This window comes from Arthrobacter sp. P1_B11, from assembly GCF_056406715.1.
Genome location: NZ_JBFTZQ010000010.1, coordinates 1 through 115,343, shown reverse-complemented (window position 1 = coordinate 115,343; position 115,343 = coordinate 1). Strand labels below are relative to the sequence as shown.

General features: G+C 66.2%; 95 protein-coding genes, 1 tRNA gene, 2 rRNA genes and 2 riboswitches (1 of these 100 running past the window's edge). Of the genes, 45 read left to right on the top strand and 53 right to left on the bottom strand.

Going from position 1 to position 115,343, the window contains the following annotated elements; all coding sequences use genetic code 11:
* Together AC1D14_RS10780 and AC1D14_RS10775 are read right to left on the bottom strand one after the other, a co-directional pair.
* Positions 1-324, bottom strand: the 5' end (the start) of a protein-coding gene (locus AC1D14_RS10780) for an Ig-like domain-containing protein (protein WP_230121403.1). 1,398 nt of this gene lie to the left of the window's left edge; the window shows 324 of its 1,722 coding nt (coding positions 1-324); its start codon is at positions 322-324; the stop codon falls past the left edge of the window.
* A gap of 178 nt (positions 325-502) precedes the next feature.
* The gene (locus tag AC1D14_RS10775) at positions 503-1,360 is read right to left on the bottom strand and encodes a DMP19 family protein (RefSeq protein WP_476968468.1); all 858 of its coding nucleotides are present in this window, start codon (positions 1,358-1,360) and stop codon (positions 503-505) included.
* A gap of 178 nt (positions 1,361-1,538) precedes the next feature.
* On the opposite strand from AC1D14_RS10775, the gene AC1D14_RS10770 reads away from it, so the two are divergent.
* Positions 1,539-5,018, top strand: coding sequence for an SNF2-related protein (locus tag AC1D14_RS10770; RefSeq protein WP_476968467.1), 3,480 nt, complete (start codon positions 1,539-1,541; stop codon positions 5,016-5,018).
* Here the strand turns inward: AC1D14_RS10770 and AC1D14_RS10765 are convergent.
* Entirely contained in the window at positions 5,008-5,439 is a 432-nt protein-coding gene (locus tag AC1D14_RS10765; protein WP_476968466.1) for a hypothetical protein, read from the bottom strand. The two genes, AC1D14_RS10770 and AC1D14_RS10765, sit on opposite strands and share 11 nt — an antisense overlap.
* Positions 5,440-5,803: 364 nt before the next feature.
* On the opposite strand from AC1D14_RS10765, the gene AC1D14_RS10760 reads away from it, so the two are divergent.
* On the top strand, positions 5,804-6,391 hold the full coding sequence (locus AC1D14_RS10760) for an adenylate kinase (RefSeq protein ID WP_230121349.1): 588 nt from the start codon (positions 5,804-5,806) through the stop codon (positions 6,389-6,391).
* Between the two features lie 36 nt (positions 6,392-6,427).
* On the opposite strand, the gene AC1D14_RS10755 is transcribed toward AC1D14_RS10760, so the two are convergent.
* Together AC1D14_RS10755 and AC1D14_RS10750 are read right to left on the bottom strand one after the other, a co-directional pair.
* Complete coding sequence (locus tag AC1D14_RS10755) at positions 6,428-7,096, bottom strand: response regulator (protein WP_230121350.1); 669 nt, start codon at positions 7,094-7,096, stop codon at positions 6,428-6,430.
* Entirely contained in the window at positions 7,093-8,685 is a 1,593-nt protein-coding gene (locus tag AC1D14_RS10750; RefSeq protein ID WP_230121356.1) for a sensor histidine kinase, read from the bottom strand. Before AC1D14_RS10750 ends, AC1D14_RS10755 begins: the two co-directional genes overlap by 4 nt.
* A 324-nt stretch (positions 8,686-9,009) precedes the next feature.
* Between AC1D14_RS10750 and AC1D14_RS10745 the strand changes: the two genes are divergently transcribed.
* The 5 genes from AC1D14_RS10745 to AC1D14_RS10725 all read left to right on the top strand — a co-directional run bounded on the left by AC1D14_RS10745 (position 9,010) and on the right by AC1D14_RS10725 (position 13,779).
* On the top strand, positions 9,010-10,020 hold the full coding sequence (locus tag AC1D14_RS10745; RefSeq protein WP_476968465.1) for a Bug family tripartite tricarboxylate transporter substrate binding protein: 1,011 nt from the start codon (positions 9,010-9,012) through the stop codon (positions 10,018-10,020).
* Positions 10,017-10,520 carry a tripartite tricarboxylate transporter TctB family protein gene (locus tag AC1D14_RS10740; RefSeq protein ID WP_230121352.1) on the top strand — a complete coding sequence of 168 codons (504 nt, stop codon included), beginning with the start codon at positions 10,017-10,019 and terminating at the stop codon, positions 10,518-10,520. Before AC1D14_RS10745 ends, AC1D14_RS10740 begins: the two co-directional genes overlap by 4 nt.
* Positions 10,521-12,206 (top strand): tripartite tricarboxylate transporter permease, encoded by a 1,686-nt coding sequence (locus AC1D14_RS10735; RefSeq protein WP_476968464.1) that lies wholly within the window; start codon positions 10,521-10,523, stop codon positions 12,204-12,206.
* Positions 12,203-12,598 (top strand): universal stress protein, encoded by a 396-nt coding sequence (locus AC1D14_RS10730; RefSeq protein ID WP_230121354.1) that lies wholly within the window; start codon positions 12,203-12,205, stop codon positions 12,596-12,598. The genes AC1D14_RS10735 and AC1D14_RS10730 overlap by 4 nt, the downstream gene beginning before the upstream one ends.
* A gap of 218 nt (positions 12,599-12,816) precedes the next feature.
* Positions 12,817-13,779: a D-2-hydroxyacid dehydrogenase family protein gene (locus tag AC1D14_RS10725; protein ID WP_476968463.1), complete on the top strand. Its 963-nt coding sequence runs from the start codon at positions 12,817-12,819 to the stop codon at positions 13,777-13,779.
* Positions 13,780-13,824: 45 nt separating this feature from the next.
* Here the strand turns inward: AC1D14_RS10725 and AC1D14_RS10720 are convergent, their stop codons facing one another.
* The 11 genes from AC1D14_RS10720 to AC1D14_RS10670 all read right to left on the bottom strand — a co-directional run bounded on the left by AC1D14_RS10720 (position 13,825) and on the right by AC1D14_RS10670 (position 27,579).
* Entirely contained in the window at positions 13,825-16,482 is a 2,658-nt protein-coding gene (locus tag AC1D14_RS10720; RefSeq protein WP_476968462.1) for a PEP/pyruvate-binding domain-containing protein, read from the bottom strand.
* 96 nt (positions 16,483-16,578) lie between these two features.
* The gene (locus AC1D14_RS10715) at positions 16,579-17,007 is read right to left on the bottom strand and encodes a heat shock protein transcriptional repressor HspR (RefSeq protein WP_290369769.1); all 429 of its coding nucleotides are present in this window, start codon (positions 17,005-17,007) and stop codon (positions 16,579-16,581) included.
* Between the two features lie 15 nt (positions 17,008-17,022).
* Complete coding sequence (locus AC1D14_RS10710; RefSeq protein WP_476968461.1) at positions 17,023-17,937, bottom strand: DnaJ C-terminal domain-containing protein; 915 nt, start codon at positions 17,935-17,937, stop codon at positions 17,023-17,025.
* Between the two features lie 67 nt (positions 17,938-18,004).
* A complete protein-coding gene (locus tag AC1D14_RS10705; protein WP_230119220.1) occupies positions 18,005-18,673 on the bottom strand; it encodes a nucleotide exchange factor GrpE in 669 nt (222 codons plus the stop codon).
* 2 nt (positions 18,674-18,675) lie between these two features.
* Positions 18,676-20,547, bottom strand: coding sequence for a molecular chaperone DnaK (dnaK, locus tag AC1D14_RS10700; RefSeq protein ID WP_230119219.1), 1,872 nt, complete (start codon positions 20,545-20,547; stop codon positions 18,676-18,678).
* Positions 20,548-20,855: 308 nt separating this feature from the next.
* The gene (locus AC1D14_RS10695) at positions 20,856-21,278 is read right to left on the bottom strand and encodes a hypothetical protein (protein ID WP_230119218.1); all 423 of its coding nucleotides are present in this window, start codon (positions 21,276-21,278) and stop codon (positions 20,856-20,858) included.
* Positions 21,279-21,470: 192 nt separating this feature from the next.
* Positions 21,471-22,982 (bottom strand): arabinosylfuranosidase ArfA, encoded by a 1,512-nt coding sequence (gene arfA, locus AC1D14_RS10690; RefSeq protein ID WP_476968460.1) that lies wholly within the window; start codon positions 22,980-22,982, stop codon positions 21,471-21,473.
* Positions 22,983-23,040: 58 nt separating this feature from the next.
* The gene (locus AC1D14_RS10685) at positions 23,041-23,937 is read right to left on the bottom strand and encodes a carbohydrate ABC transporter permease (RefSeq protein ID WP_476876235.1); all 897 of its coding nucleotides are present in this window, start codon (positions 23,935-23,937) and stop codon (positions 23,041-23,043) included.
* Complete coding sequence (locus tag AC1D14_RS10680; RefSeq protein ID WP_476968459.1) at positions 23,934-24,920, bottom strand: carbohydrate ABC transporter permease; 987 nt, start codon at positions 24,918-24,920, stop codon at positions 23,934-23,936. The genes AC1D14_RS10685 and AC1D14_RS10680 overlap by 4 nt, the downstream gene beginning before the upstream one ends.
* Positions 24,921-24,996: 76 nt before the next feature.
* On the bottom strand, positions 24,997-26,346 hold the full coding sequence (locus AC1D14_RS10675) for an ABC transporter substrate-binding protein (protein ID WP_230119214.1): 1,350 nt from the start codon (positions 26,344-26,346) through the stop codon (positions 24,997-24,999).
* 198 nt (positions 26,347-26,544) lie between these two features.
* The gene (locus AC1D14_RS10670; protein ID WP_230119213.1) at positions 26,545-27,579 is read right to left on the bottom strand and encodes a LacI family DNA-binding transcriptional regulator; all 1,035 of its coding nucleotides are present in this window, start codon (positions 27,577-27,579) and stop codon (positions 26,545-26,547) included.
* A 232-nt stretch (positions 27,580-27,811) separates the two neighbouring features.
* On the opposite strand from AC1D14_RS10670, the gene AC1D14_RS10665 reads away from it, so the two are divergent.
* Entirely contained in the window at positions 27,812-28,765 is a 954-nt protein-coding gene (locus tag AC1D14_RS10665; RefSeq protein WP_230119212.1) for an NAD-dependent epimerase/dehydratase family protein, read from the top strand.
* Between the two features lie 55 nt (positions 28,766-28,820).
* Here AC1D14_RS10665 and AC1D14_RS10660 read toward each other — a convergent pair whose 3' ends face one another.
* Entirely contained in the window at positions 28,821-31,031 is a 2,211-nt protein-coding gene (locus AC1D14_RS10660) for an MMPL family transporter (protein WP_476968458.1), read from the bottom strand.
* Positions 31,032-31,260: 229 nt separating this feature from the next.
* Here AC1D14_RS10660 and AC1D14_RS10655 point away from each other — a divergent pair, with 229 nt between their 5' ends.
* The 5 genes from AC1D14_RS10655 (at position 31,261) to AC1D14_RS10635 (ending at position 35,980) form a co-directional block, all read left to right on the top strand.
* The gene (locus AC1D14_RS10655; RefSeq protein ID WP_230119224.1) at positions 31,261-31,740 is read left to right on the top strand and encodes a MarR family winged helix-turn-helix transcriptional regulator; all 480 of its coding nucleotides are present in this window, start codon (positions 31,261-31,263) and stop codon (positions 31,738-31,740) included.
* Between the two features lie 9 nt (positions 31,741-31,749).
* Positions 31,750-32,565 carry a methyltransferase domain-containing protein gene (locus AC1D14_RS10650; protein WP_230119211.1) on the top strand — a complete coding sequence of 272 codons (816 nt, stop codon included), beginning with the start codon at positions 31,750-31,752 and terminating at the stop codon, positions 32,563-32,565.
* A gap of 39 nt (positions 32,566-32,604) precedes the next feature.
* Positions 32,605-33,228 carry a LysE family transporter gene (locus AC1D14_RS10645; protein ID WP_230119210.1) on the top strand — a complete coding sequence of 208 codons (624 nt, stop codon included), beginning with the start codon at positions 32,605-32,607 and terminating at the stop codon, positions 33,226-33,228.
* Between the two features lie 68 nt (positions 33,229-33,296).
* Positions 33,297-33,860 carry a low molecular weight protein-tyrosine-phosphatase gene (locus tag AC1D14_RS10640; RefSeq protein WP_230119209.1) on the top strand — a complete coding sequence of 188 codons (564 nt, stop codon included), beginning with the start codon at positions 33,297-33,299 and terminating at the stop codon, positions 33,858-33,860.
* On the top strand, positions 33,857-35,980 hold the full coding sequence (locus AC1D14_RS10635) for a chorismate-binding protein (protein ID WP_476968457.1): 2,124 nt from the start codon (positions 33,857-33,859) through the stop codon (positions 35,978-35,980). The genes AC1D14_RS10640 and AC1D14_RS10635 overlap by 4 nt, the downstream gene beginning before the upstream one ends.
* A gap of 13 nt (positions 35,981-35,993) precedes the next feature.
* Here AC1D14_RS10635 and cls read toward each other — a convergent pair whose 3' ends face one another.
* Positions 35,994-37,481, bottom strand: a complete 1,488-nt coding sequence (gene cls / locus AC1D14_RS10630; RefSeq protein WP_476968456.1) for a cardiolipin synthase — start codon at positions 37,479-37,481, stop codon at positions 35,994-35,996.
* A 94-nt stretch (positions 37,482-37,575) separates the two neighbouring features.
* On the opposite strand from cls, the gene AC1D14_RS10625 reads away from it, so the two are divergent.
* The 5 genes from AC1D14_RS10625 to AC1D14_RS10605 all read left to right on the top strand — a co-directional run bounded on the left by AC1D14_RS10625 (position 37,576) and on the right by AC1D14_RS10605 (position 42,420).
* On the top strand, positions 37,576-38,508 hold the full coding sequence (locus AC1D14_RS10625; RefSeq protein ID WP_230119206.1) for an aminodeoxychorismate lyase: 933 nt from the start codon (positions 37,576-37,578) through the stop codon (positions 38,506-38,508).
* Between the two features lie 51 nt (positions 38,509-38,559).
* Positions 38,560-39,342: an alpha/beta fold hydrolase gene (locus tag AC1D14_RS10620; RefSeq protein ID WP_230119205.1), complete on the top strand. Its 783-nt coding sequence runs from the start codon at positions 38,560-38,562 to the stop codon at positions 39,340-39,342.
* Positions 39,343-39,484: 142 nt separating this feature from the next.
* Complete coding sequence (locus AC1D14_RS10615) at positions 39,485-39,607, top strand: hypothetical protein (RefSeq protein WP_290369768.1); 123 nt, start codon at positions 39,485-39,487, stop codon at positions 39,605-39,607.
* 42 nt (positions 39,608-39,649) lie between these two features.
* Positions 39,650-41,158, top strand: coding sequence for an FAD-dependent oxidoreductase (locus AC1D14_RS10610; protein ID WP_476968455.1), 1,509 nt, complete (start codon positions 39,650-39,652; stop codon positions 41,156-41,158).
* Positions 41,159-41,412: 254 nt separating this feature from the next.
* The gene (locus tag AC1D14_RS10605; RefSeq protein WP_476968454.1) at positions 41,413-42,420 is read left to right on the top strand and encodes an EAL domain-containing protein; all 1,008 of its coding nucleotides are present in this window, start codon (positions 41,413-41,415) and stop codon (positions 42,418-42,420) included.
* Between the two features lie 44 nt (positions 42,421-42,464).
* Here AC1D14_RS10605 and AC1D14_RS10600 read toward each other — a convergent pair whose 3' ends face one another.
* From AC1D14_RS10600 to AC1D14_RS10590, 3 genes are read right to left on the bottom strand one after another with little or no spacing between them, the layout of a single operon-like run.
* The gene (locus tag AC1D14_RS10600; protein WP_230119202.1) at positions 42,465-43,514 is read right to left on the bottom strand and encodes a PLP-dependent cysteine synthase family protein; all 1,050 of its coding nucleotides are present in this window, start codon (positions 43,512-43,514) and stop codon (positions 42,465-42,467) included.
* A complete protein-coding gene (locus AC1D14_RS10595) occupies positions 43,511-45,166 on the bottom strand; it encodes an aromatic amino acid ammonia-lyase (protein ID WP_476968453.1) in 1,656 nt (551 codons plus the stop codon). Before AC1D14_RS10595 ends, AC1D14_RS10600 begins: the two co-directional genes overlap by 4 nt.
* A 4-nt stretch (positions 45,167-45,170) precedes the next feature.
* A complete protein-coding gene (locus tag AC1D14_RS10590; protein ID WP_476876251.1) occupies positions 45,171-46,466 on the bottom strand; it encodes an NtaA/DmoA family FMN-dependent monooxygenase in 1,296 nt (431 codons plus the stop codon).
* A 187-nt stretch (positions 46,467-46,653) separates the two neighbouring features.
* A riboswitch (SAM riboswitch) is annotated at positions 46,654-46,769 on the top strand.
* 13 nt (positions 46,770-46,782) lie between these two features.
* Between AC1D14_RS10590 and AC1D14_RS10585 the strand changes: the two genes are divergently transcribed.
* The 3 genes from AC1D14_RS10585 to AC1D14_RS10575 are packed head-to-tail and all read left to right on the top strand — an operon-like array spanning position 46,783 to position 48,716.
* Positions 46,783-47,091: a DUF1737 domain-containing protein gene (locus AC1D14_RS10585; RefSeq protein WP_230119199.1), complete on the top strand. Its 309-nt coding sequence runs from the start codon at positions 46,783-46,785 to the stop codon at positions 47,089-47,091.
* A complete protein-coding gene (locus AC1D14_RS10580) occupies positions 47,088-47,507 on the top strand; it encodes a rhodanese-like domain-containing protein (RefSeq protein WP_230119198.1) in 420 nt (139 codons plus the stop codon). The genes AC1D14_RS10585 and AC1D14_RS10580 overlap by 4 nt, the downstream gene beginning before the upstream one ends.
* On the top strand, positions 47,508-48,716 hold the full coding sequence (locus AC1D14_RS10575) for an O-succinylhomoserine sulfhydrylase (RefSeq protein WP_476876252.1): 1,209 nt from the start codon (positions 47,508-47,510) through the stop codon (positions 48,714-48,716).
* Positions 48,717-48,737: 21 nt separating this feature from the next.
* On the opposite strand, the gene AC1D14_RS10570 is transcribed toward AC1D14_RS10575, so the two are convergent.
* The gene (locus AC1D14_RS10570) at positions 48,738-48,923 is read right to left on the bottom strand and encodes a hypothetical protein (protein ID WP_230119196.1); all 186 of its coding nucleotides are present in this window, start codon (positions 48,921-48,923) and stop codon (positions 48,738-48,740) included.
* A 182-nt stretch (positions 48,924-49,105) separates the two neighbouring features.
* Here AC1D14_RS10570 and AC1D14_RS10565 point away from each other — a divergent pair, with 182 nt between their 5' ends.
* Complete coding sequence (locus AC1D14_RS10565; RefSeq protein WP_476968452.1) at positions 49,106-50,998, top strand: transketolase; 1,893 nt, start codon at positions 49,106-49,108, stop codon at positions 50,996-50,998.
* A 77-nt stretch (positions 50,999-51,075) separates the two neighbouring features.
* Positions 51,076-53,637, top strand: coding sequence for an AMP-binding protein (locus AC1D14_RS10560; RefSeq protein ID WP_230119223.1), 2,562 nt, complete (start codon positions 51,076-51,078; stop codon positions 53,635-53,637).
* Positions 53,638-53,644: 7 nt separating this feature from the next.
* Here the strand turns inward: AC1D14_RS10560 and AC1D14_RS10555 are convergent, their stop codons facing one another.
* From AC1D14_RS10555 to AC1D14_RS10545, 3 genes are all read right to left on the bottom strand, one after another.
* Entirely contained in the window at positions 53,645-54,298 is a 654-nt protein-coding gene (locus AC1D14_RS10555) for an aspartate/glutamate racemase family protein (RefSeq protein WP_476968451.1), read from the bottom strand.
* 133 nt (positions 54,299-54,431) lie between these two features.
* A complete protein-coding gene (locus AC1D14_RS10550; RefSeq protein ID WP_230119193.1) occupies positions 54,432-55,664 on the bottom strand; it encodes a glutamate--cysteine ligase 2 in 1,233 nt (410 codons plus the stop codon).
* A 163-nt stretch (positions 55,665-55,827) separates the two neighbouring features.
* On the bottom strand, positions 55,828-57,351 hold the full coding sequence (locus AC1D14_RS10545; RefSeq protein WP_476968450.1) for a UDP-N-acetylglucosamine 1-carboxyvinyltransferase: 1,524 nt from the start codon (positions 57,349-57,351) through the stop codon (positions 55,828-55,830).
* Between the two features lie 246 nt (positions 57,352-57,597).
* Here AC1D14_RS10545 and AC1D14_RS10540 point away from each other — a divergent pair, with 246 nt between their 5' ends.
* Both AC1D14_RS10540 and AC1D14_RS10535 read left to right on the top strand, forming a co-directional pair.
* On the top strand, positions 57,598-58,554 hold the full coding sequence (locus AC1D14_RS10540) for a glycoside hydrolase family 25 domain-containing protein (protein ID WP_230119191.1): 957 nt from the start codon (positions 57,598-57,600) through the stop codon (positions 58,552-58,554).
* 102 nt (positions 58,555-58,656) lie between these two features.
* Positions 58,657-59,187 (top strand): GNAT family N-acetyltransferase, encoded by a 531-nt coding sequence (locus AC1D14_RS10535; protein ID WP_230119190.1) that lies wholly within the window; start codon positions 58,657-58,659, stop codon positions 59,185-59,187.
* A 21-nt stretch (positions 59,188-59,208) separates the two neighbouring features.
* Here the strand turns inward: AC1D14_RS10535 and AC1D14_RS10530 are convergent, their stop codons facing one another.
* The 3 genes from AC1D14_RS10530 to AC1D14_RS10520 are packed head-to-tail and all read right to left on the bottom strand — an operon-like array spanning position 59,209 to position 62,278.
* Complete coding sequence (locus AC1D14_RS10530; RefSeq protein ID WP_230119189.1) at positions 59,209-60,012, bottom strand: energy-coupling factor transporter transmembrane component T family protein; 804 nt, start codon at positions 60,010-60,012, stop codon at positions 59,209-59,211.
* Positions 60,009-61,658, bottom strand: coding sequence for an ABC transporter ATP-binding protein (locus AC1D14_RS10525; protein ID WP_230119188.1), 1,650 nt, complete (start codon positions 61,656-61,658; stop codon positions 60,009-60,011). The genes AC1D14_RS10530 and AC1D14_RS10525 overlap by 4 nt, the downstream gene beginning before the upstream one ends.
* Positions 61,658-62,278 (bottom strand): ECF transporter S component, encoded by a 621-nt coding sequence (locus AC1D14_RS10520; protein ID WP_230119187.1) that lies wholly within the window; start codon positions 62,276-62,278, stop codon positions 61,658-61,660. Before AC1D14_RS10520 ends, AC1D14_RS10525 begins: the two co-directional genes overlap by 1 nt.
* Positions 62,279-62,349: 71 nt before the next feature.
* Positions 62,350-62,493, bottom strand: a riboswitch (TPP riboswitch).
* Between the two features lie 168 nt (positions 62,494-62,661).
* Between AC1D14_RS10520 and AC1D14_RS10515 the strand changes: the two genes are divergently transcribed.
* Together AC1D14_RS10515 and AC1D14_RS10510 are read left to right on the top strand one after the other, a co-directional pair.
* Entirely contained in the window at positions 62,662-63,207 is a 546-nt protein-coding gene (locus AC1D14_RS10515; RefSeq protein ID WP_230119186.1) for a heme-degrading domain-containing protein, read from the top strand.
* A 35-nt stretch (positions 63,208-63,242) separates the two neighbouring features.
* Positions 63,243-63,506 carry a DUF4235 domain-containing protein gene (locus AC1D14_RS10510; RefSeq protein ID WP_230119185.1) on the top strand — a complete coding sequence of 88 codons (264 nt, stop codon included), beginning with the start codon at positions 63,243-63,245 and terminating at the stop codon, positions 63,504-63,506.
* 100 nt (positions 63,507-63,606) lie between these two features.
* Here AC1D14_RS10510 and AC1D14_RS10505 read toward each other — a convergent pair whose 3' ends face one another.
* Genes AC1D14_RS10505 through AC1D14_RS10485 form a run of 5 tightly spaced genes read right to left on the bottom strand, consistent with a single transcriptional unit; the run spans position 63,607 to position 67,989 of the window.
* Positions 63,607-63,987 (bottom strand): RidA family protein, encoded by a 381-nt coding sequence (locus AC1D14_RS10505; RefSeq protein ID WP_476968449.1) that lies wholly within the window; start codon positions 63,985-63,987, stop codon positions 63,607-63,609.
* Between the two features lie 56 nt (positions 63,988-64,043).
* A complete protein-coding gene (locus AC1D14_RS10500) occupies positions 64,044-64,808 on the bottom strand; it encodes an amino acid ABC transporter ATP-binding protein (protein WP_476968486.1) in 765 nt (254 codons plus the stop codon).
* Entirely contained in the window at positions 64,808-65,740 is a 933-nt protein-coding gene (locus tag AC1D14_RS10495) for an amino acid ABC transporter permease (RefSeq protein ID WP_476881967.1), read from the bottom strand. Before AC1D14_RS10495 ends, AC1D14_RS10500 begins: the two co-directional genes overlap by 1 nt.
* A 12-nt stretch (positions 65,741-65,752) precedes the next feature.
* Entirely contained in the window at positions 65,753-66,697 is a 945-nt protein-coding gene (locus AC1D14_RS10490) for an ABC transporter substrate-binding protein (protein WP_476881966.1), read from the bottom strand.
* Entirely contained in the window at positions 66,697-67,989 is a 1,293-nt protein-coding gene (locus tag AC1D14_RS10485) for an alpha-hydroxy acid oxidase (RefSeq protein WP_476968448.1), read from the bottom strand. The genes AC1D14_RS10490 and AC1D14_RS10485 overlap by 1 nt, the downstream gene beginning before the upstream one ends.
* Before the next feature lie 127 nt (positions 67,990-68,116).
* Here AC1D14_RS10485 and AC1D14_RS10480 point away from each other — a divergent pair, with 127 nt between their 5' ends.
* From AC1D14_RS10480 to AC1D14_RS10465, 4 genes are all read left to right on the top strand, one after another.
* Entirely contained in the window at positions 68,117-69,826 is a 1,710-nt protein-coding gene (locus AC1D14_RS10480) for a PucR family transcriptional regulator (RefSeq protein ID WP_476881964.1), read from the top strand.
* Between the two features lie 96 nt (positions 69,827-69,922).
* The gene (locus tag AC1D14_RS10475) at positions 69,923-70,900 is read left to right on the top strand and encodes a helix-turn-helix transcriptional regulator (protein ID WP_476881963.1); all 978 of its coding nucleotides are present in this window, start codon (positions 69,923-69,925) and stop codon (positions 70,898-70,900) included.
* Positions 70,893-71,771, top strand: coding sequence for an SDR family oxidoreductase (locus tag AC1D14_RS10470; RefSeq protein ID WP_476968447.1), 879 nt, complete (start codon positions 70,893-70,895; stop codon positions 71,769-71,771). The genes AC1D14_RS10475 and AC1D14_RS10470 overlap by 8 nt, the downstream gene beginning before the upstream one ends.
* 141 nt (positions 71,772-71,912) lie before the next feature.
* Complete coding sequence (locus AC1D14_RS10465; RefSeq protein ID WP_476881961.1) at positions 71,913-72,677, top strand: SDR family NAD(P)-dependent oxidoreductase; 765 nt, start codon at positions 71,913-71,915, stop codon at positions 72,675-72,677.
* A 10-nt stretch (positions 72,678-72,687) separates the two neighbouring features.
* Here the strand turns inward: AC1D14_RS10465 and mnhG are convergent, their stop codons facing one another.
* From mnhG to AC1D14_RS10435, 6 genes are read right to left on the bottom strand one after another with little or no spacing between them, the layout of a single operon-like run.
* Entirely contained in the window at positions 72,688-73,104 is a 417-nt protein-coding gene (gene mnhG, locus AC1D14_RS10460; protein ID WP_476881960.1) for a monovalent cation/H(+) antiporter subunit G, read from the bottom strand.
* Complete coding sequence (locus tag AC1D14_RS10455) at positions 73,094-73,372, bottom strand: MrpF/PhaF family protein (protein WP_230119175.1); 279 nt, start codon at positions 73,370-73,372, stop codon at positions 73,094-73,096. Before AC1D14_RS10455 ends, mnhG begins: the two co-directional genes overlap by 11 nt.
* Positions 73,369-73,914 carry a Na+/H+ antiporter subunit E gene (locus AC1D14_RS10450; RefSeq protein ID WP_230119174.1) on the bottom strand — a complete coding sequence of 182 codons (546 nt, stop codon included), beginning with the start codon at positions 73,912-73,914 and terminating at the stop codon, positions 73,369-73,371. The genes AC1D14_RS10455 and AC1D14_RS10450 overlap by 4 nt, the downstream gene beginning before the upstream one ends.
* Positions 73,911-75,575, bottom strand: coding sequence for a Na+/H+ antiporter subunit D (locus AC1D14_RS10445; protein WP_476968446.1), 1,665 nt, complete (start codon positions 75,573-75,575; stop codon positions 73,911-73,913). The genes AC1D14_RS10450 and AC1D14_RS10445 overlap by 4 nt, the downstream gene beginning before the upstream one ends.
* Complete coding sequence (locus tag AC1D14_RS10440) at positions 75,572-76,159, bottom strand: Na(+)/H(+) antiporter subunit C (protein ID WP_230119172.1); 588 nt, start codon at positions 76,157-76,159, stop codon at positions 75,572-75,574. Before AC1D14_RS10440 ends, AC1D14_RS10445 begins: the two co-directional genes overlap by 4 nt.
* Positions 76,156-79,296: a Na+/H+ antiporter subunit A gene (locus AC1D14_RS10435; RefSeq protein ID WP_230119171.1), complete on the bottom strand. Its 3,141-nt coding sequence runs from the start codon at positions 79,294-79,296 to the stop codon at positions 76,156-76,158. Before AC1D14_RS10435 ends, AC1D14_RS10440 begins: the two co-directional genes overlap by 4 nt.
* Before the next feature lie 191 nt (positions 79,297-79,487).
* Here AC1D14_RS10435 and AC1D14_RS10430 point away from each other — a divergent pair, with 191 nt between their 5' ends.
* From AC1D14_RS10430 to AC1D14_RS10420, 3 genes are all read left to right on the top strand, one after another.
* Positions 79,488-80,891: an MFS transporter gene (locus AC1D14_RS10430; RefSeq protein WP_230119170.1), complete on the top strand. Its 1,404-nt coding sequence runs from the start codon at positions 79,488-79,490 to the stop codon at positions 80,889-80,891.
* A gap of 117 nt (positions 80,892-81,008) precedes the next feature.
* A complete protein-coding gene (locus AC1D14_RS10425; RefSeq protein WP_230121429.1) occupies positions 81,009-81,491 on the top strand; it encodes a cation:proton antiporter regulatory subunit in 483 nt (160 codons plus the stop codon).
* A 5-nt stretch (positions 81,492-81,496) separates the two neighbouring features.
* Positions 81,497-82,681 (top strand): cation:proton antiporter, encoded by a 1,185-nt coding sequence (locus tag AC1D14_RS10420; RefSeq protein WP_476968445.1) that lies wholly within the window; start codon positions 81,497-81,499, stop codon positions 82,679-82,681.
* Between the two features lie 69 nt (positions 82,682-82,750).
* On the opposite strand, the gene AC1D14_RS10415 is transcribed toward AC1D14_RS10420, so the two are convergent.
* Together AC1D14_RS10415 and dcd are read right to left on the bottom strand one after the other, a co-directional pair.
* On the bottom strand, positions 82,751-83,692 hold the full coding sequence (locus AC1D14_RS10415) for a hypothetical protein (protein ID WP_230121427.1): 942 nt from the start codon (positions 83,690-83,692) through the stop codon (positions 82,751-82,753).
* A 165-nt stretch (positions 83,693-83,857) separates the two neighbouring features.
* Positions 83,858-84,433: a dCTP deaminase gene (gene dcd, locus AC1D14_RS10410; protein ID WP_230121426.1), complete on the bottom strand. Its 576-nt coding sequence runs from the start codon at positions 84,431-84,433 to the stop codon at positions 83,858-83,860.
* Between the two features lie 105 nt (positions 84,434-84,538).
* Between dcd and AC1D14_RS10405 the strand changes: the two genes are divergently transcribed.
* The gene (locus AC1D14_RS10405) at positions 84,539-86,359 is read left to right on the top strand and encodes a CAP domain-containing protein (protein ID WP_230121425.1); all 1,821 of its coding nucleotides are present in this window, start codon (positions 84,539-84,541) and stop codon (positions 86,357-86,359) included.
* 47 nt (positions 86,360-86,406) lie between these two features.
* Here the strand turns inward: AC1D14_RS10405 and AC1D14_RS10400 are convergent, their stop codons facing one another.
* Positions 86,407-86,853 (bottom strand): SRPBCC family protein, encoded by a 447-nt coding sequence (locus AC1D14_RS10400; protein WP_230121424.1) that lies wholly within the window; start codon positions 86,851-86,853, stop codon positions 86,407-86,409.
* Positions 86,854-87,097: 244 nt separating this feature from the next.
* Here AC1D14_RS10400 and AC1D14_RS10395 point away from each other — a divergent pair.
* From AC1D14_RS10395 to AC1D14_RS10385, 3 genes are all read left to right on the top strand, one after another.
* Positions 87,098-87,171 (top strand) — tRNA-Gly (locus AC1D14_RS10395).
* A gap of 125 nt (positions 87,172-87,296) precedes the next feature.
* Entirely contained in the window at positions 87,297-87,443 is a 147-nt protein-coding gene (locus AC1D14_RS10390; RefSeq protein ID WP_230121423.1) for a hypothetical protein, read from the top strand.
* A complete protein-coding gene (locus AC1D14_RS10385) occupies positions 87,440-88,603 on the top strand; it encodes a N(5)-(carboxyethyl)ornithine synthase (RefSeq protein WP_230121422.1) in 1,164 nt (387 codons plus the stop codon). Before AC1D14_RS10390 ends, AC1D14_RS10385 begins: the two co-directional genes overlap by 4 nt.
* Before the next feature lie 71 nt (positions 88,604-88,674).
* Here the strand turns inward: AC1D14_RS10385 and AC1D14_RS10380 are convergent, their stop codons facing one another.
* A complete protein-coding gene (locus tag AC1D14_RS10380) occupies positions 88,675-90,006 on the bottom strand; it encodes an MFS transporter (RefSeq protein WP_230121421.1) in 1,332 nt (443 codons plus the stop codon).
* Positions 90,007-90,178: 172 nt separating this feature from the next.
* Here AC1D14_RS10380 and AC1D14_RS10375 point away from each other — a divergent pair, with 172 nt between their 5' ends.
* Positions 90,179-91,033: a LysR family transcriptional regulator gene (locus AC1D14_RS10375; RefSeq protein WP_476968444.1), complete on the top strand. Its 855-nt coding sequence runs from the start codon at positions 90,179-90,181 to the stop codon at positions 91,031-91,033.
* A 597-nt stretch (positions 91,034-91,630) separates the two neighbouring features.
* On the opposite strand, the gene AC1D14_RS10370 is transcribed toward AC1D14_RS10375, so the two are convergent.
* Together AC1D14_RS10370 and AC1D14_RS10365 are read right to left on the bottom strand one after the other, a co-directional pair.
* Positions 91,631-95,167, bottom strand: a complete 3,537-nt coding sequence (locus AC1D14_RS10370) for a bifunctional proline dehydrogenase/L-glutamate gamma-semialdehyde dehydrogenase (protein ID WP_230120721.1) — start codon at positions 95,165-95,167, stop codon at positions 91,631-91,633.
* Between the two features lie 354 nt (positions 95,168-95,521).
* Positions 95,522-96,985 carry an amino acid permease gene (locus tag AC1D14_RS10365; RefSeq protein ID WP_230120723.1) on the bottom strand — a complete coding sequence of 488 codons (1,464 nt, stop codon included), beginning with the start codon at positions 96,983-96,985 and terminating at the stop codon, positions 95,522-95,524.
* A 154-nt stretch (positions 96,986-97,139) separates the two neighbouring features.
* On the opposite strand from AC1D14_RS10365, the gene AC1D14_RS10360 reads away from it, so the two are divergent.
* The 4 genes from AC1D14_RS10360 to AC1D14_RS10345 all read left to right on the top strand — a co-directional run bounded on the left by AC1D14_RS10360 (position 97,140) and on the right by AC1D14_RS10345 (position 100,787).
* Complete coding sequence (locus AC1D14_RS10360; RefSeq protein ID WP_230120725.1) at positions 97,140-98,072, top strand: LysR family transcriptional regulator; 933 nt, start codon at positions 97,140-97,142, stop codon at positions 98,070-98,072.
* Positions 98,073-98,124: 52 nt separating this feature from the next.
* The gene (gene panD / locus AC1D14_RS10355; protein ID WP_230120726.1) at positions 98,125-98,553 is read left to right on the top strand and encodes an aspartate 1-decarboxylase; all 429 of its coding nucleotides are present in this window, start codon (positions 98,125-98,127) and stop codon (positions 98,551-98,553) included.
* Between the two features lie 145 nt (positions 98,554-98,698).
* On the top strand, positions 98,699-99,625 hold the full coding sequence (locus AC1D14_RS10350) for an AEC family transporter (protein ID WP_476881949.1): 927 nt from the start codon (positions 98,699-98,701) through the stop codon (positions 99,623-99,625).
* Positions 99,626-99,653: 28 nt separating this feature from the next.
* Complete coding sequence (locus AC1D14_RS10345; protein WP_230120735.1) at positions 99,654-100,787, top strand: FAD-dependent oxidoreductase; 1,134 nt, start codon at positions 99,654-99,656, stop codon at positions 100,785-100,787.
* Between the two features lie 24 nt (positions 100,788-100,811).
* On the opposite strand, the gene AC1D14_RS10340 is transcribed toward AC1D14_RS10345, so the two are convergent.
* The 3 genes from AC1D14_RS10340 to AC1D14_RS10330 form a co-directional block, all read right to left on the bottom strand.
* Entirely contained in the window at positions 100,812-103,439 is a 2,628-nt protein-coding gene (locus AC1D14_RS10340) for a trehalase-like domain-containing protein (protein WP_230120737.1), read from the bottom strand.
* Between the two features lie 203 nt (positions 103,440-103,642).
* On the bottom strand, positions 103,643-104,965 hold the full coding sequence (locus tag AC1D14_RS10335; RefSeq protein WP_476968443.1) for a right-handed parallel beta-helix repeat-containing protein: 1,323 nt from the start codon (positions 104,963-104,965) through the stop codon (positions 103,643-103,645).
* A gap of 401 nt (positions 104,966-105,366) precedes the next feature.
* The gene (locus AC1D14_RS10330; RefSeq protein WP_230120741.1) at positions 105,367-106,356 is read right to left on the bottom strand and encodes an LLM class flavin-dependent oxidoreductase; all 990 of its coding nucleotides are present in this window, start codon (positions 106,354-106,356) and stop codon (positions 105,367-105,369) included.
* A 175-nt stretch (positions 106,357-106,531) separates the two neighbouring features.
* Between AC1D14_RS10330 and AC1D14_RS10325 the strand changes: the two genes are divergently transcribed.
* Complete coding sequence (locus AC1D14_RS10325; protein WP_230120743.1) at positions 106,532-108,223, top strand: helicase HerA-like domain-containing protein; 1,692 nt, start codon at positions 106,532-106,534, stop codon at positions 108,221-108,223.
* Positions 108,224-108,352: 129 nt separating this feature from the next.
* Positions 108,353-109,345, top strand: a complete 993-nt coding sequence (locus tag AC1D14_RS10320; protein ID WP_230120745.1) for a zinc ribbon domain-containing protein — start codon at positions 108,353-108,355, stop codon at positions 109,343-109,345.
* Between the two features lie 116 nt (positions 109,346-109,461).
* Here AC1D14_RS10320 and AC1D14_RS10315 read toward each other — a convergent pair whose 3' ends face one another.
* The 5 genes from AC1D14_RS10315 to AC1D14_RS10295 all read right to left on the bottom strand — a co-directional run.
* Positions 109,462-111,483 carry an NHL domain-containing thioredoxin family protein gene (locus tag AC1D14_RS10315; RefSeq protein WP_476968442.1) on the bottom strand — a complete coding sequence of 674 codons (2,022 nt, stop codon included), beginning with the start codon at positions 111,481-111,483 and terminating at the stop codon, positions 109,462-109,464.
* The gene (locus AC1D14_RS10310) at positions 111,483-113,654 is read right to left on the bottom strand and encodes a bifunctional copper resistance protein CopD/cytochrome c oxidase assembly protein (protein ID WP_230120749.1); all 2,172 of its coding nucleotides are present in this window, start codon (positions 113,652-113,654) and stop codon (positions 111,483-111,485) included. The genes AC1D14_RS10315 and AC1D14_RS10310 overlap by 1 nt, the downstream gene beginning before the upstream one ends.
* A gap of 141 nt (positions 113,655-113,795) precedes the next feature.
* Positions 113,796-114,083, bottom strand: coding sequence for an HU family DNA-binding protein (locus AC1D14_RS10305; protein ID WP_056625601.1), 288 nt, complete (start codon positions 114,081-114,083; stop codon positions 113,796-113,798).
* A 786-nt stretch (positions 114,084-114,869) separates the two neighbouring features.
* A 5S ribosomal RNA gene (rrf, locus tag AC1D14_RS10300) occupies positions 114,870-114,986 on the bottom strand.
* Positions 114,987-115,214: 228 nt separating this feature from the next.
* A 23S ribosomal RNA gene (locus tag AC1D14_RS10295) occupies positions 115,215-115,343 on the bottom strand; the annotation flags it as partial.

Genomic DNA, 115,343 nt, shown 5'->3' with positions numbered 1-115,343 from the left:
GTCACCCGAGCGGATGTCCGGAGTGGTACCTTCCCAGCAGCCTCCGCCGGGATGGTTGACTTCCACGATGCCGGCCACGGGCACCAGGTTCGACGCCGTGCCGATGACAGCACCGCCGCGAAGCACCTGGATGGTGGGACGGTCGCCGGCTGCGTACCCTTCGGCGGAGACCATGTCGCGTTCCGGGAAAACAGTAATAATGTGCGCACCCGGGTCACTGATCACGGCTGAACCCGGAACGGCCACGGCCTGCACGGCGAGGACGGCAAGCGCCCCCGCGGTGATTCCCGTTGCCAAGCGCTGACGATTGCGTGCAGAATTCATGGAAAGCTCCCCTCCAAAGGCCCAGACTTCACCTGGCTGAACCCCAGCCCGCCGGTGATGCACATCAGGTCCATGGCCCGATGTGGATGCCAGTATCGGAAAGCGACCCTGCGGAAAACCTAGACAGCGGGGCCCGGGTCCCCCGAATGGGGGTGCCCGGGCCCCGTGCCCTGCTTCGCTACGCGTCCACCAGGTCCTCGTCCACTTCCTCGAACTCCACGGCCGCCACGATTTCCTTGGTCTCCGGGTTGAGCATGAAGGCCTCGTCGTCCTCTTCGATCATGAGGAAGTCGCCGTGGTCCGTGCTGAAGTGCCAGGCCAGGACCGTCTCGCCGTTGTGCTCGTAGTTGGGATCGCCCATGGTGATCTTCTGCAGCGCGTAACCTGCGATGCCGCACAGCTCGCGGATGATGACCTCGAACTCAGGGGCGTTATCCAGTGCTTCCTCCTCGGCTTCGGCACGGCGCTCGTCGAGGTCCGGGATCTGGGCCACGCGCATCGCGATATGGGCGGTGAGCTCGACCTCCGTCAGGACCAGCAGTCCCTCCTGGCCCCGAAGCCAGGCTGCGTTGAGGCCGGTGACGTCCTCGGTTTCCAGCAGCGATTCGAATTCGGCGTCGAGGTCTTCCATGGCCTGGACGGCCTCCGGCAGTTCCCCGTCAGACTCTGCGTCCCATTCGCCGTCCAGGTAGATGTCCGCTTCCTCGTCCGCGAGGGAATCGAAGGCCGCCGCGGCGCGGTTGAACAGCTCCAGGTGGGCTGCGGCGCCCATTCCTTCGAGGCCGTCGCGGACGTAGGTATCCAGCTCTTCACGCTCCGGCGCGGTGAAGACGTACTGTGCAAAGCCGCCGCCCAGTGACTGGGTCACGTAGAAGTCCACGAAGTAGCTGCGCAGGGCGTTGGGCGCGATCTCCCCGGAGTTGAGGAGCTCCTGGTACATCGTATTCACCACGGAGACGTTGGCGTCAACAATCTCGTCGTTGCCGGCCTCGGTGCCTTCAAGGGTCAAAACGACAGGGTATTCGCTGGAAGTCATGGGAAATCCTCACTGCAGAAAGCCGGTGGTGCTCAGGACCCTTTCAACGTACGCGCCGACACTTGCCCGGCGGTTGAGTGGGAGGTGAACGCCAGGCGAAGTTTCAGGGCACCTCCCGGCTGACTAAGATGGATCAGATAACCTGCAGATTTTTGACCTGCTGAAAGTAGCGCGCACCATGCCATCCAAACCGGACGAGAGTGCGGCACTGGCAATCCAGACACCCGCGATCAACGACCGCTCCCTCGCGGCCGGACTCGCGTATGCCATGGGCAGCCGCGTGTCCGGGATCTCGTTCGACGCCGTCACGGGGCTGATGCTGGGCAAGGTGCGCGGCGGCGCCGAAGTGCCGTATTCGACCACGGCGAAACTCGTGCGGAGAGCCGCAGGCTGGAGCTGCACCGTGGGTGTCTGCAGCTGTCCCGTCCGCAAGGACTGCAAGCATGTGGCCGCGCTGCTGTTCGCCGCCGAGGACAATCCTGCCATCCGTGTGAAGCTGCTGGCTCCGGCGGAGGTTTCCCGGCTGTCGCGCGAGCCGTCCGGTCCGGAGCTCGCGGACTGGGAACAGGCGCTGAGCCCGCTGATTTCACAACCGGGCATTACCCAGTCCGCCGGCGGCATCCCGCTGGCCCTCCAGTTCGAGGTGGAGGAACCGGCCCCGCATTTCTCCTACACCGGCCGCCGGGATCCGCTCCGCAGCGTCCGCCAGCTCAAGGCCCGCCCGGTGATCATGGGGGCCAAGGGCAAGTGGATCCGTGGCGATGTCTCCTGGAACACGCTCAGCTACCTGAATTTCCGGCGCGAATGCAACGAGGCCCACGTGGAGTGGATGCAGGCCTTCCTCGCTGCCCATACCTCGGCCGCCAGCCGGGTGCACTCGTCGTCCGCCCTGTGGCTGGGGATGAACACCTTTGCCGGCAAGAACCTGTGGAGCCTGCTGGATGAGGCCAAGAAGATCGGCGTGGCCCTGGTCCACAGCCGCGGGCAGGAGCCGGTACGGATCGCAGAAGTGCCTGCCGCCGTCGGCCTTAATCTGAGCCGATACGGCTCAGGCGTGGATGGTGCAGCGGTGGATGTCGCAGCGGCGACTGACAACGCGGCGGCGAATGGCGCCAGGTCCAGGACGCCCGACGGCGGCGGGCTGGAGCTTGCGCCCACCATCACCGTTGAGGGCGCGGAGGTGGATCCGGCATCGGTGGGAACCATCGGCCGCCCGGCGCATGGCATCTTCATAACCTCCGGCGGGGATGCGCTGCCCGGCGTTGCGGCGGACACCGTGATCACCCTGGCTCCGCTCGAAAGCGGCCTGAGCGAAGAACTCCTGACGTTCGTCACGGCCGGGAGCACCCTTCACATCCCAGCCCACGACGAAAGCCGCTTCCTTACAGGGTTCTACCCGAAGCTGAAGCAGACGGCCCGGGTTACGGCGTCGGACGAGTCGGTTGAACTGCCCACCCTGGCCATCCCCACCCTGTCCCTGCTGGCCAATTACGGCGCCGACCACCGCCTCAGGCTGCACTGGGAGTGGCACTACAAGTCCGGAAACCTCGTCACCGCGCAGCCGCTCTGGCGGCACCCGGGTGATCACGGCTACCGGGACGACCCCGCCGAAGCGAGGATCCTTGAGGCCGTGGGTCAGCCATGGGATGTTGTGCCGGCGCTGGGTGAATCCGCCACGGGCGGCTGGGGCACGCCGCGGCTTGCGGGCACCGCCGAACTTAGCGGTCTGGACACGCTGGCCTTCACCGAGGAAGTCCTCCCCCGCCTGCAAAACACCGCAGGCGTCGATGTGGACACATCCGGCGACATCGCAGACTACCGCGAGGCCGAGGAAGCCCCGGTGGTGGCGATTTCGACGAAGGCGACGGACCAGCGGGACTGGTTCGACCTCGGCATCGTGATCACCCTTGAGGGCCAACCTGTGTCCTTCGCGGCGCTGTTCTCGGCGCTGGCGGCCGGGCAGACACGCATGCTGCTCCCCAGCGGTGCGTACTTCTCCCTCGACCTCCCCGAGCTGCACCAGCTGCGGGCGCTGATTGATGAAGCCCGTGCACTGCAGGACAACAAGGACGCCCCGCTGCAGATCAGCCGCTTCCAGGCGGGCCTGTGGGACGAGCTGGCGCAGCTGGGAATCGTGGACGAACAGGCGGCCGCCTGGCGTGAGGCGGTAGGCGGACTGCTTGAGGGCGGAGTGAACGGCCTGCCGCTGCCTGCCACGCTGAACGCCGACCTGCGCCCCTACCAGCTGGAGGGCTACAACTGGCTGACCTTCCTGTACCGGCACGGGCTGGGCGGGGTGCTGGCGGACGACATGGGCCTCGGCAAGACCGTCCAGGCTCTGGCGCTGATGTGCGCCGCCAAGGACCACGCCGCTGCTGGTGCTGCTCCGGTTGAGGACACGGCAACGCCCGACGGCGCCGCGCCCTTCCTGGTGGTGGCGCCCACGAGCGTCGTGGGCAACTGGGAGGCGGAGGCCGCGCGCTTCGCGCCGGGCCTCACCGTGCGGGCCATCGGCGAGACCTTCGCGAAGAACGGGGTGGACCCCGCCGAGGCCATGGCCGGGGCGGACATCATCATCACGTCCTATGCGCTGTTCCGGATCGACTACGACGCTTACGCCTCGCGGCAGTGGGCCGGGCTGGTGCTGGACGAGGCGCAGTTCGTGAAGAACCACCAGTCAAAGGCCTACCAGTGCGCCCGCAAGCTGCCGGCTGCGTTCAAGCTCGCCATCACCGGCACCCCGCTGGAGAACAACCTGATGGAGTTCTGGGCGCTGACATCGATCGTGGCGCCCGGCCTGTTCGCGAGTCCCAAGCGGTTCGCCGAGTACTACCAGAAGCCGGTGGAAAAAAACGGTGACAAGGGGCAGCTGGACAAGCTCCGCCGTCGGGTCCGCCCTCTGATGATGCGCCGGACGAAAGAGCAGGTCATCCACGACCTGCCGCCCAAGCAGGAGCAGATCCTTGAAGTGGTGCTGAACCCTCGGCACCAGAAGGTCTACCAGACACACTTGCAGCGGGAACGGCAGAAGATCCTGGGCCTGATCGACGACGTCAATAAAAACCGCTTCACCATTTTCCAATCGCTCACACTGCTGCGGCAGCTGAGCCTGGATGCGTCGCTGGTGGACGCGTCGCTGTCCGGTGTGCGGTCCAGCAAGCTGGACGTCCTGTTCGAACAGCTCGAGGACCTGGTGGCCGAAGGCCACCGGGCGCTGATCTTCAGCCAGTTCACGGGTTTCCTCGGGAAGGTCCGTGAGCGCCTCGTCGAGGAGAACATCGAGTTCTGCTATCTCGACGGCGGAACCCGGAACCGCACCGACGTGGTGAACGAGTTCAAGAACGGCGCGGCCCCGGTGTTCCTGATCAGCCTCAAGGCCGGCGGCTTCGGGCTGAACCTGACCGAGGCCGACTACGTGTTCCTGCTGGACCCGTGGTGGAACCCCGCCTCCGAAGCCCAGGCCGTGGACCGCACGCACCGCATCGGCCAGGCCAGGAACGTGATGGTCTACCGGCTGGTGGCCAAGGACACCATCGAGGAGAAGGTCATGGCGCTGAAGGCGAAGAAGTCGCAGCTCTTCGCCGACGTGATGGAAGGCGATGCCCTGTCCGGCGGTTCGCTGACCGCTGAGGACCTGGCCGGGCTGTTCAACGACTGACAACCTGCCGGGACGACACGAATCGGGCCGCGGCCGGTGTAGTCCGGGGCGGCAGCGCAGCCAGCTTCATGAGCCGCCGGCCCAGCGCCTTGCCCTTGCCCTTCCACCAGCTGTCCTCATCGTTGTCTGTGTACCACCGGTAGGTCACGACGACCAGCACAAACATCCCGGCAGTGACGTCCGGCCATACGCCGGACGCCGCCGCGATCAGCACCTTGATCGCCGTGACCAGGATCGCCGGCGGCGCCAGCGTCCGGAAGACGGTGTTGGCCACGTAGCGGCGGTGGGAACGGGGCACTGAGAGCACCCGGACCATGTCGAAGCAGGCGCACACGACGACGAGGACCTGCCCCAGTGTCAGAAGGACCGTGCCCGGCAGGGAGGCTGCGAATTGCACCGCCGATGCCAGTCCGGAGCTCATGGCCTGCTCCAGGACGATTCAAGACCGGATGCCGCGGATCCTTGCCGGGACCCGGCCCGCCTGCCCGAAAAGTACATTTCGTTGCCCCCGTCACTGTGACTGTTGCCCTGCCAGACCAATTCAACGACCCGCCGAACGCTTAAGTCACCGTGGGCAGCTACCCGTCTTTTGCGCCGCAACTACCCGGAATTACTCGGCAGTACGCAGGCAGTCCGCAGTCGGCGCCTGGGTGCAGCATCCCCGGAAGCGATGCTTGACCCGCTGCCGGCACGCATGTCATGGTTGCAATTCCGGCACCCAGCGCCTCCGTGCGGCGGTCACGCCACCGCGCAACGTCAGCCGACAGACCAGAACGGACAGACGCATGACGAGACTGTTGATCGCTGGCCCTCCCGGGTCGGGCAAAGGCACCCAGGCGCACCGCCTCAGCGAAAAGTTGGGCATCCCGGAGATCTCCACCGGGGACATGTTCCGAAGCCACCTGAGTGACCAAACGCCTCTGGGCAACCAGGCCAAAAAATATCTCGATGCCGGCGACCTTGTGCCCGACCACATCACTACGGCCATGGTGCGGGAGCGGTTGCAGCAGGACGACACGGGGAATGGCTTCCTGCTCGACGGTTACCCCCGAACCCTGAGCCAGATGGAGAACCTGGACGGCATTCTCGAGAGCAGCGGGAAAACCCTGGACGCTGTTCTGGAAGTCACCGCTGATGACGACGAGATCGTCCGCCGGCTCCTGCTCCGTTCCCGGGCCGAAGGGCGCAGCGATGACACCGAGAGCGTCATCCGTCACCGCCTGCAGCTTTACCGCGAAGAGACCCAGCCCGTCATCGCACGCTACGGCCGACGCGGCATACTGGTCTCCGTCGATGGCACCGCCGACGTCGACCACGTCACCGCCAGCGCGCTGAAGGGGATCGAAACCGTCAAAGCGCGGACTGCCACCTGACAGCCGCGCCGGCGCATTTCTCCAGCCGCGGGCGCTTCACACCGCTTTCCACGCATACCGCCGCTCGGGACGTCCGACGCCGTACTTGAGGGTCACATCCACCAGCCCCTCATCGTTGAGGTACTCCAGGTAGCGCCGCGCACTCACCCGGGAAGTGCCGACCAGGACGGCCAGCTCAGCCGCGGAAACGTCCCCCGTGGCCGCGTGCAGCGCCCGCTCCACCACCTGCAGCGTCTCGGCGCTGCATCCCTTCGGCAGTGGCCGGTCCCCGCGCTCCAGGCCGAATACCCGGTTGACGTCGGCCTGTTCCGCCACATCTTTCGAGGAGGCAAGGCTCTGGTAGGCATTCCGGTAATGCTCCAGGCGTTCCTGCAGGTCCGTCTGGGAGAACGGCTTGATCAGGTAATGCACGATCCCGCCGCGCAGGGCACGCCGCACCGTCTCCACTTCCCGGGCGGCGCTGATGACCAGGACGTCCAGCTCGGGCGCCACCTCCCGCAGGCGGTGCATCAGGTCAAGCCCGTTGATGTCCGGGAGATGGATGTCCAGCAGTACGAGGTCAGGCTGGAGCCTGGTCGTTTCCAGAATCGCCTGGGCCCCGGTATGGGCAACCCCGACGACGGCGAAACCCGGCGTGCGCTGGATGAATCCGGCGTGGACTTTGGCAACCATGAAGTCGTCGTCAACAATCAGGACACTGATCATGGCCGCCCTCCCTTACCCTTGTGACCGATGGGAAAAAGCTCCGCCGTGAAAACTGCGCCGGCGTCGTTGTGTACCGTGAGTCGTCCGCCCCTGCGCTGGCAGACCACCCGCGCAAGCGCGAGGCCGTAGCCGCGGCCGCCGTCGGACGAATTCTTGGTGCTGAATCCCTGCCGGAAGATGTCATCCATGACGTCCGCCGGGACGCCCGGACCGGAGTCCCGCACCACCACCCGCACACCGCCGTCGGCCTCCTCGATGAGCACCTCCGCCTCGGCGTCGAAAGCGGCATTCGTGACTGCATCGAGCGCGTTGTCCACGAGGTTGCCCACCACGGTGGTGAGGTCCCGGGACAGCTCCTCATCCACTCTGCCCAGCCTGGAGTCCGGCGCAAGTTCCAGCGAAACGCCGCGCTCGGCGGCAAGGCTCGACTTCGCGATGAGCAGGGCTGCCAGGGCTGGATCTTCAATCCGGCTGGTCACTTCATCGTTGAGGCGCGTGCGGTTGGACGTCGTGCCGTTCACGAACTGGACGACGGCGTCATACTCGCCGATCTGGATCAGCCCGGAAATCGTATGGAGCTGGTTGGCGAATTCATGCGCCTGCGCGCGGAGGGTGTCCGTGGCCGTCCGCGTCGTGCCAAGCTCCCGTTCGAGGGAGGCCAGTTCCGTCCGGTCGCGCAGCGTGGTCACCGAACCGATGACGCGCCCGTGCGAGCGCATGGGCATCCGGTTCAGCACCAGCAGGTTCTCCCCCACCAAGACCAGGCGGTCCGGACCGGGCTGGTCCTGCGTCAGCACTTCCTTCAGGGCGGGCTGCACCCTCAGGCTGCCAAGACTCTTGCCCACGCAGTCGTCGGGCAGGCCCAGCAGGCGCCGGGCACTGTCATTGACCACAGAGATCCGCTGTTGGGGGTCGAGCGCCACCACTCCCTCCTTGAGTCCGTGGAGCATGGCTTCGCGGTTCTCGACGAGGCCGGTGATCTCATCCGGCTCCATGCCCAGGGTCTGACGCTTGACCCGCCGGGCCAGCAGCAGCGATCCCGCCACACCCAGGACGCTGGCAACGCCCAGGTAGGTCAGCAGGTTCGGAACGGCATCGCCCAGCCGCTCCAGAACGGACGGGAAGTTCCTGCCGACGGCGGCTATGCCGACCATCTTGCCCCGGTCGTCCAGCACTGGCACGTGAGCCGAGAGCGCTTCCGAGGCCCCGCTCCCCACCAATCCGGTCCAGGCCCGCCCGGACATCACCACGCTGTCGCCGAGCTCCATCTCGCGGCCCTCCTGTGATGGGTCCCAGGACGTCACTACCGTCCTGTCAGCGCGGGCCAGGGTAACCTGCGAGGAACCCGAGATGGTCCGCACCGACTCTGCAACCGAGGGGAGTGCGGACCCGCTGCCCGGCTGGGCGTTTGCCAGCAGGCTGCGGACCGTCGGATTGGCAGCCAGAGTCTCGGCGGCCGACAGCGCACGGCGCCCTTCGATCCGTTCAAAGGTTGCAGCGGACTGCGCCAGCGAGATTGCCACCACCGCCACCAGCACTGCCAGCACAATCAGCAGCTGGAGCCTGAGATACTGCCCCGCGAGGGACATTCCTCGCCGTCGAGTCATGTGCTGCTGTCTTCCTTGTGTTTTCAGGTGGGGCGGGAGGTCTTCACCGCGCCCGCGGTTCCGCGCCGTCTGCATCGCGGTGGGGTGAACTATACCCCACACGGGCCGGCTGATTTTCGCCGGCATGCGAGGCTTCTTCGAGCGCTACCGCGGCTCCGTTTGCGCCCCGTTGCACGTCTGGTTGCAGCCCGGAAACGTGAACGCAATGAACTTAACTTTCTCTGGTTACACAAGAGTGAGCCGCATCACTTTGGGCCCTAGCATCGGAGAACCCCGATCAAATGGATCAACGAGAAGAGGAACAACATGCGCGGATTCAGCGCATTGCGCGTAGCTGCGGTCGCTGCAGGCATCGCCCTATTGGCTACAGGCTGCGGAGCAACCGGCAAGACTGCCGCAGGCCCGTCCACCGCCGCTGCGGACAGCTCCCCCCTGGCGGGGCTGCGCATCATGGTGCCCAACACTCCCGGTGGTGGCTACGACACCACGGCCCGAGCAGCGGCGAAGGTCCTCGAAGACGAGAAGCTCGCCACGAACCCGGAGGTCTTCAACCTGGCCGGCGCAGGCGGCACGGTGGGCCTGGCCCGCATCGTGAACGAAAAGGCCAACGGCGACCTCACCATGCTGATGGGTCTGGGCGTCGTCGGAGCCAGCTACACCAACAGGTCCGAGTCGAAGCTGACCGAGACCACTCCACTGGCCCGCCTCATCGAGGAGCCGGGCGCCATCATGGTGTCCAAGGACTCGCCGTACAAGACCATCGACGACCTCGTGGCCGCCTGGAAGAAGGACCCGTCCAAGGTAAGCGTGGGCGGCGGCTCCTCCCCCGGCGGCCCGGACCACCTCCTGCCCATGCAGCTCGCGGGTGCGGTGGGCATCGACGCCACCAAGGTCAACTTTGTCTCCTACGACGGCGGCGGTGACTTGCTCCCCGCCATCCTCGGCAACAAGCTGGGCTTTGCTGCCTCAGGCGCCGGGGAATACCTCCAGCAGATCAAGACCGGAGACATCCGCGTCCTGGCCACCAGCGGCGAAAAGAAGCTTGAGGGCGTGGATGCCCCCACGCTCAAGGAGTCCGGCATCGACCTGGTCTTCACGAACTGGCGCGGCATCGTGGCTCCTCCCGGAATCAGCGACGCCGACCGTGACGCCCTGATCGCCACCCTCAAGAAGATGCACGAGTCGGCGTCCTGGAAGGAAACCCTGAAGACCCACAGCTGGTCCGACGCCTTCATCACCGGTGACGAATTCAAGTCTTTCCTCACGGAACAGGACAAGCGCGTTGCCGACGTTCTGACGAAGCTCGGCCTGGCGTGACCTCCTTGTCATCCCGCCTCAAAGGCCGCTCCGAGCTGGGCGTCGCCGCCCTGCTCGGGGCGGCCGGCGCCCTGGTCCTCCTGGATGCAGCGCGCCTGGTCACGCCCTACTCCCAGTCGGACCCCGTGGGCCCCAAGACCCTGCCCGTCATCGTGGGAGCGCTCCTGCTCGTCTCCGCCGTGATGCTGGCCGTGAATGTCCTCCGCGGCGGCCACGGCGAGGCCGAAGCCGGGGAAGACGTCGACCTGAGTCATCCCGCGGACTGGAAGACCGTCCTCCCGCTGGCCGGCGCCTTCATCGCCAACATCCTTCTGATCGACTGGGCCGGCTGGGTCATCTCCGGAACGGTGCTCTTCTGGGGCAGCGTCTGGGCCCTCGGAAGCCGCCACTATGTCCGCGACGGGCTCATCTCGCTGGCCCTGGCGCTGCTGACGTTCTACGGCTTCTACCTCGGCCTGGGCATCGCCCTTCCGGCCGGACTCCTTGAAGGGATTCTCTAGATGGACATCCTGTCCTCACTGATGGACGGGTTCGCAACGGCGCTGACCCCCATCAACCTCCTCTACGCCCTGATCGGCGTCATCCTCGGCACTGCAGTCGGCGTCCTCCCCGGCATCGGACCGGCCATGACCGTGGCCCTGCTCCTGCCGGTGACCTACGTCCTGGAGCCAACCAGCGCCTTCATCATGTTCGCCGGCATCTACTACGGCGGCATGTACGGCGGCTCCACCACCTCCATCCTGCTCAACACTCCGGGTGAGTCGTCGTCCGTGATTACCGCGATCGAGGGCAACAAGATGGCCAAGGCAGGCAGGGCCGCGCAGGCCCTGGCCACGGCAGCCATCGGCTCCTTTGTGGCCGGCACCATCGGCACGGCGCTACTGGTGGTTTTCGCCCCCATCGTGGTCCAGTTCGCAGTCAGCCTCGGCTCCCCCAGCTACTTCGCCATCATGATCCTGGCCCTGTTGGCCGTCACCGCCGTCCTGGGCGCTTCCCGGCTGCGCGGCTTTGCCTCGCTGGGTCTCGGCCTGGCCATCGGCCTCGTGGGCATCGATTCCGTCAGCGGTCAGCGGCGCCTCACCTTCGGCCAGCCGCTGCTGGCCGACGGGCTGGACATCGTGGTGGTCGCCGTCGCCATCTTCGCCGTCGGCGAGGCCCTGTGGGTGGCGGCGCACCTGCGCCGCACTCCGCTGCAGATCATTCCCGTCGGCCGGCCCTGGATGGGCAAGGAAGACTGGAAGCGGTCCTGGAAACCCTGGCTGCGCGGGACGGCCCTCGGCTTCCCCTTCGGCGCGCTCCCAGCCGGCGGCGCGGAGATCCCCACCTTCCTCTCCTACGTGACCGAGAAGCGGCTTTCGAAGCACCCGGAGGAGTTCGGCAAGGGCGCCATCGAAGGCGTCGCCGGACCCGAAGCGGCCAACAACGCCGCGGCAGCGGGCACCCTGACCCCGATGCTCGCCCTCGGTTTGCCCACCAACGCCACGGCCGCCGTCATGCTCGCCGCCTTCGTCCAGTTCGGCATCCAGCCCGGACCCCTCCTGTTCGCCAACGAAGGCCCGCTGGTCTGGGCGCTGATCGCCAGCCTGTTCATCGGCAATACGCTGTTGCTGCTGGTCAACCTTCCGCTGGCCCCGGTGTGGGCGAAGCTCCTGCGGCTCCCCCGCCCGTACCTTTACGCCGGCATCCTGTTCTTCGCCACCCTGGGCGCGTACTCCGTGAACCTCCAGTCGTTTGACCTGGTGATCCTGCTGGTCCTGGGCGCCCTCGGCTTCATGATGAGGCGCTACGGCCTGCCGGTGCTGCCCCTCATTCTCGGCGTGATACTGGGGCCGCGCCTGGAAAAGCAGCTCCGTCAGACGCTGCAGCTCTCCGCCGGCGACGTCTCCGGACTCTGGAGCGAGCCGATCGCCGTCGTCGTGTACATCCTGGTGGGAATCATCCTGGTCTGGCCGCTGCTGCTGAAGACGTGGCGCCGCGCCCGCCCCCGCCAGCTGGCAGCCGTCGGTACTTTCGCTGACAGCCCCCTTGTGGACGGCCCCCTCGCGGACAGCCCTACGGCGGCACGGTCGACGGCGCACAGCCCGACGGCGGCCGACTCAACGGCGGCCCGCGACAGGCAGGCAGTTGCCACCGACGGCCAGGAAAACGCGGACACCCACGTCAGCAACGGACAGGAGAAACAGTGAGCATCATCGTCGGGTACGTTCCCACGGCAGAGGGCGCAGCAGCCCTGGACCGGGCGATCGCCGAGGCCCGGAGAAACCAGAGCCGGCTCGTCATCATCAATTCCTCGCGGGGCGACGCCCTGGTGGACAAACGCTACGTCCAGGCCGAGGACCTCAACGCAGTCACCGAGCGGCTGGAACGAGAGGGTGTAGAGCATCTCGTGCTGCAGCCGGTCCGCGGGAATGATGCAGCCAACGAGGTGCTGGAAGCCGCAGAGAAGTACCGCGCCGACCTGATTGTCATCGGCCTCCGGAAGCGCACGCCGGTGGGAAAGCTGATCATGGGCAGCACGGCGCAGCAGATCCTGCTCGAAGCCTCCTGCCCGGTGCTGGCGGTCAAGGCCGGCGCCTGACGCTGCGGCGGAGTAATCACCAGCCCGCCACACGCACCCCGTCAACAACCACGCCTCGGGCCGGTGTCCGATCCATTGGGATCCGGATACCGGCCCGAGGCGCTTTGAAAGGACCATCATGACTGTTTGCGCCCCCGATCTCCGGGCCCGTCCAACGTGGCCGCCCCGTGAACCCGTGGCCAACTGGGCAACGCTCAACCGTCCGGTACCGTAAAGCCATGAACCAGTACCGGCTAGCCATTCTGGACGACTATCAAGGCGTCGCGGAGGACTTCGCCCCGTGGAGCTCCCTGACGCAGCGGGGCGTCGCCGTTACGGTGTTCGGCGGGCATTTCGCCTCTGAAGCCGAAACCGCGGCGGCCCTCGCGGACTTTGACATCGTCATAGCCATGCGGGAGCGCACGCCGTTTCCCCGCAGCGTCATCGGGCAGCTGCCCCGGCTGAAACTGCTGGTGACCACGGGCGCCGCCAATGCGGCCATCGATCTGGAGGCGGCAACCGACCACGGCATCGTGGTGTGCGGCACCGGCGGCTCACCCACAGCCGCGCCTGAACTGACGTGGGCACTGCTGCTGGCTTTCGCCCGGAACCTGACCGCGGAAGAGGCCTCCTTGCGCTCCGGCCACTGGCAGACCGCCATCGGTTTCGAGCTGTCCGGAAAGACCCTGGGAATTGTCGGGCTGGGAAAGATCGGGAAGCGCATCGCCGCCTACGGCCGCGCCTTCGGGATGGACGTGCTGGCCTGGAGCCAGAATCTGACGGAGGAAACCGCCGCGGCGGCCGGCGCCCGCAGGGTCAGCAAGGAAGAACTCTTCATAGAGTCCGACGTCGTGTCCCTGCACCTGCGCCTGTCGCCGCGTTCGGAGGGGACGGTTGGCGAACGCGAGCTGCAGCTCCTCGGCCCCGAAGGTGTCCTGGTCAACACCGCCCGCGGCGCGCTCGTCGACGAGACTGCTCTCGTCTCCGCCCTGCAGGAGGGGTGGATCCGCGGGGCGGCCATTGACGTGTTCGACCAGGAACCGCTGCCGGCAGGACACGCCCTGCTGGCCGCGCCCCGGACGCTCCTGACGCCCCATCTGGGCTATGTCACACAGGAGAGCTACCGGGCCTTCTTCGGCGGCGCGATCGAGGATGTAACTGCCTGGCTGGACGGCGCCCCGGTCCGGACGCTGACGCCCTGACGAACCGCAGCGGTCACGCGGTCCGGGAGGGCCGCCGTCGGGCGTTCATTCCCGTTCAACCGTGACGGTGCCGGCATCGCCGTCCACGTGGATTAGCTGGCCGCTGGCCAGACGCTGGCTGGCCACGCCGGTGCCGAGAACCGCGGGGATGCCGTACTCCCGGGCCACGATTGAGCTGTGGCTCAAAGGGCCTCCAACGTCGGTGACCACCGCCGAAGCCATGGCGAACAGCGGAGTCCAGGCCGGAGTGGTCATGCGGGCGACGAGCACCTCACCGGGCTGCATGGTGGCGAAGTCTTCGGGGCCGGCCAGCAGCCGTGCTGGCGCGGTCACCTGACCTGAGCTGGCGCCGGTCCCCGAGATCCGGTCGCCGCGCTGCTGCTGGGAACCGGCCGGCATCATCTTTCCGAACGCACGGTCTGCCCAGCGGCTTTCGGGGAGCATCTGCGGCGCCGCGGCCTTCCGCTGCCCGCGCCACAGCATCTTGCGCTGGGCCACGGCCTCCGCGCGGACGGGCTGCCCGGCACCGCTGATGGCCGCACCGGGAGTGGCCAGTCCGAAGTCGATGGCATGTCGGAGTTCGTCGAGCCGCAGCCAGAAGATGTCCCCGGGCTCTGTGATGACGCCCGAGCCGACCAGCCGTTGTCCAAGCTCCAACAGCATCCGCCGCATCAGCGGCCAGGCCAGGCCGATGTCCGCCAAGGCATCCTCACGGACGGGCGCTGCCTTCTGTGCCCAGCGCAGCAGCCGGTCGAACGAGGCGCGCCGGGCGGGATCCAGCCGCTCCCGGACCAGCCGGCTCTGGTCCTCCCGGCGGGACGCCGAGAGCTGCTGGCGCTGGTAGGGGTCGTTGCCCTGCCCGCGCACGAAGAATTTCAGGGTTTCCAGCAAGGCCGAAGGATCATCGGCCGGAACCGGATTGACGAAGTCAAGGTTGTAGACGGCGTGTCCGAATTGGTCCAGATGCCGCTGAAACCGCTTGGTCCACTGCTCCCACGCGGCGGGGTCGACGCCTGCTGGCGGAGTCCCCGTGCGGACTGCCGCCGCTACCGCGGCGGCAGAACCCTCCGTGATGGCGGCGGCAAGATTCGGGCGTCCACGGGCCCAGGCCGCCAGGTCGTAGAGCGACTTCTCCGCCCGGATGGGCTCACTGTCATAACCCAGCAGGAAAGTCTGGCCCGCCGGGTCGCCGTCGCGGCGGACCAGCCGGTCATAAAACGCCCGGAACAGGATCTCACTCGTTGCCGCGATCGGAATGACCGACTGCACCGCGGTGTAGTACACGGTGCCGGCGTCCAGCAGGGCCGAGATCCCCTTGAACAGTTCCGACGCCGGCAGGTCCGTCAGCGGCTTGGATGCCCACGACTTCACTATGCCCCGGTAGCGGGGGTGGGAATGGTCCCGCCATCCCCTGATGCCCATATGCGCCTTGCCGCGGGCCAACGCGGCAACGGCGGTCAGGGACTTGCCCATCACCCGCCACATTCCGGCGGAGCTGTAGTAGTAATACGCATATCCGTTAATCGTGGGCAGGGACACGTCTCCGTCCCGCACGACGTCGCTGCCGACCGCCTCCCTCAGCAGCGCCTTGAGGGACCGGGTCACCGAGCCGTCGATGAGGTCGGCGAACAGCGGTGAGAGCGGATCCGGCAACTGCTCCACAATGCTCGCCCGGAAGTACAGACCCTTCGGATAGGGCAACTCCCAGTCAGTCGGGGTATCGGCCGACGGTTCAGGCAGCGCGGTGATCGGCCTGGCCTGCACGATGAAGAACTCCCCGCCCGCCCGCGCCCATTCAATGTCCTGCGGCGCCGCGAAATGCTCCGCGATGGCCGTTCCCTGGCGCGCCAGAGCGGCCGCCGCGGCGTCGTCGAGCACCGGCTCCCGGCGCTTCGGCTCCGGGACCGGCTGCTCAGCGGTCCCATCTTTGGAGTAGGCCATCATGACCTCTTTGTCAGCAGTGAGCCGCGACAGGATCCGGCCCGCGGCAGGGTCCACCACGATGTCGTCGGTGGTCACGGCACCGCTGACCACGGACTCCCCCAGCCCCCAGGAGGCACTGACCACCACCTGGTCGCGGCGGCCGTTGGCCGGGTTGGCAGTGAACATCACTCCGGCGGAGTCGGACTCGACCATCTGCTGGATCACAACCGCCAGCCGCACTGTGGCCGGGTCGAGGCCTTCGCGGGCCCGGTAGGCCATGGCGCGGGCGTTCCACAGCGATGCCCAGCAGGCAATGACCGAGGCAGCCACGGCCTCAGCACCGCGGATGTTCAGGTAGGTGTCCTGCTGGCCGGCGAAGCTTGCGGAGGCCAGGTCTTCGGCCGTGGCCGAGGACCGGACCGCCACCGGGATATCCTCACCCGAGGCGTCCGGAAGGGCGTGGCCGAGACGGCTGTAGGCCTCGCTGAGTTCGCGGGCGATTCCGGGTGGCATCACGCGGTCCGAAAACAGGGAGCGGATCTGCTGCGCCGCACCGTCGTAGTCCTGCTGCGGCGCGTCGGCGGGAAGAGTGGCAAGTTCCAGGATCCGCGCACCGAGTCCGTTGGCCTCGACGAAGTCAGCGTAGGCGGCTGTGGTGAGCACGAAGCCCCGTGGCACATGAAACCCTGCCTGGGTGAGTTCGCCGAGGTTGGCTCCCTTGCCTCCGGCTTCCTCCACGTCGCCGCGCCCGAGCTGGTCAAAGTCCTTGATGTAGGTCACGACCGTGCATCCCTTCTGCCCGGGCCACTTACGCCCTGAACGAGACGCCGCGCTGCGCCTGGTTCATCCCATTCTGGCATGCAGGATCACAGCGATCTATGGGTTGTTCGCTCCCCGGGGGCGCCACACCACCACGGCCTGTGACCGTGGCCGGGGCCGCTGGCCGCGGGCAAGGCTGACGACGTCCCCGGCGGCACCGGCGGCAAAGATCCGGGAGTCAATGGAGTCTCGACGTCGGGCGAGTTCCTCGGTCAGCTCGCCCACCCGCCGCTGCAGCGCGGCCACCTGGTTCTCCAGTTGCAGGATGCGCTTGATGCCTTCGAGGGAGACGCCTTCCTGGGACAGGCGCTGCACCTCGCGCAGCATGTTGACATCCCGCTGCGAGTACCGGCGGGACTTGCCCGGCGCACGGCTGGGCGAGACGATGCCCAGCCGGTCATACTGGCGAAGCGTCTGCGGGTGCATGTCAGCCAGTTCGGCCGCCACCGAGATGACGAAGATCGGCTGATCGAAGTTAATGTCCACGGCTGACGCCCGTTTCTAGAGCCGGGCCTTGGCTGCCAGGCCCTCGCGGACGTCCGCGCCGGCGGTGGCGGCGGCAAACGCCTTCACGGCCTCCTCGGCTTCCTTGCTCAGGTTCTTCGGAACGGCGACGTCGATCGTCACCAGCAGGTCGCCGGTGCCCTTGGAGGTCTTCACGCCGCGGCCCTTGACCCGGAGAGTGCGCCCCGCGGGCGTGCCAGCGGGAACGCGGACCCGGACATGCTCGCCGTCGATCGTGGGAACCTCGATGTCGGCGCCCAGAGCAGCTTCCGCGAAGGTGACCGGCACGTGGATGCGGAGGTTGTCGCCGTCGCGCGTGTAAAAGTCGTGGTGTTTGACGTTGACCGTCACCATGAGATCGCCGTTGCCCGCGGGACCGTACTGGCCCTTTCCGCGGACGCGGACCTTCTGGCCGTCCTTGATGCCGGCCGGAACACGGACGTCGATGACTTCTCCGTCCGGCTCGCGCAGGCCGATGGTGGTGCCGCGGATGGAACCGGCGAAGGAGATGCTGGTGGTTGCCGTGCGGTCCGCACCCTTCTGCGGCGCGCGCTGGTACCCGGCAGGACCCCCGGCGCCGCCAAAGCCGCCGCCGAACAGGTCGGCGAACTCGGGCGGGACGCCGCCGGGCGTGCTGAAGCCGCCGGATTGGCGTCCGGCGTTGCCGGTGAAGAGCCCGCCAAAAAGGTCCTCGAAGCCGCCGTTGGCCGTGCTTCCGGCACCGTGCGGAGCGAACCGTGCCCCGCCGCCCATGGCCCGGATGGCGTCATACTGCTGGCGCTCCTCGGGGTCGGACAGCACGGAGTACGCCTCAGAGATGTCCTTGAACTTCTTCTCCGAAGCAGCGTCACCGGAGTTCGTATCCGGGTGGTGCTGGCGCGCGAGCTTCCGGGTCCTTACGGACCAAGCCACCACGCTCCGGCAGGCCCGATGCCACTCCCAGGGCCCATGTTCCGCTTCGCGATCGTGTCAGCTCACCTTATGCAGGGACTGCCACGATAACCTGTGCCGCGCGGAGGACGCGCTCGCCTGACTTGTAGCCGGATCGGAGCACCTGGCTGACGGTGTCAACCTCGATGTCCGCGCCGGGCTGCTGGATGAGGGCCTCGTGGATCGTGGGATCGAATTCCACGCCGGTCTCATCGATGCGCACCAGGCCGTACGTCTTGAGCGCGTTCTCCAGCTTGGCGGCGATCGCGGCGAACGGGCCGTCGGTCAGGTCACCGTGCTGGCGGGCGGCGTCGACGTCGTCGAGCACCGGCAGCAGCGAGTTCAGGACGCCGATGACGGCCATCTCCCCTGCCACGGCACGGTCGCGTTCGACGCGCTTGCGGTAGTTGACGTACTCCGCCTGGAGGCGCAGCAGATCGTTCTTCAGCTCCGCAGCAGCCGCGGCGTCAGTTCCCTGGGCCACGGATTCCTCCGCCGGCACCTCCACCTGGTTGAGGATTTCCTCAGCCTGGGCGAGGGCGTCGCCGTTCGAATCCGCGGAAGCACCAGCCGGATCGGCGGGCTGCTCTCCCTCGGGGTGGCGGGCCTGCCCGGTCACCGGGTCCACCTTGCGGTGGTCCCGGATAACAGGCTCGTCGCGCTGCCCGCCCTGATCCCGGGAAGAGCTGTGCTCTTCTTCGTTACCGTGATGAGGCATGGCTACTTCTTCTCTTCTTCGTCAACGATTTCGGCGTCGACGATATCTTCATCTGAAGAACCTGCCTTGTCGCCGGCCGGGGCGCCTTCGGCACCTGCTGCGCCGGTGGCGCCGTCCGGGGAACCGGCCTGGGCGTAGATGGCTTCGCCGAGCTTGGTCTGGGAAGCCTGCAGCTTCTCAAACGCGGTCTTTACGGCCGCGTCATCGGTGCCTTCGAGTGCCTTCTTGAGGGCGTCGACGTCGGCCTGGACCTCGGTCTTGACCTCTTCGGGCAGCTTGTCCTTGTTGTCCGCGATCAGCTTGTCCACGGAGTAGGCGAGCTGTTCGGCGGTGTTGCGGGTGTCGGTTGCCTCGCGGCGTGCCTTGTCCTCGGCTGCGTGCTCCTCGGCGTCCCGGACCATGCGCTCGATGTCGTCCTTGGAAAGCGCGGTGCCGCCGGTGATGGTCATGGACTGTTCCTTGCCGGTGCCCTTGTCCTTTGCGGAGACGTGCACGATTCCGTTGGCGTCGATGTCGAAGGTGACCTCGATCTGCGGAACGCCGCGCGGGGCCGGAGCGATGCCGGTCAGTTCGAACGTGCCCAGCGGCTTGTTGTCGCGGGTGAATTCACGCTCGCCCTGGAAGACCTGGATGGCCACGGACGGCTGGTTGTCATCCGCCGTGGTGAAGGTCTCGGAACGCTTGGTGGGGATGGCCGTGTTGCGCTCGATCAGGTGCGTCATCACACCGCCCTTGGTTTCAATGCCAAGGGACAGCGGCGTGACGTCGATCAGGAGAACGTCCTTACGTTCGCCCTTGAGCACGCCTGCCTGCAAGGCTGCGCCTACGGCCACAACCTCATCCGGGTTGACGCCCTTGTTCGGCTCCTTGCCGCCGGCCAGTTCCTTCACGAGGTCGTAGACGGCAGGCATACGGGTGGAACCGCCGACGAGCACGATGTGGTCGATGTCGGAGAGCTTGATGCCGGCTTCCTTGATGACGTCGTGGAACGGCTTCTTGGTGCGCTCGAGCAGGTCCTTGGTGAGGTCCTGGAACTTGGCGCGGGTCAGCTGCTCGTCCAGGTGGACGGGGCCGTCGGGGGTGACGGACAGGTACTGGAGGGAGACGTTGGTGCTGGAGGAGGAGGAGAGTTCCTTCTTGGCCTGCTCGGCAGCTTCACGGAGGCGCTGCAGGGCGATCTTGTCCTTGGACAGGTCGATGCCCTTGACCTTGAGCTGGTTCAGCAGGTACTCAACGACGCGGTTGTCCCAGTCATCGCCGCCGAGGCGGTTGTCACCGGCGGTGGCGCGCACCTGGATGGTGGAGAAGTCATCTTCGTCCTTGCCGACTTCCAGCAGGGAGACGTCGAACGTGCCGCCGCCGAGGTCGAAGACCAGGATGAGTTCGTCTTCCTTGCCCTTGTCCAAGCCATAGGCGAGGGCGGCCGCGGTGGGCTCGTTGACGATGCGCAGGACGTTGAGGCCCGCGATTTCGCCGGCCTCCTTGGTGGCCTGGCGCTCGGCATCGTTGAAGTAGGCCGGAACGGTGATCACGGCGTCGGTGACCTTTTCACCGAGGTAGGACTCGGCGTCGTTCTTCAGCTTCATCAGCACGCGTGCGGAGATTTCCTGCGCGGTGTACTTCTTGTCGTCGATCTGCACGCCCCAGTCGGTGCCCATGTGGCGCTTGACGGAGGCGATGGTGCGATCGATGTTGTTGACGGCCTGGCGCTTGGCGATCTCGCCGACCAGGACTTCGCCGGACTTGGAGAACGCAACGACGGACGGCGTGGTGCGGCCACCCTCGGCGTTGGCAATAACGGTGGGCTCGCCACCTTCGAGAACGGAGACGACGGAGTTGGTGGTTCCGAGGTCAATACCTACTGCACGTGACATGTGTTGCTTCCTTCTTTCTTGGAAACTGTGTGGCCCCGATGCTCGAGCATGTACGCCTAGTACTTGGCGTGTCGAATCGGGGCTCGCCCACTCCTTGAGCGATCTGCACTCAACTTTACTCAACGGACGGTTTAAGTCAATCCAAAGTTGAGTCGACTCGGCTCAAGTCTGCCATTTTGGTGGTCGCGCGCAAACAATTGGCCCCCGGTGATCCGCGGAATTTGGCGGAACACCGGGGGCCACGACGACGGCGCGAGCACAGTTTCGCTCTGCGTGAACCTGCTCTGGAGGTGCTTTCGCGGCGGCTCCTAGCCCCCGGCGGAGGTCCCGCCGTCGTCATTCCTCGGAGCGTTGACCTGGCCGTCCGTCAGTCCGTCCTTCACCTCACCGGCGGCGCCCCGCTCCCGCGCGGTTCCGGCGGCGCCGTAGTCGCCCTCGGGATATTCACCCTCTTCTTCGCCGGGGAGCTCCTGGCCCAATGTCCCCGCCTTGCCGTAATCGCCTTCGGAGTATTCGCCTTCTTCGGCCTCCGCAGGCACGTCACCGACCACGCCGGCATCGCCATAGTCACCGGCCGGGTAGTCACCCTTTTCGGCGGCGGCCTCATCGGCCACCACGCCGGCGTCGCCGTAGTCGCCTTCTACGTACTGACCGCTCTCGCCTTCAAGTGCAGGGTTCCTGGAGCTGTTGTGTGTCTTTCCTGCGGTATTGGACTCGCTGTTTTCAGTCATCGCTTGATCACTCCTTGGGAGGACTGGGCGCGTCCGGCCGGACGCACTGGAAGTCTACTCAGATGCGGCGGATGGCAACAGGGCACTGCGGAGGGGTGGCGGGGGTTCAGGGTCCGGCCGGCCGGAAGTGGAAATTGCCCCAGGCGCCAGTGGCGGAGCACCCGTTTTGTTCGGATGCCCCCGCCTTGCCTGTCAGCCGAGATGCAGCGCAGTCCACGAGACTGGCGGCAGAGTGATCGCGACTTGGCCGTCACGGACAGCGACGCTCTTGTTCCGGTTGAGGCCCACGCGGTCTGGATGGTCGAGTGTGTTCTTCGCATAAACATCCACATCGGAAAGCGTTTGAGCATCCAGGACAATAGCGCCGTTCAGAGAAGTTACGTCTATCGTCACGTTCGCTTCTTCGGTTTGGGAGCGGTTGACCAGAAAGACCGCGGTGGTGCGGGTTTCGGCGTCGAAGGTGGCGACCGCGTCGATGAGAGGGACAGTGCCGTAGACCTCCGTACTGTAGCCGTCGGCTTCCAGTTTGACGTCCAGAGCGGCTCCCTTGGCAAGTTTGGAAGTCAACGCGAAAGGGAAGAAAGTGGTCTGCTTCCATGCAGGGCCGCCCGGTTCGGTCATGATGGGGGCGATCACATTCACCAGTTGCGCAAGGGAGGCCGACGCGACCCTGTCTGCGTGTTTAAGCAGCGAGATCAACAGGTTGCCGAAAACGACGGCATCGGCGACGGAGTATGCATCCTCAAGCAGCCGCGGCGCCGTGGGCCAGTTATCGATTCCTTCGATTTTATCGACCTGCTGGAATCGCTCGAGGTACCAGACGTTCCATTCGTCAAAGGAAATGTTGATGGTCTTGGAGCTGCCGTTGACTGCCTTGACGTGGTCGGCCGTTGCAACCACAGATTCGATGAAGTGGTCCATGTCGGAGGCGGAGGCAAGGAAGGAGCCCAGGTCCCCGTTCTTCTCTTCGTAGTAGGCGTGGCAGGAGATGTAGTCGACGTCTTCGTATGCGTGGGTTAGGACAACTCGTTCCCATTCGCCGAAGGTGGGCATGTGGGCGCTGGATGAGCCGCAGACGACGAGTTCAACTGACGGGTCGAGCTGCCTCATGGCCTTTGCTGTCTGGGACGCGATCTTGCCGTAGTCATCAGCTGAGCGGTGCCCCAACTGCCAAGGGCCGTCCATTTCGTTTCCAAGGCACCACATCTTGATGCCGAAGGGTTCCTTGCGGCCGTTGGCTGCCCGGCGCTCGGACAGTTCCGTTCCGGAACTGATGTTTGTGTATTCCAGGAGGTCGAGGGCTTCCAGGGTGCCTCGGGTGCCGAGGTTGACGGCGAGCATCAGCTCGCTGCCTACCTTCTCCAGCCAGGAGCCGAACTCGTGCAGACCGACTTCATTAGTTTCGGTCGAGTGCCAGGCCAGATCAAGGCGGCGGGGACGCTGGTCCTTGGGCCCCACACTGTCCTCCCAGCGGAATCCGGAGACGAAGTTGCCGCCGGGGTAACGGATTGCGGAGACACCGAGTTCCTTGACGAGCCCGATGACGTCCGTGCGGAATCCGTCGGCATCTGCACTGGGGTGGTCGGGTTCATAGATTCCGTCGTAGACACAGCGGCCGAGATGTTCAACGAACGAGCCGAACAGGCGGGGATTGACGGGGCCCACGGCGAACTGCGGGTCGATGGTAAGGCGTGCGGAAACCATAGTTTTCTTTCAGGTAAGGGGAAGCACGGAACGGTACGCCGTGCTTAGCGACGACGTTCTATTTGAGGCTGCCGAGGGACAAGCCGCCTTGCCAGTACTTTTGCAGGGTCAGGAAGGCGACGACGAGAGGGATGATGGAGACGAAGGAGCCGACGATGATGAGGCTCCAGAGGGAATGACCGCCGCCGTTATTGGACGAAGCCAGTTGCTCCCAGAGCCCAATGCCAACTGTGAGCGGGTAGAGCTTTTCAGTGGACAGCATGGCCAGGGGCAGGAAGTAGTTATTCCACGTCCCAACTATGGAAAGCAGGAGAACTGTCACAAGAGCGGGGCGCAGCAGGGGGAGAGCCACCTGAAAGAAGGTGCGGAGCTCGCCGGCACCATCCACCCGGGCCGCGTCCAGCAGCTCGTCCGGCACGGCCTCGGCGGTGTAAACGCGCATGAGGTAAACGCCGAAAGGGCTCAGCAGCGATGGCAGGATGACGGCCCATACCGTGTCCGTCAGCTTGAGGTTGGACAGCAGGATAAAGGTGGGGATAACCAGGGCAGTCATCGGGACCATGACCGCGCCCAGCAGCAACGAGAAGGTCAAGTTTCGTCCCGGAAACCTATACTTCGCGAAGCCGTAGCCCGCCAGTACTGAGATCGCGGTGGCCCCCAGCCCGCCGCTAACGGCATATAGCAGTGAATTGCCCAGCCATCGCAGGTACTCTCCGCCGTTGTACGTGAAAAGGTCCTGAAGGTTGGCCACCAGGTTGAAGTTCTTGTCGAACCACATGGCGCCGGAGGAGCCGGCAAAAAGACCCTCCGTGTCCTTCGTGCTCGCCACGAAGAGCCACCAGATAGGGACCAGGAAATACAGAACCAAAACTCCCAGAAACACATGGGCCACCACGTTTCGACGCGGCTTGGGTCGCCGGGCCAGGGCGGGGACGCTGGTCGTGACTGCAGTCATGAGAGGGTGCTCCCTTTTTTACGGGTGGCGAACATGAAGGCATACACGGCGATAAAGACGATGATGCCGAGGGAAAAGGAAATGGCAGACGCGTAGTTGAACTGGGCGTAGCCGAAGGCCAGGTTGAATGCATAGATGTTGGGCGTGAAGTCCGGCGTGATACTCCCGTTGGCGACCGGGCCGAGGATCTGCGGCTCGGAGAAGAACTGGAGGGTTCCGATCAGAGCAAAAATAAGAATCAGCACGAGCGCAGATGACACCATGGGCACTTTGATCCGGAAGGCCACCTGCCAGGTGGAAGCACCGTCTATCTTGGCCGCCTCATACAGGGAAGGGTCGATTCCCTGCAGGGCCGCGTACACGATAATCATGTAGTACCCGGCCCACTGCCAGGTAACCACGTTCAGCAGTCCGTAGAAGACGTTGTCCTGGCTGAGAAGGAACGGTGCTGAAGCGTGAAAAAGGGAGAACACTTGCTGCATCGGTCCGAACGAGGGACTGTAGAGGAACCCCCACATGAGCGCGCCTATGACGGCCGGCACCGCATACGGCAGGAAGATCATCAGCCGGGAGAACTTGGCCAGTCGTGTCGTGAGGTGGTCCAGGACGAGGGCCGCGGCCAGCGAGACGGCCATTTGCACCGGTATCAGAACTAAGGAAAAACGGACTACGAACCCTACGCCCTTCAGGAATTGCGGATCCGAGAAGGCGTGAAAATAGTTCTCCAGCCCGCTAAATCGCGTACCGGTTGCCAGGCCCTTGGTAAACAGGCTCAGGTAAAGGGCGTAGGCCAGGGGGGCGAGGAGGAACGCGGCGAAAACTAACCCGAAGGGGGCAATGAAGAGCCACCCCGTCCGCGCCCTCCGTGCCATCACCGTCTGGATACGGGGAGCCCGTTTGCTGTCCACCTGCTCCGGGCGAGCCGGTAGTTCCTGTGGAGAATCTTGCGGCAAGGGTGTCACCGTTGACCCGTGAACTGCCATGATCTGTCCTGCGTCTTTCTATCGGTCGATCCGGCCTGCTCCGCCAACCATCAGGTCCCCGGAGCAGGCCCGGCTGCTAGTTGACTGTGAATCCCTGGCTCTTCGCGTAGTTCACCATGGTGTTCTGCAGCTCGCTGGCCGCCTCGTCTCCGGTGACTTTGCCTGAATTGATCTTGACCGTCTCGGCCTGCAGTTGCGCGTAGTAGTAGACGGTGAACGGGCTGTAGCTGAAGCCCTTGTAGGAGTTCTCGGCTGGAATATAGATGTCCTTGTTGGCCGTCTGGCCGCTAAAGAAATCGACGCGGTTGTTGATGAACGCAGCCGACCTCAGCACGTTCTGGTTCAGGGGAAAGATGGTCTGGGTCTTCCAGCCATCTGTGAGCGACGCGTCGTCGGCATAGAGGCCTTTGGCCACTTCGGCAGCCAGCTTCTTGTCTCCTGCTTGTGAAGTGACCGCAAAAGTTGATCCTCCCCAGTTCACAGAAACGGGGTTGCTGGCATCCCATTGCGGAAGGGCTGCCACGGCGAACGTGCCCTTCTCTTTTCCTTTACCCACGCCCGAGCCGGTCAGATATCCCGGTGCCCACGCCGCGGAAACATACGTCGCGTATTTGCCGCCGACCATGCCTGAAATGTAGTCGGTGGTGAACTGGTCCTGCGTCCCCACAAGGCCTTTCTTGACGAGCCCGGCCCAGTAGTTCAGCACGTCCTTCGCCGGCTGGCTATCCAGCTGGATTGAAATCTTCTTTTGATCCGCCAAGTCGTACGTGAACGGAACCGCGCCCTTTTGGGCCATGAGCGCGGTCAGGGCGGCCGGCACGTTGCTCCCCAGGTCACCGAAGGCTGGCCCGCCGGCGTCCTTGACCTTCTGGGCCGCCGTCTCGTACTCAGCCCAGGTGGTCGGCGGCTTGATGCCGTACTTGTCGAGCACGTCCTTGCGGTAAATCATTGCCATCGGGCCGCCGTCGACGGGGATGGCGTAAACAGAGCCTCCTTGCGAGACGTCCTTCCAGGAGCCGTCGCTGAAGTTCTTCTTCACATCAGCTGCGCCGTACGGGCTGAGGTCCACCAATGCATTCTGCAGCTCGAAGCCTGTTAGCTGGTCGGCTTCGAGCATGATCACATCGGGTGCACCCTTGCCGGCTTGGATGGCGGTCTGGAATTTCGCATACTCCGGGGCTCCTTGCCCGGCGACAGTCCAGCAGACCTGCACATCCGTGTGGGAGTTGTTGAAATTGTCGACCACCTTGGCCATGTTCGGATACCACGCCCAGACGGAGACCTTAGGAGCATCCGCGTGGACAATCTTGTTGGTGCAACTGGTGGTGCTGGCGCTTTCGGTAGCGGCCTCACCGGAGCTGCAGGCGGAGAGGCTCGCCGCCAGGGCGACCGTCGACAATGCTGCCGCGACTGTTTTCTTGTTCACGTAGGGGTCCCTTCGGTGCTGCAGGTTCTGGACTTCATCGTCTGAAGCGGAAGGCTCCACGCTTGCCTGTCCAGCGGGGACGTTGGACTGCCCGGGAAGGGCTTGGGTAAGACCTGGAGCAGGCTCCGCCAGCTTTTACATCGATGTATGTAATCGTTGTAAATCCATATTGGTGTGATGCGGCTTACAAGTCAAGACTTAACTTTCGGGGAAAGAGGCCCCGGACTCCCCCGTGGATCCACGGGGGACAATTCTGAACGAAGCCTCAAACTCCCGCGGAGCAATGTCCGCAGCTTCGCCGTTTATCCGCTCAAGCAGCATGCGCACGGCCGTCTCGGCAATTTGGGGGCGTCCGGGGTCCACGGTTGACAGCGTTGGCAGGGAGTAGCGTGTCTCGTCGATGTCGTCGAAGCCGATGATGGCTACATCGTCGGGGACCTTCAGGCCAGCGTATTGCAGCACGCTCATCGCTCCCAGGGCGATGGAGTCGTTGAATGCCACCACGCCGTCGAAGGTGACACCGGACGCTAATACCTGCCGCATCGCGTGGGCACCGTCGGACCGATGCCAGGTCTGGACGTCGACAACGAGCTCCTCTCGGTAGGGCAGTCCCGCTCGTTTCAGGGCCCGGCGGTAGCCCTCGAGACGCAGCCCGGCTGAACCGATCACTTCGTTGCGGTGGGCTCCAAAGGCAAGAGGCCGGCTGCGTCCGAGTTCAAGGAGATGCCCGGTGGCTGCCTCGGACGCCTCGACGTTCTGCATGGTGACGTGGTCTGCAGGCCCGTTAAAGATACGTTCACCGAGCAGGACAATCGGGGTCGGGATATCTATAAGGCCCACGTCCTCCTGGCCGAGGCCGAGCACGCTATACAGGACGCCATCGACCATCCTCATGCGCGGGCCATGGAGGATTTCGAGTTCGCGGTCCCGCTCCCCACCGCTTTGCTCGATGATCACCGCCTGGCCCCTCTTGGAGGCCGCTGTCATCACCGCGTCTGCCAGCTCAGCAAAATATGCGTTCTTCAGGTCAGGAATGATGAGGCTAATCACGCCGGTCCGGCCAGAACGGAGTCCGCGCGCAGAGAGATTGGGCTGGTAGCCCAGGTTCTCGATCGCCAAGAGAACTCGCCTGCGCGTCTCCGGCTTGATGTTTGGGTGATCGTTGATCACATTTGACACCGTCTTGATTGACACGGACGCCACCTGAGCCACGTCGCGCATGGTGATCGCCATGTCATCCTTCCCGCCAAACAAATGCCCGCCTCTCCTCCTGAGGTTACATCGTTGGAACGCTCGGCGTACCGAGCGCGCCGGCGTCGCTTCGCTGCGGCCCAGCAGGTCGAGCCGGGGCGCTCTCCAAGGCTGAGGGAGGAAGAGATGATCGCTTTCTGCAGGCGCAGTCTGAAATATTGGGACTGCTACTTCTCTTCCAATCGAATTGTGTTGCCACGAAAGGCCTGGAGCCATGTCAGAAGAACTCTTTGCGGTGACTGGAGCAGGTCCTGTGGGGTGGACGGTTGCCGAACAGCTGGCAGCCCAGGGCAAAAGGGTCCGCGTGCTGACACGGTCCGCCAGTGGCCCCGAACATCCGCTGGTGGAAAGGCTGTCCGTGGATGTCTCGGACCGGGCTTTGGTGGCGCAGTCCATGCGCGGCGCCACAGCGGCCTTCCACTGCATTCACGGTTCCGCGTACAGTGCCAGGGCATGGGAGCAGGAACTTCCCATGGCCGAACAGGCTCTCCTGGCAGCCGCCGGCGAGGCGGGCGCCGTCGTCGTCTTTCCCGAAAGTCTCTACTCGTACACCGAGCCTGACCGCGTCATGGTTGAGGACAGCCCGCGCGCAGCAAGCGGCGGCAAGCGCGGAGTGCGGACGGCGCTGCTCGAGGCACGGCAGGCGAGCGCAACCGGCACGGTCAGTGTGGTTGCCGGCGACTTTTTCGGACCCAGAGTGCGGATGTCCCACGCTGGTGAGCGGATGGTGCCCGCAATCCTTTCGGGCCGCAGGCTCCGCGTGGTGGGCAGCGCGGACCAGCCGCATTCGTTCACGTACGTCCCCGATCTCGCGGCGGCCATGATCAAGGCAGCGCAGAATCCCGTGTTGTGGAACCGTGTGCTGCATGCCCCCACCAATCCGGCCCTGACGCAGCGGGAGCTTGCCGCCGCGTTCGCTGAGGCCGCCGGAATGCCGCGGCCAAAGGTCGGCGCCCTGCCGGGCTGGGTGCTGCGTACCGTAGGCCTGTTTTCCGCCGACATCCGGGAGCTCGGCGAGACGCTCTACCAGTTCCAGCGACCGTTCGTGATGGATTCCGGGGCCAGCGAGGCAGCCCTGGACCTTCGCCCCACTCCCCTGGCGGCCGCGGCCAAGGCAACTGTGGAGTGGTGGCGCGCGGAGAACTCCACTGCGCCCACGCCCCGCTGACGCCCTGCCGGCGTTTGGTCACGCCGGCCTGCCGGCTTGACCAAACCGGCCTGGCCTAACGGACGCCGGCTTCTCGGGTTCCGGCCTCCCGGGTCCCGGCCCCGTCCGGAAGCTCGCCCACGGAAGCCGGCTCCGGGCGGCCCAGCCTGCCGGGCCACCAGATCCGCCTGCCGAGGTCGTAAGCCAGGGCGGGGACCAGCAGGGAGCGGACCAGCACCGTGTCCAGCAGCACCCCGAACGCCACGATGAACGCGAGCTGCACCAGGAACATGATCGGGATGACTCCCAGGGCGGCGAACGTCGCCGCGAGCACCACGCCCGCGGAGGTGATCACCCCGCCGGTCACGCCCAGCCCGCGCAGAATACCGGCATTGGTGCCGTGTTTCAGCGACTCCTCGCGGACCCGGCTCATGAGGAAGATGTTGTAGTCCACGCCGAGTGCCACAAGGAACACGAAGCCGAACAGCGGCACCGTGGCGTCGGCTCCGGGGAACCCGAGGATGTTGTTGAACACCAGGGCCGAGACTCCCATGGTCGCCGCATACGAAAGGACCACCGAGGCCACCAGCAGGACGGGCGCCAGGACGGAGCGGAGCAGGAGCATCAGGATGACCAGAATGACGCCGAGCACCACGGGGATGATGGTGGCGAGGTCCCGCTGTGCGGTGGTGTTGGTGTCCAGGGCCGTGGCCGTTACGCCCCCAACCAAAGCTCCCGGGTCCACGGCCTCGACGCTTTCACGCAGTTTCAGCACGGCCTTCTCAGCGTCGGTCGAGTCTGCCGCGAAGTCCAGGGTGGCGTTGAGCAACACTTTCCCGCCGCGGACGGCCGGTACGGACGGCGATCCCGGCGCTCCGGTGATCGGCACAGTGCCGTCAGCCAGGAGGTAGGCGTTCCCCACGCCGTCGGACGCTTTCACAGTCTCCAGCACTCTGCCGGCTTTGGCCTCAGCTGCCACGATCAGGGCCGGGCTGCCGCTCCCGGCATCGAAGTGGCGGGCCAGGGCGTCCTGCCCGTCGACGGCATTGGAGGCGCTGAGAATAACGTCGGTCTGAGGGACGCCATTGGCTTTGAGCTGCAGCAGACCTGCCGACGCGGCCAGCAGCAACAGGACCGAAGCCACCCAGACCGTCCGCGGACGCCGGGACACCAGCGATCCAGTGGCGCGCCACAGCCCCTTCTGGCCTTCGAGCCCGGTCACCAGGACTGGCTCGCGCTCCCCTTCCGGCATCAGCCTGGGGCGGAAGGGCCAGAACGCGGTGCGGCCGAGCAGAGCCAGCAGCGCCGGCAGCAGGGTCAGTGCGGCCACGAGCGCGCAGAGGATCCCGGCGGCGGCGACCGGGCCGAGGGCCTTGTTGGAATTGAGGTCGGAGAACAGCAGGCACAGCAGGGCGATGATCACCGTGGCTCCGGACGCAAAGATGGGTTCGAACGAGGCCCTCCAGGCGGTGAGGACCGCGGCGGTCCGGTTGGTCGTGTGGGTCAGCGCCTCGCGGAACCTTGCCACGTAAAGCAGCGCATAGTCCGTGGCGGCTCCAATCACCAGGATGGACAGAATTCCTTGGCTCTGGCCGTTGAGTTGGATCCAGCCGAGCTTCGCCATGCCGAACACCAGCAGGATGGCGGCGCACAACGCAAAGACCGATGTGAGCAGCACGGCAAGCGGAAGCAGCAGCGACCGGTAGACGATCAGGAGAATTGCAAATACCGCCCCCAGTGCCACAAGCAGCAGGATGCCGTCGATGCCGGCGAAGGCGCCGGCCAGGTCCGCTGTCAGTCCGGCGGGCCCCGTGATGAAGGTCCGCATGCCGGCCGGGGCCCCGGCTATGACCTCGTTCCGCAGCTCTTGGACCACGTCCTTCACCTCGCCGGCGGACGGGATGGGCACCACGAGCTGGACCGCTTTCTGGTCGCTGGACGGGATTGGGCCAATCACGGCGCTGCCCGCTTTGAGCGCCTCCAGCTTGCCTTTGAGCTCAGCCGCCTCGCCCAGCTGGGCCGGGGTGAAGGCGGCGTCGCTTTCGATGACCACGACGGCGGGAATCTCGCGCGAATCCCGGAACTTTTCCTGCCAGCCCTGGGCCTTGGTGGCTTCCGCTCCGGCCGGCAGGAACGATGCCTGGTCATTTGACGAGATCTCATCCAGCCGGCCAAAAGTCGGCCCGCCTACGCCGGCGACGGCGAGCCATGCGGAGACGAGGAAAACGGGGATGAGCCAGCGCAGCCAGAACGGGGCGCGGGGCTTCCTGTGGGATGGCTGCTTCATGGGGTCCTTCTTCGGGAACGGGGACCAACGGAATCCGGCGGAGTAGAATAGATCCATCATAGACTATCTCTACGATGGAGATACATAGCCGGAAGGATTGCCGACCAGGATAACGGGACCGCTGGAGTAAACTCCGGAAGGCATGAAATTGGAGAGGGAGGCCAACGTGACCGAAGATCCAGCGGCCTCAAATCCCGCCGGTCTGCCCGGCCAGTCTGACCACTCGGGCTTGCCTGAGCACTCGGGCCTGCCCGGCGCACCCCCCCTGGTGCGGCTGCTCCAGGAATTCACCTTGGAGGCCAACCGGTATGTGGATGCTGCCGGAGGCCGCAACGACATGCACCGCACCGACCTCAATGCGCTGGCCGTCATCATGCGGCATTCAGCCGCGGACCAGGTGGTCACCCCGGGCACCCTGCGGAAAGAACTCAACCTGAGCTCGCCGGCCACCACCGCCCTGATCGACAGGCTGTGCGGTTCAGGGCATCTGGTCCGCGAGCGCCAGGGCCAGGACCGCCGGCAGGTCCAGCTGCGGATGACGGACAAGGCCTACCGGGACGGCAGCGCCATGTTCCTCCCGCTGGCGCGGCAGATGGGCTCGGCGATGGCAGAGTTCAGCGCAGAAGAGCTGGTGACCGTGACACGGTTCTTGAACTCGATGATCAATGCCACCGTCCGCGCCGGCCGGGAAGCCTCGGAAAAGGAGTAGCGTTTCCCTATGAGTGAGCAGCAGCCGCACGACGTGTACACGCACGGCCACCATGAGTCAGTGATCCGCGCCCACGCCTCCCGGACGGCCGAGAATTCCGCGGCCTTCGTGATCCCGTACCTCACCCCCGGAGTCACCGTGCTGGACGTGGGCTGCGGGCCGGGAAGCATCACGTGCGACTTCGCCGGACTGGTGGCCCCCGGAACCGTTACGGGACTGGACCGTTCCCAGGACGTGATCACCCACGCCCGCGAGCTGGCGGCAGACCGGGGTGTTGCGAACGTCGACTTCGTGGCCGGCAACATCTACGACCTCGACTTCGAGGACGACACATTCGATGTAGTCCACGCGCACCAGGTGCTGCAGCATCTGACCGATCCCGTGGGGGCGCTGCGGGAAATGAGGAGGGTGGCCAAGCCGGGCGGCATCGTGGCGGTCCGCGACGCCGACTTCCACGGCATGAGCTGGTACCCGGCCATCCCCGAACTGGACGAATGGATGGAGCTGTACCAGCGGATCGCGCGGCGAAACGGGGCCGAACCCGACGCCGGACGCCGCCTGGTCTCCTGGGCGCAGGCCGCCGGCTTTACGGATGTGGCGCCCACCAGCAGCAACTGGCTCTACGCCACCGGGCAGCAGCGCCGCTGGCAGGCCCGCGTCTGGGGGGAACGGGTGCTGCACTCGGCCTTCGCTGAGCAGGCCCTCGAATACGGCTTCGCCCAGGAAGCAGACCTGACCCGCATCTCCGCCGGCTGGCACCGCTGGGGCTCCACGGACGACGGCTGGTTCCTCATCCCCAACGGCGAGGTCATCGCGCGGGCCTAGGTTTTTTCCGCGCCCGGAATCCCGCACTAAGATTGGTTGGTGCAATTCTCCCTCTGGCTGGCCCTCGCGGGTGCCGGCGTCCTCATCAGCTTCACTCCTGGCGCAGGCGCCATCAACACCATGAGCAACTCGCTAAATTCCGGGTTCCGGCGCTCCATCTGGGGAATCCTCGGCCAGCAGGCGGCCCTGATCGTTCATGTGGTCATCGTGGCGCTCGGCGTCGGAGTCCTGGTGGCAGGATCGCCCGTTGCCTTCAACGTCATCCGCTACGCCGGCGCCGCCTACCTGGTCTACCTGGGCATCCGCCAGTTCCTGCACAAGCCGGACCTTGACCAGGAGAAGGCGGCCGCACTTCGGAACGAGCCAGCCTGGTCCATGTTCCGCCGCGGCCTCTGGGTCAACCTGCTCAACCCCAAGGCCATCGTGTTCTTCCTCGCGTTCATGCCTCAGTTCATTCTCCCCGAACGGCCGCTGTTGGCGCAGTACATGGTCCTCACTGCCACCGTGGTGGCGATCGACATCCTGGTGATGTGGTTCTTCTTCGCGGCGGCCGCGAAGTCGTTCCAGCGTTTCACGCACAACGCCCACGGGCAGAAGGTCCTGAACAGGGTTTTCGGCGTCCTGTTCGTGGCCGTGGGCATCCTTTTGGCGCTGATCCACTAAACGAAATGTTTTGAACAATAAGGCTGCTTACTAGCCAAGTGCCGCCGGCATCCCCCATGCTTAGCAGCATGCCCTCAACGTCGAGCCCCTACCGGATCATAGCGGTGTGCACTGGCAACATCTGCCGGTCCCCGATGGCGGAGCTGATGCTGGCGGAGGCCTTCGCAGCGGCAGGGCTCGCCGATGCTGCCGTCGTGGACTCCGCCGGAACCACCGCCTATGAGGCAGGACGCCCCATCGACCCCCGGGCCGCGAGGAAACTGAGGGCCCACAATCTCATCTCCGACCGGCACATCGCCCGGGAATGGCGCCCCGAGTGGTACACGGAACGAGACCTGATCCTGGCCCTGGACGTGGACCACTATGGCTGGCTCCGGGCCTCGGCCCCCGACCGGGAGACCGGGGAGAAAATCCGAATGCTGCGCAGTTTTGATCCCGCCCTCGAATCGAAGGACCCCCTGGACCAAGGCATCGAAGACCCCTGGTACGGGGATCACAGCGACTTTGAGTCGGTGTGGGACCAGGTCCAGGCGGCCGTGCCCGGCATCGTGCAGTTTGTCCGTGCGGCGATCGCAGAAGAACAGGCCCTACTCGAGGTTCAGAACAGCCAGCAGGTACGCTCTATTTCATGACCCCCGCACCTGTGATCATCGCCATTGATGGGCGGTCGGGCGCAGGCAAAACCACGCTGGCCATTGAACTCGCGGCACGGCTGCGGAACCACCACAAAGTCGCGCTGTTCCATCTTGAGGACATCTACCCCGGCTGGAACGGGCTCGCCGCGGGCGTTGAACGCTACGTCACCACCGTGCTGTCGCCGCTGCGGCGGGGAGAACCGGCAACGTGGGTCAGTTGGGACTGGGAAAGGCATTACGACGGCGATGCCCGGGTCACGCTGCCCGCCGAGATTGTCATCGTGGAGGGGGTGGGGGCTGCCGCGGCGGCGGCCAGGCCCCTGCTGGACGCAGTCATCTGGGCTGATTCGCCGGACCACGAACGCCGCACCCGCGCCCTGGAACGCGACGGCCAAACGTACGAGCCGTACTGGGAACAGTGGGCCGCACAGGAATCGGAGCTCCTCGCCTCGGACAACGTGCGGGACCACGCAGACATCCGGGTCCTCAACCTGGCCGACGACACCGCCCCGGCAGACGTCCTGCAGGCGCTCACCTACCTTCCGGCCCTCGCCACCGCGCTGGTCCCCGAACTCTCGGCGCGCCGGGGTCTCCGGCTCCTGGCCGAGCGCATCGAGGCCAGGCCGGACGCGGCGGCCCTCTTCCAGTCCATGTACGGGACATCTGCGAATGCCGTCTGGCTCGATTCCTCGCTGGTCCCGCCCACCCCAGAAGACTGGCTGAGCGTCAGGACGCCCGCCGCGGAGCGCAGCCGGTTCAGCATTCTGGCGGACGACGGCGGCACGTTCGGGCAGTCGGCACGGCACACTTCGGGGACCAACCGGATCACCGCAGGGTCTGCCACCGCCGAAGTGCCCGGCCAGTTCTTCCGGTGGCTGGAGACCGTGTGGGGCCGGAAAGCGGTCCGCGGCCCCGAGGGCTATCCCTGTGATTTCACCCTGGGCTGGCTTGGCTGCCTGGGCTACGAACTCAAGCGTGAAACCGGCGGCTCCGACGTCCCGGCAGATACCCCGGACGCGGCGTTGATTTTCGCCGGGCGGGCCGTGGTCCTTGACCACGCCGAGGGCGCCGCCTGGCTGCTCGCGCTCGATGCCCCCGACGCAGCAGTCTGGCTCGCCAATGCCCGCGCCTCGGTGGCCGCTGCGGCCGGCACCCCCACCAGCGCCGGCTCCCCCAGCAGCGCCGTCGGGCGGTTTCCTGCCCCAACGTTTACCAGCCGCGACACCGAGGACGCCTACAAGCGCAAGATCGCCGACGCCCAGCATGAGATCTCGGAGGGGAATTCGTACGAGGTATGCCTCACCACGGCCCTCACCGCCGAGGTGCCCGCAATTGCGCTCGACCCCTGGCCCACATACCTTGCGTTGCGCAAGAGGAACCCGGCACCGTTCGCGAGCTACCTGCGGTTCGGCGGGCTGACGGTGGCGAGCACGTCCCCGGAGCGTTTCCTGCGGATAGCGTCCGACGGCGGCATGCGCGCCGAACCGATTAAGGGCACCCGCCGCCGGGCTGCCGATCCCGAGCAAGACGCGGCGCTGCGGCACGATCTGGAGAGCTCGCTGAAGGACCGTGCCGAAAACATCATGATCGTCGACCTGCTCCGGAACGATCTCAGCCACTTCGCGGTGCCGGGTTCAGTGACCGTCAGCCGGCTGTGCGAGATCGAAAGCTACGCCACGGTCCACCAGCTCGTGAGCACCATCGACGCCCAGCTCCTTCCGGGATCGCCCCGGGCTGAAGCCGTGGCTGCGTGCTTCCCGGCCGGCTCGATGACCGGGGCGCCGAAGATCAGCACCATGGCCATCCTGGACCGGCTCGAGGAAGCTCCGCGGGGCGTCTACTCCGGCGCGATCGGGTACTTTTCACTCAACGGGGCCACGGACCTGGCGGTCGCCATCCGGACGCTGGTGATCCAGGCAGACGGCGAAGCTGGCGCCCAGGCTGCCGGCGGGACCGCTGCCGGCCTGGCCCGCACTGCAGGGGAGCCGACGGCGAAACTCAGTCTCGGCGTCGGCGGCGCCATCACGGCGGATTCAGCAGCGCAGGAGGAATACGAGGAGATTCGCACCAAGGCGTTCGGCGTGCTTTCCGCGCTGGGCTCCCACTTCCCCGGCTGATCCCCCGGGCTATCTACTGAACTGTTGCCGTTAGCCTGGCCACGTTGTCCACGTACCTCGCGGCCAGGGGCCGGCGCATCCAATCCTCGAGATTGAGTTCGTGCGAGATGTCACGGTACGTGTCCTCCACCGCACGCATGCTGTTCACGATCTCCGTCCCGAGCAACATCACCGACACCTCCATGTTCAGCGAGAAGGATCGCATGTCCATGTTGCTGGAGCCGAGGACGGCCACTTCGTCGTCGATGGTGAAGTGCTTGGCATGCAGCACGAAGGGCGCCTTGTAGAGGTAGATCCTCACGCCCGCCTCGAGCAGCGCCTTGTAGTACGACTGCTGAGCGTGGTGGACCAGGAACTGGTCGCCCTTTTCGGAGACAAAGAGTTCGACGTCGACGCCACGCTGCGCCGCGGTGGTGATCGCATAAAGGAGTGAGTCGTCCGGCACAAAGTACGGGCTGCAGATGGAGATCCGGTGCTGGGCCGAGTAGATGAGCGTGTTGAACAGCCGGAGATTGTTTTCCGTGCTGAACCCGGGGCCGCTGGGAACCACCTGCGCCGTGACGGTGCCGGGTGAGGTCTCGGCGGGAAGCTCCAGCTGGGCCTGCAGCTGGGCTTCCAGCGACTCGTCCGTCTCGCTGAGCCAGTCGGTGGCGAAGACGACGTTGAGAGTGGGCACGATGGGGCCGCGCAGCCGGGCCATCAGTTCCACCCATTCACGCCCCACCTTGCGGTGCTTGGGGTTGTTGTAGGACGGCTCGATCAGGTTCTGCGATCCGGTGAACGCCACTTCGCCGTCAATCACCATGATCTTGCGGTGGTTCCGCAGGTCCGGCCGGCGCCACTGGCCGTGGATGGGCAGCAGCGGGAGCATCCGCCGCCACTGGATCCGGCTGGCCCTGAGGCGCTTGAGGAGCTTGCGGTAGCCCCTGACCCGAAGGGTGCCGATGTGGTCAAAGAGCACGCGGACTTCGACGCCGCGGTCGGCCGCCTCTTCCAGCGCAGTGAGCAGGTCATCCGTCACGTGGTCTGTGCTCATGATGTAGAACTCGGCGTTGATGAACCTTTTGGCTTTCCGGACGTCCTCGGTCATGGCCCTGATGGAGTCCGGGTAGCCGGGAATCAGCTCCACCGAGTTGCCGTCCACCATGGGAATCGAGCCCAGCCGGCGGTTCAGTTCGGCGGCGGACTGCACCCACTCGGGCCCAGAGTAGTCGCTTCCGACGTCGGACAGCACCGAGGTGCGTGCCCGCACCCTTTCGCTGACCAGCTGCTGCTGCCCCACTCGGCGCCGGGACAGCCGGAAGTTGCCAAAGAGCAGGAAAAGGATCAGGCCCACGGCCGGCACGAAGAAAATGCCCAGCAGCCACGCCATGGCGGTGGTGGGCCGGCGGTTGCCGGGGATGATGCCTACGGCGAGCACCCGGATGATGAAGTCGGCGGTGCCCAGCAGCAGGATCAACCAGGACGGCAAGGTTCCGGCAAGCGGAAATGGCCACAACACAGGTGAAACCTCCAGTATGTCTTGCCCTCGGAGGCATTCCGGAAGGGACGGTCCAGCACAGCCTATCGGGGACGGCCCGCACTAAGCTTGAGGCATGACTTCTCCTGCCTCCGCCACCGTGCTGGTATTCCTCGACCCGGACTATGAATACGGCCGGATTGCCGACCCCGCGCAGCCGCAGCTGATGGCCACCGACCAAGGAGCCACGCGCGGCGACGGCGTTTTCGAGTCCATGCTCGCCGTGGCAGGCCGGACCCGCAAGATCCAGGCGCATCTGGACCGCCTGGGCGGCTCTGCACGGGCCCTGGACCTTGAAATCCCCGGCCAGGAGACCTGGCGGCGGGCCATCGAGACGGGCGTCGCGGCGTTCCGTTCCGACAACCCCGCGGCGTCGCCCGAGGAGGACGAGGCCGTGGTCAAGCTCCTGGTAACGCGCGGAGCGGAGGGCGCCTCCGCCCCCACCTGCTGGGTCCAGGTGTCGGCTGTGGCCGCCGCCGGACGCCGGCAGCGCGAGGCGGGCATCGACGTCATCCTGTTGGACCGGGGCTACGACAGTGACGTCGCCGAACGCGCCCCGTGGCTGCTGCTCGGCGCCAAGACGCTCTCCTACGCCGTGAATATGGCCGCCCTGCGCCACGCCCACAAGCAGGGCGCCGACGACGTCATCTTCACATCGTCAGACGGCCGTGTGCTGGAGGGCCCGACGTCGACCGTTCTGCTGGCGCACGTCGAAACGTCCGACGACGGCGAAACGGCCAAGCGGCTCATCACACCCCAGCTGGACAGCGGCATCCTCGCCGGTACCTCCCAGGGGGCGCTGTTCGCGGCCGCCAAGGCGGCCGGCTGGGAGCTGGGCTACGGCCCGCTGGAGCCCCAGGACCTGTTTGACGCTGACGCCGTCTGGCTGATTTCCAGCATCAGGCTGCTGGCGCCGGTGAACCACATCGACGGCAAAGAGATCGGCACGCCGGCACTGCGGAAGCAGTTGACCGCCGAGCTCAACGAGCTGTTCGCCGGGATCGAGTAAACGCCCGCCGGCGGTTGTGGTGCTGGCCGGCCTGGAGGAAAATAGCGAACCATGGCCAGCACAGTGGAAATCAACGGGCACCCGACATGGGTCGAGGACCAAGGCGGGTCAGGCACACCGCTCCTGCTGCTGCACGGGGGCCTCAGCAACAGCGACGAGCTGCTCAACAGCATCGGGCCGGGCCTTTCCGAAAGCTTCCGCGTTGTCGCCTTCGACCGCCGCGGCCACGGATACACGGCCGACACCGACGCCGACTTCCACTACGCCGGCATGGCGGCCGAAACCATCGGTGTGCTGGAAAATGTCGTGGAGGGCTCGGCCCACCTGGTGGGGTGGAGCGACGGCGGGATCATCGCCCTGCTCGTCGCCTTGCAGCGGCCCGATCTGGTGCGGAAGCTCGTGGTCATCGGGGCGAACTTCCACTACGACGGCATGGTTCCCGTGGAGATGGATCCCGATTCGCCGATGGCGCAGGAACTGGGCAAGGCCTACATCGAACGCTCCCCTGACGGAGCGGGGCACCTGGCTGAGGTCGTCAACAAGAGTTTTGCGATGTTCGCTGCAGAGCCGACGCTCACGGCTGCCGACGTCGCGCAGATCAGCAGTCCGGCGCTCGTGCTGTCCGGCGACGACGACCTCGTCTCACTGTCCCATACCGTCGCCCTCTACGAAGCGCTGCCTGAGGGCCAACTGGGGGTCATACCGGGCGCATCGCACGCGCTTCCCCTCGAACAGCCGGACGCAGTCAACGCCCTGATCCTGAAGTTCCTGGGTGCCGCCGGGCCCCCGCAGACGATGTTCCCGATCCGCCGCGCGCGTCCCGCCAACGCGTAGCTTCGAGCCCGTTCCTTCCCGGACGCGTTACAGGTATGGTCTGGCACAGGAGGAGCTCACATGGACTGGATAACCCTGGTTGCCATTGGCCGTGTTGGTAGCCGGCCGCCATCCTTGCAGCCGCGGGTGACGAATAACTGTCATGAGCAAGGCGGAGAAAAAGAACCTGCGGTACTGCGATTACTACTGCTTCATGTCGCTGGCGGACTTCACCACCTGGGTGCAGGACGACAGCGGCAATGAGCCGGACATGTCATACACGTGAGCGGTCCTCGCCGGCAGGCCCCGCCCGAGGAAAGGTGGGGCCGTGACTGAGCGGACCGAAGGCAAGCCGGTGTCCCTCTGGGTGGCGACCGCCGGAACCACCGGCTATCCGCAGCTGGATGCCGACGTCGAGGTCGATGTTGCGGTGATCGGCGGCGGCGTGGCTGGGCTGACGGCGGCGTTGGCCCTCAAGCGTGCCGGCCAGACCGTCGCGGTCATCGAGGCGGCGCGGGTGGGCACCGGAGTCACGGGCCACACCACCGGCAAAGTCACGTCGCTGCACCGGCTCGTGTACTCCGAACTCGCTGAAAGCCACGGTAACGCCACCGCGCGCACCTACGGGCAGGCCAACCAGGCCGCGCTCGAGCACATAGCCCGCACAGTGTCGGAGGAACGCATCGACTGCGGCTTCCGGCGCGTGGCCAACTACACCTACGCAGAATCGCAGGCGGCCCTGGACCTGGTCAGGACAGAAGCCGACCTCGCTGCCGGGCTCGGCCTGCCGTCTTCCTTCACCACCGATGTTCCCTTGCCCTTTCCAGTACGGGGCGCCGTCCGCTTCGACGGCCAGGCGCAGCTCCACGCACTCAAGTACCTTCAGGGCCTCGCCGACGCGGTCGACGGCGACGGCAGCTTCGTGTTCGAGGAGACCCGGGCCGTGGGCCTCCGGGACGGCGGGCCGGCCGTGGTGGACACCGAGCAAGGTTCCGTCCGGGCAAGGGACGTCATCGTGGCCACGAATGTGCCGTTCGGGGACCGGGGATCCTTCGACGCGCGGTGTTACCCGCACCGCTCCTACATCGTCGCCAGCCGCGCCGGCGGGCCAACCCTGGATGCCACCTTCATCAGCGTTGACGAGCCGATGCGCTCCATCCTGACCGTCGACGTCGATGGCGCCAGTTACGTGCTCACCGGAGGTGAGGGGCACCGGGTGTCCGACGGCGGCGACTCCGCCCCGCGGTATGCCCGGCTGGCGTCCTTCTCCCGCGAGCGCCTCGGAGCCGGCGAGGCCGCCTACCGCTGGTCCACCCAGGACGCCATGCCCGTGGACGGGTTGCCTTACGTCGGCCCCCTGTTCCCCGACGCCAAGCACGTCCACGTGATCACCGGGCTGCGCAAATGGGGCCTGACCAACGGCACCGCCGCTGCGCTCATCCTCACGGACGCCCTCTGCGGCCGGCACAACCCCTGGGCGGCGATGTTTGACAGCAGCCGGCCCACGCCCATGACGGCGGCGGCACAATCCCGGGCGGAGGACGCCCCGCCGGACAGTGCGGCTCCCGGGCCGGCTGTCCAGCCCTACCTCGCAATCCCTGCGCCCGGAGCAGGAACGGTGGTTGACCTGGACGGAGAGCTGACAGCTGTCTATACCGACCCCGCGGGGAGGGTTCAGGCCGTCTCGGCTGTCTGCACCCACCTCGGCTGCACCGTCGGGTTCAACGCGGAGGACGTGAGCTGGGACTGCCCCTGCCACGGTTCCCGGTTCGCCATCGACGGCGCCGTCATCCAAGGCCCGGCCGCGAAGGACCTCGGCCCAAGGCCGCTGCCCTGATGCGCGTAAAGTTGCACGTGAAATGTGGGTACTGAATAAAGCAGACAAGTCGCTCACAGCCGTTGTACGCTTCTAGAACGGCCCGCCCGCCACATCCCGCAGGGATGCAGCGGAGCAGGGCCCGGTTCCGGGCTCAGCCGGAGCGAGTATCCATAAAGGAATAGCCGATGTCCAGGGATGAAACCTCCCTTCCTTCATTGACAAACTCACTACCCACCGAGGGCCGGGGGGCCCAGGCAGCCTTGCCAGGTGACGTGGGTGAAATAACTGTGCGCTGGCAGGCCCAGGAAATTATCGACGTCCTGCTGGCGGAGTCCGATCCTGAGAGCGACTGGACCCGCAGCAAACTCCGCGAGCTGGTGGCGGCGCATCCCGATCACCCCGAACGTGCGCTCCTCCAGCACCTCACTGCGACCACAGCGATCACCAACAGCGAGGATGAAGGGGCCGAAGTTGTGCCAATCCGGGCAGCCGAGCCTGTCCCGGTTCCATTCACGCGGCGCAGCAGGAACCGGATCGAAGCCGTCCTTGGCGACAAGATGCTCATGACGGCCTTCCAGCCGATCCGCAGCCTTCCGGCCGGGAACGTGATCGGCGTCGAGGCCCTCACCCGGTTCGTCAGCGATGACGGCGCCAGCGCCGACCACTGGTTCACCGAGGCAGAATCCGTTGGTCTTGGTACCGATCTCGAAATCGCCGCCCTGCTCCGGGCACTCACCGCAGCCCAGACGGTCCCCGCGCACCTCTTCATCGCGCTGAACCTCACGCCGGCCACGTGCATGGATCCCCGGATCCAGGGTTTGCTGGAGCATTCCCAGCTGGCCCTCGACCGGATCGTCATCGAGCTGAACGGCGCAGTCCCCCGAGACCAGTACCAGTCGCTGACCGCAGCCCTGGCACCGCTCCGCCGCCGCGGACTGCAGATTGCCGTGGACGGCGCCGGCGCCGGATTCACCTCCATGGACCAGGTCCTGGAACTCCACCCCGATATCATCAAGCTGGACCGCGGGTTCATCGCGGACATCGATCGCTCGGAGGGACAGCGGACCCGAGTCACCGCCATGGCCGAACTCGCCAGTCACATCGGTGCCGCCTTCGCGGTACAGGGCGTCGAAACCCTGGCCGAACTCGCTGCGGTCACCGAGCTCGGCATCGTTGCGGCGCAGGGTTATCTCCTGGGCCGGCCGTCGGTGCACCCGCTGGACTGGAACGCCTGGACAGAGTCTGAACGCGAGTCCGCCGCGAGCGGCCCCGCTTCCTGACAAAGGGCCCCGCTTCCTGATGCAAGCAGATGCGGGCCGGGGAACTACTCCTCTGCCAGGTCCGCGGCCAGATGGATGTGGTTGTCCGCCAGCCACACAGGATTAAAGGCCTTGCTCAGGTAATTGCTGCCGGTGTCCGGAGCTATCGCCACCACCACTGACCCGCGCGGCGCCGCCCGCGCCACGCGGAGTGCTGCGGCCACGGTCAGCCCCGAGGACGGTCCCAGGGACAGGCCCTCCTCATTGAGCAGCCGGTGCAGCGTGGTGTACACCTCGTCGTTCGGGATCCGGAGAAACCGGTCCAGGAGGCCGCGGTCAAAGACCTTCGGCCAGTCGGGCCTGGGCCAGGAGTTGCCCACGCCGTCCACCAGGATCTGTCCGGGGTGACCGCCGCTGTAGACCGAGCCGTACGGATCGGCGCCGATCACCTCCACGTGGCCGGCGGACTTCTCTTTCAGGTACCGGCCGTTCCCCGTGATGGTGCCCCCGGTGCCGACCCCCGCCACGAAGTGCGTGATCCTTCCAGCCGTCTGCTCCCAGATTTCCGGGGCCGTCCCGTCGTAGTGCGCCCGCGGGTTGGCTGGATTGTCGAACTGCAGCGGCCGCCACGCGCCCGGGGTTTCGGCGGTGATGCGGGCAGCAACCGCCCTCGCATTTGCCGGCGAATCCGACGGGGCGCTCCAGTCCGTGAACAGGACCTGTGCACCATAGCGCCGCAGCGCCTCAAGTTTTTCCGTGGAGATGGACTCGCCTGTCACCACCACCACTGGATGCCCGGTGAGGGCTCCGATCAGGGCCAGCCCGATCCCGGTGTTCCCTGACGTGCTCTCCACAATCGTGCCGCCGGGCTGCAGCTCGCCGCTGCGCTCGGCCGCGCGGACCATGCTCAGGGCCGTCCGGTCCTTGATGGACCCGCCCGGGTTCTCCGATTCCAGCTTGGCGAAAACCGTGCTGCCAAGGCCCCGGCTCAGCACGGGCAGGGGCACCAGCGGCGTGTTGCCCACCTTCGCCAGCACGGACCCGGCGTCTGCCCCCAGATCCACGACTGGCGCCGCATGCCGTGGCGGCTCGTGCCTGCCTGTCATGGTGCTCATGTTTCTCCTCCCGACCCGTCCACGTCACCCGGCGGCGGGAGTCGCAGCTCCGGGAGCACCGCCAGCAGTTCCCCCAGTTCGTCCCGTCCCCGCTCCACTAGGGCTGCCGCCGGCAGCTGCTCGGCCAGCAGCTTTGATAAAAGGACGACGACGACGCCGGTCCCCTTGCCGAGCGGCCGCACCTCATCCGCGGACTCGCTCCCGCGGGTGTGCGCTGACTGCGCTTCCGCCAGCAGATAGGCGGCCGTCAGCGCCTCGATCGTGAGGAGTCTGCCGGCGACCTCCACCGAGCGCTCCAGCTGCTGGAGCGCCAGCGGGGCCAGCGTCGAGTGGTCCTCCACATCGGCGGACAGCGTGGGGGCGCCCAGTGTTGCAGGCGCCGCGAGGAACTTCAGTTCGGCCGCCATCCCCGCGGCCGAATACCAGAGCAGGCCCGGCAGTTCCTCGGACGCCAGGGCCGTGCCGCTGCGGGCCGCCGCCAGGTTCAGCTGCCGGATGAGCCGCTGCGGCGGGTAGAGCTTGGCGATCCGCCGTTCACTGCTGATGCCCACGTGCGCCAGTCCCAGGCGCAGGGCTTCGAAGGCCAGCGCCAGCTGCATCGGCTGGAAGTTCCCGCCGGAAACCATCCGGCCGGCGACCACATCCGTCAGCGGGTTGTCGCCCCGGCCGTTGAGCTCCACCTCGAGCGCATCGGCAAGGGCGGTGATCTGGGCGCGGAAGGCTCCGTGCGTCTGCGGCGCGGCACGGAAGGACAAGGCATCCTGCACCGAGGCTTCACGCCGTGGGTCCTCCAGCCAGCCGCCGCGCACCAGCCGCCGGACATTGGCGGCCGAGATTCTTTGGCCGTCCACCGCCTTGGCCGACTGCACGGCCGGCGAAAACGGGCTGAGGTTCCCGCCGCCGTCGTACCTTGCGGTTGCCTCCAGCGACAGGGCCAGAGCGGTATCCGCGAGGTCGGCAAACCGCAGGAGCCGGCCGAGCTCGAGCGCGCCGGCGCCGATTGAGTAGGAGTTGGCGCTGACCAGCGCCAGTGCCTCGCCAGGGGCCAGGACCAGCGGCTCAAGGCCGGCCTCGGCGAGCGCAGCGGCACCGGCCACCAGACTGCCGTCGGGGGCCAGCGCCTGCCCCTCGCCGATGGCGACGGCGGCCACCGCGGCCAGCTGCGTCAGGTCAGAGGAGCCCACGGAACCGTCGCGTGGAACGGCAGGAACCACTCCCCGGTTGAGCAGTTCGGCATAGAATCTGGCTGTTTCGGGGCGGACGCCCGAGCCGCCGCGGGTGAAACCGACGAGCCTCGCGAGCATGACGGCGCGCACTTCATCCGGCGCGAGCAGCGCCCCCACGCCGCTGTGGTGGTAGCGGACCACCTGAACCTGGTAGGCAAGGATGGACTCCTCCTCCACAGCCGTGTCCCGGCCCGATCCCAGCAGCGTATTGAGCCCATAGACCCTGTGGCCGGAATCGATGGCAGCCTGGACCACGTCGCGGGACAGCCCCATGAGCTCCGTTGCTTCCGCACTCAGGACGACTTCCACTGACGGATCAGCGGCGGCCTGCGCGACGTCGGCGGCGCGGAGGTGCGCCGTTCCGATCAGGAAGCTGCCCCTCCGGACTCCCGGCAAAAGGCCCCCGGACGCTCTGACTCCGGCCATGGCACTAAAAATCCAGCAGGTTCCGGCGGAACCCGCCGTCACCGTAGCTCGTCCGCAGCAGTCCCCGGCGCCGGAGCACCGGCGCGAGTTTGTCCAGCACCCCGTGGACAGTGGCCGGGTCAACGAAGCCGGAGAAGAGGAAGCCGTCCCCGCCCACCGCGGCGCCCGTTTCCTCAAGGTGGTCCGCGATTTCCTCGGCTGTGCCGACGATGCTGTCCCCCGCGCCGCCGCTCCGGGCCTGCAGGACTTCACGGAGGGTCGAGCCCGGCGGGGCAGCCTTGGAGAAGTGCTCCAGCGTTCCCTGGTTGCTGTTGGTGGTGAGGTCCGGCAAGGGCTCGTCCAGGTCGAACTGTTTGAAGTCGATGACGGACAGGTATGAGATCGAGTTGAGCTGGCTGTCGATGTCCCGCTGCGTGAGTTCCTTCCGCGCGGCACGCAAGTCCTCCGCCTCTGCTTTGGAGCCCACCACAGTGGGTTTGAGCACGAACAGCACCTTGACGTCGTCCGGGTTCCGGCCGGCGGCGGCCGCCTCGGAGCGGATGGAGTCGCGGTACGCCTTCATGCCGTCGGCTCCGCGGGCCAGCGCAATCGCGACGTCGGCATTGCCACCGGCGAACGCCTTGCCGCGCGGGGAAGCCCCGGCCTGCACCAGCACGGGCTCCTCCGGCAGGGGTGCCGTGTTCAGCGGACCCCGGACCTTGAAGAACTCGCCGGCGTGGTGGATGGGCCGGACCTTGGTGTGGTCAGCGAAGACGCCGCCCTGGGCGTCCTCCACGATGGCGTCCCCGTCCCAGCTCCGCCAAAGCTTCCGGACCACGTCCACGAACTCCTCGGCCTTCTCGTAGCGGAGGTCGTGCTCGATCTGCTGGTCCAGGCCGTAGTTCTGGGCGGCGAGGTCGCTGCCGGACGTCACCACGTTCCAGCCCAGCTGCCCGTTGGAGAAGTGCTGGAGCGTGGCCAGCAGCCGGGCCGCGGTGAACGGCGGATAGAACGAGGCACTGACAGTCGGCACGATCCCCAGGTGCTCGGTGGCGGACAGCAGGTACGGCACGAGGGCCAGCGGATCGTGCTTCGGCGCGAAGGATGCCTGCGCCAGGCTCACCTCCGCGCTGCCGCCGTAGGTGTCCGGGACGGTGAGGGAGTCCTCGATGATGAACAGGTCAAGGCCCGCCCGCTCGAACTCCCGCACGGCATGCTGGTACAGCGAGGGCTTCTTCCAGTCGTAGCCGATGCCGTAGCCCGGCGTCCCCCAGCCCTGCACACCAAAGCCGTGGCCCACAAACCATCCAAAATGCAGCATGGGACTGACTGTATTGGCGTTCGACGCGTTCACTGTTGCCTGGTTTCATCCGGCGTTACGGTGGTTCATCTCCCGTCATTATCCCCCCGGCCAGCGGCTTTGTAACCGAAGCAACCGGCGTCGAGCGTTACGGAACATGACGACGGCGGCGGTGCCAGCCGCCGTCGTCGGTGTTACGTTTTTGGGGAGTAATGAGAACCGGCGCCAAGCCCTGACTGGCCGGTCGGCAACCCTCCCTTTCGCGGCGGGGTGCCTCAGGTGAATACTCGGCATATCGACCACTTCGAGCTGCAAGCGTGAGAGAAGGAGATCCGTCATGTCGGACGCCCCCGCCGGCGACACCCTGCCGTCCCAGCAGGACAAACCTGAGAAAAAGCTGTCCTACCGCCTCATCACGGGGCCGGACAACCGCGACTTCTGTGAACGCATCTCCGCTGCCCTGGCGGAGGGGTATGTGCTGCACGGCAGCCCCGCAGCCGCCTTCAACGGCAGGGACGTGATCGTGGCGCAGGCCGTGATCCTGCCCGCCGCCATCGCCACGGCCGACGCAGCGGTGGCCACCGCCGTGGACCGGCTGGACTCGGACGATGACCTCAACGCCGAAGCATTCGAGGGCCACGCATGAGCTACGCGGGAGACCTCACGCCGCAGGAGGCATGGGCCAAACTCGAAGACGGCGCCATCCTGGTGGACGTCCGCACCGAGGGCGAATGGGCCCACATCGGCATCCCGGAAACCGCAACCGCAAACGATCAGCGGAATGACCCGCTGTTCATCCAGTGGACCTTCCCGGGCGGCATCCCCAACCCTGCATTCATCGAGCAGCTGAAGCAGCAGGCTCCGGCGGACACCTCCACGGAGCTCGTTTTCCTCTGCCGGTCCGGCCAGCGCTCCATCGCGGCCGCCGTCGCAGCGACCCAGGCGGGCTTCACCTCGTATAACGTCCTCGAAGGCTTTGAAGGCGAACCGGACCGTTACGGCGAGCGCACCGTCAACGGCTGGAAGAACCGCGGCCTCCCAACGAACCTGGGAAAGAACTAAGTGACCTTCAATCAAGATGCCGCCGGCTGGAGCCCCGAAACCCAGGCCGTCCGCGGCGGGCTGGACCGCACCAACTTCCAGGAAACCACCGAACCCATCTTCCTGACCTCGGGCTTCGTGTACGAGTCCGCTGCCGCGGCCGAGCGGGCCTTCACAGGCGAGGACGAACGCTTCGTCTACTCCCGCTACGGCAACCCGTCCGTGGCCACCTTCCAGGAACGCCTCCGCCTGCTCGAGGGCACCGAGGCGTGCTTTGCGACGGCGTCCGGCATGTCGGCGGTATTCACCGCCCTGGGTGCCCTGCTGGGTGCCGGGGACCGTGTGGTGGCCGCCCGCTCGCTGTTCGGCTCCTGCTTTGTGATCCTGAACGAAATCCTGCCGCGCTGGGGCGTGGAGACGGTCTTCGTGGACGGACCGGACCTTGAGCAGTGGCGCGCTGCCCTTTCGGAGCCCACCGCCGCCGTCTTCTTCGAGTCGCCGTCCAACCCGATGCAGGAGATCGTAGACATCGCCGCCGTCAGCGGACTGGCCCATGCGGCCGGCGCCACCGTCGTGGTCGACAACGTCTTTGCCACACCCCTGCTGCAGCGCTGCGGCGACCTCGGCGCGGACGTGATCGTCTACTCCGGCACCAAGCACATCGACGGCCAGGGCCGCGTGCTGGGCGGCGCCATCCTCGGCACCAAGGAATTCATCGACGGGCCGGTCAAACAGCTCATGCGCCACACCGGGCCCGCACTCTCCGCGTTCAACGCCTGGGTGCTCACGAAGGGCCTGGAGACCATGGCGCTGCGCGTAAACCACTCCTCGGCCACCGCACTGCGCCTGGCCGAATGGCTTGAAGAACAGCCCGCCGTCAGCTGGGTCAAGTACCCGCTGCTGAAGTCCCACCCGCAGTACGAGCTGGCCGCAAAGCAGATGAAGGCCGGCGGCACCGTGCTCACACTGGAACTCGCGACGTCGGGCGGCCGGTCCGGCAAGGAAGCCGCCTTCGCGCTGCTGGACGCGCTGAAGATCATCGACATCTCCAACAACCTGGGCGACGCCAAGTCCCTCATCACCCACCCGGCCACCACGACGCACCGCGCCATGGGCCCGGAAGGCCGTGCAGCCATCGGGCTCAGCGACGGCGTGGTGCGGCTGTCGGTGGGCCTGGAGGATCCGGAAGACCTGATCGCGGACCTGGAGCAGGCGCTCAAGCAGATCTGAGTGAGTTTGCAGCCCTGAAGCCTACTGCTGGTAGGTGATGTAGGCCTCGTACTGCACCCGCCACTTCTCCGGGTTCTTGGGATCAGGAATGGTGGTGGTGAGGAACTGAACGCTTGTCACCTGGCCCTTGAGGTACTTCAGCCATTGGGTGACTTCGTGCGCCACGTCCCGGTCGAGCTGGGCTACGTGGTGGACTTGCATAGCCATGGGAGCCTCCTTGATTGGTGGGCTGACTTTACTACCGGCCGCCACCACACAGCCACCCCTCACACACGTCTATGGGCGGTGGCGGACAACTCACGTCTTCCGCAGGCACTGGCTTGCGGGTATGACAGGTATAGGCGTTCCGGACACGAGGGCGCCTTTGAGCCGGCGAAAGGTGATTTGCGATGACCGAACATCAGGGACTGGCCCCGGCGCCGATGACCGCAGCACAGGCCGGCGTCATCGGGAGCCTGGCCGCTCAACTGCGGGTGGACTCCATCCGGTGCAGCACACAGGCCGGGTCCGGCCATCCCACCTCATCATTGTCGGCTGCGGATCTCATGGCCGTCCTGCTCGAGCGGCACCTCCGCTATGACTGGGACCAGCCATCGCTGCCTGCCAATGACCACCTCATTTTTTCCAAGGGCCACGCCTCCCCGCTGCTGTACTCCATGTACCGGGCGGTGGGCGTGGTCGATGAGGACGAACTGATCAATACCTACCGGCAGTTCGGCGGCCGCCTGCAAGGCCACCCCACACCGGTCCTGCCCTGGGTTGATGTGGCCACCGGATCATTGGGCCAGGGCCTGCCGGCCGCGGTGGGCGTGGCACTGGCCGGACGGTACCTGGACCGGCTCCGGTACCAGACGTGGGTGCTGTGCGGGGACAGCGAACTGGCCGAAGGGTCCATGTGGGAGGCCCTGGACAAGGCCGCCTACTACAAGCTCGGCAACCTCACAGCCGTCGTGGACGTCAACCGCCTGGGCCAGGACGGGCCCACGGAACTCCAATGGGACATGGACCGGTACGCCCGGCGCGTGGAAGCCTTCGGGGCCGACGCCCTCGTCATCGACGGCCACGATCTTGCCGCGATCGACGACGCACTCACCCGCGCGCGCTCCAATCCCGACCAGCCGACCGTCATTCTGGCGAAAACCATTAAGGGCAAAGGCGTGCCCGAAATCGAAGACCAGAACGGCTGGCACGGCAAAGCCCTTCCGAAGGACATGGCCGAACGCGCCGTGGCAGCCCTCGGCGGGCCCGGCAGCCTGCGGATAACCACGGCTCTGCCCGAACCGGGCACACCCGCCATCACCCCCAACCCCCTGGCATCTGTCCGCCTGCCCCGCTGGGAGGTGGGCGACGAGGTGGCGACCCGGGCCGCCTTTGGTGCCGCTGTATCCGCGCTGGCCGCGCGTCCCGAAACCGTCGTTCTGGACGGCGAAGTGGGAAACTCGACCCACGCCGGTGAATTCGAGGACGCTGCCCGGGAACGGTACTTCGAAATGTTTATCGCCGAACAGCAGCTCATCGCCTCCGCCGTCGGGCTCTCGGTCCGCGGCTACGTGGCGTTCGCGGCCAGTTTCGCCGCGTTCCTGATATCCCGGCCCTTCGACTTCATTCGGATGGCCGGCGTCTCCCAGGCCAGCATCCGGCTGGTTGGCACCCACGCCGGCGTCGAAATCGGCCAGGACGGCCCGTCGCAAATGGCACTGGAGGACATCGCTGCCATGCGGGCCGTGCACACCTCCACCGTGCTCTACCCCGCCGACGCCCCCTCCACCGCCCAACTCGTCCAGACCATGGCGGACACCGCCGGAATCTCCTACCTTCGCGCCACCCGCGGCGCCTACCCGGTCATCTACGGGCCAGACGAAAAATTCCCGCTCGGCGGATGCAAAGTCCACCGCGCGGGCCCCAATGACGCCGTGGCGCTCATCGGTGCCGGGGTCACGCTGCACGAATGCCTCATGGCGGCGGGGCAACTGGCCGAAGCCGGGATCAAAGCCCGCGTCATCGACCTCTACTCCATCAAACCCATCGACGCGGAGACCCTGCGCCGGACCTGCCTCGAGACCGGCGGCCGGATCGTCGTCGCAGAAGACCACTACCCCGAAGGCGGCATCGGATCCGCCGTGCTCGAAGCCCTCGCCGGCACAGACACCCCCGAACTCCACACCGTCCTGCTTGCCGTCAGGTCACTGCCCACGTCCGGCAAACCCCAGGAATTGCTCGACGCCGCCGGCATCTCCGCCCGCCACATCACCGCAGCCGCCCGCAGCCTTGTAGGAGCCTGAAGCGACACATTTCAGGCGACGTAACAAGACCCGTCACAGTTTTACTTAGGTAAGGCTTGGCTAATATCATCGTCCGGGTGACCACGCAGCTAGATTTCGCGCGGGCGTCCTTTGCCGCGGATCTTGCGAGCCACGGGGACAGGCCCGCCATCCTCACCGACGGACAAGCCCTGACCTATCGGGACCTGGCGGACCGCGTCGATGCCCTTGCCCTCCGGCTCGGCACCGAGCGGCGCCTCGTGGCGCTGGCCGCCGCCAACGACCTCGACTCGCTCGTCGCCTACCTGGCGGCGCTGACCTCCGGCCATCCGCTGATCCTTCTTCCGGAGGACAAACCGGCTGCCCTGGAGTCCCTCGTGGCGGCCTACGATCCCGACGTCATCCTGAGGTCCGCGAACGGGCAGACCGTCCTGGAGGAACGCCGGCCCGGGACGCGGCACCAACTGCATCCGGATCTTGCCCTCCTGCTCAGCACGTCAGGCTCCACCGGCTCCCCCAAGCTCGTCCGGCTCTCACACCAGAATCTGCAGTCCAACGCCGAGTCCATTGCCGACTACCTCGGCATCGGTCCGCACGACCGCGCGGCAACAACGCTGCCCATGTCGTACTGCTACGGGCTGTCCGTGATCAACAGCCACCTGCTCCGCGGCGCCGGCCTGGTGCTCACTGACCTCTCCGTCGTTGACCCGTGCTTCTGGGACCTGTTCCGAAGCCAGGCGGCGACGTCCTTCGCGGCCGTTCCCTACACCTTTGAACTTTTGGAACGGGTAGGGTTCGCGGACATGGACCTGCCCCTCCTTCGCTACGTCACCCAGGCCGGCGGCCGCCTGGCCCCGGAGAACGTGCGCTGCTACGCGGAGCTGGGACGCCGCAACGGCTGGGATTTATTCGTGATGTACGGCCAGACGGAGGCCACCGCCAGGATGTCCTACCTGCCCGCGGAACTCGCCAGCACGTTTCCCGGCGCCATAGGGACCCCGGTGCCCGGCGGGAGCTTCCGCATCGATCCTGTCCCAGGGCTGGACGACGGGGAGCTCGTCTACACAGGCCCGAACGTCATGCTGGGCTATGCCGGCAGCCCGGACGATCTCGCAGCGGGCCGGACCATCCATGAGCTACGCACCGGCGACCTCGCCAGGCAGCATCCCGCCGGAGTTTACGAGGTGGTGGGCCGGCGCAGCCGGTTCGTCAAGATCGTGGGACTGCGCGTGGACCTCGGTCAGGTGGAACGGATGCTCGCGGACCTCGGGGTGCAGGCGGCCAGTGCGGGAACGGACCAGGGACTCGTCGTCGCCGTCGAGGGCGAGCACGACCCGCGGCTGCTCAGCAAGGTCCTCGCGCAGGGTATCGGGCTGCCGCGGGCGGCCCTCGAGGTGCACGCCGTCGAACATCTCCCGCGCCTGGCCACCGGCAAGCTGGACTACCCGGCAGTTCTCGCCCTTTCCGGTTCCAAGCCGGCGGAGCCGGCATCGGGGCCCGCCGCCGCAACGGGGCCGGACAACGTCAGAAGGATTTTCGAGGACACCCTGGAGCGTGCGGACATCTCCGACAGCGACACCTTCGTCTCGCTTGGCGGCGATTCCCTGTCCTATGTGGCGGCATCCGTCAGGCTCGAGCAGGCTCTGGGGCGTCTTCCGGCGGACTGGCATCTGACGCCCGTCCGCGATCTGGAACCGCGCCGCGAGGATGTGCCAGTCCGGAAGCTGCGGCGGTTCTTCGCACCATTGGAAACCAGCATCGTCCTCAGGGCGGCCGCGATCGTCTGCATCGTCAGCACTCACGTCGGCTTGTTCAGCCTGCAAGGGACGGCCCACGTTCTCATGGCCGTGGCGGGCTACAACTTTGCGCGTTTCCAGCTCTCGGGGGAACGGCTCCCCCGCCTGCGGCGGCAGCTCAGGAGCGCGGCCAAGGTGGCGGTGCCGAGCATGGCCTTCATCGGTGCAGCGTACCTGATCACGGACAGATACAGTCCTGCCAACGTGGTGCTCCTCAACGCCATCATCGGGCCCGAGGCCGTGACCACGCGGTGGCACTTCTGGTTCATCGAGGTGCTCGTCTATCTGCTCGTCGGCATGACCGCCCTGCTCGCCATCCCGTGGGCAAGCCGTGCCGAGCGGCGCTTCCCCCTGCTCTTCCCCTTGGCATTGACCGGCGTCGGGCTTCTCACCCGCTTCGGGATTATCGACCCCGGAGTGCCACACACAGCGCCGGCACTCTGGCTCTTCGCACTGGGCTGGGCGATTGCGCGGTCCCGGAACCTGGGCCACCGCTGCGCCGTGTCGGCCATTGCAGCGCTGACTGTTCCCGGGTTCTTCGACAACGCGAACCGGGAAGCAACACTCCTCATCGGGATACTCGTGCTGGTGTGGCTGCCGGCCATTCCTGTGCCGACGGGCCTCCGCCGCCTGACGGTGGTGCTGGCCAGCGCTTCTCTGTACGCCTACTTGGTCCACTGGCTGGTCTTTCCGCCGCTGGCCGGGATCAGCCCCGCGCTGGCCGTCACCGCCTCGCTTGCCGCAGGGTTGGCCTACTGGGCCCTGTGCACGCGGGTTGCCAGCTCGGCAAACCGGTGGAAGGCACACAGGAGGACGGCCCGGTCAGCCGTGGCGGGCGCGAAGGCGTCCACGATGGGTGCTTAGCAAGCCCTTAGACTGCCTGCAGCTCCCGGGCCGCCACCGCAGAGACGAGCATGGAACCGGCAGCCACAACGGGATCGATAACGGGTATGCCCAGCCTGCGGCGCAAGACATCCGCCATGCCGATGCTCGTCAGGCCGGTGCTCGCCTCAACGATGACGTCAGCACCGGCATCCACCAGCATGTGGGCCGCAGCGAGGGAATCGAAAATACCCGTCGGCATGAGGAACCCCTCGGACGTTTCCACGCCCTCCGGCCCGTCGATCAGCAGCATGCGGTCGCCGAGGGCGTCGGAAATGGGTCCGGGAACCGAGTGCTTCAGGCCCAGCACGCCCACCCGCCCGCCGAACGTAAGCGCGGCGGCGGCAGCCGACGAGCCGGCCCCGACCACCGGAATATCCAGCAGGGCGCGCACCTCGGCCAGTCCCGGGTCCGCGGCGCAGCTGACAATCAGGGCGTCAACCTCACCCGCCATTTCGAGCGCCAGTTCCACAACCTTAGGAACGGCCAGCCGAAGCGACTCTGCGTCGTAGACGCCCGACGGCTGGGCCGGAATGCAGCGCGACGTCACCTCGAAGCCGAAAGATTCCTGCAGCAGCTTTCCGTGGGAGTTGAGCAGACGCCGGTCTGACGTCGTCAAAGCCCGGATGACACCTACACGCATGGTCATGCCTTCCCCGAGTGGATCTTGTGCTTCCACCCTAGCCAGACAATATTTCGTGCGGTTTGCCGGGAAATGACCATCGGAAACCTCCCCGCCACTCAGCGCATGTCCGGGGCGCGCTTCAGATAGGAGGTCAGGACTGGCGGACCCGCAGCAGCTCCGGCACGGGCTCTGCTTCCGCGTCGGCATAGCCGACCGTCCCCCGCAGCGTGGCCCGCACGGCGTGCGCGACGACGGCACCCAGCCCGCCGTCGTCGGGCGCGGCTTTCTCCATCACAGTCTCCCGGACGCAGCGCTGTTCTGCAGCGCCGGTGCCGCGGGAGAGGATCTCCTCGACCCCTTGCCGCACCAGGTCGATTTCGCCGTTCTCGGTGAGCACCGGTTCCAGGAAATCCACGAGCGAGCGCACCACCTCCGCGGCGGGCGCGGGCCGGAAGCTGCCGAAGTCCAGCAGCTCGCCGCGGAGGCCGAAATTACTGGCCTGCCACGCCGCCATGCGCAGCAGCACCGTGGGAACCGGGGCCGGCTCCACGCCTTGGTGCCATTCCCTGCTGGCGGACTCCACCAGCGCCCGGACCAGGACGGCGATCAGTGCGGCGTCCTCGGCCCGGAGGCAGACGTCGGCCACCCTGACCTCCACCGTGGGGTGGTTCCGGGACAGCCGCGCGTCGAAGTAGACCATGCCCTCATCCAGCAGCACCCCGCTGTCCAGCAGGCGGGTCACCACCCGCCGGTACGCCGACAGGCTCCCGTAAATGGCGGTGGGGCCAGATGTCGGCCAGCGGTTCCAGGCCTGGGTACGGTAGCTCTCGAACCCGGTTTCCACGCCCTGCCAGAAGGGGGAGTTGGCGCTGAGCGCGATCAGGACGGCCAGCTTGTCCCGGATCCTGTCCAGGACCGCCACGCCTTCATCCTGGGATTCGATGAAGGTGTGGACGTGGAAGCCGCAGGTCAGCTGCTCCTGGGCGGTCAGGCCGAAGCGCTCGAGCATCCGGGCGTACCGCGGGTCCGGCGTCGTGTGGCTTGCGAGGGACAAAGGGGAGGTTGCGAGCGCCGCGACCCGTGCGCCGTGCCGCTGGGCGGCCTCATCGGCCATCGCCCGGCCCGCGCGTATCTGGCGGAGCAGTTCCTCATAATCCAGGCACGGCCGGGTCTGGGTCTCGATCTGTTCGAGCTTGAGCTCGGCACTCAAGCCCATCCCGTCGTCGCAAGCGGGTCTGGTCTGCTTCTGCAGCAGCCGCGGTTTGTCCGGGGCGTCGTCGGCCGCGAGCTTCCGGCCGGAGAGCAGCGCATCAGCGAGCGCCAATGGCTCCCCGCTGCCCGGGTCCACGATCAGCAGTTCTTCCTCGACCCCAAAAGTCCGCATGCGTACATTGTCCGTCAGACCAGCCGAAACGTCCCTGACATGACGAAAAGCGCGAACGATCACTGGGGGCCCTGCGGCAGGCTGGCCCGAGGGGCGGAAGTGTCCGCTCGCGCTCTGCGGAGGGCCTCAAGCCTCCGCTCGCGCTCTGTTGGTCTGGGAAAACCTAGTCCTGGAAATACTCGATCTTGGCGCCGATGGTGTTGAGCCGCTCGGCCAGGTCCTCGTAGCCGCGCTCAATGACGTAGATGTTGCGCAGCTCAGACACGCCCCGCGCCGCAAGCATGGCGAGCAGCAGGCACGCCGCCGGGCGGAGGGCAGGCGGGCAGCCGATCTCCGCGGCACGCCACCGGGTGGGGCCGTTGACGTAGATCCGGTGCGGGTCCAGCAACTGCACCCGGGCCCCCAGCTTGTTCAGCTCCGTGAGGTAGATGGCGCGGTTCTCGTAGACCCAGTCGTGGATCATGGTCTGGCCCTCGGCGTTGCCGGCAATCACGGCGAAGAACGGCAGGTTGTCGATGTTCAGCCCCGGGAACGGCATCGGGTGGATCTTGTCTTCCGGCGCCCGCAGCTCAGAGGGCTTGGTGGTCACATCCACCAGCCGGGTGCGGCCGTTGCGGGCCATGTACTCTCCCGAAACTTCGAGCTTCTGGCCCATCTGCTCCAGCGTGGCCAGCTCGATTTCCATGAACTCGATGGGCACGCGGCGGATGGTCACCTCGGAATTCGTCACAATACCGGCGGTGATGAGGCTCATCGCCTCGATGGGGTCCTCGGAGGGGAAGTATTCAATGTCGACGTCGATGGACGGCTTGCCGGTGATCTTCAGCGTGGTGGTTCCGACGCCGTCGATCTCCACTCCCAGCCTCTGCAGATAGAAGCAGAGGTCCTGCACCATGTAGTTGGGGCTGGCGTTGCGGATGATGGTGGTGCCGCCCCGGTGGGCGGCGGCCATGATGGCATTTTCGGTGACGGTGTCTCCGCGCTCGGTGAGCACGAAGGAACGGTCAAGAGCGTCCGACGTCGGCGCCTGCACCGTGTAGAAGCCCGCGGTGGCCTCCACCGAAAGCCCGAACTGGCGCAGCGCCTGCATGTGCGGCTCCACTGTGCGGGTGCCAAGGTCACATCCGCCGGCGTAGGGCAGCCGATACTGTGCCGTTTCGTCCAGCAGCGGGCCGAGGAGCATGATCACGCTGCGGGTGCGGCGGGCAGCCTCAACGTCCATGGACGCCAGGTCCAGCACGGCGGGCCGGCGGAGCTGCAGATCGTTGTCGTTGAGCCAGATGCATTCGACGCCGATGCTCACGAGCACCTCGACGATCCGGTTGACCTCCTCGATCCGGGCCAGCCGGCGCAGTGTGGTGGTGCCGCGGTTGATAAGGCTGGCGCAAAGCAGTGCGACGCCGGCGTTCTTACTGGTGTTGACGTCAACGGAGCCAGAGAGTGTCCGGCCGCCTTCCACGCGGAGGTGGGTCATCTGGGACTTGCCGAGCTTTACGATGCTCTGGCCGAATATCGCCTCAAGCCGCTGGATCATTTTCAGGCTCAGATTCTGCTTGCCCTGCTCCATTCGGGCGACGGCGCTTTGGCTGGTTCCGAGTTCCGCGGCGAGCTGCCCCTGGGTCCAGCCCTTCTGCCCGCGGGCGTCGCGGAGCATGAGTCCAACGTGTTCAGCAGTCTGTTGTGTCATAACAAAAAAATATCACAAATGATGTATTTTGGCGGCAAAGTCGGGCTGGTGCCCGTTGAATTCCAGAATTTACCCGCCCTGTGCGATAACGAGAGCGGGTTGGGCTACCGGCAGCAGGCAGCGAGGCGCAGGCCACCAGGTCTGGCGAGGCGGCGGACCGACACAGCCGCTGGCCTTGACCCGGGAAGCCATCGGGAGCAAGCTAACGCTACCGGTTGCGGCCAGTTAAGGGAACGGGAGGCCGCCTTGTCCATTTTCAACTCCGCGGTGTTCGGCGAGAAGCGCCCCTCCAGGCAGCAGGCCACCGCATTTCTCTCCTTCGTGGTAGCCACGGCGGTGGGCTTCGTGCCGGGCCCCCGCCTGGACGATGGCACTCCCCCGGAGTCCTCCATCATTCAGCCTACGGCCGCGGCGTCCGCCACCGCCCCGGCTGCTCCAGCCCAGCCCGCGGCCCCGTCGACTCTGGCGCAACCGTCCGCGCCCCAGCCCTCGGCAGGCGGCACCATGCTGCTCGGCAACGACGTGTCCTGGCCGCAGTGCAACAAGGCCCTGCCCAAGGACCCGGCGTTCGCAATCGTCGGCGTCAACAACGGACTGGCCAACACCACCAACCCGTGCCTGCATCAGCAATTGGACTGGGCAGATGACATCTCTTCCGATCTGACCGGACAGCCGGGCGTGGCCCTCTACATCAACACCGCCAACCCCGGCAGTGCCGGATCCTGGTGGCCCACAAGCAACAACTATGGTGGCAAGACCGTGCCGAACCCCTACGGCGAGTGCAAGGGGCAGGTGGATGTCCCGTGCGCCTACATGTACGGATATGCCAAGGCCTTCGATGACGCCTACCTCCGCAGCATCACTAATCCGGAGGACTATCTGTGGTGGCTGGATGTGGAAACGGGCAACAGCTGGTCCGGCAACAAAGACGCCAACAGGGCAGACCTTGAGGGCATGACGGACTTCTTCCACAGCATCGACGCGGACGTGGGCATCTATTCCACCGGTGTCCAGTGGGGACAGATCGTTGGCCAGGTCAGCCCCGGCAGCAACCTCTACAACCTCCCCAGCTGGCTCCCCGGCGCCCGCACGGCCAGCGGGGCCAAGGGCAACTGCTCGGCCGCGCCCCTCACCGCCGGCGGCCGGGTCATCCTCACCCAGTTCGTCTCCAAGGGCTTCGACTACGACTACTCCTGCATCTGACCCGGACGCCCAGGCACGGCGGGAGGCCTCCGGAGCCCCGGCCTGACCCGTGGTTAGGCCCTGACCCGTGGTTAGGCCCTGCCCCATGGTTAGACTCGGGCCATGCGCCACACCGACACCATCCGGACCGCCACCATCGAAGACGCGGAAATCCTCGCCCAACTCCAGCTCGAGTGCTGGCGAGAGACCTACTCGGGACTGCTGTCCCCCGACTTTTTTGCCAGGCAGAGCGTGGACGAGCGGCTGGCCATGTGGCTCCGGCTACTGAACGGCGCCCACGCCGGGCGCCAATTCGTTGCAGACGTCGGCGGACGGCTGGTGGGATTTGCCGGCTCACTTCCGCCGCGCCTACTTCCGCCCGGCCCGCTTCCGCCGGCGGCAGGCTCCGCTGACGCACGTTCCGACGGCAGGGCTGAGCTCTGGGGCATCTACGTGCTGAAAGCCCACCACGGTTCCGGGCTGGGCCAACGGCTTCTTGATGCAACGCTCGGAGCCGAGCCCGCAGCCCTGTGGGTGGCCCAGGACAACCCCAGGGCCCAGGCCTTCTACCGCCGCAACGGCTTCGAGTTCAACGGAACGAAGGAAGCCATTGAAGATTGGGAAGGACTCGTCGAACTGCGGATGACAAGGTAGTCCGGCGCTGGCCAACTACACCTAGGACCCTTCGAGCCACACCATGTTCCAGGTCCCGGCCCATACGGCAGCAACCACGGCGCCAGCCGCGATCACCGCTCCGCCGAGCAGCACCCAGATATCCAAGCGGCTGTAGGTCGATTCGCGGGCCCACGTCCGTGTGGCCCCGCCGAAGCCGCGCGCCTCCATGGTGACGGCGAGGCGGGTCGCGCGCCGGATGGCCTGGACCAGCAGGCCGAAGCTCTGCCCCAAGGTGGCGCGCAGCCGCTGCCACGGGTTGCCCCGGGACCCCACGCCGCGGGCGCGCCGGGCCATGCCGATGGTCTGCCATTCCTCCGCCATGAGCCCCACGAGTCGCATGGCCGCGAGCGTGCCCAGCACGAACCGGTGCGGCAGGCGGCCCTTCTGCGCCAACGAATCGGCGAGGTCGGTGGGGTCCGTGCAGCTCATCAGCAGCACCGCCGGCAAAGCAATCGCGAGGCCGCGGAGCAGGAAACCCAGCCCCAGCTGGAGGGAACCTTCGCTCATGGACCAGATGCCGACGTCGAGCAGTACCTTCCCGCTGTCCGGCGACAGGATGGACGTGCTCCAGCCGCCCACGGCGGCAGCGACAATCAGCGGCCAGCCGCGCTGCCAGAGCAGCGTGAACGTCAGTCCGGCGAGCGGGAAAAGCAGCAGTTCGCAGGCCAGCGCCACGGACGCGGACATCCAGTCGATGGACAGGGCCAGAACAAGGGTGATGAGGAAGACGGCGGCGAATTTGGCCAGCGGGTTGGCCCGGGTCAGCAGCGCCTGGTTTCCGGAAAGGCTCAGCGCGTCCCTCATGTCGGGGCCTGTTCCGGTGCGCCGAGGGCGTGCCCGCCCGTGCCCGGCTGAGCCGTGCCCGGCTGAGCCGTGCCCGGCTGACCCAGTCCCCGGGGGGCGAGCCTGAACTCGGTCCCGCCCAACACATGCGTGAATTCCTGGTCGTGCGTCACGGAAACCACGGCGGTGCCGGCGTCGAGCAGTTCGGACAGGAAGGAGGCGAGCTCGGCCCAGGTGTTTGCATCCTGGCCGAACGTCGGCTCGTCCAGGATCAGGACCTGGGGATGGGCCGCGAGCACCGTGGCCACGGAAAGCCTGCGCTTTTCCCCGCCGGAAAGCGTGTACGGGTTGGCGTCCACGAGACCGGTCAGGCGAAGCCGCTCCAGCAGCTCGTCAACGCGCTCTTCCCCGTGGCCCATGTGCCGCGGGCCGAACTGCAGCTCGTCCAGGACCCTGCCCGTGACGAACTGGTGCTCGGGTTCCTGGAACACGGTGCCGATCCTCGCGATCAGCTGCTCGGCCCGCCACTTGTACGGGTCGATCCCGGCGCCGCGGCTCAGTTCCACGGTGGCGGACACCTTGCCGTCAACGGGCGGGATCAGGCCGGCGAGCGTCAGGGCAAACGTGGATTTCCCGGCGCCGTTGGGCCCGGTAATGGTCAGCGCTTCGCCGGCGCGGACCTGGGCCGTGATGTCCCGCTGGACAGGCACGGGCGGAACGGACCTGAAGCCGCGGCGGCGTGGCCGCTCGCGTGAGACGGCCAGGCCCTCTGCGGCGAGCAGCAGCTGGCCCGTGACTTCAGCCGAGGTTCCGGCAAGAGTCCGCTGCCGCGCGGCCGGGACATATCCGGGAACCCAGACCCCGGCGGCAATGAGCATCTCGCGCGCTTGTTCAAGAACCTGGTCCGGCGTACCGTCGATCAGCACCGCCGGCTGCGTGCCGGATCCAGGCTGCAGCACCACGATCCGGTCTACCAAGTCCTTCCATACGGCTACCCGGTGCTCCACGACCACCAGCGTGGCGCCCGTCTTGTCGAGGCAGCGGCCCACGGCGTCGCGGACTTCCAGCACGCCTGCCGGGTCGAGATTGGCGGTCGGCTCGTCCAGCAGGATGAGCCCCGGCCGCATCGCCAGGATGCCGGCCAGCGCAAGGCGCTGTTTCTGCCCGCCGGACAGGGCCGACGTCGCGTGGTCCAGCGGAAGGTGCGCGAGCCCGACGTCGTCCAGTGCCTCGTGGACGCGGGTCCAGATTTCGTCGCGGGGCACGGAGAGGTTTTCGGCACCGAACGCTACGTCGTCGCCGAGGCGGGAGAGGACCACCTGCGTTTCGGGGTCCTGCTGCATGAGGCCGGCGCGGCCGCGCCGCGCGCGCGGCGGTTCGCCGGCAATCAGCAGGCTGCCGGTCTCGTCCGCGTCGTCGCTGTCGGCAAGGCCGCCGTCGCCGGCTGCGCTGTTTCCCGAGGTGCCGTCACCCAGAACCCCGGCGAGGGCGTGAAGCAGCGTGGACTTGCCGGCGCCGGAAGGTCCCAGCAACAGGACCCGCTCCCCCGGCCGGATGTCCAGGTCCAGCGCGTTGACGGCGGGCCTGGACCGTCCCGCGTGGCGCCAGCCCCAGCCGCGGGCGGTGACCGCGGCTGGGCGGACGCCGCCGTCGTAATGTGCGGGCATCAGGAGAAGACGGGCTCCGTGGCTGCCTTGCGGGACGCGAACGAGCTCAGCACGCCCGTCCTGGCCAGGCCGCGGGTAGCGATCCAGGACAGCACGCCGGCGATGACCGCGCCGGAAATGGCGCAGAACACGATATACGCGAGCTTGTCCCCAGCGGCGTACGCAATGTTCCAGCCCCACGGAGCGAAGGAGTCATTCAGGCCGCAGAACAGGCCCGCACCCGCGCCGGCCAGCAGCGAAGCGGGGAGGTTGAATTTCTTGTACATGAAGGCGGCGAACACGAGCTCCGCACCCAGGCCCTGCAGGATGCCCGAGATCAGCACCGTGGTGCCGTACTGGGAGCCCATGATCAGCTCGCCCGTGGCGGCGACGGCTTCGCAGAACAGTGCCGCACCCGGCTTGCGGACGATGAGCATGCCGAGCACCGCCGGAATCATCCAGCCGCCGGCGTAGAGGCCGGAGAGGGGCGGGTACACGGCGTTGACGGGGGCGGAGATTAGGTTGGCGCCCTGGGACCAGGCCCAGAAGATCACGCCGCCGGCGACCGCGATCAGTGCCGCCACCACGATGTCAGCCACGCGCCAGTTGTAGCCGGTCTTCTTGATTGTTGCAGTTGTCATGATGGTCCTCCTGAGGAACAGGAGGGGAAAGCGCTCCCCGGCTGCTGGCGGTTGGTTTGCCTGCTGCCGGACACTTTGAGAACTCGACTCCCTTGCGCCGGTACTAGCCGGATCAGGTTCGAGGGTCTGCGGCGGTCCGCACTCTCAGCGCCCATCCTCGGTTTCGCTGGCAGTTGCCAGTGATGCCCGACGGCGGCGCTCCCCTGTCGTAATAAATCTGCCCTTGTGGGCTGATCCAGTTTACACCGGGACGGCCGCGGAAGACCGGCGCCGCGGTCACAATCCGGGAGGTATCCGGGAAGTGCGCGGAGGCGCCAGAGGGCGGCGAACAGAGGCTGCCTGGGACGGGGCGGCGCGAGGACAGCGCGGAGTACATTGGGGCCATGACGCAACAGGATCACGGCAGCCAAGCCGCTTTTGACCCCGACTCCGCCGCCGAGCAGCCGGCGGGCGCTCTGGCAGCCCTGATCGCCAGCATCGAAGCGGAAATCACCGAGCTGCAGTTTCCCCGGTTCGGCAGGGACGACGCCCTCAACCTCGGCCTCCTGCTGGTTGAGCTCGGCAAGATCGGCAACCTGCCCATCGCCGTCGACATCACCAAGGGCGAACACGTGCTGTTCCATGTGGCACTGGAGGGTGCCACCCCGGACAACGAGCACTGGGTCAAGGCCAAGCAGCGGACCGCAGCACGCTACGAGGAACCGTCCCTGCTCGTGGGACTGCGCGGCCGACTCGGCGGGGGCCGCATCGAGGACAACGCCTGGTTTGACCAGTCCAGGTATGCCGCCCACGGCGGCTCATTCCCCATTTACGTGGAAGGCGTGGGTGCGGTAGCCACGGTGACGGTCTCAGGGTTGCCGCAGAAGGCCGACCACGATCTGGTGGTGCGGGCACTTCGGGAAATCCATGCGTCCATGCGGCTAGGCTAGGGGCAGTCTGTATTCACGTCGCAAGGAGTTTCGGAATGAGTTTTTTCATCAAGCTGCTTGGCACCGGCATTAGCCTGCTCGCCGGATTCGCCGGCACCAAGGCCGTGGACACCATCTGGGAAAAGACCACCGGCCGCAAGCCGCCCAAGGGCGGGAAGGACGACGTCCCCACGACGCTCCGCTCGGCCCTCACCTTTGCCCTCATTTCAGCTTCGGTGAGCGCCATCATCCAGGTGCTGGCCAACCGGGGCACACAGCGGGCGATCACCCGCTTCGCCAAAACCCAGGACATCGTCTAGCCACTTCCTGGTGAGCCGACCACGGGCCCGACTAATGCTGGACACTGCATCAGACGGGGCCGTGGTCCGCGGTCATTCCCCAGCGGAGGTCCTGGGCTGGCTACGGTATGGCGGCTACGACGTCGATTTCGACCAGGAAGTCTCCCAGGAATGAACCGACGGTGGTTCGAGCCGGGTAGGGGGCTTCGACGAACCCTTCGTACGTGGCATTGAACCCTGCAAAATCCCGGCCGGGATGGTGCAGGTGCACCGTTGCTTTGACGACGTGGGAGAAGTCCAGTCCGTGCCCGGCCAGGACTGCAGCCAGGTTCTTCATGGCCTGGACGGTCTGCTCCTCGATGGTGGTGCCGACGGTGTCACCGGTGACGGGGTCGTGGGGTGTCTGGCCCGCGGTGAAGAGGAAGCCGTTGGCGGCGATCGCCTGGGAGTAGGGTCCGGCCGGGCTGGGCGCGAGGTCTGTGGTTACCTGCTGTCGAGGCATGGGGAGGATTCCTTTCGTGTGACCGGCGCGGTGGCCGGCCGGAGTTGTTGATGTTCTTAGAGGACCTTTGAAAGAAAGGCCTGGGTGCGTTCGTGCCGCGGTGAACCAAGGACCTCCGCGGGGGGTCCGCTTTCGACGACCACCCCCTGATCCATGAAAACGACCTGGTCGCTGACCTGACGGGCAAAGCCAAGTTCGTGCGTGACGACGACCATGGTCATCCCGGCCTCGGCGAGGGATTTCATGACGTCGAGCACTTCGCCGACGAGCTCCGGGTCGAGTGCGGACGTGGGTTCATCGAAGAGCATGAGCTTGGGTTTCATGGCCAGTGCCCGCGCGATTGCGATCCGCTGTTGCTGCCCGCCGGAGAGCTCCTGGGGGTAGGAGTGTCTCCGGTCGCCGAGCCCGACGCGGTCCAGCAGCGTCTGCGCTTCGGCGGTGACTTCGTTCCGCGGACGCCCGAGCACATGGACGGGCGCTTCCACGATGTTCTCCAGCACCGTCATGTGCGGGAAGAGGTTGAAGCGTTGGAAAACCATGCCCGCGTTCAGCCGTGAGCGTGCGGTCTGGCGCTCTTTCATTTCGTAAAGTCGTCCGTGGCGCTCGGTGTAGCCCACCAGGTGTTCGTCTACGTAAAGGCGACCGGCGTCGACCTTTTCCAGGTGGTTGATGCACCGGAGGAAAGTGGTCTTCCCGGAACCGGACGGTCCGATCAGGCAGGTCACCGAACCGCGTTCGACTCTCAGATCAATGCCTTTGAGGATTTCCGTTGAGCCGAAGCTCTTGCGGACACCCTGGGCTTCCACCATGGCGGCGTTCATCATGCTGTCCTTGTCTTTGGCTGGGCCTTTTGCTGGCGGGTCCGTCGCGGCGCGACGTCGAAGCCGCGGCCATACCGTCGTTCGAGTTTGGTTTGGAAGAAGCTCAGGATGGTTGTCATCAGCAGGTACCAGAGGCTGGCGACGATGAGCAGCGGGATCGTCTGGTAGTTGTTGGCGTAGATGATCTGGGCCGAGTAGAGCAGGTCCGAGATCGCCAGGACGCTGACAAGGGCCGTGCCTTTGAGCATGGAAATGACCTGGTTGCCGGTCGGTGGGAGGACCACGCGCATGGCCTGGGGCAGGATCACGCGGCGCATGAGCTTTCCGCCGTCCATTCCAAGTGCCCGGGCGGCGTCATACTGGCCCTTGTCCACGGACCCGATGCCGCCACGGATGATTTCGGCCATGTAGGCGGCCTCATTCAGGGACAGGCCCAGCAACGCGGCACCCAATGGCGAGATCAGCACGTTGGCCGATCCGAGGATAAGGGACGGCCCGCCGAAGGGAAGCCCGAAGGCGATCACCGGATACAGGGCGGCGATGTTGTACCAAAAGATCAGCTGCACCAAGAGCGGAGTGCCACGGAAGAACCAGATGTAACTCCGGCTGATCGTGCTGAGAATCGGATTCGCAGAGAGCCGCATGACGGCAAGGAGCGTGCCCAGGGCAATACCGACGCTCATCGATACCACCGTCAGGAGGATCGTCAGCCCGGCACCGGCAATGATCTGTGGAGCGAAGAGATACGAGATGACAACATCCCAGTGGTACCGCTGATTCACCGCCACGTCCCACGCGGCGCTGAGGGCAAGGAGGATCAAAACGGCTGCGATGGCCAGCCGGACGGGGTGCCTGAGCGGCACCACCGGGATGGAGTCCTCCGATGCCGGCGGGGCTTGCTTCCTGGTGTCAGGGATTGAGTGTTGCTGCATGGTGTTCACCTCCTATTGGGCGAAATTGACGCGGGCGTCAGTGATGGCGCTGGATTCAAGTCCGTACTTCCCCAGCACCTTCTTGTAGGAATCGCTCTTGATCACTGCGTCCAGGGCAGCAGAGACCGACTTGACCAGGCTGGAGTCCTTCGGCACGCCAACCCCAACAGGCGTGACGTCGTACTCTGCGGCGATCTCGATCTGCGGGTTCTGGGTGGCGGCAAAGTTCAGGATGGGCGCATCCGCCAGTACGGCGTCCAACCGTCCGCTGGTGAGGGCGGAGATGGCCTGCCGCGTGTCCTGGAACTCGCTGCGCTGGATCGCTTCTTTACCGTCGAAGGTGCAGGCCTGGTCGAATTTCGGGACGTCGACCGTGAGCTGGTAGGACCCGGTGAGGAGGCCGACCTTCTTACCGCACAGTGCGTGCTGGTCTTTGATCCCCGCCGGGTTACCCTTGGGCACGGCAACGCCGCCGCCGACCTGCATGTAATCAACGAAGTCCAGGACTTCCATCCGCTTGGTGGTGGGTGTCATGGAAGAGACGGTCATGTCATACCGACCGGCAGCAAGCCCGGGAATTATGGCGTCGAAGTTGGCCACCTGGATGTCGACTTTGACACCCAATGCCTCACCGATGAGGCGCGCCACGTCGGGATTGGTGCCCGTCATCTCCTGCGTGCCCTCCCGGTAGAACTGGGTAGGCGGCTCGTTGGTGGGGATGGCCACCCGCAGCACCTTGGACGTTTTGATGGACTCCGGGAGAAGTCCGACGGCGGCTTGGTTGACTTCCAGCGCCGGCACGCCGGTCCCCGGCACGGCCGAACCGGAAGAAGTCGAAGGCGATGCAGTGCCGGCAGGGGTGCATGCCGTGACAGCAAGCACCAGCGCCGCCGTTGCGACGACGGACGATCCAAGGCGGCGATATCTGCCTCGGGTGGTGGCAAATGAAGGTTTCATCAGGGGGTTCTCATTTCTACCAGGCCCTTGTGGGCCTTCGGGGCGGGTGAGGTGCGGGCAAGGGGTGCATTGCGGTGCCGGATCAGCCCACGGCCTTCCAGCCGAAGCTCCTGGATTGAAGACACCCCGAGGAGCACCATGGTGCGCGTCATTTCGGCCTCGAACATTCTCAGGACATGGGCAACGCCGGCCTGGCCCGCGGCCGCGAGGCCGTACAGGTAAGGGCGGCCGATGGAACAGGCGTCGGCGCCGAGGGCGATGGCCTTGACGACGTCGGAGCCGCGGCGGATGCCGCCGTCGACGATGATTTCGAGCCGGCCTTCCGCCCGGTCGACGATGTCCGGGAGGAGGTCCAGGGGCGAGGCCATGTGATCGAGCTGCCGGCCGCCGTGGTTGCTGACCTGGATGGCGTCGATGCCGATCTCGGCGGCCGTGGCGGCATCGTTGGGATTAACCACCCCCTTGAGGATGATGGGGCCGTTCCAGCGGGCACGCAGATCCCGGATGTCATCCCAGTCCGTCGGTTCGTAGGAACCGGCAAGCAGCGTCCGCCACATGTCAGGGGTACTGGACAAGGGACCGTCGGGGATCTCGGCGTCCAGGTTGGGGAAGGCGATCGCGTCATTGGCCAGGAACCCAAGCGCCCACCGCGGGTGCAGGGCTCCCTCGACGACGGTCTTCATCTTGATGGACGGAGGCGCGGTGAACCCGTTGTGGTAATCCCGTTCGCGGTGGCCGATGGCGCGGCAGTCAACGTTGACCAGCAGGCCTTCATAGCCTGCGGCCGCGGCCCTGTCCAGGATTGCCTGCAGCTCTACCTTGTCCCCTATCGGTTCGATGTTGAACCAGCGCCGGAGGCCGGGGGTAGCGGCGCTGACGTGCTCCATGGGGGTTGTGCTCAGGTGCGCCAGGCCGTAGGGGACGCCGGCCTCCATTGCCGCACGGGCAACAGCGGTCTCACCGTCCGGATGGAACAGCCTGGTGCCGCCGGTCGGGGCGAGCGTCAGGGGCATCGATACCGGGCCACCCAGGAGGGTTGAGCTGAGGTCAAGGTCCTGGACAGATCCCCACTTCGGCAGGAAGGACCAGTCATCAAAGGAGGACTGGTTGCGCCGCAGGGACACCTCGTCCTCGCCGCCGCCCTCGATGTAGTCAAAAATGCTGCCGGGGAGGCGTTTCGATGCGAGCTTCCTCATGTCCTCGACGCTGTAGCAACGCCTGGCGAGGCGCTCCGAGGCCGTCCGGGCCGGGCCTTGGACCGTGGCGAGGGCCCTGATGTCTTTGAATTTCACTGCTGATCCTCTTGGTTTTGAAGGACTTCCTTGTCGCTTCCTTCCCCAATGGTGACGCAGATCTCGCGCCTTCTATATGTGAGTTCGGCTAAAAGATTTGCGGATTGCCCGTGATAAATTCCAAGGTATGGATACGCATAAAACGGACCTGACGGAGGGCGATCTTCACGGGGCCGTCGTACGGCTGTCGGATTGCATCCAGCTAATGCAGGCCGATCTGGTGCATGCCAACCCCACACCGGAAAACCTCAGCCATCCCGTATCGGATGTCCTCATGTATGACCCCTTCGACGAATGGACAAGCGTCCACGACCGCATCATTCTGGCCGTCGGCCTGACCTGTGGCTCGGTCGATTTCGACCAGCTGATGCACCGGGCCTCTAACAGCGATGCTGCTGCAGTGATCGTCAAAGCCCATGGGACGCCGATGGAGCAGCTACGGTCTGCCGCAGTCCGGCACAGCCTGGCCGTCCTGGTTGCACCTGACAATGTGGACTGGACCCGCCTGGTGACACTTGCCAGGGCATCGGTCATGGGGGCGGCCGCCGATTCCGTCTCAGGTGTCCGGCTCGGGGACCTTTACGCGTTCGCCAACGCCGCGGCGTCGATCACCAACGGTGCAGCAAGCATCGTGGACCCGCTCGGACGGGTGCTCGGTTACTCGACATTGCCGGGACAGCCCGTCGACGAACTGCGCCGCGTCACGACACTCTCCCTGCAGGAGATCCAGCCGCCGGCCTTCGACACGGATTTCAAGACCGTCTATGCGTCCTCGGGGGCAGTGTTAGTCCCCGCAATAGATGATGAGATGGCAAGGCTGGCCCTCGCCGTGAGAGCCGGCGGGGAACTTCTTGGCTCGATCTGGATCATCGACCCGGGCGAAGACAAACGCGAGGCGGCGCTGAACGCACTCGGCAGGATGGCGCCACTGGCCGGACTCCACATGCTCCATGCCCGCTCGGCCTCCGACTTTGGGGAACGCCGGAACGGGGACTTGATCCGCACGCTCATGGACGACACGGCGCACGCCGCGTTTGCCGCCGCCCAGCTGGGACTCGATGCAGCCCACGGGCTCGCGGTCGCGGCGTTTTCCATCGTCCGGCCCGAAACCGGGAGCCTTGAATCGGTGCGCGACATACAACGGCTGCTGCATCTTGTTACGACAGTCTGCAACCTTCAGTTCAACACCAGCCACAGTGCCCTCATTGACTCGGTGGTCTACGCTCTTCTGCCCTGCGAAGGGACCGCTCCAAGGGCCGTCCATCGGCGTGTGGTCCAGGAAATCGGCGCCTACGCACACACGATCAGCTCCTACCCGCTCATCGCAGCCGTTGGCGGCATCGCACCCCGGCTAGAGGACCTGCCGGAATCCAGATCCGAAGCGTTGCAAACGCTGCAATACCTGCTCCGTCGGCAAACGGAAACGCCGGGTTCCGGTTCCGGTGGGGTGCAATCCCCCGCCGCCGGGCTATTCGAGGACTACCGGATCCCGCTGAATCTCTTGAAAATCGGGGCGTTCATCGCCGAAAACGGACTTTCCGACGTCGACGACATCACCAGGATCCAGGCCCACGATGCCGAGCAGCAGACCGGCTACCTGGACACCCTCCGGGCATATCTGGCTTCGAACGGAAGCATTTCCACGATGGCGGAACGCCTCCACGTGCACAACAACACCGTCCGTTACCGGGTCGCACGCCTGGCCAAGGACTTTGACCTGGATCTGGACGACCCGCAGAAGCGGCTCTGGCTGTGGCTGCGCCTCACAACCATGGATCTCGCACCGCGGGCGACACCAACTGCACCGAGATCCGGACCTGCCAGCGCGCTGGCTTAGGCCTCCGGCAGAGAACAGGCCCCTTTTGTTTCAGGCGGCTTGGGGGTGTCTGATGGACACTGCCACCCGGTTCTCGGGCTGCGTAGCGTGGTGGTTGTGGACAGAAAAGAAGAAGTCCGTGAGTTCCTGATCTCGCGGCGCGCGAAGCTCAGCCCTGAGCAGGCGGGTATTCCCAGCTATGGGGAGCTGCGGCGCGTGCCCGGCCTGCGCCGGGAGGAAGTGGCGCAGCTCGCCGGTGTGAGCACGGACTACTACACGCGGCTGGAACGCGGCAGCGTGCGCGGCGTCTCAGACTCCGTGCTCGAGGCTGTGGCCGCTGCTCTTCAGCTGGACGAGGCCGAGCGGGCACACCTGATGGATTTGGCCCGGACGGCCAACGCGCCGGCCCGCCGGACGCCGCGCCGGCCGGCACAGCAACGGGTCCGTCCCGGGGTGCTGCGTCTGCTGGACGGCATGACCGGAGTGGTGGCCATGGTGCAGAACGGCCGCTCGGACGTACTGGCCGCCAACCTGTTGGGCCGTGCGCTGTACGCGGAGGTGTTCAAATTCGCCGGACCGTCGGGGCCGGACACCCCGGGTCGGCTCCCGAACCAGGCACGCTATCTCTTCCTCGACCCGCGTGCAGGCGATTTCTACCCCGATTGGCGTGCGATCGCGGCCACCACGGTCGCGATGCTGCGATCGGAAGCAGGGCGTAACCCCCACGACCGGGCGCTGAACGAGCTGGTCGGGGAGCTGACCACGAGCAGCGGCCTGTTCGCCGCGTTATGGGCCGGGCACGACGTGCGGATACACACCACGGGGACCAAGCGCTTCCACCACCCGGTCGCCGGGGAACTGTCCCTGCAGTTCGAGACGCTGGACCTTCCCGGCGATGAGGGACAGACCCTGTTCACCTTCACCGCCGAACCGGGCTCCGCGTCTGAAAACGCGCTGGCGTTCCTCGCCAGCTGGGCGGCATCGCCTCCCCAAACCACCATCACCGGCGATCCTGCCGGTGTCTCCGCCGTCCCGGAGATGCGCCCCCACGCGCAGCCGGGACCACATACCCAGGGAAAACTAAACCATGACTGAGAAGAAAACCAAGACAGTGCAGAAGGAAAACATGGCCAAGAAGGTCTGGTTCATCACCGGCGCCGGCCGCGGGATGGGCACCGACATCGCGAAGGCGGCCCTGGCGGCCGGCCACGCGGTGGTCGCCACCGGCCGCAACCCGGAAAGGGTCGCCCAGGCCGTAGGCGAAAACGAGAACCTGCTGGCGGTGAAGCTCGACGTCACTGACCCTGCGGATGCGGCGGCAGCCATCCAGGCTGCAGTTGACCGTTTCGGACGCATCGACGTCCTGGTGAACAACGCCGGCAACTTCTACGCAGGATTCTTTGAGGAAATCACCCCGGACGACTTCCGAACACAGATTGAAACCACCATGTTCGGGCCCATGAACGTCACCCGGGCGGCCCTGCCGGTCCTGCGGGCCCAGCTCTCGGGCCTGGTCGTCACGATCTCCTCGACCGCCGGGATCACGGGCGGGGAGTTCCTCACCGCGTACGCCGCGTCGAAGTTCGGCGTCGAGGGCTGGGCGGAGTCCCTGGCCATGGAAATCGCCCCGTTCGGCATCCGTACCATGATCGTCGAACCGGGATTCTTCCGCACCGAGCTGCTCACCCCGGAATCCACCAGCTACGCCGTATCCACCATCGAAGACTACGCCTTGCGGACAGAGCAGACGGTCACCGCGTGGAAGGGCATGAACGGCCTGCAGGGCGGGGACCCGGCGAAGCTCGCCGACGCACTGATCCAGTTGGCCGAGCTGGATGAGCCGCCGCTGCGGTTCGCAGCCGGCGCGGACGCCGTCGGAGTATTCGAGACCCGGGCCAAGGAACTCCAGGACCAGGCCGACGCCCACCGCCGACTCTCCGGCAACCTCGCCCACGACGACGCCTGACAGCAACGCAAACGGACGACGGCGGGAGGTCCCGCCGCCGTCTCCCAAACCCGCCGCAAAGCCCACCGCCACCAACCCGCTGGACGGCTATGGCTACCGGCTGCCCAAAACCGGCACCAACATCTTGAGGAGAACCCAGCCATGACATCGAAACTGACCGGAACTGCCGCCCTCGTCACCGGCGCCAGCAGCGGCATCGGCGCCGCCACCGCTCGGCAGCTCGCTGCAATCGGCGCGTCCGTCGCGCTCGTCGCCCGGCGCCGGGACCGCCTGGAGGCTCTGGCCGCAGAGATCGAAGAAGCCGGCGGCACCGCATTGGTCATCGAAGCCGACATCACCGACCGCGCCCAGGCGCAGGCCGCCGTAGACCGGACCGCTGAGCGCTTCGGACAGCTGGACATCCTGGTCAACAACGCCGGCCTCATGCTCCTTGGCCCGGTCGTCGGCGCCGACCCCGCCGAGTGGGACCGCATGATCGCCATCAACGTCCAGGGCCTGCTCCACACCACGCACGCCGCCCTGCCGCACCTGCTCAAAGCCGCCGAGGACGGCCCGCGCCGCGTCGCGGACATCGTCAACATCAGCTCGATCGCCGGGCGCGTCGCCTGGAACGGCTACGGCGTCTACAACCTGACAAAGTTCGGCGTCAACGGCTTTACCGAATCCCTTCGCCAGGAAGTCACCCAGCGCCACGTGCGCGTCGGCGTCCTGGAACCCGGCGGCGTGGACACCGAACTGGGTTCACACAACAACCCCGAGGTCCGCGGCGAGATGATCGATCCGTTCTATGAGCAGACGGAGGTCCTCGCACCCGAGGACATCGCCGACGGCGTCGCCTACATGGTCACCCGGCCCCGGCACGCCTCCATCGGCGAGCTGTGGATCATGCCCACCGACCAGACCTGAACGCAACGGCTCACTCCGCGGCAGGTGACCGGCCGCCGTCGGAAGCCGGCGCCTTGGCCGCTTCGGCGGCCTTCAGCACAACGGCTTCCAGCTCATCCGTGCTGAGCAGTTCCCGGTGGAGGTGCTTGGTGCGGTAGCCGGCCCGGCCCACCATATGGGCGGACACCGGCACCGTGAGCAGCTGGAAGATCCACGCCACGAGCAGTACCGGCCACACCCACCACGTGCGCAGCTGCAGGCCCACGGCGGCCAGCAGCAGGAACAGCCCGAGCACCTGTGGCTTGGTGGCAGCGTGCATGCGGCTCATGAGATCCGGGAACCGCAGCAGGCCGATGGCCGCGGCCAGGGACATCACTGCCCCCACGATCATGAACACGGCGGACACAGCATCGATGACCGTGTCCACGGCGTTGGCGTCAGGATTCATTGAGGTGCTCCCGCCGGTCGGCCACGAAGCGCGCCACCGTCACTGAGCCGATGAACCCGATGATGGACACCGCCACCAGCAGCATCAGGTTGTTTAGGTGCCTGTTCACGGCCATGTCGATGCACAGCGCCGCGCCCAGGATGGCCAGCAGGACGTCGGCCGCCAGGACCCGGTCCAGCAGCGACGGACCACGGGCGATGCGCACGATCGCACCGGCCGCGGCCAGGGACAACACCACGGCGGTCACGGTCAGGACGAGCTCCATCATGCGCCCACCTCCAGGTTCAGGGCTGCAAGTTCTTCCTTCGTGCCCATGACGCGGATCAGCCCCGCCTCGGTGTCCCGAACTTCCTTGCGGAGCTTCAGCACGTCGTCAGCGTTCCTAACGTTCAGGCCGTGGATGTAGAGCGTGGACGTGGACCTGTCCACCTCAACCACGAGCGATCCGGGAATCAGCGAGATCACGTGCCCGGTGGCGGTCACCATCAGGTCAGAATGGCTCCGCAGCGGAACGGCGACGACGGCGTTGGTCACCTTGGGCCCCCGCACCACGGCCAGGTAGAAGACCTGGAAGCTGGCGGCCACCACCCTGCCCAGGAACTGCACGGCGAACGGGATGGCCCGGAGGACGCTGAAGCGCCCGCTCAGCTCCACCGGCGGCAGGTAGAACAGGCGGGCCACGACGGCGGCGAGCAGGGCACCGAACAGCAGGTTGCCCGGACTGAAGTCCTGCCAGAGGGCACCCCAGACGATCACGAGCCATACAAGCAGCGGCAGTTCCTGCCGCAGGGAGATCCGCTTCCGGCTCATTTTCCGTCACCGCCCGGGTCACTGCCGCTCAGGGTGCTGCCCTTCAGGGTGCTGCCGCTCAGGGTGCTGCCACCCACGGCCAGGCCCGGAACGGGCGCATGCTCACCCAGCACCGCCTTGATGTACGCAGACCTGTCCAGCATGGCCTCAGCGGACTGGCCCGCCACCCGGAAGAGCGGGCCGGCGAAGACCGTGAGCGCCACGCCGAGGACCACCAGGCCCAGCGTGGAGCCCACCATGGTCCGGGGCAGCAGGACGACGTTGCGCTTGCCCGCCCGGTGGCCCGTGGCCGAATCCTTGGTGTCGGCGAGCAGGACGGGGTCGGGGTGCTCGGCGTCGTCGGCCTTTCGCCAGAACGCACGGTTCCAGACCCGGGCCACCGCCAGCAGGGTCAGGAGGCTCGTCACAACGCCGCCGATGACCAGCGAGTAGGCCAGCGGGGTGCCGAGCTGGATGCCGGCCTGCATCAGCCCCAGCTTGCCAAGGAATCCGGAGAACGGCGGGATGCCCGCGAGGTTCATGGCGGGGATGAAGAACAGCAAAGCCAGCAGTGGCGACAGCTTGGCCAGCCCCGCCAGCCGGTCCACGGACGAGCTTCCGCCGCGGCGCTCGATCAGGCCGGTGACCAGGAAGAGACTGGTCTGGATGGTGATGTGGTGGGCCACATAGAACACGGCAGCGGCGAGCCCCGCCACCGAGGACATGGCCAATCCGAACACCATGTAGCCGATGTGACTGACCAGGGTGAAGGACAGCAGACGCTTGATGTCGCTTTGGGCCAGGGCACCCAGGATCCCCACCACCATGGTCAGCAGCGCGGCCACCATCAGCGGTGAGTTGAGGGTGTCGCCGGGGAAGAGGAGGGTCTCTGTGCGCACCATGGCATAGACGCCCACCTTGGTCAGCAGGCCGGCGAACACTGCCGTCACGGGGGCCGGTGCCGTGGGATAGGAGTCAGGCAGCCAGAAGGACAGCGGGAACACGGCGGCCTTGATGCCGAACGCCACCAGGATCATGACGTGCAGCAGCGTTTTGGTGCCCGGGTCCAGCTCCGCAAGTTTGATGGCGAGGTCCGCCATGTTGATGGTGCCGGTGGCCCCGTAGATCATGGCGATCGCGATCAGGAACAGCACTGAGGAGACTACCGAGACCACCACGTACGTGACGCCGGCACGGACGCGCGGACCTGTCCCGCCCAGGGTCATCAGAACGTAGCTGGCGGTGAGCAGGATCTCGAAGCCGACGTAGAGATTGAAGAGATCACCGGAGAGGAATGCGTTCGAGACACCTGCCACGAGAATCAGGTACGTGGGGTGGAAGATCGACACGGGGGCGTCCTCGTCGCCGTCGGCCATGCCCTGACCGGTGGCGTACACCAGGACCGCGAGGCTCACCGCGGAGGACACCACCAGCATCAGCGAGGAGAACTGATCCACCACCAGCACGATCCCCCAGGGCGGCAGCCAGCCACCGATGTTCACCGCCTCCGTTCCGCCGTCCCAGACGGAGGCCAGCAGCAGGCATTCGAGCAGCAGGGTGAGGGACAGCAGCGCTATGCTCACGGCCCGCTGTGCCCGCGAGCGCCGGATCAGCACGAACGTCAGGGCTGCGCCCAGGATGGGAAGAACGACGGCGAGCGGGGCCAGGCTTGCGATGCTCACTTTCCGCCTCCTTCAGTGTTGATATCGAGGTTGGCGGAGCCGGGCTTCTCTTCCCGCGCGGCATCTTCGGCGGAGATGGTTCCTCCGCCCGCCGGGACTGCGGCCGGCGCGGGAGCGGCTTCAGCTGCGGACGAGTCAGACACAGCCGCGCCGTCGGAGCCGAGCATGGTGAGCGGGAACTCGGAGGTTTCCACCGGGATGACGGCGTCGTCCTCGGCATCGAAGCTGGGTGTTGCCGCGACGCGGCGGTCCTCGACGTCGTCCTGGATCTCGTCCTGGCGGGCCAGCACCCAGGTCCGGTAAATGATGCCCAGCATAAAGGCGGTAACGGCGAAGGAGATCACGATCGAGGTCAGGATCAGTGCCTGGGGCAGGGGGTCGTTGTAGGCGCCTGGGTCCGTGTCTTTGCTGAAGAACGGGGCCAGGCCGGCGTAGCCGCCGGTGGCAAGGATCAGCAGGTTGGTGGCATTGGCCAGCAGCATCAGGCCCAGCAGCACGCGGGTGAGGCTGCGCTCGAGAATGAGGTAGATGCCGCACGCATACAGCGCGCCCATGACGGTCAGCAGGGTGAGGTTGACGCTCATGCCTGTCCCCTCGCGGTGGTCTCGGCCGGGACGCCGGGCCCCCGGTCCCCGGCGGACGGGCTGTCCTCGGCTGGCTGGGTTTCGGAAGGTTCGGCTTCGGACTGCGGGCCGGCGGAGGGTTCGGCTTCGGCGGGCGGGCCGGCGGATTGCCCCTCGGCGGATTGCCCGGGCTGTTCCTCGAAATGCTCGTCGATCTCGGCTCCCAGGCTGCGCAGCACGTCCAGCACCAGCCCGATCACCACAATGTAGACGCCGGTGTCGAAGATGGTGGACGTGACAAACTTGATGTCCCCGAAAACCGGCAGCCACACCTCAACGATGGCGCTTTGGAACACCTGCCCGCCCAGCAGGAGCGGGGCCACGCCGGACGCGGCGGCCGTTGCCAGGCCGATCCCCAGCAGGGTTCCGGCGCTGATGGGGGTGGCCTCCCGAAGCTCGTAGCGTCCGCCCGCCAGGTAGCGGAGGGTGAGGGCCAGCCCTGCCATGAGCCCGCCCGCGAACCCGCCGCCGGGAAGGTTGTGCCCGGCCAACAGCAGGTAGAGAGAAAAGATGATCATCGAGTGAAAGATCAGCCGCGTGACCACTTCAAAGATGATGGAGCGCCGTTCGGGCGCCATGGTGCGGCCTGCCACGAGCCACGCGTCGCGGGAGGCGGCGGCGAACTTGCGGCTCAGCGCCAAGGCGGCGCCGTCACGCGACGACTTGTCCACTCCCCTGCGGCGGCCCACCGTGCCCTCGGCCACTGTGGCCGATGCGCGGATGCCGTCGCCGCGGCCGCGGATGAAGATCAGGCTGGCGACGCCGGTCGCGGCCAGCGCAAGCACCGAGATCTCGCCGAACGTGTCCCACACCCGGATGTCCACGAGCGTGACATTAACGATGTTCAGCCCACCGCCGCCCTCGTAGGCGAGCTTCGGGAACTCCAGGGACACCGGCGTCGCAACCCGGGCACCCATGGCGTGGATGGCGGCGAAGACCATGGTGGCGCCAAAGGCCAGCCCGATGATCACACGGACCACGCGGTACTTGCCGCCGGTGCGGTCCCGGAGTTCGGCCGGCAGGCTGCGCATGGCCAGGACGAAGGCCACCAGGATGATGGTTTCCACCAGCATCTGCGTCAGAGCAAGGTCCGGCGCGCCCTGCAGTGCGAACATCAGGGCAATGCCGTAGCCGGTCACCGAGACCATGAGCACCGCCAGGAAGCGCTTGTTGGCCCGGACTGCCGCCAGGGCCCCGATCACGATCCCGGCCCCCGCCACGATCTGCAGCGGCGAGTTGGGATCGATGAAGTACAGCCCTTCCGGCAGCGGTTTGCCCGCGGCGATGAGGGCGGTCAGCGGCAGCACGAACGCGACGGTCAGGATCACGGCGAGGTAGAAGTACAGCGAACCGCGCTGCGTGCGGCCTGTGATCCACACGGCGGCGTCGTCCAGGGCGCCGATGGTCAGCTGGTAGCCGCGGTCCGCGTCAATCCATCCGGGGACCGCGCTCTGCGCTCGGTCCACCAGCCCGCGGGCGTAGAACATAGCAAGGCCGAGTGCGAAGGTGACGGCCGTCAGCCCCAGCGCCGGAGTGAGACCGTGCCACAGCGCCAGGTGCCCGGCGGCACCTCCGCCGGTCCCGGCGTCGGCCGTTCCCCCGGTGAACAGGGCAGCGTACGGCTGGATCCAGCTGTCCACCGGCGCAGGCCACAGGCCGTAAACGATGGTGAGAAAACTCAGGACGGCGGGCGCCGCGAGGAAGGACGGCTTGATCGCCTTGAACGGCGTACGGTCCACGCCCGGCTTCTCCGCGAAGGCGCCCCACAGGAACCGGGCGCTGTAGGCGAAAGTAAGCACTGATCCGAGCACCACTCCGGCGAGGACCACCGCGCCCCACGGTCCGTAGCCGGGCTCGCCCGCGAAGTGGACGAAGGCCTCGAGCACGGATTCTTTGGCCACAAAGCCTCCCAGCAGCGGGACACCCGCCATGGAGGCGGCACCGATCGCGGCCACGACCGCCAGGGCACGCGACGACCGGAAGACGCCGGAGAGCTTGCGGATATCGCGCGTGCCGGACTGGTGGTCGATGATGCCAACCACGAGGAACAGCGTGGCCTTGAAGAGTCCGTGCGCCAGCAACAAGGCGAGGCCCGCGAGCGCCGCGTCGGGTTTGCCAAGGCCCACCACCATGGTGAGGAAGCCGAGCTGGCTGACGGTGCCGTAGGCCAGGATGAGCTTGATGTCGGTCTGCCGCAGTGCCCGGTACCCGCCCACGAGCATGGTGGCTAGGCCCAGCCCAAGCACCATGGGGAGCCAGCACGCCGTATCGGTGAATCCCGGGGCCAGCCGTGCCACGATGTAGACGCCGGCCTTCACCATCGCAGCTGCGTGCAGGTAGGCGCTCACCGGCGTGGGGGCGGCCATGGCTCCCGGAAGCCAGAAGTGGAACGGGACCAGCGCTGATTTGGTGACCGCGCCAATAAGGATCAGTACGACGGCGGCGCCCACGGCTCCCGCCGTTTGCCCGCCGACCAGCCCGGGCGCCTGTTCCAGGATGGCTGATATCCGGTAGGTGCCGGCACTGGCCCCGAGCATGATCAGGCCAACGAGCATGGCAAGGCCGCCCGCCGTCGTGACCATGAGTGCCTGCAGGGCGGAGCGGCGGGCAGCGAGGCGGGTGCGCGCGTAGCCGATCAGAAGATACGACAGGACCGTGGTGAGTTCCCAGAAGATGAACAGCAGGAGCAGGTCATCTGCGGTGACCAGGCCGAACATCGCCCCGGCGAACGCCAGAAGCTGGGCGCCGAAGCCGCCCAGGTAGCTGTCCTTGTTCTTGAAGTACCGGGCGCAGTACACGAGAACCAGGGCGCCCACGCCGAGCACCAGCAGGGACATGACCCAGGCCAGGGCATCCATGCGGAAGGCAAACTCCATGCCGAGGCCAGGGATCCACGGGATGACCTCGGTGGCCTGGCCCGGACCTCCAGCGGCGTGCTGGGGCGCCGTGCCGTAGACGGCGCCGTGCTGCAGCAGCAGCCAGACAAATGAGCCGGCGGGCACGGCCGCCAGCGCATAAAACGAACTCCGACCGAATTTCCGGAAGATAAGCGGCGCCACAGCAGCAACCGCAAAGTGCACGGCAAGGACTGTGATCACTGGTATCTCCGCAAAGTCAGGAATTCGATTATCAAAAGTTGGAGCAGGCGGTCATTCGTTGGGTTCGGTCCCGACAGTTTATCAAGCGGGCACTGACACTTTTCCCTTCACCGCCGGAAGTTGGCGCAAGTTTCCCGGGTCCGCGGGAGAGTTTCCCGTCAGTGTTCGCCGCGGGCGGATAGCATCTGCCTATGAACTCCGCCGCCGCTCCCGAGGCCATGCAGCCGTCGTCGGAACTCGAAGCCGGGAACAATGCCTCGAACAAGGGGCGCATTCTGGCGTGGGCCGCCTGGGACTGGGGCTCCGCAGCGTTCAACGCCGTCATGACCACATTCGTCTTCACGGTGTACCTGACCTCCAAGGCGTTCGGCGGCGAAGACCAGGCATCGGCGGTGCTCGGCGGAGCCCTGGCCATCGCGGGAGCGGCGATCGCACTGCTGGCGCCCGTTACCGGACAGCGTTCGGACACCGGCGGCCGGCGCAAGCTGTGGCTGGGAGTCAACACCGCCGTCGTCGCGCTCCTGACGGCGCTCTGCTTTTTCGTGTACCCCGGCCCGGAGTTCCTGCTGCTGGGAGTCTCGCTGATCGCGCTGGCCAACGTCTTCTTTGAGTTCGCCGGGGTCAACTACAACGCCATGCTGGCGCAGGTCTCCACGCCGCGGAACATCGGCAAGGTCAGCGGCTTCGGCTGGGGCATGGGGTACCTCGGCGGAATCGTGGCCCTGCTGATTGTGCTTCAGCTCTTCGTCCAGCCCCGCTTCGAGTGGTTTGGCGCCTCCACGCAGGACAGCCTTAACATCCGGCTGGTGGCAGTGTTCTCGGCATTGTGGTTCTTCATCTTCGCGCTGCCCGTAATGTTCGCTGTCCCGGAACTGCCCAGGGCCCGGCGCGGAGGCCGCCTCGGGTTCCTCGCGTCGTACGGGCTGCTCATGCGCAGGATCAAGGCGATCTACCGGACCAGCCCGCACACGATTTTCTTCCTGCTGGCCAGCGCCATTTTCCGGGACGGGCTGGCTGCGGTCTTCACGTTCGGCGGGATCATTGCGGCAGGAACCTTCGGCTTCGAACTTTCGCAGGTCATCTTCTTCGCCATCTTCGGCAACATCGTGGCTGCCGCGGGAGCCATCGTCGGCGGATTCCTGGACGACAGGGTCGGTCCCAAGGCCGTGATCCTCGGCTCCCTGACCGGCCTGCTGGTCGCCGGGACGGTGATCCTGGTGCTGGGCAACGGCGACTACGTCTTCTTCGGCACGGCCTGGGCCGGCAGCACCACGTTCTGGGTGTTCGGGCTGTTCCTTTGCCTGTTCGTGGGGCCGGCCCAGTCGTCTTCCCGCGCGTACCTGGCAAGGTTGGCGCCGCAGGGCGAATCCGGAGAACTGTTCGGCCTGTACGCAACCACCGGCCGGGCCGTCAGCTTCCTGGCCCCGACGCTGTTCACGCTGTGCATCACCGTGGCCACACCGCTGGTGGCTGAAGGGGAGGCACAGCGCTGGGGCATTCTGGGGATCATGGTGGTGCTCCTCGCCGGACTGCTGGTCCTCCTCCCGGTGAAGCCGCCCAGCGAAACCGAAATCGCCGTCGTCCCGGACGCCTAGCGGGAACGGATCCTTAAGCCCCTCCCCACCCAACCCCAGGCGCGAACGGATCCTTGAGGCCCCGTTTCGCCGTCCGATCAGGGCCGTAAATGTCCGTTCGCGGACTAGGCTGATGGTATGAACGTGGAAGAGACGGACCTCCCCGGCCTCGGCAGGCGCAAGGACTTCATGACAGCCTCCGGTCGGAGGATCGGCGTAGTGGAGCTGCGCGAGGGCCAGACAGAACTGTTCGTTTCCACGTGGGATGATCCCGACACTTGCCAGGCCTCCATTCCGCTGACCGGCGACGAAGCTGCCACCCTCGGCAACCTGCTGGGCGGCCAGCATCTGGCCATGAAGCTGACGGAGGCCCACCGCGAGGTTCCTGGCATCGTGACGAGGCAGTTCTCCATCGCCCCGGACTCACCGTTCCAAAACCAGCCCATGGGCAAGGCATGCATCCGCACCCGGTGCGGTGTTTCGATCGTGGCGATCATGCGTGAAGGTGAGGTGGTTCCCTCACCAGGGCCCGACGTCGTCCTTCACTCAGGCGATCTTCTGGTCGCTGTCGGTACGCAAGAAGGCCTTGATTCAGCGGCCGATATCCTCCGCAACGGCTGACCGTCATGGACCGCCTGGCCCTGACTCTCATCGAACTGGGTGCGGTCGTGTTCTCCCTCGGCCTGCTGGCGAGGCTGGCCGGCCGGATCGGCATGTCTCCCATCCCATTTTATCTGGTGGGTGGCCTGTGCTTCGGCGCGGGCGGCCTCGTGGAACTGAGCGGGATGAAGGAGTTCGCGCACCTCTCCGGTGAAATCGGCGTCATCCTGCTGCTGCTTATGCTCGGTCTGGAATATACGGCCGCCGAACTGGTCACCGGGCTGCGGAGATCCTGGCAGGGCGGCGTCTTGGACCTGGTGCTCAATTTCGCCCCCGGGGCCGCCCTCGCCGCGATGCTCGGGTGGGGCCTGGTCGGTGCCATGGTGATGGGCGGGGTCACTTACATCTCCTCGTCCGGCATAGCGGCCAAGGTCATCACGGACCTTGGCCGTATCGGTAACAGGGAAACGCCGGTAGTGCTCTCGATCCTGGTGTTCGAAGACCTGGCCATGGCCGTTTACCTCCCGATCCTCACTGCCACACTTGCCGGCGTCAGCTTTCTGGGGGGCCTGCAGACCGTGGGCATTTCGCTGGCCGTGGTCACTGTGGTGCTGGTGGTGGCGCTGCGGCATGGTCATCACGTCTCCAAAGCGGTGCACAGCGAAAACTCCGAAGTCTTCCTGCTCAATCTGCTCGGCGCGGCGCTCCTGGTGGCCGGCGTGGCCGCGGCCCTGCAGGTGTCAGCCGCGGTGGGCGCGTTCATGCTCGGGATTGCCATCTCCGGCGCCACGGCCCACAGCGCCACCAGGATCCTCGAGCCCCTGCGGGACCTGTTCGCCGCCATCTTCTTCGTGGCCTTCGGGCTCAATACGGATCCTATGTCCATCCCGCCAGTCCTCGGATGGGCGCTCGTCCTCGCCGTCGTCACCGCCGCGACGAAGATGCTCACCGGGGTGTGGGCCGCCAAGCGGGCAGGCATTGCACGGCCGGGCCGGTTCCGCGCGGGAGCCGCACTGATTGCCCGCGGCGAGTTCTCGATTGTCATTGCAGGCCTCGCGGTCACGTCAGGCGTGGTCCAGGCCGAGCTGGCCGCCCTCGCCACGGCCTATGTCCTGCTCATGGCGATCTTCGGCCCCTTGGCCGCGCGCTACGTCGAGCCGCTGGTCAAGAAGTTCTCCCGCCCTGCAAGGACCGAGACGGTCCGCGCCTGACACCGTCGCTCCGGCGTGTCATCGATGCGCGAGATCTCGGCATTTACCCGGATTCGAAGCGCGGAGATCTCACGTCTCGTTCCGCCACCCGGCCCTGACAAGGGCGTCCAGGACGCGGTGGGCGCACCCGTCGTAGCCATGGGCCTTCACCTGTCCCGCGGTTACGGTGACGGAGGTCCAGCCGATCGCGTCGATGGACTCGTCGCGCCGGATATCCGATTCACGCTGGCGGAGCTCCAGGTGGTGCCGGCCGTCGTAGTTCACCGCCACCTTGAAGCCGGGAAAGGCCATGTCCGGCCAGGCCAGTTCCCATCCCGTCTCATCCATGACCACATGGCTCAGCACGGGTTCGGGGAGGCCGAGCCTGCCGAAGGCCAGCCGGAGCCTGGTCTCGGGCGCAGAGTCGGCGCCAACCCGTGCCAGCTCAAGCGCTGCCTTCGCCTTTCGGATACCCCGGGCGCCTCTGTTAGTCTCCACCTGGTTCCGCAAATCGGCCAAGGAACACAGGGCCAGCCGGTTGCGGCCGAAGCTCCGCGACTGGCTGCAGATGAAGAAGTCCGCGGCGACCACCAAATCTTCCGGCTCGAGTACCGAAGCCAGGTCGAACCAGGTCCTGGCCGGAGTGGTGAGGGGAACGCCGTCGAGCACGGTCAGGTCAGAGCCCCGCAGGTCGAGGCGGTGGCCGGCTACCCCCTTCCGGACGGGTCGCGTCCCGCCGTCCACCCGTGCCAGGTGCACCCGGAACTCATTCTGGACAAACCACGGCAGCGGGCATCGCCAGAGCAGACCGGCTGTTCCGAAGCAGCACACAGTGGAAGGACACATTCCGGCAAGCAGCCGGCAGGTATGCGCCAGGTCCTGTCCCGCGCCCCACGGCACCCGCACCCCGCGGCTTGCCACGCGGAGGTCGCTGCGCCATGCGCGATGTGGTGGCACCCCCTCGGCGAGCTGCTCGACTAGGGTGAAGGACCTGCCCGCGAGAGCGTCGGGTAACGGTTGCGGCTTCCTCATGGGCCATTGTGGGCACATTCGCGGAGGAAGATTCGGGTTATCCACAGTGGGGAGGGGTAGTGCCGCCGCGGAGCGCTCATCGATGCGTGAGGTCTCGGCGGTTACGTGGAGTCAAAGCGCCGAGACCTCACGCGTCGGCGTGAGCCCGGGCGCCAAACCAGAGCGCTAAATGTCCGTGCGGTGGAAGTTCAGGTGGCTGCGGCTCGCCGTGGGTCCGCGCTGGCCCTGGTAGCGGTTGCCGTACTCGCCGGAGCCGTAGGGGTGCTCGGCAGCAGAGGTCAGGCGGAAGAAGCAGAGCTGGCCGATCTTCATTCCCGGCCAGAGCTTGATGGGCAGCGTGGCCATGTTGGACAGCTCCAGCGTGACGTGGCCGGAGAATCCGGGATCGATAAAGCCGGCGGTGGAGTGCGTCAGCAGGCCCAGCCGGCCAAGGGACGACTTGCCCTCGAGACGCGCGGCGATGTCGTCCGGCAGTGTGACGGTTTCGTAGGTGGAGCCCAGCACAAACTCACCGGGGTGCAGGATGAACGGCTCGCCCTCCTCCACCTCCACCAGGCGGGTCAGCTCGGGCTGCTCTTCCGCGGGATCGATGTGGGCGTACTTGTGGTTGTCGAACAGCCGGAAAAAGCGGTCAATCCGGACATCCACGGAGGACGGCTGCACCATCCCGGAGTCGTACGGGTCCAGCACGATCCGTTCGGAATCAATTTCGGCACGAATGTCGCGGTCAGAGATCAGCACACCTTCAAAAATAGCATTGCTGGCGCCCGCGCCTCCCATTAGTGTTGCGAGAACAATCCGGCCGATGGTCTCACGTCACACGGCCAAAATAGAGCTGGGGATATTTTGAAGAAGATTGCGGCCCAGGCCGTTGTTGCGATCATGTGCGCCCTCGCACTGTCGGCTCCGGCGGCGAGCGGCGTTCCGGCGCCGGAGCCCGGCCGTCAGGCTGTTGCCCACCAGGTCGTGACGGCGCAACCCACCCCGGGCGGCACCACTTCCTCTTCGGCCGACGACGGCGGGCCGGCCTCCGCGGCCCCCTCACCCGGGCAGCCGCCCGCCACAGCCGTGGAAGCGGCGCCAGCGCCGCCAGCCCCCTCCGCACTGCCTTCATCGACCGCCTCGGTCCCGGCGGCGTCATCACCTGCCGTGGCCTCGCAACGAACGACGGCCACGGCGCAGGTGACGACCCAGCAGATGACCACCGCGCAGCCGGCCGTCGGACCCCCGGACCCTGCGGCTTCAGGGTCAACCGCCGCCGGCCCGCCTGAACCGGCGTCCATCCCGCCGCTCTCAGCCCCTGCCGGTGCATTCGCGTCCGCGCCGCCGCCGACGCTGGGAGGATCGGCCCAGACAAAGTCGGCCGCGTCCGTTGCCCCGGGAACCCTCACCCCCGAGGCCCTGGTGCCCGACAGCAACGCAGCCCAGGTCGCCGCTGTCTTCAACGCGATCAACACCTACCGGGCATCCCTGGGGCTCGCTGCCGTGAAGTACCACGCGACGGTGGCAGGCTTGGCGCAGGAGTGGTCCGACAGCGTCGCCTCCCGCGAAGTCATCGAGCACCGGGCGAACTTCTGGACGGACGCACGGGCCCTCAGCCCGAACAACGGCGCGGGCGAGGTCATTGCCGTCCGCTGGGACCGCGATGCCGCGCAGCTCGTCGAGTGGTGGAAAGGCTCCCCGGCCCACAACGCCATCCTGACCGATCCGCGTTTCAACGTGGTGGGCATTGGCATCACGTTCACCGACGGAAACTGGCAAACCACCCCGAACCGCTACACCATGTGGGGCGTGGTGAACTTCTTCGGCTATTCAGCCCTCCCCGCCGGGACCACCGCGAGCCCGGGCGGCACCACCGCTCTTCCCGCCGAACCCGCCAGCGTCTGCGATCCCCTGGTCAAACACATGCCGCCCACCCTTGATCTGGCCACGGCATCCATCCGCAGCGCTGGGGACCTCGTCTCAGTGGACGCGACAGGCCAACTCGTCAACCGTTCCTCGTTGGGGTCGGGGCTGTTTGGCCCGGCGGAACCCATCGGCACGGGTTTCGCGGCAGCCAAGACGGTGTTCGTCACGGACTGGGAGCGCGACGGCGTTTTCGACGTGGTGAGCCAGTGGAACGACGGCCGGCTTACGCTGCACTCGGGTGTGCTCACGGGCGGATTCCTGCCGCCCGTGACGCTGGGCCAGTCCGGCTGGGCGGGCCTCACACTGGCGGTCGGCGGCTGGTGCTCAACCAACAGGCTGCCCCAACTCCTGGCCCTCGACGCCGCGGCCAACCTCTGGCTGTATCCCAACCAGGGCAGCGGCGACCTCGTCCAGCGCACCCTGATCGCCTCCGGCGTCTCCGCGACGCGGCTAGCCATGGCCGATTACGACGGCGACGGGTTCCAGGATCTGCTGGCCCGCCAAGGTGACGGCACCGTATCCCTCTACCGGGGTTCCGGCCGCCTGTCACCGGTAGCCGAGGCGCGGGGCGTCGTGGCGGGCGGCTGGGGTGACGTGTTGGCCATCCGTGCGCTGCGTGGCGTCACCGGACCCTATTCCACCGGCCTGGCCATCCAGCGGGCCGGCGACGCCGTACAGTACTGGGATCTCAGCGGCGGGGCGCTTGCGACGCCCTCAGCTGTTCCCGGAAACTGGGCAGGCCACCGGCTGGCGCAGTAGCCCGCGGCGCAGTAGCCCAGCGGAACCGGAGCGCCGGCAGCGGGGTCTCAGACCGCCGTCGGACGCTCTTCCAGTACTGCCGGGAGCCGTCCAATCTGCGCTACATCTTCCTGCAATCTCCGCTGGACCGCGGTGCGGGTGAAGGTCCGGAGTCCCTTGAGCGGGGCTTCGAGCGCAAAGCGCACCCGTGTTCCGCTGCCCTCGGTGCTGAGGTAGAAGCCGCCGCGCGACAGGGACGGGCCGGCCACCACCTGGAACTGGATTTCAGCACCCGGCCGGGCCTGCGTGATTTCGTAATCCCCCGCAACCGGGTGCCCGCGCAGGCCCATCAGCGTCACCTGATATCTGGCCCCCGGCGCCCCGGCAGGACCGGAGCTCAGGCTGATGCTGCGAATAGTCGGCTGCCAGCGGGGAAGGTTCAGTCCGTTCAGGAGAAAGGAGTAGACGGTGATGGCATCGCGCTGAACGAAAACCTCGTGTTCCGCAAATGCCATGGGATCCTTTCGACGTCGGCCCTGTCCGTGTAGCCCGTTCCCCCGTTCTGCAGCTAACGGACATCAGGATAGCCACCGGCGCCCGGGGCCCAGCGAAAGAGGACCGGGCCTTTACCGAAGAGTTACGGGGAGACGGGACGGAACTGCGTCGGCGGCGCTCCGGCGAGGACACGGAGAGCCTGTGGGCAGAGCGGCACCGCAACTGCGCTAAGCTAGGTTCTGCGCCGGCGGAATCCGGTGCGCTGCGGCTGTAGCTCAATGGTAGAGCGCTAGCTTCCCAAGCTCGATACGCGGGTTCGATTCCCGTCAGCCGCTCCATTTCTCCCCAGTCCCCGCCGGCACGTTTCACGGCCGCCCGGGCCGTTCCCTTTCAAGGGCGCGTTTGGCAGTTACCTGTATGGTCAGAAGTCAGGAACTTCTTCGGTTCCGCTACAGGAGCAATCATGGCTGACAAATCCCCCCGTCAAGCAGCATCCAAGAAATCCGGCAAATCCATCAAGGAAAAGCGCGCCGACAAGAGGGCCACCTCAGCGCCGGCCAGCTCGCTGGACAAGACTTCAGCCAAACCGATGCCGGCAAAGAAGAAGTGACGGGTTCGCCGAACCATCTCACCCTGGGCGTGGTTGCCTCGTCGCGCAAACCCGACGAGCGCCGCCTGCCCCTGCACCCGCTCCACCTCGAGCGGATTGCGCCGGAGCTGCGCCAGCGGTTGATCCTGGAGCGTGGCTACGGCGAACGCTTTGGCTTGTCCGATGCCCAGCTCGGCCCGCTGGTGGGGCGCCTGGCCAGCCGGGAAGAGCTTGTGGCGAAAGCCGACGTCGTGCTGCTGCCGAAACCGCAGCCCCAGGACCTCGCCGAACTCCGCGACGGCCAAACCCTCTGGGGCTGGCCGCACTGCGTCCAGGACCGGGCCATCACACAGCTGGCCATCGACAAGAAGCTCACCCTCATCGCCTTCGAGGCCATGAACCACTGGGCCAGCGACGGCGGCTTCGGCCTCCACGTTTTCCACAAGAACAACGAGCTGGCCGGCTACTGCTCGGTGATCCACGCCCTGGCGCTCACCGGGTCGACGGGAGACTACGGACGGCGGCTCAGCGCCGTCGTCATCGGTTTCGGTGCCACCGCGCGCGGGGCGGTAACTGCCCTGAACGCGCATGGCATCCACGACGTCCAGGTGCTCACCAACCGCGGCGTCGCTGCTGTGGGCTCCCCCATCCACTCGGTGCGGATCACGCAGTTCGACCACGACGACAAGGCGCCGTTCCTCAGCCAGGTCATCACCGAGCGTGGCCGCGTCCCCCTGGCGCCGTTCCTGGCCGAGAGCGACATCGTAGTCAACTGCACGCTGCAGGACCCGAACAATCCGCTCACCTATCTGCAAGCGGACGACCTCGGGGCGTTCCGTCCCGGCAGCCTGATCGTGGATGTTTCCTGCGACGAGGGCATGGGTTTCAGCTGGGCCAAGACCACCAGCTTTGCCGAACCGATGTTCACCGTGGGCGACCACATCGATTACTACGCGGTGGACCACAGCCCGTCCTACCTGTGGAACTCCTCAAGCTGGGAAATTAGCGAGGCACTCCTGCCGTTCCTGGAAACCGTGATGTCCGGGCCGGCTGCCTGGCAGGAGAACGAAACCATCAGCCGCGCCATCGAAATCCGCGACGGCGAGGTCATCAACAAGGACGTACTGGAGTTCCAGCGGCGCGCGGCGGACTACCCGCACGCGCCGATTCCGGAAAGCTAGCACTGCCGGCCAACCGGCGCTGCCGGCCAACCGGCGCTGCCGGCCAATTGGGGCCGCCGGAAGGCCAGCCGCTAGGCGGCGGCCCGCTGCACCACCCGCAGCAGGCGCCGCCGGTCCCGGAAGTCCACCTTGAGCTTCAGCTCGCCCCGGCGGGCAAGCACGACGGCGACCGTCGCCGATGCGAGCACCGGCACCCCTCCTGCCACCAGCAGGGCGGCGTGCGGACCAAAGTGTTCGGCGATGCTTCCGATCATGGGTCCACCGATGGCCTGTCCGCCGATCAGAACCATGATGTACAGGCTCATTACCCTGCCACGGATCGCCATGTTGGAGCTGGTCTGGACCAGCTGGTTGGACGCCGTGAGGAACATCAGACACCAGAATCCGGACAGCACCATGGCCGCGCCGAACCATGCCAGCGACGGCGTGAAGGCTGACAGGCACAGCATGAGGCCGTACATTCCGGCGCCCAGGACCACTGACCGCAGCCGGAGCTGGCGCCGTCTGGTGGAGGCGATTGCCCCTGCCAGCGCACCCAAAGCGACCAGGGCGTTCAGCATGCCGTAGCCGCCGGCACCGATGCCATAGACATGGTCCGCGAACGCGGCCAGCAGCACGGGCAGGCTCATGGCGAACACGGCAATGAATCCTGCCATCAGCCACGGCCAGTAGATGGTGGGTTTGCTGAGCGCATACCGCAGCCCTTCGCGGAGCATGCCCTTGCGCTTCGGTGCGGGGGCGCTGATGAACAGCTCGTCCTTGCGCAGGAGAAGGAGCATGGTCACCGTGGAACAGCACGCAACGGCATTGGCGGCGAAGGCCCACCCGGCGCCGACCGCGGTGAGGAGCACGCCCGCGACTGCGGGCCCTATCAGTCCACCCAGCTGGAAGGTTGTGGAGTTCACGCTGATGGCATTCCGCAGGTACCGGGGGCCCACGAGTTCATGGACGAACACCTGCCGGGCCGGCTGGTCCAGCACTGTGACCAGGCCCAGCACGAACGCTATGACATACACATGCCACACTTCTATGGCTCCGCTGAGGGCCAGCCCGGCGAGAGCGGCCGCCAAGACCGCCGCCATTGACTGGCAGCTGATCAGGATCCTGCGTTTCGCGAACCGGTCCGCAATCATGCCGCCCCAGGGTCCCAGCACCAGGGACGGCGTGAACTGCAGCGCCACGGTGAAGCCGACGGCGGTGACGGAACCGGAGAGCTGAAGCACCAGCCAGTCTTGGGCGATCCGCTGCATCCACAGGGCAATGACTGCCACAAAGTGTCCGATCGCGAAGATCCGGAAGTTGGGAACGCGGAGGGAGATGAACGTGTGACGCCATGGGAGGCGCTCACTGACGACGGCGACGGGCTGGGTGACGGTGGCCGTTGACGGCGGTGGGGGTGTCACAGGAAGTCCTCAGGAGAGCGGGCTGACGGGGGTGCCTCTAACGCTAGAGTTGGAGCTGATGATTATGGAAGACTATTGGGCTTATAAGTAGCATTGCTGAACGTAATGCATGCCCCGACAGACCCCACCCAGCCCGCCCGCCGGCGGTGCGCGCCAGCCACCAGGAGTCCGCATGTTCGAACCGGCCCAGCTGCGATCCTTCCTCGCCGTTGCCGAAACGCTGAGTTTCACCAAGGCCGCCGACCGGCTGGGGCTGGCCCAGCCGACCGTCAGCCAACACGTGCGCAAACTCGAGACGGCCGCGAAGCGGGTGCTGATCACCCGGGACACCCGCGACGTTCGGCTGACGGACAACGGTGATGCCATGGCCGGGTTCGCCCGCAGCATCCTCGCGGCCCATGATGCCGCCGCCCGCTACTTCTCCGGCTCAGCGATGCGGGGGCGGCTCCGGTTCGGCACGGCCGACGACCTCGCCATCACCGGACTGCCGCGCATCCTCAGGGAGTTCCGGCAAATCTATCCACAGATCAACCTTGAGCTGACCGTCGGCCAGAGCGACCAACTCTACAAGCGGCTCAACTCGGGGCAGCTGGACCTTGTTTTCGTGAAGTGGGTGGCGGGCGCGAAGGACGGCACCGTGGTCCAGCACGACTCCTTTTCCTGGGTCGGCCTGGAACAGACCACGCTGCAGCCGGGAGACACGGTGCCACTGATCGCCTATCCGTCTCCGAGCCTGAGCCGCAAACTCGCCATCGACGCCCTTGAGTCCGCGGGCCGGACCTGGCGCATCACCTGCACCACCAGGCAGATCAGCGGCGTGCTGGCGGCCGTGCGCGCAGGAATCGGCGTGGCGGTCATGCCCTCGTCGCTGGTGCCGGAGGACTTGAAAATCATCACGCGCCGCTTCGAGCTGCCGCCGGTGGGCGACGTCGATTTCACCCTGATTCGCAACCCGCTGGCCAACGCCGAAGTCATTGACGCACTGACCCAGGCAATCATGGGACGGACTCTGAAGAAGCAGGTTTGAGCCCGGGGCGCCCTGGATATGGAAGCAAAACGATTGATAATCGTTATACTGCGGGCTTATGCTGTGACTGTTGCCGGTCATGCAGCGGCCGATGACACCGATTCGATGACGAACTAATCCTGCAACGAGGCAGGCATTGTTCGGGATAGGCACGCCGTGACCACAACCGCTAACCGCCACTTCCCCCGCCACTCTACGACAGTAGACACCGAATACGTTGGCAAGCCCAACTGCGACAAATGCGGAACAGACGAGTTCATCTACCTTGAATCTTTCGTTCCGCCAACGTACCGCCAAGACGGCACCGTCAGGACGCTGGGCGAAGTCGCCTACACCTGCACACGATGCGAAGAATTTTCCGCCCACAGTGTTCCATCGTCCTGGGCGCCGCCCGGCTGGTATCTGGGCTGAGCGCACTGGACTCGGCGCGTTGGGCCGGCGCGCGCGGGCCTTCAAAGCGCTGGGGGTCAAGGCTCAGCGTCACCGCAAACACCCTGGAATGTGAAACGGGCGGGCACCTGATGGTGCCCGCCCGTTTTTGTTCTGCCTGTGCGTGTGCCGGCCCGTTCCCGAACCGGCGCGCGCCAACCTGGTTTGTTAGATCAGCGCATCGGACAGGTGGTTAAGCGTCCCGAACCGGTGTGCCGTGATGCTGACGGCCTGCTCGTGCAGGAACGGCAGCATTTCGACGCGGCCCGCTTCGGTCACGTCGTGCGCGTAGATTGCCACGTCCGGTCGGCCACCCGTTGCCTCTGCCAGCGCGGCCGCCGAGCCGCCGATCAGGCGGATGCGTGCGCCCGACAGTTTGCCGGCGCCAGCGAGCCGGCCCGCGGAGGCCAGCCACGCGGCGTCGTCCTCCACCGTGACGGGGATGTCCAGTCCGGTCAGCACGGAACGCACCTGTGCCGGAAGTTCAACGCCGGTGGAGACCGTCAGCTTCGACCCGGCAAGCACGCCGGCGGCTACTGTGCGGAGCAGCGCGTGGACGGTTTCGCCGTCGGACAGCCGGACGCTGACCGGCAGCGCACGGTACCGGAAGATGTTGCGCTCGGCGCTCAGTCCGGAGACATCCTTGGCGGTGCCGAATTCGTCTGCCCAGGCCAAGGCGTCGGAGCCCAGTGCCCGCTGCAGCGACTCCAGCTCCGCAGCGTCGAGCTCGGCCTTCGCCGCGTTGACGAGCCGGCGCACACCCGGGTGGGTGATGCGTGCGGCGGAACCGTGCGAGCTTTCCTTGCTGGTCCAGTCGCCCAGGCCTGCGAGGTAGTTGGGTCCGCCGGCCTTGGTTCCGGCCCCGACGGCGGATTTCTTCCAGCCGCCGAACGGCTGGCGCTGGACGATCGCACCGGTGATGCCGCGGTTCACGTACAGGTTGCCGGCCTGGATGGTGTCCAGCCACAGGCCCAGTTCGTCGGTGCTGAGGGAGTGCAGGCCTGCCGTGAGGCCGTATTCGATCTGGTTCTGGATGGCGATGGCCTCTTCCAGGGTCTCCGCGGTCATCACGCCGAGGACCGGGCCGAAGAACTCGGTCAGGTGGAAGTAGGATCCGCGCCGCACGCCGTAGCGGACACCGGGGCTCCACAGCCGGCCCGTGCCGTCCAGCTTCCGCGGCTCAACGGCCCAGTTTTCGCCTTCACCCAGCGTGGTGAGGGCGTTGAGCAGCTTGCCGCCGGCAGGCTCGATGATCGGACCCATCTGGCTCGTCGGATCCTCCGGGTAGCCCACCTTGAGGGAGGTCACGGCGTCGATCAGCTGGTTGTGGAAGCGCCTGGACTTGGCCACGGAGCCCACGAGGATCACCAGGGACGCAGCCGAACACTTCTGCCCGGCGTGCCCGAACGCGGAGTACGCCACGTCCTTGGCGGCAAGGTCCAGGTCGGCGCTGGGGGTCACGATGATGGCGTTCTTGCCGCTGGTCTCGGCGAGCAGCGGCAGGTCCTTCCGGAAGGACCGGAACAGCTCGGCCGTCTCGTAGCCGCCGGTGAGGATCACGCGGTCAACCGCGGGGTGCGAAATCAGCTGCTGGCCGAGCTCACGCTCGCCGAGCTGCACCATGGTCAGCACGTCGCGGGGAACGCCGGCTTCCCAGAGGGCCTCGATCATCACGGCGCCGCTGCGGCGCGCCTGCTTGGCGGGCTTGATGACGACGGCGGAGCCGGCGGCGAGAGCCGCGAGGGTGGAACCGGCGGGGATGGCCACCGGGAAGTTCCACGGCGGTGTCACTACGGTGAGTTTCGCCGGAACGAACGTGGCGCCGTCGACGTCGTCAAGCTTGCGTGCCGACTCGGCGTAGTAGTGGGCGAAGTCGACGGCCTCGCTGACCTCGGGGTCGCCCTGGTCGATGGTCTTTCCGGTCTCGCTTGCCATGACCTCGAGCAGGTCCGCGCGGCGGGCCTCGAGGGTTTCGCCGGCGCGGTGCAGGATCTCGGCGCGTTCGGCGCCGGAGAGCGCTCCCCAGGCCTTGCCCTTTTCGACCGCGGTTTCGATCACCCTGTTGAGGGTGCCCGCGTCCATGATGGTCGCGGCCGCCACGGAAGCGTTACCGAGGGTCGAGGACGGAATACGGCCCAGGATGGCGCGGCCCCAGTCGCGGTTGGCTGGCAGGGACGGGTCGGTGTCCGGGGTGTTCTCGAAGTGGTCGTGCGGCCTGGTTTCGGCCGGAAGGCTGCGGTTCTGCACGCGGTTCGGCGGCGGCACTTCGCCGTCGAGACTTTCCAGAGACCGCATGAAACGCTGCTTCTCGCGCTCGAAAAGGGATTCGTTTTCGCTGAGTTCGAAGACGGCGGACATGAAGTTGTCCTGACTGGCACCCTCTTCGAGGCGGCGGATCAGGTAGGCGATCGCCACGTCGAACTCGGCAGGGTGCACCACCGGGGTGTAGAGCAGCAGCGAGCCGACGTCCTTCTTCACGGCCTCGGCCTGGCCCTGGGCCATGCCCAGGAGCATCTCGAACTCGATGCCGGATTCCACGCCGCGCTTCTTGGCCAGCAGCCACGCGAAGGCGATGTCAAAGAGGTTGTGACCGGCCACGCCGATCCGGATGTTGCTGATGCGGTCCGGGTGCAGGGCGTAGTTGATGACGCGCTTGTAGTTGGTGTCGGAGTCCTGCTTGGTGCCCCAGGTTGCCAGCGGCCAGTCGTGGAGGGAGGACTCCACCTGTTCCATGGGCAGATTGGCGCCCTTGACGACGCGGACCTTGATGCCTGCACCGCCGTCCGCGCGGCGTGCGGCGGCCCAGTCCTGCAATCGGATCATGGCGGCGAGCGCGTCCGGGAGGTAGGCCTGAAGCACGATGCCGGCTTCGAGGTTCTTGAATTCGGGCCTGTCCAGGATCCGGGTGAAGACCGCGATGGTCATGTCCAGGTCCTTGTACTCCTCCATGTCCAGGTTGATGAACTTGGCGTTCTGTCCGCCGCTGGCGAAGGACGCGGCTTTGGCGAACAGCGGGGTGAGCATTTCGACGACGTGCTCCACGGCTTCGTCGAAGGCCCAGGCGGAGTGCGGAGCCACAGTGGAGGACACCTTGATGGAGACGTAGTCCACATCAGGCCGGGCCAGCAGCGTGTGGGTGCCCTCGAGCCGGCGGGCTGCTTCGTGCTCGCCCAGGACGGCCTCGCCGAGCAGGTTCACGTTGAGTTTGATGCCGTCCTTGCGGATCTTGGCGATGGCCGGGCCGAGCTTTGCATCGGTGGCGTCGACGATGAGGTGGCCCACCATTGCACGCAGCACGCGGCGGGCAATGGGAATGACCACCTGAGGCAGGACGGGGGCCATGGTGCCGCCGAGGCGGACAGCGCTGCGCATGTGCCAGGGCAGGAAGGCGGGAACCTTTGGCGCCAGGGCGGCCAGGTTCCGAGCGGCGACGTGCAGGTCTTCGGGACGGACCACGCCGTCCACGAAACCGACGGTGAAGTCAAGGCCGTTCGGGTCCTTCAGGACGCCGGCGAGCTGTTCCGCGGAAGCGTCCACGGGTACCTTGGCGGCTTCGGTCAGCCAGTGGCGGACCAGGACAATGGTTTCCTCGGCCAGGGCTGCGGCCTCGGCGACGCCGGAGCCGGACGGGGCGGTGGCGACGGCGCCGGTTTCAGCGGCGTCCTTGCCTGCATTCACTCGGTGATCCGTTGCGGTGTTGGTCATGGCTGTCTCGCTCTTTCAGTGGGTGGGGACCGTCTCACTCATCAGTATGAGCCTGCATTCACATAAGATAAAGCGATCTTTTCTGAGCAATACAAGTTAGAAAAACCGAAGGCTCGCGGACCCGTCCGAACGTTCGGAAATGCGGCGGATTTGCCCACCTTTTTGGACAATATTCGGCAACCTCCCCCGGACGCTCTCTCACTTCCGGTCGCCTCCCCGCCGGACGCTCTCGCACTTCCTGCAGAAAGACAACGAACCCTCTCTCACTGGGTGAGAGAGGGTTCGTCAATATTCCGCAATATGTGAGAGAGCGTCCTGTGATTTGCGACAGGAAGTGAGAGAGCGTTCGCGTTGCTAGTTCACCGGGGTGTGCATCTCCACGGCCTCGTTGTGACGCGGGCTGTTCGGGTTCATTAGGGAGTGCTTCCGTCCGTAGCCGAAGTAGATGGTCAGGCCGATGATGAGCCAGATGACGAACCGCACCCAGGTGGCGAAGGGAAGTTGCGTCATGAGGAAGCCGGAGGACAGGATGCCGAAGGCTGGCACCAAGGGCATCAGCGGGAGCCGAAAGGTACGCGGGGCGTCGGGCCTCTTGTAGCGGAAGATGATGACCGAGAGACAGACGACGACGAAGGCGGCCAGAATGCCGATGTTGGTCAGATCCGCGACCTCCTTGATGGGGAAAACTCCCGCCAGGAACGCTGATGTGATGCCGGCGATCCAGGTGACGCGCTGCGGAGTGCCGTGCCGGTCCGTCTTGGCGAACCAGCCCGGGAGCAGTCCGTCGCGGCTCATTGAGAACCAGACGCGGGTGACACCCAGGAGGAAGGTCAGCATCACCGTGAGGATGGAAAGGACGGCGAAAACGGAAATGATGGTGGCGATCACCGGCAGCCCCACCGAGGAGAAGGCAGACGCGAACCCAGCCTTTGGGTCGATCTCTTGGTAATTCTGCATCCCGGTCAGTACCAAAGTGGCGGCAACATAAAGGAGCATGGCCACGATGAGGGAGAGGATGATGGCCTTGGGCATGTGCTTCTTGCCGTCGGTAGCCTCCTCCGCCGCGGTACTCATGGCGTCGTAGCCGAACACGGCGAAGAACACGGTGGCCGAACCTGCCACCACTGGGCCGAAGCCACTCGGCATGAACGGATTGTAGTTGTTGGTGTCGACGTAGAAGATGCCCAATCCGATGATGAATATGATCAGGACCACCTTGATGGCCACGGCCACGAGTTCAAACCGGCCGAACGCCTTGGTGCCACGGGACAGGATCCAGGTCACGATGAGGCAGACCACGATCGCGGGAATGTTGACGATGCCGCCCTTGCCCTCATCCGCTGTCGACGTCATCCAGACGGGCATATGGATCCCGATACCGGACAGGAAGGCATCGAAGTAGCCGGAGATGCCGATGGCCACCACCGCCACGATGGCAATGTACTCCAGCAGCAGGTCCCAGCCGATGAACCAGCCGATGACCTCCCCAAGGGCCACGTATCCGTATGTATAGGCGGAGCCAGCGCGCGGGATCATGCCGGCAAATTCGGCATAGGAGAGCGCCGCGGCCGCTGATGCCAGGCCCGCGATCAGAAAGGAAAACAGGACGGCCGGGCCGACGCCGGGGGTGTCCTCGCTACCATGGGCCACGAGGCCGGCGAGCGAAAAGATGCCAACGCCGATAATGCCGCCGACGCCGATGGCCGTGAGCTGCCACAGCCCAAGGGACTTGAACAGGCCGCTGTGCTTGTTCTCTACTTCGATGTCATCGATGGGCTTGCGCCGCATCACAGACTGGGTGGGATCTTTAATGGTCATCAAGGACTCCTGCGTAGGTGCGGCCCCATCATCCGCCCTGTGATGGGGGTAACTCTGATCAGTATGCAAGCAACGTTGCATTAGATAAAGTGAATACTTCTAAACAGTATTCATTAGTTCATCCACTCATTTACTCAACCCAAAGGAACAGTCAGTGCTCGACGTCCGCCGCCTGAGACTGCTCCGCGAGCTGAAGATCCGGGGCACCCTCGCCGAGGTGGCCGCCGCCCTGCAGTACAGTCCGTCCTCAGTGTCCCAGCAACTGGCCCTGCTTGAGAAGGAAGTAGGGGTGGAATTGCTCAGGAAAACCGGCCGGAGAGTCCAGCTCACTCCCCAGGCGGAAGTCCTGGTGGCCCACACGGCACAGCTCCTCGAGACGCTGGAGCAGGCCGAGGCCGACCTCGCCGCGTCGCTCACCACCGTCTCCGGCACTGTCCGGATCGCCGTCTTCCAGTCGGCGGCGCTGGCGCTCATGCCGGACACCTTGACCCGCATGACCGCCAGCTACCCGGAGGTGCGGATCGAAATGACGCAGCGGGAGCCGGAAACGGCCCTGCATGAAACGTGGGCCCGGGACTTCGACCTCGTCATTGCCGAGCAGTATCCCGGGCACGCCGCACCCCGGTATCCGGAACTGGACCGGGTACGGCTGACCAGTGATGCCATCAGGCTTGCCGTGCCGCCCCCGGCCGCGGACAGGAAGGTCATCACGTCGCTCGCGGACACGGAGGAGCTGCCGTGGGTCATGGAGCCGCGCGGCGCCGCCTCGCGTCACTGGGCCGAGCAGGCCTGCAGAAGCGCGGGCTTCGAACCCGACGTGCGCTTTGAAACCGCAGACCTCCAGGCCCAGATCCGGTTGATTGAATCGGGCAACGCCGTCGCCCTCATGCCGGATTTGGTCTGGACCGGCCGCGGCACCACAGCCCAGCTGATGGAACTGCCCGGGAAACCGCGCAGGACGGTCTTCACATCAGCGCGCCGCTCAAGCGCCCAGCGCCCAGCCATTCTCGCCGCCCGTGAGATCCTGGCGGCCACCGCTGCCTCGATCGCGGCGGCCAAAGATCATGAAATGGAAGCATCGCCATAGTGTCTCCTGCGTCACAGCGATACGGCTTGCCCGGCGTTAGACTGTTGAAGTTATGAATCGCACAATGTTTAAGTCCAAGATCCACCGCGCCACTGTCACGCACGCGGACCTGCACTACGTGGGCTCCGTCACCGTAGACCTGGACCTGCTGGATGCTGCCGACATCCTGCCCGGCGAGCTCGTGGCCATTGTGGACGTCACCAACGGCGCCCGCCTTGAGACCTACACCATCGCCGGCGAGCGCGGTTCCGGTGTCATCGGGATCAACGGCGCGGCCGCGCACCTGATGCACGAAAACGACCTCGTCATTCTGATCACCTACGCCCAGATGACCACGGAAGAGGCCAGGGCCTACACTCCCAAGGTGGTCCACGTTGACAAGGACAACAAGATTGTCCGGATCGGCAACGATCCTGCCGAGGGCCACACCGCCGGGCTCATGCGCCCGCCGTTTGCGTTGAACAACGCCACGTGCAGCTGACTGCGCCCCGCATCTGACCCAGGGCAACTCTCACTGCCCGAATAGCGAGATCCCTGCCACAAGCCCGTCCTTCGCCGAATAAATCTGATTAGGCTGGGACGGTGGACGCCACCCCCTGCACTTACGAGCCTTCTGCGACAACCGGATGCTAGGCGTTCTTGCGGGCTTTTTCGTTGTCTGGACCATCATCCTGGTGGGCATGTTCGTCGGTAGGCAGGGCATCCTGGGCGAAAATGCCCGTCAGGTCCTCAGCGGGCTGACCTTCTTCGTGGCCAGTCCCGCCCTGCTCTTCGAGACCCTCAGCAAGGCACGGCTTCACGACGTTTTCGCCGCCCCGTTGCTGGTCACTGCCGTGGGCGCCATGGCCACCGCTGCCATCTTCTTCGTCATCGTCAGGTTCCTGCTCAAGCGCAGCATTCCGGAGGCACTCATGTCATCCATGAGTGCCTCCCTGGCAAACTCGGCCAACCTCGGCATCCCCATCGCCGTGTACGTCCTGGGCGACGCCAGCTATGTGGCTCCCCTGCTGATCTTTCAGCTCGCGTTCTTCACGCCGCTGTTCCTCATGGCCCTTGATTCGACCACCAGCGCCCACCGCACCACGCCGCTCCGCTTCGTCCTGATGATCGTGAAGAACCCGATGATCGTCGGCTCCGCCCTGGGGCTGGTGGTGGCCGGGACTGGCTGGCAGGTTCCGCCGCTTGTCCTGCAGCCCATCCACCTGATCGGCGGTGCCGCCATTCCGGCCATGCTGATGGCCTTCGGCATGAGCCTGAACGGTTCCCGGCCGCTGCAGGCCGCCATGGGACGCCGGATTGACACCCTGCTGGCGAGCGCCTTCAAGCTCATCGTCCACCCGGCGATCGCCTATGCCTTTGCCCGCTTCGCGCTGGGCATGGACGGCCAGGCGCTCTTCGCCGTCGTGGTGACGTCCGCCCTGCCCACGGCCCAGAACGTCTTCGTGGCCGCCAGCCGCTACAAGACCGGCCTCACCGTTGCCAAGGACACGGTGCTGATCACCACCGTGGTGGCCGTGCCGGCCATGATCGGCGTGGCCGTGCTGCTGACGTGAACGCCCTTCGACCGAACGTGGAGGAACCTTGAACACATCCTTGGACACCGTCGTCATCGGAGGCGGGGCCATGGGCTCCGCTGCCGCCTGGGCTTTGGCCAAGCGAGGGCGCGACGTGACCCTGCTGGAACAGTTCGGGCCTGGGCACCGCGTCGGCGCATCGCACGGCTCCACCCGGAACCTCAGCCTGGCGTACTCCGAGCCGGACTACGTCGCCATGCTGGCGGAGGCACTCCGGCTCTGGGCTGAACTCGAAGACGAGAGCGGCGAGCGGCTGCTGGCGCGCACCGGCGTCGTAAACCACGGTCCGGATCCGCAGCTTGGCACCATGCATGCCGCACTGAACAGTGCCGGCCTCAGGGCCGACTTCCTGCCCCTGGCTGAAGCCGCCGAGCGCTGGCGCGGCATCCGCTTCGATCAGCAGGTCCTGCACATGCCGGACGGCGGCCAGCTGAATCCGGACGCGGCGCTGCCGGCCTTTCAAAGGCTGGCGGTCCGGAACGGCGCGGCGGTCCGCCACCATGTAAAGGTCCTGGACCTGAGGATTATTCTCGACGACGATGTCCTACTCACCGTGGACGACGGCGGCCGCACCGAGGTGCTTACCGCCCGCCAGGCGGTGGTCACCGCCGGCGGCTGGACATCGAAGCTGCTCACCGGTGTGGCGGGAATGCCGCGGCTGACCGTAACCCAGGAGCAGCCCGCCCATTTCGGCATCGCGGATGATGGCGCCGACTGGCCCGGCTTCAACCATTTCCCTGGCCCCGGTGGCGAGTACGACGACTGGTACTCTCCCGTGTACGGCATGCACACCCCCGGCGAAGGCATCAAGGCCGGATGGCACGGAGTGGGTCCGGTGGTGGACCCGGACCACAGATCGTTCCAGCCTGAGCCGCTGCAGCGGGCCGCCCTGCAGCGCTACGCCAGGCACTGGCTGCCGGGCGTTGATGCCGGTTCCATGGCCGACATCAGCTGCACCTACACCACCGCCGCTGACCACAACTTCGTCCTGGACCGCATCGGCCCGGTGGTCATCGGGGCCGGCTTTGCCGGCCATGGCTTCAAGTTCACGCCAGTGGTGGGCAGGATCCTGGCCGACCTGGCCACCGGGGAAGGCGCCGCACCGGCCATCTTCTCGGCCGCCCGCACCGGTATTCGCTAGGAGCGCGGACACGGCCGCTCTGGCCTAGCTTCGCTGATGCTGGTCCAGGAGCCGGGCACAGCGGATGAAGCCGAGGTGCGAGTACGCCTGCGGGTGGTTTCCCAGATGGGTCTCGGTGCCCGGATCGTACTCCTCCGGCAGCAGCCCGGTGGGCCCGAACAGGTTGACCAGCTGATCGAACAGATCCCAGGCCTCCGCGATGCGGCCCACCGCCACATACGCTTCAATGAGCCAGGTGGTGCAGATGTGGAAGCCGCCCTCCAGGCCCGGCAGGCCGTCATCGTACCTGTACCGGAAGACGGTGGGCCCGACGCGGAGCTCCCGCTCCACGGCGGTGACGGTGTCCAGGAAGCGCTGGTCGGTCACCTCCAGCAGGCCCGACAGTCCGATGTGCAGGACGGCGGCATCAAGGTCCGGACTGTCGTAAGCGACGGTGTAGGAGGCAGCAGACTCGTCCCAGCCCTCCCGGAGCACCTCGTCCCTGATGGTGGCTGCTGTGGAAGCCCAGGAGGGCCCGGGCTCGCGGCCGTGGCGGGCTGCGGTGCGGAGGGCGCGGTCCAGGGTCACCCAGCACATGACCTTGGTATAGACGTGGTGCCGCGCGGCGCGCCTGGCCTCCCAGATGCCGTGGTCCGCCTCATGCCACCGGGCCAGCACCGCGCGCGTCATCTGCACCATCAGCTCCCAGTGCGAGTCGGCCAGCGAACCCTGCGCTTCGCTCAGCCCGTGGATCAGCTCCGCAATGGGCCCAAACACGTCCAGCTGGACCTGGTGGTCGGCGGCGTTGCCGATCCGCACGGGCCGCGATCCCGCATACCCGGGCAGGCTTTCGATGATGGCTTCGGTGGACAGCGGCGCCCCGGTGACCGAGTAGAGCGGATGCAGCCACTCCGGGCCGGGGGCGTTGGCAAGAATCCCGCCAAGCCACCTCAGGAAGCCCTCGGCCTCCGCCGTCGACCCCAGGTCCACGAGCGCGTTCACGGTCATGGAACCGTCCCTGAGCCAGCAGTAACGGTAATCCCAGTTGCGGGTGCCGCCGATCCCTTCCGGCAACGACGTGGTGGGTGCCGCCAGCACGGCGCCGGTGGGTTCATGGACCAGCGCGCGCAGGACCAGGGCCGAGCGCCGCACCAGCGACGGCTTCACAGCGGGCAGCACCAGGCCCTGCACCCAGCGGCGGGAATGATGCGCGACGGCGGAGCGGCGGGCGGTTTCGTCTGTCCCGTTCGGGTGTTGCATCCCGGTGTCACCGCAGCGGAGATTGAGGACCACGGGACCGTGCTGCAGGTTGATCTCGGCTGTTGCCGTCGCGTGCCGGCCGTCCGAGGCGACGGCGAAGCTGACGCCGGGAGCGAGCAAAACGATGGGGTCTGACGTGCCGACGACGTGCAGTTCGCCGCCGCGCGCTTCCATGCTGAACGGCGCGTTGGCGTAGTCCGGCCGGGGCGCAAAGACGATCCGCGCCGCACCCGTACCGGACAGCACCCGGACCAGGCTGGTGATCCCGTCCGGGGCCGGTTCGAGATAGTCGGTCACGGTGACGTCCGCCCAGCGGGTCTCAACGATCATGGTGCTGTCCACGTAGCGCTGGCCCAGCACCTGTGAGGCTTTGACCGGCTCCACCGAGAAATGGCCGGCCGCATCGCCGCCCAGAATATGCGCAAAGAGCGAGCCGGAGTCCGGCAGGGGGTGGCTCATCCAGCAGATCTTGGCCTCGGGCGTGAGCAGTGCCGTGGAGGAGCCATTGCCGATCATGGAATGCCGTTCCAGGCCCACCGCATCCTCGCCGAACAGCCACGCACGCCGCAGTTCGAAGAGGATGGCCAGCACGCGCGCGAACGATTCCGGGTCCCTCAGCCGGTGCTTCGCCGAGGTGGGCAGGCCTCCCACCCACAGTCCCATGTCGGGGCCGCGGAGCGTGGCCATCGCCAATTCGTCGCTCGCGGCATCCCCCGCGTACAGCGCCGCGCTCACGCCGAGGCGGGCGCGCAGGTGTTCCAGCGCCTCGGCTTTGGAGGGCGCAGTCACGGACAGATCCAGCACGGAACCGTCCACAACGAAGAACAGGCCGTGCGCCCGGGCCACCTCCTCGGCCTTCTGTGCTGCCTCGGATGCGACCTCGGGAGCCGCCGGGCGGGTATGCACCGAGACGGCCACCGGTTTCCGTTCGATGCTGATGCCCTTGTACGCGCCGATCGATTCAAGCAGGGCCTGGTTGGCCTGCTGCAGGACGGATTCGGTGGCCAGGGACAGCCCGTGGGCGAAGCCCATATCGAACTCGGCCCCGTGCGACCCCACGAGGTGCACCTCCGCGGGAAGCCGCGACACCGCCGCGAGGTCCCGCAAGGACCGGCCGGAGATGACGGCGGCATGCGTGTTGGGCAGCGCAGCCAGGGCGCGGAGGGCAATCGCCGCGCCGCCCAGGGGCAACGTTTCGGTGGAGATGCCCTCCGCGGCGCACAGCGTTCCGCCGTAATTGCAGGCCACGAGCAGCCCCGGAGTGCGGGCCAGGATCTTCAGCTCGCCGAGCAGTTTGGGGGTGAGTCCGTCGTCCGCGGCTTCCGACTGGACAAAGGCCCTCAGCAGGTCCAGCGGCAAAGATTTTGTCAGCAGTGCGGAAGCGGCCACCGTCTGGTTGAGCGGAGTTGGCATGCGCGAAAATCCTTCGGATCATCCCCAAGCGGTTTTGGACACCTTCAGTTTCCGCTGCTGCCGTTTCCCCTGAATATCCCGGTCATTGCGGTCATGTAACTTCGTCGCAGAATGCAAAAAGTCCGCCCGGGCCACATTGCGGTGTGGCCCAGGCGGACTCAGGTGCTGGCGCTAGCCGATCGGGGGGCTACCGGCTGCCCGACTCAGCAGTTCGGCGAATCGTACTCATAGGCGCCGGAGTCCGCGGCCGCCGTTCCCGCGCAGTCGCCGTTCTGGGTGGAAGGAGCTCCGGCCAGGTCCAGGGTGTAGGCGCTGGCCCCGGCCCGGTCGATGGCTGGACTGATGCTGGTGAGGCGGAGGTCAGTCGGGGCGCTCACGAAACGCGCTGACGCGGTGGTGGAGGTGCTGTTCGGTGTGACGTTCACAGGCCCGTTGAGAACGTTCTGCTTCTCGGTCCAGCCTGAACCGTTGATCCACAGCGAGTTCTTGACACCCACGAGGATGTTGGCTCGGATCACCGTGGAGGACGGGCAGGTTGCGTGGCAAACGATCGCCTGGGACTGCGTACCCGTGAGGTAGACCGTGTTGAACTCGAAAACAGTTTCGTTGGTGGGCCCGAAGGACGTGCCGTTTCCTCGGGCGATCAGGCCCTTGGCTTCGGAGCAGTTTGCTCCACAGGTGGAGCGGACCAGGTTATAGCGGAACGTGTTGGCGTCCGCCGTCCCCGAGGACCTTCCGAGTTCGGAGAAGTTGTTGTTATCCAGGGACACATTGTGGTGAATGTTGTTGCGGTTGCCGTTGTAGATTTCAAAAGCGCCGCCGTCCTGGTTGTAGTCGTAGGACTTCCCTGTCGAACCGCTGACGGTATTGCCGGAAAACTCATTGTCGTTACCGTTGATCAGCACGCCAAAGGCGCCGGAGTCGTCATTGCAGTTCACGGCAGAAGGTGTTCCGCAATTCGTACCGAGGGTATTCACGTTCATCACGTTGTTGTTCGTCAGTGAATTGCCCGTGTACTTGCCGAAATCGGAGCCGGTACCGATTTTGAGGCCAACTGCATTGGTGGAGGCGCTGGAGTTCTGCACGATATTGCGGTCCCCGGTAAGGCTGAAACCCGCGTAGCCGCAGGAAACGGCCCGCAGTCCGTCGACGGTGGTGTAGTTGCCGTTGATCCTGACGCAGTTGCCGGACTTGCCGCCGGTGACTGTCGGCGCGTTGCCGGTGCCGTAACTGTTCAGGGTGATCGGCGCTGTGGACGTGCCGCTCTGGGCAGTCACAATGCCGCCGGTCCAGGTGTCGCCCTTGCGGAGGCTGACGGTGTCTCCCGGCTTGAGAACGGCCTGATTGAGTTTTGTCAGGGTCTTCCAGGGGGCAGCGCTGGACGTGCCCGCATTGCTGTCGCTGCCGGCAGCGCTGACGTAGTATGTCGTGCCCGCAGCTGAGGCCGGGGCCGAGAATCCCGCAACCAGGCCGCTGACCATGAGGAAGGTCATGAGTAGGGCTGCGCCGGTGGATTTGATCTTCATGTTTTCACCTGGGTCTGTTTGTGAACGGAGCTGATCGCATTCCATCCGTGGATTTGAAATCAGGCAGCGCCGAACTGGCCCCTCAACGCCTTTTGGGCGTGCGGGGATCAGGTGTAGTGACTATGCGAGACCGCTACTTTCGACTGACTTGCCACGCTCTGCGCGTGCAGAAGCTAATGCGTCCGGCGGCCTGGGAGTCCCCGCCACCACCGGAGTAAATGGAGACCTTGCGCACATAACGTTAAGTTGTGGTCGGCGTCGAAGTCAAAAGATATCGGTTGAATAACGGTCCATTAAACCCTCAATGAAACGCGGGGCATGGGGCAGAAATTACGCTGACCTGCGGATCCGTTCCTTGGATGGCTTTCACACACCGCAGATAAATATTATTTAAACGTTTGTCACACGCGGGCCAGGCCGGCTGCTTCCGCCAGCAGTTCCACTGAATGCAGCCGCGCAGCGGTGCCGGTGCTTTGGTGCGCGACGATGAGTTCGTCGGCGTCGGCATGCTTCGCGAATCCGTCCAGGTACTCCATGACGACGTCCGGCGTGCCCACAGCGGAGTACTTCATCATCTGCGAGACATGCTGGCCCTGCGGGGAGTCCAGGACCATGTCCGCTTCGTCGTCCGTGAACTCCCGCCCGCCGCCGAAGAACAGCGAGACGCGGGCGCGCAGGGTGTCCTTAAAGGTCGACTGCGCGTCCGACGCCGACTCGGCCGCAATCACATTGACTCCGGCGATGACGTGCGGTGCCGCGAGCTGCTCAGACGGCTTGAATTCCCGGCGGTAGATGGCCACCGCGTCCTGAAGCGCGTTCGGAGCAAAGTGGGAAGCGAAGGCATAGGGCAGTCCCAGCTGTGCGGCGAGCCGGGCCCCGAACAGGGACGAGCCCAGGATGTACAGGGGAACATTGGTTCCCTTGCCCGGGGTAGCTTCAACGCCTTGGATGCGCGTGGGTCCGCTCAGGTAACCCTGCAGTTCCAGGACGTCCTGGGGAAAGGTGTCGGCCGAACCGGGGTCGCGGCGGAGCGCCCGCATGGTGTTCTGGTCGCTGCCGGGTGCACGGCCCAGTCCCAGGTCGATGCGCCCCGGGTGCAGCGTCTCAAGTGTCCCGAACTGCTCGGCGATGGTGAGCGGCGAGTGGTTGGGCAGCATCACTCCACCAGCCCCCAGCCGGATGCTCTCGGTGTGCGCGGCAACGTGCGCGATCAGGACGCTCGTGGCCGAAGATGCAATCGAGGACATGTTGTGGTGCTCGGCGTACCAGACGCGCCGGTAGCCCAGCCGCTCCGCGCTCTGCGCCATGGCAACGCTCCCGGCGAAGCTCTCCGCCGCCGTCTGGCCCTTGCCGATGGTCGCAAGGTCAAGGATGGAGAGGGGAACAGTCACGGTGGAGCCGGCCTTTCGTTGCGTTTCGCTGGCGTGCCGGGACGGATGGTTGCACGGCACACCTTCCACAACGACGGCGGCACGGGGGTTATTTCTGCCGGGCCGGGTGACGCTGTCCACAGTTTTGTCCGCCAAGGCTGGCCGCCGGGCGGTGGTCCGCCACTAAGCTAGCCGCATGGCCAACAAATCAACAGCAGACAAAGTCGCCACCATCCAAAAAGGCTATGCGCTTGAGGGTGCCACGATCGAGCTGGGGGCCGCCATCGTCGACGGCGAACTTCACAAAGATGCGCCGGTCCGGCTGCCGCTGTCCATGATGAACCGGCACGGGCTCGTCGCCGGCGCCACCGGCACCGGCAAGACCGTTACGCTGCACATGATGGCCGAGCAGCTCTCCACCGCCGGCGTGCCCGTTTTCCTGGCGGACATCAAGGGCGATCTGTCCGGCCTCGCCACTGCTGCAACCGGGAGTGAAAAGCTGGCGGCGCGGACCGAAAGCATCGGGCAGCCGTGGGCCGGCAAAACGTTTCCGGTGGAGTTCCTGGCCCTCGGCGGGGACGGCAACGGCATTCCTGTCCGCGCCACCATCACCTCTTTCGGGCCCATTCTGCTTTCCCGCGTCATGGAGCTCAACGACACGCAGGAATCCAGCCTCCAGCTCGTCTTCCACTTCGCGGACAAGAACAACCTCGAACTGATCGACCTCAAAGACCTCCGTGCCGTCATCCAGTTCCTCACGTCGGACGAGGGCAAGGCGGCCCTGCAGGACCTGGGCGGCCTGTCCAAGGCAACGGCAGGGGTCATCCTCCGCGAGCTGGTGACACTGGAAGCGCAGGGCATGGAGCGTTTCTTCGGCGAGCCCGAGTTCGACACCGCCGAACTTCTCCGTACCGCCCCTGACGGCCGCGGAGTCATCACCTGCCTCGAGCTGCCCACCCTGCAGACCAAGCCCATGGTGTTCTCCACCTTCCTGATGTGGCTCCTGGCGGACCTGTTCGAGGACCTGCCCGAGGCCGGCGACCTCGACAAACCCAAGCTGGTCTTTTTCCTCGATGAGGCCCACCTCCTGTTCAATGACGCTTCCAAGGCGTTCCTTGAAGCCATCACCACCACTGTCCGGCTGATCCGGTCCAAGGGCGTGGGCATCTTCTTTGTAACGCAGACGCCGAAGGACGTCCCGGCAGACGTGCTCGGCCAGCTGGCCAACCGCGTCCAGCACGCCCTCCGGGCCTTCACGCCGGAGGATGCCAAGGCACTCAAGGCCACCGTCTCCACCTTCCCTGTCAGTGATTACGACCTCGAGGAAACGCTCACCTCGGCAGGCATTGGCGAAGCCGTCATCACGGTCATGAACGAGAAGGGCGCGCCCACGCCGGTGGCCCTCACCCGTCTCCGGGCCCCCGAGTCTGTCATGGGCCCCAGCACGGAAGAACTGGTCAAGAGCACAGTGGCCGGTTCGGTGCTGCTCGCCAAGTACGGGACTGCCGTGGACAACGTTTCCGCCTATGAAAAACTGTCCGGAAAGGCCGCCGCGCCTACGGGTGCCGCGGCACCGGGCCTGCCGCCGGTTCCGTCCCCCGGGGTGTTCGTCCCCGGCAGCCTGGATCCCAACGCAGTGGACGCCGACGCCCGCCGCATCGAGGAGGAAATCCTTGGACGCCCCAGCAGCAGGCCGGCCCCCGAAACCCGTCAGGCGCCTGCACCGCGCCCGGCTCCCCCTGCCGGCGGCATGATGGAGGACATCACGGGCGCGCTCGGCGGGGCCCTCGGCGGAGGCCTGAAAAGCATGGTCCGCTCGATGGGAACACAGCTGGGCCGCGAGCTATTACGCGGCGTTTTCGGCACGTCGTCCCGGCGGCGCCGCTAGCGCCAGAAGGCGCCACCGGCACCGGCGACGCCCCGCCGTCGGACGTTTTTCTGTGGCTGCCCCGCGTCATGCACGGCGCCTGTTACTCCTGCGTTCACGTAACTTGCAGGTAACGTAAGGGGCGTGCAGATGAGTCAAGCGTTGGTGAGGATGGCGGCCGGATGGCTACTGGGCCTCATGCTTGCCGTGGCCGGAGCCATCGTTTCGGTCAATCTGGTGAACAATTCCGTGGCCAGCCCGCAGCAGCCCGTGCGCGAATACCTGGACGCCCTGCAGAAGGGCGAGGGTGAGCGGGCGTTGGGCCTGCTCCGCGCCTCCGTGCCCGACGCCGACGCAGCCATGCTCGACGGCACGGCACTGCAGACGTCCGCCTCGCGGATTGCCAACGTGAAGCTTGGCGATGCCGAATCGCGCGGCGGCAAGCGGGTGATGGTGCCCATGGAGTACACGATCGACGGCAGCAGGCTGCGGACCGAGTTCCTGCTTGAGAGCACCGGCACCGAGTGGCTGTTCTTCAACAAATGGGCGTTTGTGCCTGCGGCGCTTCCCACGGTGGACGTGACCGTGGTGAACTCCAGCGATGCCACCCTCAACGGCATCCCGGTGAATATGCCCGGCGGCCGCAACACCTTTGCCGTGTTCTACCCTGGAGAGTACGAGGCCTCGCTCAACGGCCAATTCTTCGCGGCCCCGCCCACACGCGCCACAGTTGCCGGGCGGGACGTCCCCGCTGCACCCCTGAACCTCCTGACACACGCCACGGAGGAGCTGAACCAGGCTGTGGCGTCCCGGGTCAAGGAATTCCTCGACAAATGCGCCGCCGAGGCCGATAAGCAGCAGAGGCTTCAGCCCGACTGCCCGTTCTACCATGCCACCAACAACCGGGTTGTGGACGGCACCATCAAATGGGGCATCACCGAGTACCCGAAGATCAGCATCGAGCCGTTCGACGGCAAATGGGTGGTGGCACCCCTTGACGGCAAGGCCAGAATCACCGCCCAGCAGGTTGACCTCTTCACGGGCGCCGTCTCCGCCCTGAACGTGGTGCACGACTTCAGCTTCACCACGCGCTTGGACATCGACGGCGACACCATCAAGGTCACGCCGCTCCTGAGCTTCTAGTCCCGCCCGGCTGCCGGGTGCCGGCGCAGCGCCGCGGCCCCGACAAAGCTGGCCCGGCTCTCAACCCCTGGGGGTCCAAAGCCGGGCCAGTTCAGCACGCAAGTACGCAAGTACGCCTAGTCCATGCCGCGGAGGTCCAGGACCAATTCGGCGTCACCGTCTGCCTGCAGCACCACCGGGATGCCCCAGTCCTGCTGGTACAGGTGGCACGCGGCGTGGTCCGGGATCTCGCCGTCATCGGTTTCCGGGCCGTCGCAGGCTGCGGCACGTGCGGTAATGTGCAGCACGCCCTCGGGCACGTCGGAGGAAAGCTCCAGGGTACGGAGCAGGCCCACGGACGTCCCGCCCCCGGCCACCAGCAACTCGGGCGGCGTGGACGAGATCTTCAGCTGCGTGGGATCGCCCCAGCGGTCATCAAGCTTCTGGCCGGTGGGCGCGGTGAAGCGGACCGTCAGCTCGAGGAGTCCCGGGGCGACGGGGCTCTTGGGCCGGTGCGTCTGCGCGGCGCCCTCGTCCACCTGCTGGGCCTCCTTGGGGATGGGGACGTACACGAGCTGGTGTTTGTTGGCCTCCACCACCACCAGCAGCGGCTCCTTGCCGGCCACCTGGGTGTGGTCCACGATCACATCGGAGGGCTCGGAAAGCCCCCGTGCGAGGGTGGACACGGTCTTGGTCACAGGGTCGTAGCGCCGCACCGCACCGTTGTACGTGTCGGCTATGGCCACCGAACCGTCCGGAAGCACGGTGACCCCGAGCGGGTGCTGCAGGCGAGCCTCCGCGGCCTCGCCGTCGCGGAAACCGAAATCGAAGAGGCCCTTGCCGACTGCCGATTCAACGGTGACGGTCCCGTCGTCGTCAATCGCGAGCTTCCGGAGGGCGGAGGTCTCAGAGTCCGCCACCCAGATGTTGCCGTCGGCGTCCTCGGCCAGACCGGACGGCTGGGCAAACCACGCTTCATGGGCGGCCCCGTCAAGCAGCCCCTCGAGTCCGTTGCCCGCGATGATGGACACGGCCCCCGACAGGGGGTCAAAGCTGAAGATCTGGTGCACGCCGGCCATGGCGATCACCACGGCGTTCAGCCTGGCTGACCACACCACATCCCACGGAGAGCTGAGGGAGACCTCAATCGGGTGTTCGCTGAGGCGTCCGGTGAAGCCTGCAGCGTCTTCGTCAACGCGGGCCGGGCCGGTCTCCAGCAGTCGCTGCACGCCGTTTCCAACAAGGGTGGTGACGGTTCCGTCTGCAAGCGACAGCCCCCTCAGTCGGTGGTTGACAGTGTCTGCAATCACGACGTCGTAGCCCGTCTTCGTTGCCACGTCTTCCGGCAGCAGGACAAGTCCCTGCGGTTCGTTGAATTCCGCGATCGGCTCACGGGAGTCCAGTGCTGCCGCGGGGCCGTCGGCGTGCCCTTTGGTGCCGGTCCCGAAGGTTCCGAGCACCGTCCGGAAGTCGGTGCCGAGCTCCAGGAGGCGGTGGTGGCCCGTGTCCGTGACCAGCCAGGTGCCAGCGTCTGTGCCGGCGGCAGCACCGGCGTCGGGCTCTTCGGCGGAAGCGACAGCAGAGGTTCCCCGCCCCGCCGGGAGGTACAGGGCCTTGCCCGGGAACCGCAGGGTGCCCGACGTCGGCTCCGGCGCCACATACGGGCCGTTGCCGCGGTGGAGGGTCCCGCGGGCTTCGTGCTCGGCAATCAGCTCGGGGATGAGCACGGCAAGGCCGTCAGCGTGGCCTTCGCCGGACAGATGGGCCACGATGTAGCCCTCGGGGTCGATGACGACCAGCGTGGGCCAGGCTCGTGCCGTGTAGGCCTTCCAGGTTTCCAGCTCGGGGTCGTCCAGGACCGGGTGGTGGATCTCGTAGCGTTCCACGGCGGCGGCGAGGGCCACAGGATCTGCTTCATGCTCGAATTTCGGCGAGTGCACGCCGACCGTTACCAGGACGTCGGAGTACTTCTCTTCCAGCGGGCGCAGTTCGTCCAGGACATGCAGGCAGTTGATGCAGCAGAAGGTCCAGAAGTCCAGCAGTACAATCTTGCCGCGCAGGGCCTCCAGGTCGAGGGACTTGCCGCCGGTGTTCAGCCAGTTGCGGCCCACCAGTTCGGAGGCGCGTACCCGGTGGTGGGTGCGTACGGTTTCGCTCATCAGCGTCCTTCCAGCTTTGAGTTGCGTTCAGCCAGCTTGGCGTCGCGTTCGGCCAATTTGGCAAACATATCGTTGTAAGCGGTGAGATCGGCGTCGTTATTCCTGTCCGCGGCCCGGTCCGTGCGGCGCGTCTCCCGTTCATCGGACCTGGACCACATGACGGCGACGCCGATCGCCACCAGCAGCGTGGGCACTTCGCCGATGCCCCAGGCCACTGCGCCGCCCAGTTGCTGGTCCAGGAGTGCCGACGGCCCCCAGTTCCGGCCAAGGTTGCCGAAGTAGTCGGCGGCGAGCAGGCCGGTGCCGCCCATGATGGCGACGCCGAAGAATGCGTGGAAGCCCATGGTGGCCAGCAGCAGCACGAGCCGCAGCGGGAAGGGGGCACGCCGCGGAAGCGGGTCGGTGCCGATCATGCTGAGCACGAAGATGTACCCGGTCAGCGCAAAGTGCAGGTTCATCAGCTCGTGGCCCACGTGTTCCCGCATCGCGAAGCCAAAGGCATCGGAGTAGTAGAACAGCACGATCGAACCGGCGAAGTTTGCTGCGGCGAAGAGCGGGTGGGTCACGAGCTGCGAGAACTTTGAGTGGACGAACAGCAGCAGCCACTCGCGCAGGCCCCGGGAGCCGTCGCCCCGGGCAGGCAGTGCCCGCAGCGCAAGCGTCACGGGGGCGCCCAGGACGAGGAAGAGTGGCGCCACCATGGTCAGGGCCATGTGGTCCACCATGTGCGCGGAAAACAGCACACGACCATATACGGCCGGCGGCCCTGAGGTCACATACGTCAGCACCAGCAGGCCGACCACCCAGTTGGCGGACCGGAAGAGCTGCCATTTGTCCCCCCGGGCGCGGACCTTGGCCACGCCCAGGAAGTAGGACACCAGCCCGAAGACGGCCACCGCAACCCAGGTCCAGTCCAGGCGCCACTCGGTGAGCCAGCGTTGCGGGGTCAGCTCCGGCGGCAGGTTGTAACCGGACAGGATGAAAGCCGGCGAAGCATCAGGGGCGTAGGTGGTCGGTTCGGGCGGTGCCGAACGGCCGAGCGCTACGGCGATTCCGGATGTGGCCCCCATAATGAGGAGCTCCATCAGGATCAGCTGCCACAGCACGCGCCGCGAGGACATGACCGAACCCTTGCGGCCCAGCTGCGGGATCACCCACTGCCGGTGCATGAACCCGATGCCGCCGAGCACGATTGTGGCGGCCGTCTTCGCGAGGATCAGCTGGCCATAGGGCGAGCCGAACAGATCGCCCCAGTTGGTCACCCGGACGCTGGCGTTGAGCACGCCGGAGGCGAAGACCAGCGCGAAGGCGAATCCCGCCAGCGACGAGAAACGCCGCAGCGTCGGCTCGGTGATGTCAGCCGGGCCGCCGGGCAAGGACGCCGCGGCCCCACCCACGGAAGTCCGCGAGCCGGCCAGGACGCCCGAGAGCAGCGCCAGCAGGATGATGCCGCCGACCCAGACACTCACGCCCACGAGGTGCAGGCCCAGTGAGCTGATGGCACCGTCGTGGTCATTCGAGCTCGCCGAATGTCCGATGAGCGCGGTGGGCACCAGCCCGGCCAGTGCAAGCACCAGGGTCAGCGCCAGGCCCGTCAGTGACCGGACGCCGAACAGCGCGGTAGTAACCACGGCCGCGATGACCGTTACGGCCAGCCAGGCGCGTCCGGTCGCTATGTCGGTCATGAAGAAGACCAGTGCTTTGGTGAATTCCGCGTCGCCGGAGATCCCCTGCCCTGCCACGTCGGCATAGGTGAGGACCAGCACGGCGATCGCGGAGAGCGTCCACGCCACACCTGCGGCCGCTGCGACGCCCATGGCGCGCGCGAAGGCCGGGTGCTCCGGCGCATCCTCCTGCTTGGAGCGGCCTCTGCCCAGGTTCTTCGGCAGGATGCCTGCGGCGAAGATGAGCCCGCCGATCACGGTGGCCAGCGAGATGTTGTGGACTGCCTTGCTGACGGGAAGGCCCCAGCGGACCATGGCCCCGGGATCGGAGACCTCCCGGGCGGCGGCTGCACCCGAGAACAGCAGTGCTGCCGCGAGTCCCAGGAAAAGTGCAGCCAGTCCCGCCAACCGCCAGGGCCGGGTAATGCCGAGCGCGGCGTCAGCTTGGCTCTGCGCTTCCGGGTTGGGCGCAGGCTGTGGGACACGGGATTCTGCTGCTGAGGGCACCTACCCATTGTCCGCTACCGCCGCCTGCGCAGCGAATCGGAGCCGAGTGGCGCACGCGGCGGGCCGGCGGGAAGGGGGGCTTAAACGCAAGCGGAGCGGCAACCGAGAGGGTTGCCGCTCCGTCAGAGCTGTAAAAGAAGACTACTTCTTGTTGGAGACAGCTGCCTTCAGCTTGGAGCCTGCGGTCAGCTTGACGCTGTGGCCGGCTGCGATCTGGATGGTCTCGCCGGTCTGCGGGTTGCGGCCAGTGCGGGCTGCACGGTCGGTGCGCTCAACTGCGAGCCAGCCCGGGATGGTGATCTTCTCGCCGGAGGCGACGGAAGATTCGAAAACCTCGAACAGTGCATCGAGCACGGAGTTGACGGCTGCCTGGCTGGTGCCGGCCTTGCCTGCTACCTCTGCAACAAGTTCACTACGGTTCTTAGCCATTTATGTCCTCCTGGACGCTTTTGATTTCTGGAGCCTGCACGCGGCATGCGTACAAGCCACTGTTCGAAAACTTACCAGCTTGCACTCGTGAGGGGGACAAATTCCGCGTGTTTCCGCGACTTTTTGACCTAAATCACCGGAAATTCGGGGGTTTTGCTTCGAATTGCGCCCTCAGCGGACTGTCGCCGGCCTATCTCAGCGAACATAAAGTCTCAGCGAACATAAAGCACGACGCCGCGGGGAAAGGGGCGCCACCCTCTCTCACTTCCCGCACGCCCCACTGCGACGCTCTCTCACTTCCTGCGGGAAAGTCACCGACGCTCTCTCACTTCCTGCGGGAAAGTCACCGACGCTCTCTCACTTCCTGGGGGAAAGTCACGGACGCTCCCTCACTTCCTGGGGGAAAGTCACGGACGCTCCCTCACTTCCCGCAGGAAAGTCACCGACGCTTTTTCATGCTGTCGGGTTCGACGGCGGCGTGCTGGCCTGGGTGCCCGGGCCGACCTTGGTGGGGTGAGAGAGCGTTGCCCAGGAAGCTGCAGGAAGTGAGAGGGCGTGGCCGGAGAGGGTGCAGGAAGTGAGTGAGGGTCCCTTTTTCGGTGCAGGTAGTGAGAGAGCGTGCCTATAAATCTCGGCCGGTGCAAAACCCCTGCCGTTGAGTCTGTCGGCACCGCGGCCGGGCAGAGGCGGGGCCGTCCTGGCAGGGCCCGTCGACACCGGGGGGATATTTGGGGTTAAAGAGCGAAGGCCCCGACATTTGCTGTCGGGGCCTTGGCCGTAAATAGTGTCCGGCGGTGACCTACTCTCCCACACCCTCCCGGGTGCAGTACCATCGGCGCTGTGGGTCTTAGCTTCCGGGTTCGGAATGGGACCGGGCGTTTCCCCCACGCTATGACCGCCGTAACCCTTGTACCCGAACCCCCTGGGGGGTTGGGAAATCTGGTGGTTACAACTTCCTGTGCCGTTCCTCTGTTTCGAGGGGTGGCCCAGGGTGTGGTGTTGTGTTATTCAGTTGTTGGTTCTCAAGCAACGGGTTTGTTGGTTGGGAACCACATAGTGGACGCGGGCAGTCTTGTTATCTTCGTACCATTGTGGGTGTGAACGTCTTTTGAATCCGTTCACCAATGGTGTGTGGTGTAAGTTATCGGCCTATTAGTACCGGTCAGCTTCACGAGTCGTTAGTCCTCGCTTCCACATCCGGCCTATCAACCCAGTGGTCTGGCTGGGGGCCTCTCACACACAAGGTGTATGGAAATCTCA

Bases quoted from the DNA above. Each gene is read 5' to 3' on its own strand.
- AC1D14_RS10370 (WP_230120721.1), bottom strand. From the start codon at position 95,167: ATGACCAACACCGCAACGGATCACCGAGTGAATGCAGGCAAGGACGCC.
- AC1D14_RS10635 (WP_476968457.1), top strand. From the start codon at position 33,857: ATGACCCCCGCACCTGTGATCATCGCCATTGATGGGCGGTCGGGCGCA.
- AC1D14_RS10480 (WP_476881964.1), top strand. From the start codon at position 68,117: ATGGATACGCATAAAACGGACCTGACGGAGGGCGATCTTCACGGGGCC.
- AC1D14_RS10465 (WP_476881961.1), top strand. From the start codon at position 71,913: ATGACATCGAAACTGACCGGAACTGCCGCCCTCGTCACCGGCGCCAGC.
- AC1D14_RS10670 (WP_230119213.1), bottom strand. From the start codon at position 27,579: ATGGCGATCACCATGCGCGACGTGGCTCAGGTGGCGTCCGTGTCAATC.
- AC1D14_RS10340 (WP_230120737.1), bottom strand. From the start codon at position 103,439: ATGCCAACTCCGCTCAACCAGACGGTGGCCGCTTCCGCACTGCTGACA.
- AC1D14_RS10665 (WP_230119212.1), top strand. From the start codon at position 27,812: ATGTCAGAAGAACTCTTTGCGGTGACTGGAGCAGGTCCTGTGGGGTGG.
- AC1D14_RS10415 (WP_230121427.1), bottom strand. From the start codon at position 83,692: ATGAGGAAGCCGCAACCGTTACCCGACGCTCTCGCGGGCAGGTCCTTC.
- AC1D14_RS10420 (WP_476968445.1), top strand. From the start codon at position 81,497: ATGGACCGCCTGGCCCTGACTCTCATCGAACTGGGTGCGGTCGTGTTC.
- AC1D14_RS10440 (WP_230119172.1), bottom strand. From the start codon at position 76,159: ATGAGCGTCAACCTCACCCTGCTGACCGTCATGGGCGCGCTGTATGCG.
- AC1D14_RS10315 (WP_476968442.1), bottom strand. From the start codon at position 111,483: ATGAGCGAAACCGTACGCACCCACCACCGGGTACGCGCCTCCGAACTG.
- AC1D14_RS10455 (WP_230119175.1), bottom strand. From the start codon at position 73,372: ATGATGGAGCTCGTCCTGACCGTGACCGCCGTGGTGTTGTCCCTGGCC.
- AC1D14_RS10705 (WP_230119220.1), bottom strand. From the start codon at position 18,673: ATGCCTCATCACGGTAACGAAGAAGAGCACAGCTCTTCCCGGGATCAG.
- AC1D14_RS10350 (WP_476881949.1), top strand. From the start codon at position 98,699: ATGCTAGGCGTTCTTGCGGGCTTTTTCGTTGTCTGGACCATCATCCTG.
- AC1D14_RS10680 (WP_476968459.1), bottom strand. From the start codon at position 24,920: ATGGCAGTTCACGGGTCAACGGTGACACCCTTGCCGCAAGATTCTCCA.
- AC1D14_RS10490 (WP_476881966.1), bottom strand. From the start codon at position 66,697: ATGAAACCTTCATTTGCCACCACCCGAGGCAGATATCGCCGCCTTGGA.
- AC1D14_RS10535 (WP_230119190.1), top strand. From the start codon at position 58,657: ATGCGCCACACCGACACCATCCGGACCGCCACCATCGAAGACGCGGAA.
- AC1D14_RS10745 (WP_476968465.1), top strand. From the start codon at position 9,010: ATGCGCGGATTCAGCGCATTGCGCGTAGCTGCGGTCGCTGCAGGCATC.
- AC1D14_RS10650 (WP_230119211.1), top strand. From the start codon at position 31,750: ATGAGTGAGCAGCAGCCGCACGACGTGTACACGCACGGCCACCATGAG.
- AC1D14_RS10685 (WP_476876235.1), bottom strand. From the start codon at position 23,937: ATGACTGCAGTCACGACCAGCGTCCCCGCCCTGGCCCGGCGACCCAAG.
- AC1D14_RS10765 (WP_476968466.1), bottom strand. From the start codon at position 5,439: ATGAGCTCCGGACTGGCATCGGCGGTGCAATTCGCAGCCTCCCTGCCG.
- AC1D14_RS10555 (WP_476968451.1), bottom strand. From the start codon at position 54,298: ATGCGTGTAGGTGTCATCCGGGCTTTGACGACGTCAGACCGGCGTCTG.
- AC1D14_RS10430 (WP_230119170.1), top strand. From the start codon at position 79,488: ATGAACTCCGCCGCCGCTCCCGAGGCCATGCAGCCGTCGTCGGAACTC.
- AC1D14_RS10735 (WP_476968464.1), top strand. From the start codon at position 10,521: ATGGACATCCTGTCCTCACTGATGGACGGGTTCGCAACGGCGCTGACC.
- AC1D14_RS10365 (WP_230120723.1), bottom strand. From the start codon at position 96,985: ATGACCATTAAAGATCCCACCCAGTCTGTGATGCGGCGCAAGCCCATC.
- AC1D14_RS10450 (WP_230119174.1), bottom strand. From the start codon at position 73,914: ATGAGCCGGAAGCGGATCTCCCTGCGGCAGGAACTGCCGCTGCTTGTA.
- AC1D14_RS10580 (WP_230119198.1), top strand. From the start codon at position 47,088: ATGAGCTACGCGGGAGACCTCACGCCGCAGGAGGCATGGGCCAAACTC.
- AC1D14_RS10570 (WP_230119196.1), bottom strand. From the start codon at position 48,923: ATGGCTATGCAAGTCCACCACGTAGCCCAGCTCGACCGGGACGTGGCG.
- AC1D14_RS10320 (WP_230120745.1), top strand. From the start codon at position 108,353: ATGAGTCAAGCGTTGGTGAGGATGGCGGCCGGATGGCTACTGGGCCTC.
- AC1D14_RS10565 (WP_476968452.1), top strand. From the start codon at position 49,106: ATGACCGAACATCAGGGACTGGCCCCGGCGCCGATGACCGCAGCACAG.
- AC1D14_RS10625 (WP_230119206.1), top strand. From the start codon at position 37,576: ATGACTTCTCCTGCCTCCGCCACCGTGCTGGTATTCCTCGACCCGGAC.
- AC1D14_RS10615 (WP_290369768.1), top strand. From the start codon at position 39,485: ATGAGCAAGGCGGAGAAAAAGAACCTGCGGTACTGCGATTACTACTGC.
- AC1D14_RS10775 (WP_476968468.1), bottom strand. From the start codon at position 1,360: ATGACTTCCAGCGAATACCCTGTCGTTTTGACCCTTGAAGGCACCGAG.
- AC1D14_RS10510 (WP_230119185.1), top strand. From the start codon at position 63,243: ATGAGTTTTTTCATCAAGCTGCTTGGCACCGGCATTAGCCTGCTCGCC.
- AC1D14_RS10470 (WP_476968447.1), top strand. From the start codon at position 70,893: ATGACTGAGAAGAAAACCAAGACAGTGCAGAAGGAAAACATGGCCAAG.
- AC1D14_RS10600 (WP_230119202.1), bottom strand. From the start codon at position 43,514: ATGAGCACCATGACAGGCAGGCACGAGCCGCCACGGCATGCGGCGCCA.
- AC1D14_RS10660 (WP_476968458.1), bottom strand. From the start codon at position 31,031: ATGAAGCAGCCATCCCACAGGAAGCCCCGCGCCCCGTTCTGGCTGCGC.
- AC1D14_RS10590 (WP_476876251.1), bottom strand. From the start codon at position 46,466: ATGCTGCATTTTGGATGGTTTGTGGGCCACGGCTTTGGTGTGCAGGGC.
- AC1D14_RS10375 (WP_476968444.1), top strand. From the start codon at position 90,179: ATGTTCGAACCGGCCCAGCTGCGATCCTTCCTCGCCGTTGCCGAAACG.
- AC1D14_RS10520 (WP_230119187.1), bottom strand. From the start codon at position 62,278: ATGACAACTGCAACAATCAAGAAGACCGGCTACAACTGGCGCGTGGCT.
- AC1D14_RS10515 (WP_230119186.1), top strand. From the start codon at position 62,662: ATGACGCAACAGGATCACGGCAGCCAAGCCGCTTTTGACCCCGACTCC.
- panD (WP_230120726.1), top strand. From the start codon at position 98,125: ATGAATCGCACAATGTTTAAGTCCAAGATCCACCGCGCCACTGTCACG.
- AC1D14_RS10620 (WP_230119205.1), top strand. From the start codon at position 38,560: ATGGCCAGCACAGTGGAAATCAACGGGCACCCGACATGGGTCGAGGAC.
- AC1D14_RS10750 (WP_230121356.1), bottom strand. From the start codon at position 8,685: ATGTCCCTCGCGGGGCAGTATCTCAGGCTCCAGCTGCTGATTGTGCTG.
- AC1D14_RS10500 (WP_476968486.1), bottom strand. From the start codon at position 64,808: ATGAACGCCGCCATGGTGGAAGCCCAGGGTGTCCGCAAGAGCTTCGGC.
- AC1D14_RS10335 (WP_476968443.1), bottom strand. From the start codon at position 104,965: ATGAAGATCAAATCCACCGGCGCAGCCCTACTCATGACCTTCCTCATG.
- AC1D14_RS10425 (WP_230121429.1), top strand. From the start codon at position 81,009: ATGAACGTGGAAGAGACGGACCTCCCCGGCCTCGGCAGGCGCAAGGAC.
- AC1D14_RS10400 (WP_230121424.1), bottom strand. From the start codon at position 86,853: ATGGCATTTGCGGAACACGAGGTTTTCGTTCAGCGCGATGCCATCACC.
- dnaK (WP_230119219.1), bottom strand. From the start codon at position 20,547: ATGTCACGTGCAGTAGGTATTGACCTCGGAACCACCAACTCCGTCGTC.
- AC1D14_RS10770 (WP_476968467.1), top strand. From the start codon at position 1,539: ATGCCATCCAAACCGGACGAGAGTGCGGCACTGGCAATCCAGACACCC.
- AC1D14_RS10305 (WP_056625601.1), bottom strand. From the start codon at position 114,083: ATGGCTAAGAACCGTAGTGAACTTGTTGCAGAGGTAGCAGGCAAGGCC.
- AC1D14_RS10530 (WP_230119189.1), bottom strand. From the start codon at position 60,012: ATGAGGGACGCGCTGAGCCTTTCCGGAAACCAGGCGCTGCTGACCCGG.
- AC1D14_RS10640 (WP_230119209.1), top strand. From the start codon at position 33,297: ATGCCCTCAACGTCGAGCCCCTACCGGATCATAGCGGTGTGCACTGGC.
- AC1D14_RS10325 (WP_230120743.1), top strand. From the start codon at position 106,532: ATGGCCAACAAATCAACAGCAGACAAAGTCGCCACCATCCAAAAAGGC.
- arfA (WP_476968460.1), bottom strand. From the start codon at position 22,982: ATGGTTTCCGCACGCCTTACCATCGACCCGCAGTTCGCCGTGGGCCCC.
- AC1D14_RS10760 (WP_230121349.1), top strand. From the start codon at position 5,804: ATGACGAGACTGTTGATCGCTGGCCCTCCCGGGTCGGGCAAAGGCACC.
- AC1D14_RS10505 (WP_476968449.1), bottom strand. From the start codon at position 63,987: ATGCCTCGACAGCAGGTAACCACAGACCTCGCGCCCAGCCCGGCCGGA.
- AC1D14_RS10725 (WP_476968463.1), top strand. From the start codon at position 12,817: ATGAACCAGTACCGGCTAGCCATTCTGGACGACTATCAAGGCGTCGCG.
- AC1D14_RS10695 (WP_230119218.1), bottom strand. From the start codon at position 21,278: ATGACTGAAAACAGCGAGTCCAATACCGCAGGAAAGACACACAACAGC.
- AC1D14_RS10390 (WP_230121423.1), top strand. From the start codon at position 87,297: ATGGCTGACAAATCCCCCCGTCAAGCAGCATCCAAGAAATCCGGCAAA.
- AC1D14_RS10550 (WP_230119193.1), bottom strand. From the start codon at position 55,664: ATGCGGACTTTTGGGGTCGAGGAAGAACTGCTGATCGTGGACCCGGGC.
- AC1D14_RS10545 (WP_476968450.1), bottom strand. From the start codon at position 57,351: ATGACACAACAGACTGCTGAACACGTTGGACTCATGCTCCGCGACGCC.
- AC1D14_RS10525 (WP_230119188.1), bottom strand. From the start codon at position 61,658: ATGCCCGCACATTACGACGGCGGCGTCCGCCCAGCCGCGGTCACCGCC.
- AC1D14_RS10495 (WP_476881967.1), bottom strand. From the start codon at position 65,740: ATGCAGCAACACTCAATCCCTGACACCAGGAAGCAAGCCCCGCCGGCA.
- AC1D14_RS10755 (WP_230121350.1), bottom strand. From the start codon at position 7,096: ATGATCAGTGTCCTGATTGTTGACGACGACTTCATGGTTGCCAAAGTC.
- AC1D14_RS10585 (WP_230119199.1), top strand. From the start codon at position 46,783: ATGTCGGACGCCCCCGCCGGCGACACCCTGCCGTCCCAGCAGGACAAA.
- AC1D14_RS10595 (WP_476968453.1), bottom strand. From the start codon at position 45,166: ATGGCCGGAGTCAGAGCGTCCGGGGGCCTTTTGCCGGGAGTCCGGAGG.
- mnhG (WP_476881960.1), bottom strand. From the start codon at position 73,104: ATGAATCCTGACGCCAACGCCGTGGACACGGTCATCGATGCTGTGTCC.